This is a genomic window from Hamadaea tsunoensis DSM 44101, from assembly GCF_000428945.1.
GTDB lineage: Bacteria > Actinomycetota > Actinomycetes > Mycobacteriales > Micromonosporaceae > Hamadaea > Hamadaea tsunoensis.
In genome coordinates, this window is sequence record NZ_AUAX01000002.1 from 344,415 (window position 1) to 459,757 (window position 115,343).

At 70.9% G+C, this 115,343-nt stretch carries 81 protein-coding genes and 3 pseudogenes (1 of these 84 only partly in view); 38 read left to right on the forward strand and 46 right to left on the reverse strand.

Annotation, left to right across the window (positions count from 1 at the left end; genetic code table 11):
* Window positions 1-65 precede the first annotated feature (65 nt).
* Window positions 66-1,613, forward strand: coding sequence for a GH25 family lysozyme (locus G401_RS52330; protein ID WP_051366108.1), 1,548 nt, complete (start codon window positions 66-68; stop codon window positions 1,611-1,613).
* Window positions 1,614-1,655: 42 nt separating this feature from the next.
* On the opposite strand, the gene G401_RS0104160 is transcribed toward G401_RS52330, so the two are convergent.
* The gene (locus G401_RS0104160; protein WP_027341514.1) at window positions 1,656-1,925 is read right to left on the reverse strand and encodes a metal-sensitive transcriptional regulator; all 270 of its coding nucleotides are present in this window, start codon (window positions 1,923-1,925) and stop codon (window positions 1,656-1,658) included.
* A gap of 218 nt (window positions 1,926-2,143) precedes the next feature.
* Here G401_RS0104160 and G401_RS0104165 point away from each other — a divergent pair, with 218 nt between their 5' ends.
* From G401_RS0104165 to G401_RS43340, 6 genes are all read left to right on the forward strand, one after another.
* On the forward strand, window positions 2,144-3,505 hold the full coding sequence (locus G401_RS0104165) for an MBL fold metallo-hydrolase (protein WP_027341515.1): 1,362 nt from the start codon (window positions 2,144-2,146) through the stop codon (window positions 3,503-3,505).
* A 74-nt stretch (window positions 3,506-3,579) separates the two neighbouring features.
* A complete protein-coding gene (locus G401_RS0104170) occupies window positions 3,580-4,155 on the forward strand; it encodes a rhodanese-like domain-containing protein (RefSeq protein ID WP_027341516.1) in 576 nt (191 codons plus the stop codon).
* Window positions 4,152-5,021 carry a sulfite exporter TauE/SafE family protein gene (locus tag G401_RS43335; RefSeq protein WP_064741678.1) on the forward strand — a complete coding sequence of 290 codons (870 nt, stop codon included), beginning with the start codon at window positions 4,152-4,154 and terminating at the stop codon, window positions 5,019-5,021. The genes G401_RS0104170 and G401_RS43335 overlap by 4 nt, the downstream gene beginning before the upstream one ends.
* A gap of 78 nt (window positions 5,022-5,099) precedes the next feature.
* Window positions 5,100-5,453 carry a hypothetical protein gene (locus G401_RS0104180; protein ID WP_027341517.1) on the forward strand — a complete coding sequence of 118 codons (354 nt, stop codon included), beginning with the start codon at window positions 5,100-5,102 and terminating at the stop codon, window positions 5,451-5,453.
* Complete coding sequence (locus G401_RS0104185) at window positions 5,450-5,884, forward strand: MerR family transcriptional regulator (protein WP_027341518.1); 435 nt, start codon at window positions 5,450-5,452, stop codon at window positions 5,882-5,884. Before G401_RS0104180 ends, G401_RS0104185 begins: the two co-directional genes overlap by 4 nt.
* Window positions 5,881-6,150: a hypothetical protein gene (locus G401_RS43340; protein WP_034590660.1), complete on the forward strand. Its 270-nt coding sequence runs from the start codon at window positions 5,881-5,883 to the stop codon at window positions 6,148-6,150. The genes G401_RS0104185 and G401_RS43340 overlap by 4 nt, the downstream gene beginning before the upstream one ends.
* A gap of 24 nt (window positions 6,151-6,174) precedes the next feature.
* On the opposite strand, the gene G401_RS0104195 is transcribed toward G401_RS43340, so the two are convergent.
* From G401_RS0104195 to G401_RS0104240, 10 genes are all read right to left on the reverse strand, one after another.
* Window positions 6,175-9,399, reverse strand: coding sequence for a S41 family peptidase (locus tag G401_RS0104195; protein ID WP_027341519.1), 3,225 nt, complete (start codon window positions 9,397-9,399; stop codon window positions 6,175-6,177).
* Between the two features lie 85 nt (window positions 9,400-9,484).
* Window positions 9,485-10,261 (reverse strand): BPL-N domain-containing protein, encoded by a 777-nt coding sequence (locus G401_RS0104200; protein ID WP_027341520.1) that lies wholly within the window; start codon window positions 10,259-10,261, stop codon window positions 9,485-9,487.
* Entirely contained in the window at window positions 10,258-11,544 is a 1,287-nt protein-coding gene (locus G401_RS43345; protein ID WP_051366109.1) for a heparan-alpha-glucosaminide N-acetyltransferase domain-containing protein, read from the reverse strand. Before G401_RS43345 ends, G401_RS0104200 begins: the two co-directional genes overlap by 4 nt.
* A complete protein-coding gene (locus G401_RS0104210) occupies window positions 11,541-12,290 on the reverse strand; it encodes a BPL-N domain-containing protein (protein ID WP_084556801.1) in 750 nt (249 codons plus the stop codon). Before G401_RS0104210 ends, G401_RS43345 begins: the two co-directional genes overlap by 4 nt.
* On the reverse strand, window positions 12,287-13,096 hold the full coding sequence (locus tag G401_RS0104215) for a dimethylarginine dimethylaminohydrolase family protein (protein ID WP_027341522.1): 810 nt from the start codon (window positions 13,094-13,096) through the stop codon (window positions 12,287-12,289). Before G401_RS0104215 ends, G401_RS0104210 begins: the two co-directional genes overlap by 4 nt.
* 55 nt (window positions 13,097-13,151) lie before the next feature.
* The gene (locus G401_RS0104220) at window positions 13,152-17,285 is read right to left on the reverse strand and encodes a Pls/PosA family non-ribosomal peptide synthetase (protein WP_084556802.1); all 4,134 of its coding nucleotides are present in this window, start codon (window positions 17,283-17,285) and stop codon (window positions 13,152-13,154) included.
* A gap of 527 nt (window positions 17,286-17,812) precedes the next feature.
* Complete coding sequence (locus tag G401_RS0104225; protein ID WP_027341524.1) at window positions 17,813-19,486, reverse strand: hypothetical protein; 1,674 nt, start codon at window positions 19,484-19,486, stop codon at window positions 17,813-17,815.
* 746 nt (window positions 19,487-20,232) lie between these two features.
* Window positions 20,233-20,580, reverse strand: coding sequence for a hypothetical protein (locus G401_RS0104230; RefSeq protein WP_027341525.1), 348 nt, complete (start codon window positions 20,578-20,580; stop codon window positions 20,233-20,235).
* On the reverse strand, window positions 20,580-27,638 hold the full coding sequence (locus tag G401_RS43350; RefSeq protein ID WP_157545302.1) for a polymorphic toxin type 30 domain-containing protein: 7,059 nt from the start codon (window positions 27,636-27,638) through the stop codon (window positions 20,580-20,582). Before G401_RS43350 ends, G401_RS0104230 begins: the two co-directional genes overlap by 1 nt.
* Window positions 27,639-27,694: 56 nt before the next feature.
* Window positions 27,695-31,225 (reverse strand): LamG-like jellyroll fold domain-containing protein, encoded by a 3,531-nt coding sequence (locus tag G401_RS0104240; RefSeq protein ID WP_245601616.1) that lies wholly within the window; start codon window positions 31,223-31,225, stop codon window positions 27,695-27,697.
* Window positions 31,226-31,698: 473 nt separating this feature from the next.
* Between G401_RS0104240 and G401_RS0104245 the strand changes: the two genes are divergently transcribed.
* On the forward strand, window positions 31,699-32,247 hold the full coding sequence (locus G401_RS0104245; RefSeq protein WP_027341527.1) for an RICIN domain-containing protein: 549 nt from the start codon (window positions 31,699-31,701) through the stop codon (window positions 32,245-32,247).
* Between the two features lie 158 nt (window positions 32,248-32,405).
* On the opposite strand, the gene G401_RS0104250 is transcribed toward G401_RS0104245, so the two are convergent.
* Both G401_RS0104250 and G401_RS43355 read right to left on the reverse strand, forming a co-directional pair.
* Complete coding sequence (locus tag G401_RS0104250) at window positions 32,406-32,912, reverse strand: flavodoxin domain-containing protein (RefSeq protein WP_027341528.1); 507 nt, start codon at window positions 32,910-32,912, stop codon at window positions 32,406-32,408.
* Complete coding sequence (locus G401_RS43355; RefSeq protein ID WP_034590663.1) at window positions 32,909-33,394, reverse strand: cyclic nucleotide-binding domain-containing protein; 486 nt, start codon at window positions 33,392-33,394, stop codon at window positions 32,909-32,911. Before G401_RS43355 ends, G401_RS0104250 begins: the two co-directional genes overlap by 4 nt.
* Before the next feature lie 129 nt (window positions 33,395-33,523).
* Here G401_RS43355 and G401_RS0104260 point away from each other — a divergent pair, with 129 nt between their 5' ends.
* Window positions 33,524-34,501, forward strand: coding sequence for an Acg family FMN-binding oxidoreductase (locus G401_RS0104260; protein ID WP_027341529.1), 978 nt, complete (start codon window positions 33,524-33,526; stop codon window positions 34,499-34,501).
* Between the two features lie 28 nt (window positions 34,502-34,529).
* Here the strand turns inward: G401_RS0104260 and G401_RS0104265 are convergent, their stop codons facing one another.
* Together G401_RS0104265 and G401_RS0104270 are read right to left on the reverse strand one after the other, a co-directional pair.
* Window positions 34,530-35,273 (reverse strand): SDR family NAD(P)-dependent oxidoreductase, encoded by a 744-nt coding sequence (locus G401_RS0104265; protein ID WP_027341530.1) that lies wholly within the window; start codon window positions 35,271-35,273, stop codon window positions 34,530-34,532.
* A 74-nt stretch (window positions 35,274-35,347) separates the two neighbouring features.
* Window positions 35,348-35,824, reverse strand: coding sequence for an SRPBCC family protein (locus G401_RS0104270; protein ID WP_051366111.1), 477 nt, complete (start codon window positions 35,822-35,824; stop codon window positions 35,348-35,350).
* Window positions 35,825-35,950: 126 nt separating this feature from the next.
* Here G401_RS0104270 and G401_RS43360 point away from each other — a divergent pair, with 126 nt between their 5' ends.
* Together G401_RS43360 and G401_RS43365 are read left to right on the forward strand one after the other, a co-directional pair.
* Window positions 35,951-36,721 (forward strand): histidine kinase, encoded by a 771-nt coding sequence (locus tag G401_RS43360; RefSeq protein ID WP_051366112.1) that lies wholly within the window; start codon window positions 35,951-35,953, stop codon window positions 36,719-36,721.
* A complete protein-coding gene (locus G401_RS43365; protein ID WP_051366113.1) occupies window positions 36,718-37,845 on the forward strand; it encodes a sensor histidine kinase in 1,128 nt (375 codons plus the stop codon). Before G401_RS43360 ends, G401_RS43365 begins: the two co-directional genes overlap by 4 nt.
* Here G401_RS43365 and G401_RS0104285 read toward each other — a convergent pair.
* Entirely contained in the window at window positions 37,831-38,436 is a 606-nt protein-coding gene (locus G401_RS0104285) for a response regulator transcription factor (RefSeq protein WP_027341532.1), read from the reverse strand. The two genes, G401_RS43365 and G401_RS0104285, sit on opposite strands and share 15 nt — an antisense overlap.
* A 178-nt stretch (window positions 38,437-38,614) precedes the next feature.
* Here G401_RS0104285 and G401_RS55585 point away from each other — a divergent pair, with 178 nt between their 5' ends.
* Window positions 38,615-39,367, forward strand: a complete 753-nt coding sequence (locus G401_RS55585; RefSeq protein WP_157545304.1) for a hypothetical protein — start codon at window positions 38,615-38,617, stop codon at window positions 39,365-39,367.
* Window positions 39,368-39,371: 4 nt separating this feature from the next.
* Here G401_RS55585 and G401_RS43375 read toward each other — a convergent pair whose 3' ends face one another.
* Entirely contained in the window at window positions 39,372-41,897 is a 2,526-nt protein-coding gene (locus G401_RS43375; protein ID WP_051366114.1) for a cation-translocating P-type ATPase, read from the reverse strand.
* A gap of 152 nt (window positions 41,898-42,049) precedes the next feature.
* On the opposite strand from G401_RS43375, the gene G401_RS0104300 reads away from it, so the two are divergent.
* A complete protein-coding gene (locus G401_RS0104300; protein ID WP_027341534.1) occupies window positions 42,050-42,574 on the forward strand; it encodes a GNAT family N-acetyltransferase in 525 nt (174 codons plus the stop codon).
* A gap of 202 nt (window positions 42,575-42,776) precedes the next feature.
* Here G401_RS0104300 and G401_RS0104305 read toward each other — a convergent pair whose 3' ends face one another.
* Entirely contained in the window at window positions 42,777-43,682 is a 906-nt protein-coding gene (locus G401_RS0104305; protein WP_027341535.1) for a universal stress protein, read from the reverse strand.
* A 27-nt stretch (window positions 43,683-43,709) separates the two neighbouring features.
* On the reverse strand, window positions 43,710-44,702 hold the full coding sequence (locus tag G401_RS0104310) for an Acg family FMN-binding oxidoreductase (RefSeq protein ID WP_027341536.1): 993 nt from the start codon (window positions 44,700-44,702) through the stop codon (window positions 43,710-43,712).
* Window positions 44,703-44,833: 131 nt separating this feature from the next.
* On the opposite strand from G401_RS0104310, the gene G401_RS0104315 reads away from it, so the two are divergent.
* The 4 genes from G401_RS0104315 to G401_RS0104330 all read left to right on the forward strand — a co-directional run bounded on the left by G401_RS0104315 (window position 44,834) and on the right by G401_RS0104330 (window position 47,500).
* On the forward strand, window positions 44,834-45,469 hold the full coding sequence (locus tag G401_RS0104315) for a response regulator (RefSeq protein ID WP_027341537.1): 636 nt from the start codon (window positions 44,834-44,836) through the stop codon (window positions 45,467-45,469).
* 87 nt (window positions 45,470-45,556) lie between these two features.
* On the forward strand, window positions 45,557-46,096 hold the full coding sequence (locus G401_RS43380; protein WP_034590667.1) for a winged helix-turn-helix domain-containing protein: 540 nt from the start codon (window positions 45,557-45,559) through the stop codon (window positions 46,094-46,096).
* An 8-nt stretch (window positions 46,097-46,104) separates the two neighbouring features.
* Complete coding sequence (locus G401_RS43385; protein ID WP_064741679.1) at window positions 46,105-46,983, forward strand: MBL fold metallo-hydrolase; 879 nt, start codon at window positions 46,105-46,107, stop codon at window positions 46,981-46,983.
* A gap of 184 nt (window positions 46,984-47,167) precedes the next feature.
* Window positions 47,168-47,500: a hypothetical protein gene (locus G401_RS0104330; protein WP_027341538.1), complete on the forward strand. Its 333-nt coding sequence runs from the start codon at window positions 47,168-47,170 to the stop codon at window positions 47,498-47,500.
* A gap of 46 nt (window positions 47,501-47,546) precedes the next feature.
* On the opposite strand, the gene G401_RS0104335 is transcribed toward G401_RS0104330, so the two are convergent.
* A complete protein-coding gene (locus tag G401_RS0104335) occupies window positions 47,547-49,220 on the reverse strand; it encodes a GAF domain-containing sensor histidine kinase (RefSeq protein ID WP_051366163.1) in 1,674 nt (557 codons plus the stop codon).
* Between the two features lie 93 nt (window positions 49,221-49,313).
* Between G401_RS0104335 and G401_RS43390 the strand changes: the two genes are divergently transcribed.
* Window positions 49,314-50,723 (forward strand): MFS transporter, encoded by a 1,410-nt coding sequence (locus G401_RS43390; RefSeq protein ID WP_084556805.1) that lies wholly within the window; start codon window positions 49,314-49,316, stop codon window positions 50,721-50,723.
* Between the two features lie 149 nt (window positions 50,724-50,872).
* Here the strand turns inward: G401_RS43390 and G401_RS0104345 are convergent, their stop codons facing one another.
* The gene (locus G401_RS0104345) at window positions 50,873-51,634 is read right to left on the reverse strand and encodes an alpha/beta fold hydrolase (protein WP_027341539.1); all 762 of its coding nucleotides are present in this window, start codon (window positions 51,632-51,634) and stop codon (window positions 50,873-50,875) included.
* A gap of 188 nt (window positions 51,635-51,822) precedes the next feature.
* Window positions 51,823-52,083, reverse strand: a complete 261-nt coding sequence (locus tag G401_RS43395; protein WP_051366116.1) for a hypothetical protein — start codon at window positions 52,081-52,083, stop codon at window positions 51,823-51,825.
* A gap of 345 nt (window positions 52,084-52,428) precedes the next feature.
* Here G401_RS43395 and G401_RS0104355 point away from each other — a divergent pair, with 345 nt between their 5' ends.
* Window positions 52,429-52,977, forward strand: coding sequence for a DoxX family membrane protein (locus tag G401_RS0104355; RefSeq protein ID WP_084556829.1), 549 nt, complete (start codon window positions 52,429-52,431; stop codon window positions 52,975-52,977).
* A 621-nt stretch (window positions 52,978-53,598) separates the two neighbouring features.
* Window positions 53,599-55,104, forward strand: a complete 1,506-nt coding sequence (locus G401_RS52340) for a TIR-like protein FxsC (protein WP_051366117.1) — start codon at window positions 53,599-53,601, stop codon at window positions 55,102-55,104.
* A 45-nt stretch (window positions 55,105-55,149) separates the two neighbouring features.
* Here the strand turns inward: G401_RS52340 and G401_RS0104365 are convergent, their stop codons facing one another.
* From G401_RS0104365 to G401_RS0104380, 4 genes are read right to left on the reverse strand one after another with little or no spacing between them, the layout of a single operon-like run.
* Complete coding sequence (locus G401_RS0104365) at window positions 55,150-55,476, reverse strand: hypothetical protein (protein ID WP_157545308.1); 327 nt, start codon at window positions 55,474-55,476, stop codon at window positions 55,150-55,152.
* Window positions 55,469-55,786 (reverse strand): hypothetical protein, encoded by a 318-nt coding sequence (locus tag G401_RS0104370; protein WP_027341542.1) that lies wholly within the window; start codon window positions 55,784-55,786, stop codon window positions 55,469-55,471. The genes G401_RS0104365 and G401_RS0104370 overlap by 8 nt, the downstream gene beginning before the upstream one ends.
* A complete protein-coding gene (locus tag G401_RS0104375; RefSeq protein WP_027341543.1) occupies window positions 55,783-56,508 on the reverse strand; it encodes a hypothetical protein in 726 nt (241 codons plus the stop codon). Before G401_RS0104375 ends, G401_RS0104370 begins: the two co-directional genes overlap by 4 nt.
* The gene (locus G401_RS0104380; RefSeq protein WP_027341544.1) at window positions 56,508-56,846 is read right to left on the reverse strand and encodes a type VII secretion target; all 339 of its coding nucleotides are present in this window, start codon (window positions 56,844-56,846) and stop codon (window positions 56,508-56,510) included. Before G401_RS0104380 ends, G401_RS0104375 begins: the two co-directional genes overlap by 1 nt.
* Before the next feature lie 588 nt (window positions 56,847-57,434).
* Here G401_RS0104380 and G401_RS0104385 point away from each other — a divergent pair.
* The 5 genes from G401_RS0104385 to G401_RS43405 all read left to right on the forward strand — a co-directional run bounded on the left by G401_RS0104385 (window position 57,435) and on the right by G401_RS43405 (window position 63,643).
* Entirely contained in the window at window positions 57,435-57,935 is a 501-nt protein-coding gene (locus tag G401_RS0104385) for a DUF2231 domain-containing protein (RefSeq protein WP_027341545.1), read from the forward strand.
* A gap of 60 nt (window positions 57,936-57,995) precedes the next feature.
* On the forward strand, window positions 57,996-60,719 hold the full coding sequence (locus tag G401_RS0104390; protein ID WP_157545310.1) for an AfsR/SARP family transcriptional regulator: 2,724 nt from the start codon (window positions 57,996-57,998) through the stop codon (window positions 60,717-60,719).
* A 222-nt stretch (window positions 60,720-60,941) separates the two neighbouring features.
* Window positions 60,942-61,382 (forward strand): hypothetical protein, encoded by a 441-nt coding sequence (locus tag G401_RS0104395; protein ID WP_027341547.1) that lies wholly within the window; start codon window positions 60,942-60,944, stop codon window positions 61,380-61,382.
* Window positions 61,383-61,510: 128 nt separating this feature from the next.
* Window positions 61,511-61,999, forward strand: a complete 489-nt coding sequence (gene smpB / locus G401_RS0104400) for an SsrA-binding protein SmpB (protein ID WP_027341548.1) — start codon at window positions 61,511-61,513, stop codon at window positions 61,997-61,999.
* Between the two features lie 78 nt (window positions 62,000-62,077).
* Entirely contained in the window at window positions 62,078-63,643 is a 1,566-nt protein-coding gene (locus G401_RS43405; RefSeq protein WP_034590671.1) for a putative Ig domain-containing protein, read from the forward strand.
* 104 nt (window positions 63,644-63,747) lie between these two features.
* On the opposite strand, the gene G401_RS0104410 is transcribed toward G401_RS43405, so the two are convergent.
* A complete protein-coding gene (locus tag G401_RS0104410; protein WP_034590672.1) occupies window positions 63,748-64,167 on the reverse strand; it encodes a DUF1003 domain-containing protein in 420 nt (139 codons plus the stop codon).
* Window positions 64,168-64,323: 156 nt separating this feature from the next.
* Here G401_RS0104410 and G401_RS0104415 point away from each other — a divergent pair, with 156 nt between their 5' ends.
* Together G401_RS0104415 and G401_RS43410 are read left to right on the forward strand one after the other, a co-directional pair.
* On the forward strand, window positions 64,324-65,841 hold the full coding sequence (locus tag G401_RS0104415) for an FAD-binding oxidoreductase (RefSeq protein WP_027341550.1): 1,518 nt from the start codon (window positions 64,324-64,326) through the stop codon (window positions 65,839-65,841).
* 29 nt (window positions 65,842-65,870) lie between these two features.
* Window positions 65,871-67,469 (forward strand): FAD-dependent oxidoreductase, encoded by a 1,599-nt coding sequence (locus G401_RS43410; protein WP_064741680.1) that lies wholly within the window; start codon window positions 65,871-65,873, stop codon window positions 67,467-67,469.
* Window positions 67,470-67,540: 71 nt separating this feature from the next.
* Here G401_RS43410 and tsaA read toward each other — a convergent pair whose 3' ends face one another.
* The 7 genes from tsaA to G401_RS0104455 form a co-directional block, all read right to left on the reverse strand.
* Window positions 67,541-67,945: a tRNA (N6-threonylcarbamoyladenosine(37)-N6)-methyltransferase TrmO gene (gene tsaA / locus G401_RS0104425; RefSeq protein WP_027341551.1), complete on the reverse strand. Its 405-nt coding sequence runs from the start codon at window positions 67,943-67,945 to the stop codon at window positions 67,541-67,543.
* Window positions 67,946-68,019: 74 nt separating this feature from the next.
* Window positions 68,020-68,928, reverse strand: coding sequence for a hypothetical protein (locus G401_RS0104430; RefSeq protein WP_157545312.1), 909 nt, complete (start codon window positions 68,926-68,928; stop codon window positions 68,020-68,022).
* Between the two features lie 487 nt (window positions 68,929-69,415).
* Window positions 69,416-69,877, reverse strand: a complete 462-nt coding sequence (locus G401_RS52345; protein ID WP_027341553.1) for a hypothetical protein — start codon at window positions 69,875-69,877, stop codon at window positions 69,416-69,418.
* 74 nt (window positions 69,878-69,951) lie between these two features.
* Entirely contained in the window at window positions 69,952-76,221 is a 6,270-nt protein-coding gene (locus G401_RS43420) for an RHS repeat domain-containing protein (RefSeq protein WP_157545314.1), read from the reverse strand.
* A gap of 86 nt (window positions 76,222-76,307) precedes the next feature.
* Window positions 76,308-81,980 (reverse strand): LamG-like jellyroll fold domain-containing protein, encoded by a 5,673-nt coding sequence (locus tag G401_RS0104445; protein WP_157545316.1) that lies wholly within the window; start codon window positions 81,978-81,980, stop codon window positions 76,308-76,310.
* A gap of 876 nt (window positions 81,981-82,856) precedes the next feature.
* Window positions 82,857-83,408 (reverse strand): hypothetical protein, encoded by a 552-nt coding sequence (locus G401_RS0104450; protein ID WP_027341555.1) that lies wholly within the window; start codon window positions 83,406-83,408, stop codon window positions 82,857-82,859.
* Window positions 83,409-83,442: 34 nt separating this feature from the next.
* Window positions 83,443-83,994, reverse strand: coding sequence for a matrixin family metalloprotease (locus tag G401_RS0104455; RefSeq protein ID WP_027341556.1), 552 nt, complete (start codon window positions 83,992-83,994; stop codon window positions 83,443-83,445).
* Window positions 83,995-84,129: 135 nt separating this feature from the next.
* Here G401_RS0104455 and G401_RS0104460 point away from each other — a divergent pair, with 135 nt between their 5' ends.
* Window positions 84,130-84,831, forward strand: a complete 702-nt coding sequence (locus G401_RS0104460; protein WP_027341557.1) for a hypothetical protein — start codon at window positions 84,130-84,132, stop codon at window positions 84,829-84,831.
* A gap of 16 nt (window positions 84,832-84,847) precedes the next feature.
* On the opposite strand, the gene G401_RS0104465 is transcribed toward G401_RS0104460, so the two are convergent.
* Window positions 84,848-85,282 (reverse strand): winged helix-turn-helix transcriptional regulator, encoded by a 435-nt coding sequence (locus G401_RS0104465; RefSeq protein WP_027341558.1) that lies wholly within the window; start codon window positions 85,280-85,282, stop codon window positions 84,848-84,850.
* A 140-nt stretch (window positions 85,283-85,422) separates the two neighbouring features.
* Between G401_RS0104465 and G401_RS43425 the strand changes: the two genes are divergently transcribed.
* Complete coding sequence (locus G401_RS43425) at window positions 85,423-86,889, forward strand: MFS transporter (protein ID WP_211240664.1); 1,467 nt, start codon at window positions 85,423-85,425, stop codon at window positions 86,887-86,889.
* A 62-nt stretch (window positions 86,890-86,951) separates the two neighbouring features.
* On the opposite strand, the gene G401_RS0104475 is transcribed toward G401_RS43425, so the two are convergent.
* Entirely contained in the window at window positions 86,952-87,752 is an 801-nt protein-coding gene (locus G401_RS0104475; RefSeq protein ID WP_027341559.1) for an arylamine N-acetyltransferase family protein, read from the reverse strand.
* Window positions 87,753-87,944: 192 nt separating this feature from the next.
* Between G401_RS0104475 and G401_RS0104480 the strand changes: the two genes are divergently transcribed.
* Together G401_RS0104480 and G401_RS43430 are read left to right on the forward strand one after the other, a co-directional pair.
* Complete coding sequence (locus tag G401_RS0104480; RefSeq protein WP_027341560.1) at window positions 87,945-90,635, forward strand: AAA family ATPase; 2,691 nt, start codon at window positions 87,945-87,947, stop codon at window positions 90,633-90,635.
* Between the two features lie 184 nt (window positions 90,636-90,819).
* Entirely contained in the window at window positions 90,820-91,713 is an 894-nt protein-coding gene (locus tag G401_RS43430) for a hypothetical protein (RefSeq protein WP_211240665.1), read from the forward strand.
* Here G401_RS43430 and G401_RS0104490 read toward each other — a convergent pair.
* The gene (locus tag G401_RS0104490; RefSeq protein ID WP_407636821.1) at window positions 91,700-92,464 is read right to left on the reverse strand and encodes a thioesterase II family protein; all 765 of its coding nucleotides are present in this window, start codon (window positions 92,462-92,464) and stop codon (window positions 91,700-91,702) included. The two genes, G401_RS43430 and G401_RS0104490, sit on opposite strands and share 14 nt — an antisense overlap.
* A gap of 120 nt (window positions 92,465-92,584) precedes the next feature.
* Between G401_RS0104490 and G401_RS0104495 the strand changes: the two genes are divergently transcribed.
* Both G401_RS0104495 and G401_RS0104500 read left to right on the forward strand, forming a co-directional pair.
* Window positions 92,585-93,430 carry a metallophosphoesterase family protein gene (locus tag G401_RS0104495; protein WP_027341562.1) on the forward strand — a complete coding sequence of 282 codons (846 nt, stop codon included), beginning with the start codon at window positions 92,585-92,587 and terminating at the stop codon, window positions 93,428-93,430.
* Between the two features lie 10 nt (window positions 93,431-93,440).
* On the forward strand, window positions 93,441-94,283 hold the full coding sequence (locus tag G401_RS0104500) for a shikimate dehydrogenase (RefSeq protein ID WP_027341563.1): 843 nt from the start codon (window positions 93,441-93,443) through the stop codon (window positions 94,281-94,283).
* Here G401_RS0104500 and G401_RS0104505 read toward each other — a convergent pair.
* On the reverse strand, window positions 94,273-95,277 hold the full coding sequence (locus tag G401_RS0104505) for an NAD(P)-dependent oxidoreductase (RefSeq protein WP_084556809.1): 1,005 nt from the start codon (window positions 95,275-95,277) through the stop codon (window positions 94,273-94,275). The two genes, G401_RS0104500 and G401_RS0104505, sit on opposite strands and share 11 nt — an antisense overlap.
* On the opposite strand from G401_RS0104505, the gene G401_RS0104510 reads away from it, so the two are divergent.
* From G401_RS0104510 to G401_RS0104530, 5 genes are all read left to right on the forward strand, one after another.
* Window positions 95,182-95,814, forward strand: a complete 633-nt coding sequence (locus tag G401_RS0104510; RefSeq protein ID WP_211240666.1) for a CGNR zinc finger domain-containing protein — start codon at window positions 95,182-95,184, stop codon at window positions 95,812-95,814. The two genes, G401_RS0104505 and G401_RS0104510, sit on opposite strands and share 96 nt — an antisense overlap.
* A 181-nt stretch (window positions 95,815-95,995) precedes the next feature.
* Entirely contained in the window at window positions 95,996-96,397 is a 402-nt protein-coding gene (locus G401_RS0104515; RefSeq protein ID WP_027341566.1) for a hypothetical protein, read from the forward strand.
* Between the two features lie 40 nt (window positions 96,398-96,437).
* Window positions 96,438-97,373 (forward strand): hypothetical protein, encoded by a 936-nt coding sequence (locus G401_RS0104520; protein WP_027341567.1) that lies wholly within the window; start codon window positions 96,438-96,440, stop codon window positions 97,371-97,373.
* A gap of 10 nt (window positions 97,374-97,383) precedes the next feature.
* The gene (locus tag G401_RS0104525; protein ID WP_027341568.1) at window positions 97,384-97,899 is read left to right on the forward strand and encodes a hypothetical protein; all 516 of its coding nucleotides are present in this window, start codon (window positions 97,384-97,386) and stop codon (window positions 97,897-97,899) included.
* Window positions 97,900-98,133: 234 nt separating this feature from the next.
* Window positions 98,134-99,171 (forward strand): pectate lyase family protein, encoded by a 1,038-nt coding sequence (locus G401_RS0104530; protein ID WP_051366120.1) that lies wholly within the window; start codon window positions 98,134-98,136, stop codon window positions 99,169-99,171.
* A gap of 108 nt (window positions 99,172-99,279) precedes the next feature.
* Here G401_RS0104530 and G401_RS0104535 read toward each other — a convergent pair whose 3' ends face one another.
* The 8 genes and pseudogenes from G401_RS0104535 to G401_RS57030 form a co-directional block, all read right to left on the reverse strand.
* Window positions 99,280-100,134 carry a hypothetical protein gene (locus tag G401_RS0104535; protein WP_157545320.1) on the reverse strand — a complete coding sequence of 285 codons (855 nt, stop codon included), beginning with the start codon at window positions 100,132-100,134 and terminating at the stop codon, window positions 99,280-99,282.
* 287 nt (window positions 100,135-100,421) lie between these two features.
* Complete coding sequence (locus G401_RS0104540) at window positions 100,422-100,904, reverse strand: MarR family winged helix-turn-helix transcriptional regulator (RefSeq protein WP_027341571.1); 483 nt, start codon at window positions 100,902-100,904, stop codon at window positions 100,422-100,424.
* A 103-nt stretch (window positions 100,905-101,007) separates the two neighbouring features.
* Window positions 101,008-102,591: a bifunctional 3-(3-hydroxy-phenyl)propionate/3-hydroxycinnamic acid hydroxylase MhpA gene (mhpA, locus tag G401_RS43435; protein ID WP_034590676.1), complete on the reverse strand. Its 1,584-nt coding sequence runs from the start codon at window positions 102,589-102,591 to the stop codon at window positions 101,008-101,010.
* Window positions 102,592-102,593: 2 nt separating this feature from the next.
* Window positions 102,594-103,136 (reverse strand): acyl carrier protein, encoded by a 543-nt coding sequence (locus G401_RS58770; protein WP_456064517.1) that lies wholly within the window; start codon window positions 103,134-103,136, stop codon window positions 102,594-102,596.
* A gap of 3 nt (window positions 103,137-103,139) precedes the next feature.
* Window positions 103,140-106,057 (reverse strand): annotated as a pseudogene (locus G401_RS43440) (type I polyketide synthase); the annotation flags it as partial.
* A gap of 384 nt (window positions 106,058-106,441) precedes the next feature.
* Window positions 106,442-108,220: pseudogene (locus tag G401_RS58775) on the reverse strand (SDR family NAD(P)-dependent oxidoreductase); the annotation flags it as partial.
* Between the two features lie 48 nt (window positions 108,221-108,268).
* Window positions 108,269-110,869: pseudogene (locus tag G401_RS58780) on the reverse strand (type I polyketide synthase); the annotation flags it as partial.
* Window positions 110,866-115,343, reverse strand: the 3' end of a protein-coding gene (locus G401_RS57030) for a type I polyketide synthase (protein ID WP_211240667.1). It continues 9,580 nt past the right edge of the window; only the last 4,478 of its 14,058 coding nucleotides appear in the window; the start codon falls outside the window, past its right edge — the gene reads right to left on this strand; its stop codon occupies window positions 110,866-110,868. The pseudogene G401_RS58780 and the gene G401_RS57030, both read right to left, overlap by 4 nt.

Genomic DNA, 115,343 nt, shown 5'->3' on the forward strand with positions numbered 1-115,343 from the left:
ATGCTGATATCGGGAACTCCTTCGACCCCACGGACCGACCTCCACACCGCAGACAAGGGCGTCGCATGTCCACATCGATTCGACGGCTGACCGCTCTTGCCGCCGCCGGTCTCCTGGCCCTCGGCGGCGGAGCCGGCCTGACCGCCCCACCGGCGGCCGCCGCGCCGCCCGGATACTCCGTGACCGGCCTGGACGTCTCGGCGTTCCAGGGCACGATCGACTGGGCGGCCGTCGCCACCTCCGGGGCGCGCTTCGCCTACATCCGCGCCTCCGAGCAGGCCGGCACGCCGGATGCGACCTTCGCCGCCAACTACGCGGGCGCGAAGGCCAACGGGCTGTACGCGGGCGCCTACCACCGGGCCCGGCCGGATGTCAGCGGCGGCAAGGCGCAGGCCGACTTCTTCGCCGACAACGCGCAGTTCACCGCCGACGGGCGGACGCTGCCGCTGATGCTCGACATCGAATGGCCCAGAGCCAACTGGACCGGGCTGGACGCCTGCTACAACCTGACGCCCAGCCAGCTCGTGAGCTGGATCCGGGCGTTCGTCGACGAGATCGCACTGCGTACGGGGCGGCTCGCGCTCATCTACACCAACACCAACTGGTGGAACCCCTGCACCGCCAACGACACCAGTTTCTCGGCGAACCAGGTGTTCGTCGCCCGGTACCAGCCGTCTCCGTTGCCGTTGCCGGCCGGCTGGTCTACCTGGTCACTGTGGCAGTACACGTCGACGGGTCGCGTACCCGGTATCACCGGCGATGTCGACCTCGACGTGTTCAACGGAGATCTCGCCGCGCTGGCCCAACTGGCCGGCGGTACGCCGAATCCGCCCCTGGCGAGCCTGCTGGCGGAGGTGAACACCCGTTTCGTCAGCGCCGAGAGCGCCGGCACCCAGCCGCTCATCGCGAACCGCACGGCGGTCGGGCAGTGGGAGCAGTTCACCGTGGTCGACGCCGGCGGCGGTTTCGTCGCCCTGCTGGCCCGCGCGAACGGCAAGTACGTGACCGCCGAGAGCGCGGGGGCGAAACCGCTCATCGCCAACCGCGCCGCGATCGGGGCGTGGGAGAAGTTCCGCATCGTCGGCAACACCGACGGCTCGGTCAGCCTGCTCGCCAACGCCAACAACAAATACGTGACCGCCGAGAGCGCGGGGACGAAACCGCTCATCGCGAACCGTACGGCGATCGGCCTCTGGGAGCGGTTCTACCGGATCGCGCCGCCGGTGACGATGAGCCTGCGGGCGGCTGCCAATCAGCGCTACGTGACGACCCAGAGCGCGAACGGCCTGCCGCTGATCGCCAATCGCGCCAGCATCGGGCAGTGGGAGCAGTTCACCGTGATCGAGGCGGGCGGCGGCTTCGTCGCCCTGCTGGCCCGCGCGAACGGCAAGTACGTGACCGCCGAGAACGCCGGAGCGAGCGCCCTGGCCGCCAACCGCGCCGCGATCGGCCCCTGGGAGAAGTTCCGCATCGTCAGCAACACCGACGGCTCGATCAGCCTGCTCGCCAACGCCGACAACAAGTACGTGACGGCGGACGGCGGGACCCAGCCGCTGATCGCGAACCAGGCGGCGAACGGCACGGCCGAACGGTTCGCGATCGTCACGTACTGAGCCGGGTCTCGGCGGGTACGCCGTCGCCCGGCGGCCCGCCGGTCAGGCCAGCGAGAGGAAGAGCTTCTCCATCTGGGCCAGGTCGGCGGTCTGGTCCTTGCCCTCGTTGCGGGCGGCCATGCACTGCTGGAGGCCGCTCGCGACGATCTTGAATCCGGCCCGGTCGAGGGCCCGCGACACGGCGGCGAGCTGCGTCACGACGTCAGCGCAGTCCCGGCCGTCCTCCAGCATCGCGATGACCCCGCGGATCTGCCCCTCGGCCCGGCGCAGGCGGCGTACGACGTCTCCGACGGTGTCGGCTTCGATCTGCATGGCTTCCTCCGCTCGGTGGTGACGGCCGGTTCAACATACACCCGGGGGTATCGGTTCCCGAGACCTCGTGTGATCGATCCGACGCCCCCTGAGCTGGTACGCGGCCTTGACGGGCAACGCGACCGCCGCGTTATGGTGGGGGCGACCAATACCCCCCAGGGTATTCAGCAGTACCACCGGATACCCCTACGGGTACGGGTGTGAGGAGAGGAAGCACCGTGGTGCACATCGTCCCGATCGACACTCCGACGCTCGGTGACCGCAGCTACCTGGTCCACGACGGCCGGGTCGCCTTCGTCGTCGACCCGCAGCGCGACATCGACCGGGTCCTTCGCCTGGCCGAGGCGGCGGGCGTGCGGATCACCCACGTGTTCGAGACCCACGTCCACAACGACTACGTGACCGGCGGCGCCGCGCTCGCCCGGGCCGCCGGGGCCGCGTACCACGTCAACGCCGCCGACCCCGTCGGCTTCGAGCACGCCGCGGTGTCCCACGGCGACGTCATCTCCGTCGGCGACGAGCTGCGCGTGACCGCCGTGGCCACCCCCGGCCACACCTTCACCCACCTGTCCTACACGCTCGCCGTCGGCGCCGAGGTGGTCGCGGTCTTCACGGGCGGCTCGCTGCTCTACGGCTCCGTGGGCCGCCCCGACCTCCTCGGCGCCGAGCACACCCACGATCTCGTACGCCACCAGTACGCCTCCGCCCAGCGTCTGGCCGCCGAACTGCCGGAAACGACGGCGGTGTACCCCACACACGGATTCGGCAGCTTCTGCTCGGCCACGCAGTCGTCGGCCACGGCGTCGACCCTGGCGCAGGAGAAGGCGACCAACGCGGTGCTGACCCGCGGGGAGCAGGAGTTCGTCGACGACATCCTGGCCGGGCTCGACGCGTGGCCGGCGTACTACACCCACATGGCCTCGCTCAACCTCGCCGGCCCGGCCGCGCCCGACCTCTCCGCGCCCCAGCGGGCCGACGCCCGGCAGCTGCGGCAGCGTATCGCCGACGGCGAATGGGTGGTGGACCTGCGCCACCGGGTCGCGTTCGCCGCCGGGCACCTGGCCGGGACCCTGAACTTCGGCCTCGACGGCAGCTTCGCGACCTACCTCGGCTGGCTGATCCCCTGGGGTACGCCGCTGACCCTGCTCGGCGACTCCCCCGACCAGATCCGCCAGGCCCAGCGCGAACTGGTACGCATCGGCATCGACCGGCCGGCCGCGTACGCCACCGGGACGCCCGGGGACTGGGCCGGGACCGAGCCGCAGGGCAGCTACCCGCGCGCGACGTTCGCCGATCTCGCCCAGGTACGCCACCACCGCCCCGTCGTCGTCCTCGACGTACGCCGGGCGCTGGAGTGGCAGCGGTCGCATCTGCCCGGCGCCGTCCACGTCCCGCTGCAGGAGCTGCCGGAACGGGTGGCCGACCTGCCCGAAGGCGAGATCTGGGTGCACTGCGCCGGCGGCTACCGCGCCTCGATCGCCGCCTCGCTGCTGCGGGCCGCCGGCCGGCAGGTCGTGCACATCGACGACGACTACGCCCACGCCGCCGAGCACGGCCTGACCGGACCCGCGGCCGCGTGAGCACCGGCCGGACCCGCACAGCACCACGTACGGCAACACGCACTGGAACACGCACAGAAAGCAGTACCGCCTCCATGAGATCTCCCCGCCTCGACCCGACCGCCCTGCGCGACTGGCTGGCCGAGCCCCGGCCGCCGCGCGTCCTCGACGTGCGTACGCCCGCCGAATTCGAGACCGCCCACATCCCCGGCTCCTACAACGTGCCCCTGGACCTGCTGCGGGAGCACACCGCCGAGATCGCCGGGCACCTCGACCGGGGGATCGTGCTCGTGTGCCGGTCCGGCCAGCGGGCTGCCCAGGCCGAGCAGGCCCTCGCCGGCGCCGGCCTGCCCCGGGTGCACCTGCTCGACGGCGGCCTCGTCGCCTGGCAGCGGCAGGCCGCACCGGTCACCGCCGGCCGCGCCCGCTGGGCCGTCGAACGCCAGGTACGCCTGGTCGCGGGCGGCCTCGTCCTGCTGTTCGTCCTCGGCGGCCTCCTCGTCCCCGGCCTGCAGTACGCGGCCGCGGCGATCGGGGCCGGCCTGGCGGTCGCCGCGCTGACCGACACCTGCGCGATGGGCATGCTGCTGGGCCGGCTGCCCTACAACCGGGGCGCCTCCTGCGACCTGGACGGCGTGGTCGGGCGGCTGCGGTCCGGAGCAGCCGGATGACCCTCGCCGCCACCCTGGCCGCGGCCGTGGTCATCGGTCTGATGCTCGGCCTGCTCGGTGGCGGCGGCTCCATCCTCACGGTCCCGGTGCTGCTCTACATCGCCGGGCAGGAGCCGTCCGCCGCCATCGCCGGTTCGCTGTTCGTCGTGGCGGTCACGAGCGCCGTCGCGCTGCTGCCCCACGCCCGCGCCGGGCGTGTGCACTGGCGTACCGGGCTGGTGTTCGGGGCGGCCGGGCTGGCCGGTGCGTACGGGGGCGGGCGGCTTGCCGTCCACCTGCCCGCGACCCTGCTGCTCACCGGATTCGGACTGCTGATGACCGCGGCCGCGGCAGTCATGATCCGTTCGTGCCGGCGACCGCCCCGGCAGGCGTCCGGCGCCCGGCGTACGCCCGCACTGGCCGCCCTCGGCCTGGCGGTGGGGCTGATCACCGGCCTGGTCGGGGCCGGCGGCGGGTTCGTCATCGTCCCCGTCCTGGTGCTGCTGGCCGGGCTGCCGATGAGCGCGGCGGTGGGCACGTCGCTGCTGGCGATCACCCTGCAGGCGGCCGCCGGGCTGGCCGGGCACCTGCCCCACGCCGCGATCGACTGGCCGCTCACGCTCGGCGTCACGGCTCTGGCGGTCGCGGGCAGCCTGGCGGGTGCCCGGCTGGCCGGACGCGTACGCCCGCGGTTGCTGCGTACCGGATTCGGCTGGTTCCTCGTCGCGATGGCCGGCCTGGTCCTCGCCGAGCAGGCGCCCGCGGGTCTGCGGCACGTGCTGGGCGCCACGGCAGGCGGCCGCGTCGCGCTGGCCACCGCCTGCGCCGGACTGGCGATCGCCGCCGCCCGGCACGTCAACGCCTGCCGGACATGGAACGCCACGTAGCCGATGACCTGCGTGACCGACGACCTGTGCAGCCGATGACTTGCAACCTGTACCCAGGTACAGGCTTACCGTGAGGGCATGACCGAGAACAGCCCCGCCGGGCCGGATCAGGTGCCCGAGGCATGCACGCTGCCGACCGCCGAACAGCCGCTGCGCCTCGCCGAGTTCGACGCCCTCTTCTCCACCGCCGTACGCGCGGCCGACCGGCGTACGCCCCGGCACCTGGGTCTCACGCTCCCGGGCGGCGAGCAGCTGGCGTCCACCGTCCGCGACCTGGCCGAACGTGAGACGCAGTGCTGCTCGTTCTTCACCTTCACCGTCACCACCCCGGCCCCCGGCGTCGTACGCCTCGACATCGAGGTTCCCGCCGGGCACGTCGACGTCCTCGACACGCTGCAGGCCCGCGCAGCCCTCGTCCGGGACCGGCCATGACCACCGAACTGCGCAGCGGCGAACTCGCCGAAGCCGCCGGCGTCCACCAGCAGACGCTGCGCTACTACGAGCGGCGCGGGCTGCTTGCCGAGCCGCGCCGCAGCCCTGGCGGGCACCGGCTCTACCCCGCCGAGGCGGTGGTCACGCTGCGCGTCATCAAGACGGCGCAACGGCTGGGATTCACCCTCGACGAGGTGGCCGAACTCGTCGACCTCGGCACCCACCGGCACGGCCGGCGCCGCGACACCAGCCTGCAACGGCGGGCCGCGGCCAAGCTCACCGAGATCGAGGCCCGGATCGCCGACCTGCGCACGATCGCCACGAGCCTGCGGGCCGCGCTCGACGCGGGCTGCGACGACCTGGCCACGTGTGCCACCACCGACTGCTGCCCGCTGCCCTTCGCCGACCTCGACCGGGGAGACCGCCCATGAACACCCTGCGCCGCATGCTGCCCACGAGTCTCGGCGGGCTGGCCGGGCTGGCCTGCGTCCTCTGCTGCGCCGTGCCCCTGCTGCTGGGGGCGGGCATTCTCGGCGGGGCGGGGTGGGCGCTGGTCGGGCAGATCCTGCCGGGGATCGCCGTGATCCTGGCCGCGGCGGCCGCGCTCGCCTGGTGGTGGACCCGTCGCCGCCCCGCCCACCAGGCACGGTGCGCGGGCGGCGACTGCTCCTGCGACCAGGCCGCTCCGATCGGCTGAACCGGTCCGGCCGGGACGCTCCACTCAGGACACTCTTGGCGGGACCGCGGCGGGACGTTCCGCCAACAGGTCCAGTGCCAGCCGGATCGCGGCGTCGAGCTGGGGGTCGCGGCCGGCCGCCCAGTCGTGCGGTGCCATGGCCACCTCGACGTCCGGCTCCACGCCGCGGTTGTCGACGCCGAAGCCCGATCCCGGGAACCAGCCGGCGTACTTCGGTTGGGCGGCCATGGTTCCGTCGATCAGCTCGTACCGCATGTCGCAGCCGATCACGCCGCCCCAGGTACGCGTACCGACGATGGGGACGCCGTGGGACTTGAGCGCCTGCACGACGAAGTCGCCGCCGGAGGACGCGTACCCGTCGGTGAGCACGACGACCGGTCCGCGGGGGGACTCGGCCGGGTATCGACCGGGTTCGGCGTAGCGGGAGACCTCCCAGCCGACGACGCGCCGGATGAGCTTCTCCGCGACGAGGTCGGAGCCGCTGCCGCCCATCGCGTCCCGCAGGTCCACGAGCAGGCCCTCGCACTCGAACGCGGCGTACAGGTCGCGGTGCAGGTCCGCCCAGCCCTTGGCCATCACATTCGGGATGCGCAGGTAGCCGAGGCGGCCGGCGGACAGGTCGCGTACGGCGGTCCGCTGCCGGGCGACCTCGTCGTAGTACCGGACCGCGTGCTCGCTCGCCAGCGGCACCACGATCGTGCGGCGGTCCACGCCGTCGCGGCGCAGCGTGAGCTCGACCGGCCGGTCCGCCTTGCCGGTCAGCAGCGGGTTCGGGCCGCGCAGCGAGTCCACCGGCCGGCCGTCCACGGCGACGATGTGATCGCCGGGGGCCGCCGCGACGCTCGGGGCGGCGAGCGGGGAGCGCGCGCCGATCACGGAGGAGTCGCCCGGCACGATCCGCGCGATCCGCCAGGCGCCGTGGTCCGTCCGTTCGAGGTCCGCGCCCAGCAGGCCCTGCGCCAGCGCCGGGTCCGCGCCCACCGCCGGCGGCGGCAGCACCCCGGTGTGCGAGGTGCGCGTCTCGCCTTGCAGCTCCCGCAGCACATCGAGCAGGTCGTCCGCGCTCGCGACCCCGTCCAGCAGCGGCCGGTAGCGCGCACCCATCGCGTTCCAGTCCAGGCCGCCCAGGTCCGCGCGCCAGTAGTTGTCGCGCATCAGGAGCCACGCCTCGTGGTACATCTGCCGCCACTCGGCCGCGGGTTCGACCGTCACCCGGATCCGATCCAGATCAACGGCCGCACCTTCGCGTACGCCGACCGGCTTGATCTCCAAGGACTCCCCCGTCGTGTACGCGATCGCGGCCCCGTCGGCGCAGACCGCGTAGCCGGTGACGTTCTCGGCTTCGACGGTGTGCTCGCGGCGCGCCAGGTCGTAGCGGACGAGCCGGGTCGCGGGCCGGTCCGCCGCGCCGATCGAGGCTTCCCCGAGCGCCCCGGTACGCGGCACGTCCAGCCAGACCACGCCGTCGCGGACCGCTCGGAGCTGCGCGTACTGTCCGGCCGCCACGGCGAGGACCACGATCCGATCGGCCAGCCCGTCGACGTCGACGGCCGGCTCGTGCGCTCCGGCAGGCGTACTCCCGGGTGGGGAATCGCCGGTGAAGGGTGACGGGGTCGCGGCCTGGAGGGTGACGAGGTAGGGGCGCACGCCGGGCAGGAAGCCGAAGTCGTGGGTGTGCGCGTCGTAGATCGGGTCGAAGGTGCGGTTGGACAGGAACGCCAGGTAGCGGCCGTCGTGGGTGAAGGCCGGGGAGGTGTCGTCGAACCTGGGCGGGGTCACGTCGGTGACGGTGCCGTCGGCGAGCCGGGCCAGCCGGATCTGGGCGCCGCGGCGCTCGGGGCGCCAGGGTTGCGACCAGGCCAGCAGCGCGGAGTCGGGCGAGAACGCCAGGCCCGCGACCTCCTCGAAGGTGCTGCGCGCGATCTCGGTGACGGCCGGCTCGCCGGACAGCGCCACCGTCAGCAGGCGGCCGTCGGCGCAGGCCACCGCGGCCAGTGTCCCGTCGGGAGCGACCGCCAGTTCGAGGATCCGGCCGAACGCGCTGTGGCCGGTACGCGTCGGCGCCGAGCCGTCGGCGGGGAGCACGTCGAGGCCGTCCTCGCCACCGGAGTCCGAGGCGCAGACGACCGCGTCGCGGCCCGGGACGACCACCGGCAGCCGGCCGCGTACGCCGGGCGTGGCGAGCAGCGCGCGGGCCTCCCCTTCCCGCGCGGGCAGCCAGTGGACGGTCCCGCGTACCTCGGCGGCGACGATGTCACCGGCGGCGTCCAGCGCGAACGAGTTCAGGTGCGCCCTTGCCGGGACCACATAGGACATACGGCCGGAGCGGGTGCCGCCGAGCCGTACGTCCAGGCGTACCGTTGCGGCGTCGAGGGACGGGAGCAGCCAGAGCTCACCGGCGCGCTGGTAGACCACGCGCCGGCCGTCGGTCGTCGCGTGGCGCGCGTAGTACTCACCCGGATCAGTGTGGCGGCGCAGGTCCGAGCCGTCCGGGCGGGCCGAGTAGAGCGCGCCGGTGCCGTCGTGGTCGGACAGGAACACTACCCGGTCCGCTCGTTCGCCGGCTCCTTCGCCGCCTGGTTCCACGGCTTGCTCCCCGGCCTGTTCCGCGACGAACATGGGGTTGACCAGGTTGGCGCCGACGTCGGCGAGGATGCGCTCGAACCGCGTACCGTCCGGCGAATACCAGATCGCGCCGCCGGCTCCACCGCCGTAGCCCTTCCAGTCGGCCGGATCGAGGGGCTCGAAGTTCATCGCGCTGCCGATCAGGACGGCACCGTCGGCGCGTACCGAGACGTCGCCGGCCGGGCCGTAGGGCAGCTCGCGTACCGGTCCGGTGGGCGAGACGGCGAACGCCCACGTCTTCATGCTGTGCGGGCGGCCGGTCCGGCTGAGCACGAGCACCTCGTCGTCGCCGGTCCAGCCCCGGACGGTCGCGAACCGGTCGCCCCAGTGGGTCAGGCGCCGGGGCTCGCTCCCGTCGCGGACCGGCATCGCGTACGCCTCGCGGGGGCCGCCCCGGCCGAACGACCGGCTGCCGTCGCCGGTCGACGTCCAGGCGACCTGCGTACCGGCGGGGTTGAGCCGCGGATGCAGCACCGGTACGCCCTCGGCGGTCAACCGGCGGGCCTGAGCGCCCTGTCCCCCGGCCGCCTCGCTCAGGGAAGCGAGCCAGACGCCGTCCTCGGCCACGAAGGTAAGAAGATCGCGTGCGATGTGCGGATAACGCAGATAATGCGATTCGGCCACCCGCTGACACTAATCCACGCTGTCCTCAAATACCTGGATGCGTTGAAGTGCGCATTACCGGCGTACGGGAGCGCCGGGCCGGTCGTCAGGTGGGCCGCGGCCCGTGCACGGCGGTCTCGACGAAGTCGTAGCCGAGGTCGAAGCGGATGCCGTCGGGGTTGCTCAGGTGGGCGTCGCGGTACCACCCCTGGTCGGCTTCCGGGTGCGGGCCGACGACACCGACACGCCCCGAGCCGAAGGCGGCGACGACCGCGGCGGGCGCACCGGTGTTGTAGGTGGCGAGTACGGTCGCCGGCGCGCCGTCGTTGAGCCGGAACGACGGTCCGTCCTGGAAGTACATGTTGCGTTGCCGGCCGCGCCAGGTGATCGGGATGACCGTGTCGTCGTCGCTGTCGGTGCTGGCGCCGGGGCTGCTGATGTACTGGTCCACGCGCCCCGGCAGGACGCCGAATCCGGGTTCGCCGGCGGCGAGGTAGGCACCGAGGCAGAAGCCGAGATACGTGCCTCCCTTGTCGACGAAGTCGCGGACGTAGGCGCTGTCGTCGCGCAGTCGTCGCCAGGCGCGGCTGACCTCGCCACCGCCGGGCTGGACGTAGACGGTCGCGTCGGCCAGGTCGCCCGGCGAGATCTGGCGGCTCTCCCCCGGCCCGCAGTACTCGGTGTGGAACTTCGTGGGACTGGATCGCAGGAGCGCCGCGACGGACTCCGAGCAGCCGGAGCAGGACGCGGGGCCGCGATAGATCAGTGCCAGCGGCTGCGGCCCGGCGGGCGCAGGATCGGACCGGCTGAGCCACGTCACGCCGGAAACCGCGGCGACGACGCCGACGGCGGCAGTGCCCAGGAGCAGGTCTCGCCGATTCATCGTGATGCCTCCGACCTCGTAGTCGTGGTGGTCTGTAGCCGGCGGGCGGGCCTTGTCGCCCATCGCCGGGCCGCTGCGGTCAGCGCGGAGACGAGCGCTTCGAGCGGCCCCTTGCCGATCGTCGCGCGTACGCCGAGCCCGAGCAGCAGCGCTCCGCAGAGCTGCACGACGAACCCGGTGGTCGCCGTGTACTCGTCGAAGTCCGAGCTCATGAAGAGTGTGTGCAGGGTGTAGACGGTCAGCGCGATGCCGCCGGCCGCGCCGAGCGGCGTCAGCACGACGGCCACGAGCCGCCGCAGCCCGGCGGGACGGGCGATCCGGGCGGCGAGCAGCATGAGCCCGAGCAGGGCGACCGCCGTGCCAGTGGTGCCGAGCAGATCGAGCGGCGTGCCCGTGTGCGGTGTGGCGATGGCGAGCCACCACCAGGTGGACGTGGGCGCGGTGCCGTCGCCGCCGAGGGTGAGCACGTCGCGCGTCTCGTACTCGGTCAGCGCGCTGGCGAACTGGGCCGGCCAGATGTGTTCCAGCGCCCGCAGCGACAGGTGCGCCGCCGTCACCCCGGCCGCCACCGCGAACACCGTCCCCGTGGCCAGGAGCGCCACGGCGGTACGCAGCCGGGCCAGGTTCAGCCGGCCGATGACGATCCCCGCGCACACGTACGCCATCCACGTCAACGCCGGGTAGGCGCCGGTGATCGACAGTTCGCTCAGCGACGCGGCGGGATGCGCGAACAGCCAGCCGAACGTGAGGTTCGGATGCGTCGGCTGGGCCAGGCGGGCGAGCATCACGTGGGTGAGCACCGGCATCCCGCCGGCCGCCGCCAGCCCGGCGAACGCGACCAGCCAGGTCGGCAGGAAGACCAGCGGGATCGCGACCAGGAACATGACCGCGTAGTACGGCAGGATCACCGTGGCGGTGGCGGCGTCCGTGTAGCCCAGGGCGAGCCCGATCACGCCGATCACCAGCGCCCGCGTGAGAAGCGCGGCGGCCGCCGGCAGCGCGCCCGCGAAGCGTACGCGCCGGCGGCCGGTCAGGAACGCGATCGTGATCCCGGCGATCACCGCGAACGCCGCCGCGGCCCGGCCGGCGAAGACCGTCGTGGACCAGCTCGGCTGGCCGGCCGCGTCGACGTCGTTCAGCGAGTGCACGGCGATCATGCCGAGAAGGGCCACACCGCGGACGACGTCGACCGCGAGGATCCGCCGCCGATCGTCGGCCGGCGCGGGCACGGCCGACGGTGGCGCCGCCCGGTCCGTGACCGCTCTCGTGGCTACCTCGGTCATGGCGTCAGAACCTCGTCCACCAGGTCGAGCCCGAGGTCGGTGCCGAGGACGCCGCCGCGTTCCAGCCTCGCGTCGGCGTACCAGCCCTCGTCGGCTTCCGGATGCGGGCCGACGACGGCCACCCGGCCTGCGCCGAACCCGGCCACCAAGGCGGCGATCGTGCCGTTGGGATAGGTCGCGATGACGGTCGCCTTGGTGCCGGGGCGGAGCCAGAAGTACGGGCCGTCCTGGAAGAACAGCGTCCGCTCCCGGCCCCGCCACGAGACGCGTACGAGAGTGTCGTCCTCGGAGTCGACGGTGGCGCCGCCCGAGGCGATGTACTGGTCGGTGTCGCCGGGCAGCAGGGCGAATCCCGGTGTGGCACCGGCGAGGTAGCCGCCGAGGCAGATGCCCAGGTACCGGCCGCCACAGTGGACGAAGGTGCGGATGTCCTTGCGGTGGCGGCGCATGTGCCCGTACGCGTCCGCGAGCGTGTCGCCGCCGGGCTGGACGTAGAGCACCGCCCCGGCCAGTGCCCGCGCGGACAGCGGGACCTCCTCGCGCGGGCCGACGTAGCGGACGTCGAAGCCGTGCTGGCTGGTCCGCAGGAGCCGCGCCGCCGCCTCCGGGCAGCCGGGCAGGGACGCGGGCCCCCGGTAGACCAGGGCGATCGGCGCGCCCCGGCGCGGCACCCACCGGTGGGCCGGGCCGCCCGGCTGATCCGGGCCGCCCGGCTGTACCGGCGAGCTGGGTGTCGCCGGGGTCATGACGGTTCTCGCGGCGGCGGGTTGTCGAGCGTCAGCGCGGTGCAGCGCACGCCGCCGCCGCCCTTCGCGAGTTCGGTGGTGTCCAGCTCGACCACCCGCAGGCCACGTCCGCGCAGCACCGCGGCGAGCCGGGGCGCCTGGCGGGTCATCGTCACGGTGGTGCCGTCGCTGATCAGGTTGAGCGCGAACCGCGCGGCCTCGTCGAGACCGACCTCGATCAGGTCCAGCCCCAGCCGCTGCAGGCGCCGGCCGCTCTGCTCGTCGAGGGTCTGCGGGCAGTACGCGAGCGTCCGCGTGTCGATGACCGCGACGGCCAGGTCGAGGTCGTACCAGCGCGGGCTCACCGTCCGCAGTGGAATCACCTCGTAGCGCAGCGCCTTGGCGAGGATGCCGTGCATGCCGCGGTCGGTACGCTGCCCGTACCCCGCCAGCAGCAGGTCGCCGCAGGCCAACGCGTCGCCCTGCCCGCTGAACGGGTGCGGTGCCTCGATGACGTCGAACCCGTGGCGGGTCAGCCACTCGTGGAAGTAGGGGATCTCCGCCTTGCGTTCCGGCGGCGGATAGCCCAGCACCGCGCGGTCGCCGCGGACGACGGCGGCGTTGGCGGTGAAGACCATGTCCGGGCACTGGGGCGCCGACGGTACGCGCACGACGCGGCGACCCGCTTCGCGATGCGCGGCGACGATCGACGCGTGCTCGGCGGCGGCCGCGACCGGGTCGGGCTGCACCTCGGTGTGCATGTACGGATTGATCTCGTAGTCGACCCGGAAATGGGCGGCGTCGGATACCAGCAGCTCGGTGTTCATAGGCCTCTCCGTTGAGGTCGGTGTTGGTTGTCGTTTCCTGTGGCGGGGTGGAGATCTAGGGCGCTCCCTGGGCGGGGATGCCGCGCCATCGCGTACCGGGCGTGAGGTGTTCGCCCTTCATCAGCAGCGAGAGGGGGCCGAGGCCGACGTCGTCGCCGACGACGGTGTCGTAGAGCACGATCGACCGGGTGCCGATGCTCGCGCCGGGGCCGATCGTGACGAACGACATCTTCATCACCCGGTCCTCGAACAGGTGCGTCTGCAGCGACACCTCGGTGCCGACCGTCGCGTCGTCGCCGATCACGACCAGGTCGTACTCGGTCAGATACGTCGTGCCGATCCACGTACGCCGGCCGATGCTGGCCCCGAACCAGCGCAGCACCGGCGGCAGGAACGGCGTACCGACGAGCAGTCCGATCCCGGCGGGCACCGCGGCCGCCTCGTACAGCCCGGTGACGAACTCCGAGCGCCGCACGAACGGGCTCCACAGGGGTTCCACGCGCGGGCGGTAGGTGCCGATGATGTTGCGCTTCGTCGCGGCGCAGAAGCCGATCACCGCGACGCTGGCGGCGATCGCGGCCAGCGGCGACACCAGCGCGGGAACGAGCAGGTCCCGGCCGTTGGCCAGCCACGACAGCACGAACAGGTAGAGGTAGATGCCCGCCCCCAGCATCGACGCGGGCAGCGTCGCCCGGAAGAACTCGATCGCCAGCCGCTGCGCCAGCACCGCACGCGGCGGGCGGTAGGTCTGCGCCTCGGAGAAGGAGCCGCTGTCCTGGCGTACCGGCAGGTGCATCGCGGGCGAACCCAGCCACGACGTGCCCGCCGGAACCCCGTCCGGCGGCGGCAGCGTACCGACGCCGATCAGCGAGCCGTCGCCGAGCCTCGTGCCGGACGGTACGAACGCCGCGTTGCCGACGAACGCCCGGCTCCCCACGGCGGTGGGAAAGAACGCGATGCGGCCGTTGGCGAACGTGGCCGCCCCGACGCTCGCCATGTCGGCGACGAAGCTCTCCGCCCCCAGGGTGAGCAGGTCCGGGTCCAGGTGCGCGGCCGTGGAAACCTCGGACCACGCACCCACCCGGGCACCGAGCAGCCGCAGCCACGGCACGGTGTAGAGGGTCGCGTACAGGGAGTTGGTGAACGTGAGGCTGAACTCCAGCAGCTTGTCGGTGATCCACTTCCGGACGCCGAGCCACGACCGCGCCGGGTGTACGCCGAGCGGCACGCGCGGCAGCACCAGCCGCTTGCCGACGGCGACCACCGCGCACACGGTCAGGACGTACACCGGTCCGGCGGGCACGGTGGCCAGCAGCCCCGCGAGGGTGCCCCAGTTCAGCAGCGCCCACCACACGAGTGCCACGCTGGGAAAGATCATGACGATCGCACCGAGCTCCAGCCCGATCAGTCCGACCAAGGCGGCGAGGAGGTGGTCCAGCCGCCAGCCGCGGCGCGGGGCCTCGCGGTCGAGCATCATCTCCACGACCGGATTGATCTCCTCCGCCGGGGTCGCCGGGGACCCCGACCAGCGGGCTCCGTCGGCGACCGCCTCGCCGCGGCCGAGCACCGACTGCTCGCCGAGGCACGCGTTCACGCCGACGCGGGCGCCGGGCTCCAGGACGGCATTGGCCCCGACGAACGCCTGCCGGTCCACGGTGATCGGCTCGACGATCACCCAGCCGTCCTCCACATGCCACGGACGCAGGGCGACGCCGTAGCCGACCGACGCGTCGGCGCGTACCTCGACCAGGGTGGGCAGGCTGATCGCGCTGGTCGCGATGGTGGTCCGCGGGCCGATCCGCGCTCCGAGCAACCGCAGGTAGACACCCATCAGCGGGGAGCCGCTCAGCACCGGCAGCGGCCCGATCGCGAGCAGCATGTTCAGCGCCCAGAGCCGGACGTAGGTCGGCCCCCACAGGGGAAACCGGCCGGGCCGGATCCCCATCGCCAGCGGCCGGGCGAGCAGCGCCGGGACCAGCCAGCGTACGCCGAGGTAGCTCACGAGGGTCGCGAACATCAGCTGCGTGAGGACGCGTACCGACACCTCGCCGTTGTTGCGCGTATAGACGTAGGAGACAGGCAGCGTGATCAGCAGCATCAGCAGGTAGATCACTACGGCCTGGCCGGCGCCGGCGGCCGCGAGCCGCCGGGTGCGGTGACGCAGCGGTGTCAGGCGTGGCGGTGCGGTCGTCGCCGCGCTGGGCGGCGCGGCACCCAGATGCGCGGCCAGATCGCCGATCGTCGGATGGTCGTACAGGTCCCGCAACGCCGGGCTCGACCCGATCCCGCGGGTCCGCAGCAGCGACACCACCCGGGCCGCGAGCAGCGAATGCCCGCCGAGATCGGTGAAGAAGTCCGCGGTCACCGACAGCGCCCCCGGCTCGACGCCGAACGCCTCGGCCCACACCGCGCGTACGCGTACCTCGAAGTCGTTCTGGGCGGCCACGACCGGACCGCCGGTGCTCATGAGCCGGCGGCCGGCCGGGGCGGGCAGCTTCGAGCGGTCCACCTTGCCGCTCGGCATGGTCGGCAACGCGGCGGCGACGTCGATGAAGGAGGGCACCATGTAGGCGGGCAACCGTTCCTGCAGCGTGCGGTGCAACCGCTGGACCAGCGCCTCCCCGGTTTCATCGGGCGAGACGGGTGGGGTGAGGACGATGTAGCCGGCGAGTTCCTTGGGCGCGTCCGGATCGTCGCCGACCGCCATCAGCGCCACGACGGCCTCCGCGACGGCCTCGTCCTCCATCAGCACGCTTTCGATCTCGCCGAGGTCGACGCGGTGGCCACGGATCTTGACCTCGGCGTCGGCCCGCCCGAGGTACTCGATCTCGCCGTCGTCGGTCAGCCGGCCGAGATCCCCGGTCCGGTAGAGCCTGCTTCCCGGCGGCGCCGCGGGGTGATCGAGGAACCGGTCCGCGGTCAGGTCGGGCCGTCCGATGTAACCGCGGGCGACACCGGGCCCGCCGATGCAGATCTCCCCGACTTCGCCGTCGGCGACAGGCTGGCGCTGCTCGTCGAGCAGAACGGCCGAGTAGGTGGGCAGCGGCGTACCGATGGTCACCGGCCGGCCGGGGCGCAGCTCGCACCAGATGGCCGTCACCGTCGCTTCGGTCGGCCCGTACGTGTTGAGGATCCGCCGGTTCGGCCCGCCCCACCGCTCGACCAGCTGCCCGGGACACGCCTCCCCGCCGACCATCAGCCCGCGGATCAGCGGCAGGTCGCGCGGGAGGGTCGCCAGCAGCGTCGGTACACAGTAGAGAACGGTGACGGCGGCGTCTTCGAGGAAGTCCGCCAGCTCCGCACCCAGCCGCCGGGAGTCGGTCGGTCCCGCCACCAGAGTCGCCCCGACCGACCAGGTCGGCCAGATCTCCTCGATGGAAAAGTCGAAGGCGATCGTCATCCCCTGGTAGACCCGATCGGTGGGGCGCACGTCGTACACGCCGGGCACCACGTCGAGAAAATTGCAGATGCTCGACTGCGCCACCGCGACGCCCTTGGGCCGGCCGCTGGAACCCGAGGTGTAGATGATGTAGGCGAGTGGGTCGTCGTCCCCGCCGGGCTCCGGCCGTCCGGTCGGCGCCTCGCGCAACTCGGCTGCGCACCGGTCGAGCGCCAGCACCGGCCGGTCCAGCCCGGCGGCGCGGTCCAGCAGCGCCGAGGAGGTCAAGAGAAGATCCACATCAGAGTCTTCCGAGATGTACGCGACGCGGTCGGCCGGCGACTCCGGATCGATCGGCACGAACGCCGCACCGGCCTTGCCCACCGCGAGGAGTGCGACGTAGGTCGCGACCGAGCGCTGCAGCAGGATCGCTACCCGGGAGCCGTCGCCCGCTCCCAGGGCGCGCAGATGATGTGCCAAGCGGTTCGCACGCTCGTCCAGCTCCTGGTAGGTCAGCCGGTCGCCGTCGCACTCCAACGCGATCGCCGTCGGACAGGCGTCGCACGCCGCTTCGAACACGTGATGTAGGCGTCGCGTACCGGAGCCTGCCTTGCTGGGGCTTACGTCGCTGAGGCTTACGTCGCTGAGGCTTTCGTCGCTGAGGCGTGCGTTGCCCGGATCGCTGGACGCCGGGGCTGTGGGTACGGCCGGGCGCAGCACGATCGTGCGGCCGCGGACCTCGACTCTGTGCAGGCCACGCGCCGGCAGCTCCGCCACACCTGTGCGCGGCCGACCCACGGAGAGTGTCATCTGTTTCCCACCATGCGTTTCACGTGCGTTGCTCCCGGTGGGGCATGCCGCCCGGTGTCATCCGGCGGCGGGCCCGCGAGAGCGCGGTCAGCATTTCGCCTATGTGGACAGACAGCGGACAGTCCGGCGCGCCGGCCTTGACGGGCGGCGCGACCCAGGTTGTCACGCAGGCTTATTAACGGGCGATCATGCCTATTGCGGATCTGTCATCGCCAGCAAATCAGGCATCTAATGCATGATTTCCTAGATGTGTACGAAACCTATCAAAAGGGATTTCCACTCGGGAAGGTTAGCACAGCAGATCAGCCCTACCTGCAGCGTTGCAAAGTTCGCCATGAGGCCAAAAACAGACTCCCGCCGCGAATACCGGGAATGCCTGAGTCCAATGTCGACAGATGTACGGCAGGGCCCGCAAAGCTCGCAAGGTCGCTATTTCGCGCGACTCGCCATACTCTTCGAGCTACATATTCCTGCTCTATTCACACCGCCATTGACGCGATTGCGGCACGTGAGTCGGGCGCCCGGGATCAGCCTGGCAGGCGTGCGCCCGGAGGCAGCCACTCGGCGTCGAGTTCGAAGGCGATGTGGTAGCCATCTTCGCGGTCGGCGGGGCCGAGTGTTTCGCGCGGACTCATGGGCACCCCGTCCACGAACTGCTGCCGGTACGCGACCCCGTCGATCCACTGCCGCACACTGATCCACAGGCTGAACGCCGCTGCGACGCTCATCGCGTAGAGCTCGGGCGAACGAAGCAGGCTCAAGCCGATGAGATCCTCCGCGTCGGGCTGGGGACTGTCGACGCCCTTCGCGGTCACCGTGAAACACAGCGGTCCCTCGATCTCGACCGACGCATCGGTGGCGTGGCAGAGGTTCAGGAGCTTGCGGAGCAGATCGGGGTCTGTGCGGGCAGCACCGAGGAACATCTGTGGAAACTTGCGCATGGTCCGGACGGGCTCCACGCGCGGCACGTTCACTGATGCGTAGGTCGGCCGGCCTTCGTCATCGATTCCTTCGGGCGTGCGGACGTTGCGCCAACGTTCTCGATCGTGCGGCAGACCCGCCGCCGTGAGCATCTCGGCAACGCCGTGGAAGGTTCCGTCCCAAAGCTCGTCACGTTCGGCGACCGCTCTCGCGAAGCAGCTCTGCTCGGCGGATGCGGTGCCGTCTTCCACCAGCCCGGCGGGGAAGGCGAGGCGCAGATACGGCCCGAACTCCGGCACCGGCCGGTAGACACCGCGCAGGTCGATGGCCGCCAAGGCGGCGCTCAGCAGCCGCGGAAAGTCGCCCACCCGCTCGCACACCGTCCGGATCAGGACCCGATAAGGCCAGCCCTGGAACTGCGCCGGAACCATCATGCGATACGCCGGTGCCACGAACGGCTCCGCGAAGGAATGGTCGAACGCTCGTGGGTGTTCGGCCGCTCGCACCAGCAGATCAATGGCGGCGTCATCGGCGGCGAGGGCCGGCGCGAGCGCGGCGCAGGTGCGTACCGCCAGCCGGGGATCATCCAACCAGGCCCGCGGCGCCACGCCGAGCTCACCGAGTCCGATGAGGTAGCTCGCGCACTCACGCCTGTCCGCAGTGGACCGCGCGGCTTCCTCATGGAAGGCGATGACCTCGCCACGAAGATTCGCCAGCTGCGGGTGGCGGACGAGCATGCTTGCCGCACACGCAGCCATCACCCGGGTCCACCGGGGCCAGTCGATCGGAATGGGCCACACGGCGGCGACGGCCTCGGGAAGCAGGTCGAAGCAATCGATCAGAGCTTGGTCGAGCAGTACGCGTCCAGGGTCGTCGGTGTCGGACCAGCCATGTACTTCCGGCGGTTCCGGTTGGGCGAGGTAGTCGTCGAGCCATACCGCGACCGCGTCATTGATGTCGACGCGATCGCGGAGCTTCTCGATATCCGCGCCGGTCGTGACCCGTGCGATTTCGCGCAACAGGAACAGGACTCCGTCGAGGATGCCGTCGTCTCCGGCTCCGAACGTCGGATCGTCAAGGATCGCCACGAGGTACCGGACGGCCGGAGCGGTCGCGGGTGTGAGCCTTCCCCCGCCGAAGATGCGTGGCCACAGAAAGGTCAGGGCTTCGGAGGCGGCTTCCTGATCCGCTCCGCACAGCGCGGCGAGTTTCGCTGGGAGGTCCGTCGCCGGCCCACGCGCGTGAAACAGCCGCGCCCAGTCGGTCTCGTCCGCAGTCACCAGCGGAGGCTATCCGCAGACCCCCACCGCGTACAGCCAGCCCAAGATCGCCTTTGGTCTGCCGGCACTCGAACTCGACCGCCGCAGCCTCGCCGCAGATTGGGAAGTCACCAGCAACATCTCGCGCCCTGGCGTCGCCTTGACCAGTCTGCCGCACAGGCCGTCCGAGGTTGGCCGGGCCAACGACACCGCCGCCGTACGCCTCATAGGTGCAGGCAGCCTCTTCGGCGCCGCCGAGAAGGCGCCTGACAGATATCCGAGAAGCTCACGCGGGTCGGCTCCCCGGACACCCGTCTCAACGACAAAGCCGGGCGACGTTGGGTGAGCATCACTGCCGCGCACCCGGCTGGCAGGTGCGCGGCAGCGCCGAACAGACTCAGCACGAGTTCCAAGACCACACCGGCTCAGACTACTTCGATGTCAACGCCGTATAGCCCCTAATCAAGAGCGGCCCCGGCCGAAGCCGGGGCCGCGCGCACGCGCTCAAGGCCTACGGCCCCGCGCGCACGCCATGCTCAACCGATACCACCTCGCGCGATCCGTGGAATGCGATCCTCACGAGCCGATATCGACCTTTGTAAATATTCTTGATCACCTGACATCAACTGTGACAGCAACGGAGGCGCACGCGGGGTACCGTCGGCGCACGAAAATGCCAACGACGCCACATGCCGCCGAGGCTCTGCTTGCCACTCGGAGCCAGGTTTGAAGCGGCCGCCAAGAACGTCATTTCATTCACTCTACGCTCACGGATCGTCCCTCTTACGCAATCCGAGTTCAAGTTCATTCAGATAAGACAGCTGCTCTTCGTTTATATCTTCGCTAGTCAGTCGACCGAGCGAACTCACCAACCCCGCGCGCAATGGGTGAGTATCCGAGATCTCGAGAATCGCGTGCAGCTGCGCCTCCCGCACCCGAGAATTCCTCTCGACGGACGCCATATTGGCCAGCACGAGCACGACCGATTCAGCTTCCTCACGATCGAATACGGTCGCCCAGTCGCTCGCATTCTCCGCGCCAGCTTCCCGCCCCTCTACGTCAACTGCCATGATGCGCCTGAGCAGCTGGATCAGGTCCTCAGCACCGACAGCCATCACAACCCCGGGAACTGGCTGGGCCAAGGTATGTGCGTCGCATTGGCTGCGTCAGCATTGTAGTTAGGGCTATTTGGATTATGAGATTGATGGTGGAACAAATTCCCGGCTTCATCTTGATACTGACGACCAATCTGCACCCTGTATGTCTCGCCTGTCGCGGAGTTGGATCCGGCCGGCGCCGTACCGTCGGGACCATGAATCCGAAGACGCACGGTCTTGCCAGCATCATTGGTCCACTTGAACTCCAGCCCATACTGCGACCCGCCATTCGGGTGCGGCGTAAGTTCCCGCACGCTCGCGTTATCGGGAACGATACTCATCGGGTCCTTACCTCTGAGATCATATCCGCCGCAGTTGTGGACCAGGACTGGCGTGTTGCCGGCGATCACATAGTAGGTGTGAATGTCAGCGACCGTGAGGTCACGCATCCATTGCAGCCCAGTCCACGTCCGGACCGAGGTGACAATGTCCGCCGCGTTGCCATCGTCATCGCGCAGGTGGTCTCCGGGCTTCAGGTCGGCAGCCTGCGACCAAGTTCCGAGGTCTGCGTTCCAGAACGGATGATTCCACGTCGTGTGCAGGACCGTCGTCTGGCCGCTCTTCAGGTTCTTGACTGTGACGTCCGCAAGATCCCAGTCATGGTTGAGGTGGAGCTGGGTAACGCTCTTCGGAGCGTTCTCCCCCGTTCCGGGGTCGGTCGCCAGAACCTTGTCGCCGACCTTCACCTCACCGATCGGCTTGGTGCTTCCGTCCGCCATGAGAACCGGTGTCGACGCGGCGAAGCTATGGCAACCCGCGCCGGCAAGGCCTGAGCCGGCCGCCTTGCCCGTTAGCCCCTTGACGATGTTCGAGAATTCCCCGACGAAAGCGTCACCAAATGCCGCCATCGGTCTGGTAGCCGCACCGGCGGCAGCCCCAGCACCTGCGCCGAACATGGAGAACAGGCCGCCGGTGACGGCGCCGAAGGCCGCACCGATCACGGCATCCTTGAGCAGGTCCAGCCCGCCGTCGCCGTTCATGTAGCCGGTCACCGCAGAGGCGGCAGCCCCGGCGAAGGCGCCGCAGGCCACGGCACCCACGCCGGTCCAGCCGATGAGCGCACCACAGCCGAGCCCGACGACAGCACCTACGGCGAACCCCGCGATGTTGGCCTTGTTACGGCACCAGAAGCTCTTCTGGCACTCGTCCTGCTTCTTCTTGTTTTCGTTGTTCTTGCGGATCGTGTCGAGGACCGTGTTGACCTGCTTTTGCTCATCCGGGGTCAACTCCACATTGGAGCTGATGGTCCCGTTGGGGTTCTGGCAGGAGTAGGTCCCCGTACCGCCGCCGCACTCGTCGTGGAGACCCGTCGGGTCCATGCCGAGGATCGGCGAGTTGTCGGCGTACGAGTAGCCGTTGAAACTCTGTGGATTGGTCTTGTCGAATTCGGGGTCGAGGCTGACGAACCGGCCGATGGTCGGGTCGTATTCGCGCGCGCCTTCGTGGACGAGCCCGGTGTTGTCGTTGGTCCCGCCGACGAAGCCCTTGTCCAGCGCGGACGGCCAGGTTCCGGTGGCTGCGCTGAGCTGGTTTCCGAACGGATCCTGGTGGCGGACGGCGACTGCCTGCGTACCGGCGGCCGCGATCGTGATGTTGGTGGTGTTCTGCTGGTCGGCGGCCATCCAGTTCAGGCCGTTGGCGGTGCTGCGGACAGCGATGTTGCGTCCGGCCCAGCCGTAGTAGCGCGTGCAGCCGGTGACCGACCCGCCGAGGGTGTCCACCCGCAGTTCCTGTCCTGGCAGGTACAGGGTCTTGCCGAGCGGATCCTTGCGGACGAGCCGGTTGCCGTCCGCGTCGTACAGGTAGGTGGTGGTCCCGGTGGTGTCCTTCGTCTGCGCGAGGTGTCCTTCGACATCCCAGCTCAGATTCTGATCCTTCGCCGTCGGCGTGGCCGGACAGGTGTTGGCGTTGTCCTTGGCGTACGGGCGGCAGGTGGTGTTCCCGGCTGCGTCGTAGCTGTAGGTGCCGGTGACCGTTCCGCTCGCGTTGGTGGTCGAGGTGACCGCGTGCGGCTTCGAGGCCGTCGGCGCGGCGTACGCGTAGTTGGTGGTCTTGTTGTTCTTGTAGTCGATCTGCTTGCTGCGGTTGCCTGCGGCGTCGATGTCCCAGTGCATCCAGTAGGGCTGGACGCCGCCGAGGGTGCCGACCGATTTCGTGGCGGAGCAGTCGCCGTTGCTCGGAGTCCAGGCGTCCCGCAGGCGCATGAGGTAGTCGGTCGCGAAGCACTGGGTCTGGGCTCCGGCGACCGACGAAGTCTCGTCGATCTGCGTGATGCCGCCGTGGGCGTCGTACGTGTAATTGGTGTCTGCCACCGAGGCACCGGCGTTGTTGGTGACCCAGGTGCGCTGCAGGCGGCCGGTGGTGCTCTGGTAGTAGTTGCCGATCTGGACCTGGCCGTCCGCTGTCTGGTCGCGCAGGGTGATGACGCCGACCTGGCCCAGTGCGGTGTAGGTCGTGTTGGTGACCAGCCACGTCGTCGAGCTCGTGGTCAGCTTCTGCGGCTGGCCGAGGTCGGTGTACGCGGTCGTCTGCGTCTCATAACCGAGGTTGGTGGTGGTGTTGCCGATGGCGGGCATCCGGTACGTGGCCAGTGAGCCGTCGGCCTTGTAGGTCATGTCGTACTGGTAGGTGCCGGTCAGTCCGGTCTCGGTGGCGGGAATGGTGATCTTCTGCTGGGACGGCAGTCCGTTGGTCGCCAGACCGGTGATGGCAGTGGTGTACGCGCTGCCGCTCGAACCGCCGACGTAGCGGGTCGACGCCGTCTTCATGCCCCGGGCGTTCGCCAGGGTCGGGCTGGTCCCGTCGTAGTCCCACCGAGACAGCTGGGTGGCGGCGGTCTTCGAGCCGCTGTACAGGCCGATCTGCCGGCCGACGGAGTCGTAGTCGTAGACGAGCGTGCCGCTGGCGTCCTGCGTCGTCTTGACCCGGCCGTCGTCGTAGTAGTCCGTGGTACTCGTGCCGTGGTCCGGGTCGACCGACTGGTGGACTCGGCCGAGGATGTCGAACTGCCACGACCACTGCGTACCCGCGGCGTCGGTCAGCTTGTCCTGCTGTCCCTTGGCGTTGAAGTGGTAGGCGGTCCGGTCGAAGCCGGCCGGGTCGACGCTCACGTTGGCGCGATCGTGCTGCTGGCGCAGTTCGACGGTACGACCTGCCGCGTCGAGGACGGCCGTGGTGGCGGTGCCGCCGACGGGCGGGATGGTGTCGACGCGATCCGCCGACGGGTAGCGAATCGACGTCCGGTACTGCTCGGTCAGGCGCGAGTAGCGGACCTGGTCGGTGGCCCGGCCGGCCGAGTCGTACAGGGTCTTGGCCCATGCGTCGATCTGGTCGTAGTTGTCGACGGGCAGCGGCGACAGCGTCGCAGACGGCGCGGCGGTGTCGACCGGAACGTACGGTCCGTACGTGCGCCAGGCACGGCCGGCGCTGTCGTAGAACGTGTCGGTCACCACCCGCCCGGCTGAGCCGTCGGCCGGTAGCGTCTGCTGCTGGCGCGGGCGCATCAGGGCGTCGTAGAAGCTGTAGCTGGAGATCTGGTTGGCGTTCGGGCCCAGTGTCCTGGTCTCCACGACCGACGGCGCGGTGTCGGAAACGCTGTAGACGTACGCGATGTGCGGGCTGCTCGGGTACGTCGCCTTGGCGCGGCCCGGCTTCCAGACCGCCAGCAGGCGGCCCATCGCGTCATATGTCTCGTCGGTACGCCGGGAGTTGATGTCGACGCTCGCGGTCGTAAGCCCGTACGCCGGCTCGATCGTCGCGGTCGACTTCCACGCCGCCTGACCGGTCGGGGTCGGCGGGTAAGTGTCGACGGTCAGCACCGGTGCGCCGGACGCCGGGGTGTAGACCATCGAAGTGTGCAGGTTGTCGACGTCCCAGGTGTCGGTAGTGCGACCGTACGCGTCGTAGCTGACCTTCGAGGTGGTGATGCCGGAGAAGGCGTTGTTGACCCAGTCCAGCAGGGCGTCGGTCTGGGTCGCCTCACCGATGGTCGGCGGAGTGCCCCAGGCCTGATGGTCGTAGGCGATGTGCGTCTCGCTGACCACCTCGTCCGAGCTGAACACATGGCCGCTCTGCTGGGCGGTCGTGCAGGTGTCGGCGTACGTGCGGGTGTTGCTGATCGCGTTCATGATGTACGCGCTCGGGTTGCGGACGTAGTCGAACAGCGAGCAGCTTTCGTCGCCCGTCACCGCAAGATCCCCGTCATCGGCGACGGCGGTTTCCATGCCGTACGCGTTGTCGTAGTCCTTGTGGGTGTGCGTGACCCGATCGACCGGCGTCGGGTTGGCCGGGTTGGCCGTCTTGCCGTCCAGCTTGGACCACGCCCACGTGTCGGCGGTGTTGGTGAACTTCGCGGTGACGGTCTGGCCGCCGATGGTGCGGGTCGCGGTGGCCGTGGATGTCCAGGGCTTGGAGACGCTGCCGGACAAGGGGTTGCCGGTCGGCGAGTCGTAGGTGGCGTTCTCCAGCAGCATGCCGGCGTACTCGTCGCTGTCCGGCATACCGCCGGTGAGGTAGCCCTTCGAGTCGGCGAGTGTGACGGTCTTGGAGCCGCCGGCGGTGTTGAGCCGGTCGCCGTTCATGCCGCGGTAGTAGCGGGCGTCCGTCCGGGTCTGCTCGGTGCCGACGCCGACGTAGGTGCGGACGGTGTCGTAGCCGCGCCACTGGTTCCAGGTGCGGTACTTGTCCTTGGTGAGGCCGTCGTCGTCGGCGTATCGCCAGGCCGCACCACCGACGTACTCGTAGCTGGTCGTGACGTCGTGCGGGCTGTCGGACGACGGCGTGGTGGTGTCCGTCTGGATGACCTTGGCGACGACGTACTTGTGGAACCAGTCGATGATCTCCTGGCCGGGCGTGCCGCCGAGGTCCTCGGGCGCGGTACGCACCGGGTAGCAACGCTTGGTGTTGGTCTCCGGCGTGGGGGTCGCGCCGGCGACGCACTCGGTGGGCGCGTAGCTGACCGTGATGGTGCCGCCCGACTCGGTCTTGATCTGGTTCATCCGGGCCCACCGCATCGGCCGCAGACCGTTGATCAGCGCGGTGTCGACCCGGTTGTCCAGCATGATGGGAGTGAATGCGACGGTCGGCAGGGTGACCGTGCCGCCGGTGATGGCCGCGCCGGTGGCGACGCCCTGGTGCCCGATGTTGGCCAGCCACAGACCGGCCCGGGTGCCGTCGGTCGGGTCCGGGTACGAGTGGGTCAGGGTCCACTGCTCGACGTTCTTCGGGGCGTTCGGGGTGACGGTCGTGTCCCAGATCGTCGTGGTCACGGCCGACAGCCGATGCGAGGAGAAGAACGACGGCGAGTGCGCGTCGCAGGGGCTGGCCGTGCAGGACAGGTCCCAGGGGGTGTCCGACCAGGAGGCCTTGACCGGGGTTGCCGGCGATCCGGTCCAGCAGTTGGCCAGGCACCGGTCGGCGACGTCGAACTTGACCTGCATGGCCACCGGCGCGCCGGTGAACTCGGTGTCGGTCTTCACGCCCCCGACGAGCGTCCGCTGGTCGGTGCCGTAGTCGATCCGGTCCAGGTAGGCATCGCGGTCGTAGGAGACCAGGTCGGTCGTGGACATGTTGCGGCCGTACTTGTTGGTGTCCTTCTTCCACCACAGGCTCATGGTGTTGCCGTGCGTGTCGACGACGTAGTCGAGGTTCCAGCGGTAGGCTTCGACACACGACGATGCCGCGTACGAGGTGTTGTAGCAGGCGTCGGCCGGGTGGTTACCGTAGACGGGTTCGGTCTGGACCGAGTTCGTCTCGGGCTTGCCGGACGTCCAGCCCTGCAGCCGGTTGAGACCGAAGTAGTACTTGGTGCCGTCGGTCGTGGTGACGACCCAATACTCGCCGACGCCGTCGACGCTGTCGCCGGAGTCGCCGTTGACCGCGCCGGTCAGGTGCTCGATCTTCGAGCCGTCCTCGGACCGCAGGTGCCACTGGTGGTCGGAGGAGTTGTAGAGCAGCTCACCGCCGTGCCCGTTGAGCATCAGGGTGGCGTTGTTCGTTCCCCAGCACTCGTCGTAGGTGTCGGTGGTGTTGTTGTGCGTACCGCTCTTGTCGTCATTGCAGCTGACGTAGCGCCGCTCGATGTAGCCCGGCGTGTAGTCGAAGCCTTCGCCGACCCACGACGGCTGGTTGTTGGACGCTGAAGTCCGGCCGTCGACCCCCTGCGACGAGTAGTTGAGGCTGACGTTCGGCGTGGGGCCGCCGAGCGAAGGCGGGACCCGCATCTGGTAGTTCCACGAGAACCCGCCGGAGTTGCCGCCGGCGCTCCAGGTCGACGACGAGGAGAGCGATGTCGCCGCGAACGTTCCCGTTCCACCGGCCGAGCCGGTGTCGGACAGCAGCGTCATCATGGTGTCCGCCGAGGCGACGGTCGCGGTGAGGACCGCGCCGTCCGCGCTGCGCGTCGTCGGGACCGCCGTCGGTGCGCAGCCGGCCGCGCCCGGCGTGCTGAGCCCGCACGCGGGCAGGGTCGCCAGGCGTACGCGGTCGGACCAGTCCGCGCCGTAGGCGCCCGCGAACCCGGAGATGTCCAGCGACACCGCCACCGGCGCGGCGGACGCGTCGGCGGTCTTGATGTGGAAGAGGACGTCCCGTCCGGCGGCGGTCGCCGCGTCATGGCCGAGCATTTGCACATTGATCTTGCGCGCGCCCCGGGAGCCGATCGTCACCGGCAGCGACCCGGCGCGGGCCTTGCCCGTTGCGAGCGGAACGTCGTTGCCGAGCATCACCCCGCGTGGCATCTTCACGGCGGCCGTCGCCCGCAGGTCCGCGGTCGCGGAACCGGCGGCCGGCCACACCGGCGTCTTCGCCGCGAACGACGACACCGCCGTCGTGGCCGGGGCATGCGCCGGCTTGCTCGATCCCAGCGTCACCCGGCTGGTCGTCTGGGTCTGCTGGCTGGGCGTACGCGGGGCGGCGTGGGCCGGCTCCTGCCACAGTGGCAGAAGTCCCGCCGCCAGTACGCCGCTGATCGCCGCCGCCAGCCAGGCACGCCGGTTTCCGGGGGTACGACGAGTCACGATGGCCTCCCCTGCCATTGCGGTTGCCGAGGTCGTCCGGGATGGTTTCGAGGCACTCACAGTGCACCGTCCGATGTGGTGTAGAGCCGATTGACCATGTCCGGGCTCAGGACGCCCTGGAAGACGCGTACCTCGTCGGTACGCCCCACGGCGTAGTCGGTCGGGTAAGTGCCGCTGCTGCTGTCCGACCACAGGGCCCGGTTGATCGCGAAGGTGCCGGTGGCGTTCCACCGCGTCGTCCGCCCGGCCGACGCGGCCTGCGTACCGTTGACGTAGAGGGTGATCTTCTGTGCGCTGGCGTCGAACACCGCCACCAGGTGCACGAAGACTGCATCACCGTTGGCATCGGTGCCGACCTGGGCTGCGCTGATCGGCACGGACGCCGACTGCCCGGTGCAGTCCGTCACGGTCGTGTCACAGTCCTGGTCACGCATGCTGAACGCCCAGGACGACACCCCGCTCACGGCCCGGGAGCTCAGGTAGAACCCGGACCGGAACTGGCCGTCCTGCGACACGAACGTGTTGACCGGCGCAGTCGCCGCCGGGATCGCGTCCAAGTGGACCCAGGCGGAGACCGAGAACGACTGATCGGTAGGGATCACCGGCATGCCGGTCTCGAGGTCTCGGGTGCCGTCGCCGACAGCCGAGCCTCCGTCGGTGGCGCTGTGACCTTGTGTCGACCACCATGCGGGATTGCCGGGATCGCTGATGTCGTCACCGCCTCCGCCGACGAATCCGGTGAGTTCGAACGGTGCTGCTATGCCCTTACCCGGCGCGCTGTCGGTCCCGACGGTGTCCAGGTCCCAGTTCGCCCGCTCGGCCACCGCGAGCGCGCCCAGCTCGCGGGGGTCGGCGGCGCGCTGCCACACGGTCACATCGTCGATCAGTCCGTGCCAGTAGAAGTTGAGGTCACCGGTGCCGATGCGGAGTTTGTTGGCCGCATCGGGGTATATACGAGGGACGGCGAAGTCCGCCTTCTCCAGCACTCCGTTGACATAGAGCTTCATGCTGGTCGACGCCGGATCGAAGACCCCGGCGATGTGGGTCCATACGCCCGGCTGCGCGATGCTGGTACCCGTCACCTGGTACCAGCTCGACAGCGTCCCCGCCGCGTCGGTGACGGCGGCGTGGAACCCCCAGTGCTTGTCCCAGCCCCGGTACATCAGGTAGAAGTTGCCGGCCTGTGAGCCGCCGGTGTCGGAGAGGAAGATCTGGTCGGCGGTGGTCTGCGCGTCCAGCTTGACCCAGGCCGACATCGTGAAGGCCGCGGACACGTCGATCGGGCTGCCGACCTCGGAGTAGTCCTCGTCGGCAGTGCCGCCCGAAGTGTTGGTGCCGTCGAATCGCCAGCTGCTGCCGAAGTCTCCGCGTTCCTCGGTGGACTTGACCATCGAACCGTGTCGCGTCGCGTCGAAGGTTCCAGCGGTGTCGTCGAGGTAGGTCTGACCCGCGGGATCGTCCATCGCCCAGTGCGCGACCGCGGCGGTGGCCGACTTGACGTTCGACGTATACACGGCCTTGTTCTGCGACCACCGGTTGGTCGCGTAGTACAGCTCGGCTGTGACGGTCACCTGGCTGCCCTGGTTGATCTCGGCCAGGCTACCGGTGCCGCCGAAGGGCGGAGTCCAGGTGAACGACACCGAGCCGTTGTGCGCGGACGGCGTCAGCTCGGTCCACGCGGAAGTAGTGCCGCCGTACGACACTTTGTAGTGATACTTGACGATATCCGCCGCCCCGGGTACGCGTGACATCGGTGCGGCGAGTGTGAACACCGCCGACACGCCGACTCCGCCACCGGTGCCGTCCTTGGGATAAACGTTGCCCGCCACGCTGACGAGCGGAGACTCGTCGGTCGAGCCGTTGTCGATGTAGATCTGGCACTGGGCGCTGGTCGTTCCCGTGGTGACTCCGTCGGTGGCGTTCACCTGCATCACATAGGTGCTGCCGGGCGTGAGCGTGAACCCGGCGGGGACGGGGACCGTCGCCAGCGTGCCGCCGGTGGAGCCCGCGACCGCTTTGCTCACCGTCGGTGACGCCGGCAGCGCGTTTCCGGCCTCCGCCAGGTAGAACTGCGCGGTCACCTGCCGTTCGGATCCGTCGGGGTCGGAGACGCTCGCTTCGACGTTGGGCTGGCCGCCCGTCGTGGAGACGCTCACCGCCGACGAACCACAGGCCTTGCCGCCCACCTTCAGCGCCGTGGGCGTGTTCGGCGGCCGGTTGTAGGTCACCGAGATGTAGGGGTCGTTCGATCCCGCCTCGGCGGACTGGAACTTCTTCCAGCCGTTGTGGTTGGTTTCGCTGCTGGCCCGCAGGCCGATGTAGCAGCCGGTCCAGGCACTGTTGATCGACTTCTGGCAGGAGCCCTTGACGTCGACGGACACCCAGCCCGCGCCGCACGAGGAGCCGTATCCCTTGGTGGTGGTGGATTCGCCGACCTTCGAGAACCAGGAGGGCTGGCTCGACCATCGGTTGGTGGTGCCCGGATAGCCGATGCTCCATGCCTGCCAGCCGGCCGCGGTGCAGGACCACGACCACGTCTCGTACAGGTACAGGTTCGCCGTCAGCAGGGTCGAGCCGTAGAACTGCGCCGCGTTGTCGAACCGCAGCAAGGACCGAGCCGTGCAGCCCGATCCGCAGCCGCCGCTGGAGTCGTCCGAGTAGCCGAGCTTCAGCTCGCTGGCCCCCGACTGGTCGGACGAGTAGGTGTTCTCGATGAACGCGTCGTAGCCGCTCTTCCACGTCACGCCGGGGTCGATGGTCACCGGGTAGGTCGTCGCGGCCGACGCCATGAACTGCGCGTCCGGCGTCACCACGAGATCGGCCGTGGTCGACGCACCGCTGGTCCTGGCCTGCCTGGTGGCACCCGTGTCCACAGCCATGTCGACCGGCGCCTGGTGCGCCGGCTCACCGGACGTGGCCGATGTCTTCGCATCCCACATCCGCGCCGCCGGCATCGTCGCGACGACCTCCCCGGAGGTGTCGGCGAAGTCCACGCCGCCGCCCTCGGCGGGCGTGCTCGTGAGTCCGTGCGCGGACAACGACATCCGTAGCTGCGCCACAGATGCGGCCGCCGCCCGGTTCTTGACGACCAGGAACTGCTCGAAGCCGGTGCGCGTCACCTCGATCCGCAGGTCCACACCTGGCCGCACCTCGGGATATGTCGCCGTCGTCCCGTCCAGCACCGGTTGCGGCAGGGTGCCCGTCCAGCCGAGCTCTACAGATTCGTCGCCCGTTCCCAGGCTCGCGAGGGTGTGCGTACCGGCGTCGGCGGTCGCACCCGACAGGACCAGCCCACGCGGATGTGCCTTGGGCGCCACGGTTCCGTCCGTTCGCGCCGCCAGGTTCAGGTCGACCGACTGCCACGCACCGGCGTCATCCTTGAAGCGCACTGGACCGCCGTGTACTTCAGCCGTGAACGTCCCGTCCGGATTGGCGACCACCGACGTGGTCTCCGTCATCAGCGACGGCACATCGACGGACTTCCCGGCGACCCGAGCGGCCGCCAGCGCGGCATCCTCCGGTGACACCGTGGCGGCGTGCGCCACGGCCGGCACGAAGACGAGGCCGCACGCGGCCGCCACTGACATAGTCAACGAAACGATTCCAGTCCGCGACCGTGCCGACGCACGCCGAACCGGACCCAAAATTCGGGCCACTGCTTCCCCGCTCCCCGTTAGAACAAGATCGGCGCGGAGCATAGAAGGGTTCAGCGCGGGACGGAAGAGTCGATCATGGTCGCGTCCTGGGTGGATTCACCGACATAGATAGATGCCGCTCGCTGGCTGACAGAAGAAGCATGAGGGCGCGAGCAGGGTGCATAGACCAACCCTGTCGACGACCCATAGCCGTGCGACATGCATGCAGGTAAAAGGCCACCGTTACCAAATCGAGATCTTCGGCGTTTCATCGAACACGGCGGCGACATTCAGCCTACGACGCAGTGCTAGCGACTTTTGTCGCCCCTCTGGCACGACACATGGCGATGTATCTGGCCCTGGCGAGGCTCCCCTTCTGAGGCGCCCGGCTTCCGCCGGCCACCCACCCGACGAAGGGACCGCTCATGAAAATTCTCCGCCGTGCGTGTGCCGCGCTGGCGCTCTGCGCGAGCCTGGCCGCGGCGGGCCTCGTGAACGCCTCTCCTGCCCACGCCTCGTTGCCTCCGTACCTGATACACAGCATCGATTCCGGGGGCAGCCTCTGCATCGACGTGGCGTACGCGAGCACGGCCAACGGCACACGCATTCAGCAGTGGCCGTGCTATCACGGGGCCGCGCAGAGTTGGACGCTGGACGATCAGGGCGTCTACAACGGAGTGCGCTACTACCAGTTGGTCAGCGGCCTTTCGACGCCGTCCAGCCCCAAGTGCATCGAGGTTCCGTGGGGCAACCCGGCGGCGGGTCAGGCGCTGGAACTGTGGGACTGCCTGGGTGCCGCGCGGCAGCTGTGGTCCTACGGGCAGGTGCCCGGCACCACCTACTACGCGTTCACGAACATGCAGACAAAGCAGTGCATCGAGATCCCGTGGAACACCCCGTCCGCGGGTTCGCCGGTGCAGCAGTGGCCGTGCTACCCGGGCGAGGCTCAGGAGTGGTACTTCACGCTCTACTGACCGTGACAGAAGCGATTCCGGCGCCGGACGCGACACCATCAAGCGATGACCGCGAGCCGTGCGCCGGAAACGAACGTCCCGTCCCCATGCCGACCGGCGGCCGGGCACTCACCACGTGCCCGGCCGCTGTGTCCGCTCGCGTACGCCGGCTGGTCCTGTCAGGATTCCGCGCCCGCTCGCGACGGCCGGAGCACGTCGGCGACCTCGGTCGCGAATGCCTTGACCTGGGCCGGATCCCGCCAATCACCGGCCCGGGTCTTGGCCATCGAGTGGGCGACGAACCCTCGCGCGTCCGGGGTGAGCCGGCCGCCGAACGTGACGCAGCCGCGCGCCCCGACGTTCCGGCTGACCCGGGCCACCTGCGGCACCGGCGGGAGCACGGAGGTGGCCGCGGAGTCGTCGAGCGGGCCGCTGGACACCAGCCAGACCGGCCGGGTACGCAGGCCCTCGGACAGCCGGCGGGCGAACTTGCGCGCGTCGGGGTGCCAGCGGTTGATGTACAGCGAGCCGGCCAGGACGACGGCCTGGTAGTCGTCGACCGAGGTGACCGTGTCCGCGGGCAGGACGTCGGCGGGCAGGCCCTGCGCGACCAGCTCCGCACCGATCATCTCGGCCAGGCCGGCGGTGCCGCCGCGACGGGAACCGTACGCGATGAGGACGGTCATGGCGTACTCCTTTCGTTCGGCTCCGGTCGGCCCGTGGTGGCCAGTTGCAGCCGCGTACGCTGCAGCCGGTCGACGACGACGCCGAGGAACCGGTTCATCACGATGTATCCGAGCGAGCGGTCGTTCTCGCACAGCTCACGGACGCCCGGGCCGTCCAGGACGACGGCGTGCACGGCGCCGCGGGCGGTCGCCGAATACTGCCATTTGTACGGCGGGAACAGCCACGACCAGCCGAGCACGGCGCCGGGGCCGAGGATCTCCAGTTCGACCTCGCCGCGGCCGGGGATCGAGGCGGACAGGGTCACCTCGCCGTCGTCGATGAGCCAGAACCGGTCGGCCCGGCCGCCTTCGGCGAGGATGCGCGTACCGCTGTGGAAGTGGGTCGTGTGCCCCCAGATCGACAGCTTGTCGACCTGGTGCGGGCTGAGGCCGCGCAGGAACGGGTGCGCCGCCAGCAGGTCGTAGGTGGTCTCCGACAACATGGTCGCCCTCCTTGTCACGCTTCCCTTCCATCACAGCTCCGCCGCGGCGCCCGGGTCAGGGCCGAAAGTCCCGCGTCCGGGCGCCGCTGGACCCTGGCCCGGTGGCCGGGGCGGCGCGAATCTGGGGTCATGACCACCACGACCGCCGGCGATCCGGCCACGATCAGCCCCGAGCTGCTGCCCTGCCTGACCGCGGCGATCGCCGCGCCCTCGATCCACAACACGCAGCCCTGGCGGTTCCGGGTCCGGCACAACGTGGTCGACGTGTTCGCCGATCGCGGGCGGCAGCTGGCCGTGCTCGACCCGGACGGCCGCGCGCTGGCGGTCTCCGTGGGCGCGGCGGTCTTCAACCTCCGCGCGGCGCTGCTGGCCCACGGCCACCTGCCGGTCCTGACGCTGCTGCCCGACCGGGGCGAGCCCGACCTGCTGGCCCGCGTCGTCGCCGGGGCCGCCGTCGCCCCGCCCTACGCGGCCCGGCGCCTCGCCGGCGCCATCCCGCACCGGCATTCCAACCGGCGCCCGTTCGCGTCGTCCCGCGTGCCCGACTCCGTCGCCGACGACCTGCGCGCCGCCGCCGTCGCCGAGGGCACCCGCCTGCTGATCGCCGACGACCCGCTCGGCGAGGGCATCCTGAGCGTCGTACGCACGGCCGAGAACCGCCGCCGCGACGACCCGGACTACCTCGTCGAACTGGCCGCATGGACCGGCGCGGAGCGCGGCCGGCGCGACGGCGTACCGCCGGTGGCCTACGCTCCGCGCGATCCGGACGAGCGCCTGCCGCTGCGCGATTTCGGTCTGGCCCATCCGGTACGCCACGGCTGGCCGGCCGCCGGCATCGACCAGCCGACGGTCGCGGTGCTCTACACCGACGGCGACGACCTGCGGGCCTGGCTGCACGCCGGGCAGGCGCTGGAACGCGTACTGCTCACCGCGACGGCCGAGGGGCTTCAGTCGACGCTGATGACGCAGCCGCTGGAGTATCCGGAGCTGCGGGCGTTGTTCGAGGACAGCGCCACCAACCGCATCGCGCAGGCGATCATCCGCTTCGGGTACGGCCGGGAGGCGCCGGCATCGCCCCGCCGACCGCTCGCGGGCTTCCTCATCTGAGGGGACCTCTTGACCGCCGCGGCACGGGTCAGTTGCTGAATCCGCCGTCGACGTTGACGGTCGCGCCCGTGATGTAGCGGGCGTCCGGGCTCGCGAGGAACGCGACCACCGCCGCGATGTCGTCCGGTTGCGCGTAGTGCCCCAGCGCGGTGAACCCGTTGACCGTCTCGGCGAAGGAACTGTCGGCGGGGTTCGTGTCCGTGTCGGTCGGGCCGGGGTTCACCAGGTTGACCGTGATCGACCGCGGCCCGAGTTCCCGGCCGAGCGCCTTCGTCAGGCCGGTCAGCGCCGTCTTGCTCATCGCGTACAGGGAGAATCCGGGGAAGACGGCGCGCTCGGCCACGTTGCTGCCGATGTTGATGATCCGCCCGCCGGCCCGCATGTGGCGGACGGCCGCCTGTGACGCGACGAAGGGCGCGCGGATGTTCACCGCGACGGTCTGCTCGAAGTCGTCCAGGGTGAACTGCTCGACCGGGCCGACGGCGAACGCCCCGGCGTTGTTGACCAGGATGTCCAGCCGCCCCCACCGGGCGACCACCTCGGCGACCGCGTCCTGCATGGCGATCGGGTCGGCGCTGTCGGCGCGTACGGCCTCGGCGCGGCGGCCTTTGCTACGGACCTGGTCGGCGACCTCCTCGGCGCGTTCCTTGCCGTCCCGGTAGGTGAGCGTCACGTCCGCGCCGAGGTCCGCCAGCCGCAGCGCGATCGCCGACCCGATTCCCCGGCTGCCGCCCGTCACGAGGGCGACCTTGCCGTCCAGTGTGTTGTTCATGCGTTCGAGCCTGCCGCGCGGCGAGGTCGTCGTCTGGCGAAGATCGGACGTCGCGGCGTACGCGAAACGGCGGGCTACGAAGCGGGCGCGACCTCGGCGGCCGCGCGGACGAGGTGCTCCAGATCGGCCTGGATGCCGTTCCTGATGCCCTTGCCGAGGATCAGGTTCCACACGCGGGCGAGCGGTCCGGCGAGCGTCACCGTGACGTCGATTCGCGTGTGCCCGCCGGAAACGGTGTCGACGAGGTGCCGGAAGGTCAGCCGGGCGCCGAACAGCAGCGAGACGTCGGTGAACTCCGAGGGGGTGAGCACGGCGACGACGAACTTCGTCTTCGGGCCGCCCTTGGGCTTGAGCTCGCCGGTCGCCCCGGCGGCGAACGGCCCGTCGAGGCGTACCCATGCGGTGTCGGTGTTCCACTGCGGCCAGGTCGCCATGTCGGCCCACCGGGCGAAGAACGCCGACGCCGGGAGGTCCGCCGTGACATGGGCGCGCGCGACCGTGATTCCCGGCGTACGCGTGGTGCTGCTGTGACGTTCGGCAACCTGTGGCATGGCTGGAGCCTTTCCGGCGACGGAACACGCGACGGGAGCGCGTGAGGACGAGCGACTGCTCCGAGTCTTGTCGGCGGTGCCGCCGCGGCCCAGTGGACAGATTCACGAGCGAACCGTGAAGATCTCATGGGTCCGTACGGGGAGGGGGCGACCGCGGTGACGGCGAAACTCAGGCTGCGCGCGGAGGACCACCTCGCCGTGGGGGCGACGATGTGCTGGCTCCTGATCGGCATCCTCGGCCTCATCGGGCGCCACGCCGCCCACCGGGGCTGGGGGATCACGATTCTCTGCCTGATCACGGCGCTGCAGATCTGGCACTGCCGGCGCAGCCACGACCGGCGGCGCATGCGGTTCTGGACGGTCACGGTGCTGCTGCAGGCGGGGCTGACCTACGCGCCGGTGTTCTTCCTCAGCGCGGATTCCGTGGGCGGCGCCGGGCTGCTGGCCGCCTCGCTGCTGCTGTTCCTCGCGCCGCCGTGGCGCTGGGCCGGCTGGGCAGCGGTGATCGCCAGCCCGCTGCTCATCGTCGCGATCGGCCGCGAACCGCTGTCGCTCGGCGTCTACTTCCTGCTCGGTTCGGTGCTGTCCAGCCTCGGCATCTTCGGCCTGACCCGGCTGACCGACCTCGCCGGGCGGCTGCGGGCGGCGCGTACCGACCTGGTCGGGCTGGCGGTCGCCCGGGAGCGCGAACGCGTCACCGGCGACCTGCACCACCTGCTGGGTTACCGCCTGACGGCCATCGTGTCGCAGGGCGAACGCGCGCGGGTCGCGGCCGCGGGCGGCGACGCGCGACAGGTCCGCGCGGAACTGGCGCCCCTGCTGGTCTCCTCCCGTCAGGCCCTCGACGATGTACGCGCGACGGCCCAGCGCTACCGGGTCCGGCCCGGCCCGCGATGACGGCCACCGAACCCGGTCCCGACGAGGCGGCGATCCCCGCGGCGCGTACGGCGATCGCCGTCACGGTCGCGATGATCCTCTGCTTCGTGGCCGTCACGTTCGGCTCGATCCTGTCCACTCAGTCCGAACACCTCGGCTGGTACGCGGCGACGCTGGCCGCGCTGGCGGTGATCCAGATCAGGCATCTGCGCGGCGGGCTCGGCGGCCGCCGGCCGCGGTACTGGATCGCCACGACGGTCCTGCAGGTGGTGCTCATCTATCCGCCCTTCCTGGCGGCGGGGATCTCCTGGGTGGCGACGCCGGCGTTCCTCGGCGCGACGCTGCTGCTGTTCCTGCGCTCCCGGTGGCGCTGGGTGCTCTGGGGCGCGGTCGTCGCCGGCGAGGCCGCAATCGTCCGGGCGCTGGACCCGGACCTCGTGGACTGCGCGTACTACACGGCCGGGCTGGTCTTCGCGAGCATCTGCATCTACGGCCTGACCCGGCTGGCCGACCTGATCGTCGAGCTGCGCGCGGCCCGGGCCGAGCTCGTCCGGCTCGCGGCCGCCGGGGAACGCGACCGGGTGGGCCGCGACCTGCACGACCTGCTCGGCTACAGCCTCACCGCCGTCGTCCTCAAGGGCGAGCTGGCCGATCGGCTGGCCGGTGGCGACCTGCCGCGGGCGGCGGCGGAACTCGCCGGACTCGTGGACGTGGCCCGGCAGGCCCGTTCCGACGTACGCACGATCGCCACCACGCAGCGCCGCATGTCTCTCGACGACGAGCTGGCGGCGGCCCGGTCCGTTCTCGTCTCGGTCGGCGTCGCCACGGAGGTGTCCGGACCGGACGACGCGCTCGACGCCGGCACGCAGACCGTCCTGGCGACCGTTCTGCGGGAGGCGGTGGCCAACCTGCTGCGCCACAGCCAGGCCACCACGTGCACGATCCGGGTGCGGATCCGGCCGGACGGGGTCGCCCTGCGCGTACGCAACGACGGCGTCCCCGCGGTGCCGGCCGGCAGCCCCGGTACCGGTCTGGACAATCTCGCGCGGCGGCTCGGCGAGGCCGGCGGTCGCGTCGAGACGGACACGGCGACGGCGGGCTGGTTCGAACTCATCGCACGGCTGCCCGCCTCAGAGCCAGCCTGACTCCTGCGCGATGCGGACCGCGTCGACCTTGCCGCGGGCGTTGAGCTTGGTGATGACCGCCGTCAGGTAGTTGCGGACGGTGCCCACCGACAGGAACAGCCGCCCGGCGATCTCGACCGGCGGAGCCCCGGCCGCCGTCAGCCGCAGGACCTCGGTCTCCCGCGGCGTCAGCGGACTGTGCTGGGCGTCCCACAGCGCGGCCGCCAGTTTCGCGTCGATCACTCGCTCGCCGGCCGCGACGGACCGGATGGCCGCCGCCAGCTGTTGCGGCGGGGCGTCCTTGAGCATGAACCCCTCGACACCGGCCTCCCGGGCGCGCAGCAGGTTCGCCGGGTGCCCGAAGCTGGTCAGGATCAGCACCCGGCAGTCCGCCAGCCGCTCCCGCAGCCGCCCGGCCGCCGTCAGCCCGTCCATGCCGGGCAGGTCGATGTCCAGCACCGCCACGTCCGGCCGGACGGCCAGGGCCGCCGGCACGACGGCGTCACCTGAGTCCACTTCGGACACGACCTCGATGTCGGGCTCGAAGCCGAGCAGCGCCACCAGCGCGCCGCGTACCAGGCGGTGGTCTTCCGCGAGCAGTACGCGAATCATCGCGACGTCCCTGGCCGGACGGGTGAGCGTTGCGGACGGCGTGCGGTCATCAGACAACTGTAGGAGGTCGGCCGGTAGGCCGGATCCGGCGCTCCCGAGGCCGCTGATCTGCCAATAAGGTACCCACACTGCCGCTGCATCTTTCCTTCCCGTGCGCGGCGTGCATGTAATGGACGGCATGGCCCTCGTCTTCACGGTGGAGCGTGATTGGCAGGACGGGATCTGGACCATCACGCTCGCCGGCGACTATGCCCACGCCGACCACGTCGATCTGCGGCGGACGGTCGCGAGATGCCTGGCCGACCGGCCGGCGACCATCATCTTGAACCTGCAGGACGTCAGGTCCACCGACCCGCTGCTGCCCCACGCGCTGGCCACCGAGGAGCGCCGGGCGCAGCGCGAGGAGGTGTCCCTGGTGTGCGCGCTGAACGACGAACTCGCGACGACGGTCCGGGCGGCGAGGATCGCGAACTTCCTCACCGTCTATCCGAGCGTCGCCGTCGCCCACACGCTCGTGGCCGGTGCGGCCACCCACCGCTGGCTGCACGTGCTGGTCGAGGACATCCCCAGCACCGTGAGCCACTGCCGCAACCGGGTCACCGCGGCCTGCCTCGCCTGGGGCGTCTGGCCCGTCCAGGACGCCGTCCGCAGCGTCACCACCGAACTGGTCGGCAACGCGCTGCGGTACGCCGGCGGCCGGGCCGAGGTCACCTTCACGCTGCGCCGCGGCCTGGTACGGATCGGCGTACACGACTTCAACGCCACCTTGCCGGTCCTGCCGTCGCCGGTCGGCGTCCCCGCACTCGGCGCCGGCCGGATGCGGGGCCTCGACCGGGTCGCCGCGACCGCGACGACCTGGGGCGCGCGCAAGACGCCCCGCGGCAAGGTGGTCTGGGCGGCCATCCGCGTCGGCCCCTCGTCGAGCGCCTGATCCGTCAGCCGGTCTCCGCGGTCCGCTCCGCCGGCCGCTCCGGCCGCAGGCGGACGATCCCGAGGACCAGTCCGGGGATCACCGCGGCCGCCACGCAGATCCCCCACTCCGTGAGCGTCAGCGACTCCGTCCGCAACAGCAGCCGCAACGGTTCCAGTACCACCGCCGCCACCTGGGCCACCGCCGAGGACGCGATCGCCAGCAGCAGGCCGGGATTCGCCCAGCCCTGCCCGTGCGGGCGGCGTGCGCGTACCGCCAGGGCGACGCCCAGCTGGGCGAGGCCGAGGACCACGAACACCATCGTCTGCCAGGGCCGGCCGGCCGCCGACGCGTACACGCCGACGGCGAGGGTCACCGCCGCGACGAGGCTGCCGAGGGCCAGCACCGTCCACCCCAGACCGCCGCCGAGCACCTGCTCCTGCGGCGGCCTCGGCGGGCGTCGCAGCAGGCCGGGTTCGGCCGGCTCGGCGCCGAGGGCCACCCCCGGCAGGCCGTGCGTGAGCAGGTTGATCCACAGGATCTGGCCGGGCAGCACCGGCACCGGCAGCCCCAGGAACGGGCCGGCCAGCATGACGACGATCTCGGCGAACCCGCCGGCCAGGGCGTACCGCAGGAAGCGGCGGATGTTGTCGTAGACCCGGCGGCCCTCGGCGATCGCCACGGTCACCGTCGCCAGCTCGTCGTCGACCAGGATCAGGTCCGCGGCCTGCCGCGCCACCTCCGTGCCGCCGCCCATCGCCACCCCGATGTCCGCGCGGCGCAGCGCCGGCGCGTCGTTCACCCCGTCCCCGGTCATCGCCACGACCTGCCCGCCGTCCTGCAGCGCCGCGACGATGTCCAGCTTCTGCTCCGGACGCGTACGCGCGAACACGCCGGCCGATCCCGCCGCCTGCGGTGCCCCGCCGTGGCCGATCTCGTCGCCGGGCGCCCAGATGCCCAGCTGCCGCCCGATCGCCGCCGCCGTCTGCGGATGGTCCCCGGTGATCAGCATCAGCCGTACGCCGGCCGCCCGGATCCGCTCGGCGGTGTCGGCCGCGCCCGGCCGGAGCGGATCGCCGATCCCGACCACGCCGAGCACCTCCAGCCCGGCCGGCGTACGCGGATCGCCCGGCTCCCCCCTGCGCGCGGCGACGGCGAGCACCCGCAGCCCCTGTGCCGCGAGCTCCTCGGCGGCCGTCAGGGCCTGCGCGACGGCCGGATCCGCGGGGTCGGTGATCGGCGCGGCGAGCACGGTCTCCGGCGCCCCCTTGCAGACCGTCAGGTACGCGTCGCCGTCCTTGTGCACCGTCGTCATCCGCCTGGCCTCCTGGTCGAACGGCTGCTCGTCGACGCGCGGGGCGGCTGAGCGTACCCGCGCGGGGTCCAGACCGCAGCGGGCGGCGAACGTGACCAGCGCGCCTTCGACGGGGTCGCCCACCGCGTACCAGTGGGGGTGCTCGCCGTCCGGAGCGAGGACCGCGGCGTCGGAGCAGAGCACGGCGGCCCGGGCGAGGTCGAGCAGCGGCGCGCCCGGCGGCGGCTCGACCTGGCCGGCCGGATCGTAGCCGGTGCCGTGTGCACTGTGGACGATCCCGGCGGTGTACGCGCGCCGGACCGCCATCTTGCCCTCGGTGAGGGTGCCGGTCTTGTCGGAGGCGAGGACGGTGACCGAGCCGAGCGCCTCGACGGCGTGCAGGTTGCGCGGGATGGCGCGGTGGCGGGCCATCCGGCGGGCACCGAGGGCGAGCGCGAGGGTGACCACGGCGGGCAGCGACTCGGGCACGGCGGCGACCACGAGGCTGACGCCGACGAGGGCCATGGTCAGCAGGCTGCGGCCCTGCAGGAGGCCGATCGCGGCGACCAGGGCACTCAGCAGGACGATGAACACCCCGAGCGTACGCCCGAACGCGGCGAGCCGGCGTTGCAGCGGCGTCGCGGTCGGCGCCCCCGTACGCGTGAGCGCGGCGATCTGCCCCAGCGCGCTGCGCGGCCCGGTACGCGCGACCGTGCCCGTCGCCCGCCCGGTGACGACCACCGTCCCGGCGAGGAGTTCCTGCTCGGCCGCCCGGGCGACGGGCACGGACTCGCCGGTGAGGGCGGCCTCGTCGACCTGGCACCGGTACGCCTCGGCGATCACGATGTCGGCCGGCACGACGTCGCCGGCCTCGACCCGGACAAGGTCGCCGCGCACGAGCCCGGCCGCCGGGATCTGCCGGTCGGCACCGTCCCGCACGACCCTCGCGACCGGCGCCGCGAGCGCGTCGAGGGCCGCGATCGCACGGTCGGCCCGGACCTCCTGGGTGACGCCGATGGCGGTGTTCAGCGCGACGACCAGCACGATGATCGCGGTGTCCGGCCAGTCGCCGAGCAGCGCCGTGACGACCGCGGCACCCAGCAGGATCGCGACGAGCGGCTCGGCGAGCTGGGCCCCGACCCGGCGCGGCAGGCCGCGCGGCCGCGGCTTGGGCACCTCGTTCGGCCCGTCCGCGGCCAGGACCGCCGCCGCCTCGGCCTCGCTCAGCCCGCCCGGCAGACCGGTGGCGATCGTCATGACCCGAGCATGACGGCGCGAAGGGCTCCGCCAGTAGTGCGCCACGCCCCTGCCCGTCAGGACTTTCGTCCCGGCCTACCATGATGATCAAGAGCCTGGCCGCCGCTGGTCTTGATCTCTGCGAGTACCACCGCCACGTTGGGAGTCACGCCATGCCGGTCACCCGGGTCGCCACGCTCGACGACGCCCCCGCCGTCACCGAACTTCTGCGTACGCACCGGGACGCCCTCGCGCCCTGGGAGCCGCTGCGCGAGGACGCCTGGTTCACGCTCGACAGCCAGCGCGCGATCCTCGAAACGTCACTCCAGGCGTACGCGCAGGGCACCCTGGTCCCGCTGGTCATCGTCGACGGCGATCTCGACGGCGGCGAGGTCATAGGTCGACTGAACCTCAACGGTGTCACCCGGGGCGCACTGCAGTCCGCGGCCCTGGGCTACTGGGTCAGCCCGACGCACCACGGCCGGGGATTCGCCACCCGCGCGGTCGCCGACGCCGTCGCCCTGGCCTTCGGCGAACTCGGCCTGCACCGGCTGCAGGCCGAGACGCTGCTGCACAACACGGCATCGCAGCAGGTGCTGCTGCGCAACGGATTCCGGCCGTACGGGGTGGCGCCGTCCTACCTCAACATCGCCGGCCGCTGGCAGGACCACGTCCTCTTCCACCTCCTCAACGAGTGAATCTCACGCGCCATCGTCGTCGTTCTTCCATCCGGGAGTACGCGTAGCGGCGCCGACCAGTTCCGAGGACATCTCCGATCCCGGGCGGCCGCCGCGCGATCGCCCGGTGTCAGGGATGTCCTCGTGCTCAGTCGGCGCCGCAACGCGTATTCCCGGATGGAGGTAGGACCACCACGGCGCGTGAGAAGCCAGAAGTACAGGATTAGATTTGGTGGTCTGCGTGGATGACGGCGATCGGATGCACCGCGTGGTGGACGAGCGCCTGGCTGACCGAGCCGAGGAGCAGCCCCTTGAAGCCACCCCTCCCCCGGCTGCCGACGACGATCAGGCCGGCGGTCCGGGCCGCGTCGATCATCGCCTGCTGGATGTTGTGCGCGGCGAGCGTACGGGTCTGGATGCGGACGCCCGGCTCGTGCGCCCAGGGTGCGACCGCGTCGGCCAGGACCAGCCGCGCGCCGGCCTCGGCGCGGGCGACCTCGTCGCGGGTCTGTGTCGCGGTGATCGGGAAGACGTGCAGGGCGATGAGGTCGACGTCGCGACGGCGGGCCTGATCGACGGCGAACCGCAGGGCGGTCTGGCCGGCCGGTGAACCGTCGACGCCGACCAGGATCGGGCCGTCGGGGGCGGGTGGCGCGGGCGGCTGCTCGGGGCCGGGCGGCACCTCGGCGGCGGGCGGCCGCAGCACGATCACAGGGCTCTCCGCATGCGCGATCAGCTGCGACGACACCGAACCGAGCAGCAGTTCGGTGAAGCCGCCGATGCCCCGGCACCCGACGACGGTGAGCTGCGCCCGGCGGGACTCGTCGATCAGGATCCCGGCCGCGCCGCCGACCACCTGCCGGCCGGAGATCTCACGCACAGCCGGGTACTCCTCGCGCAGCTGCTTGCCCAGAGCGGCCAGCTGCTCGTCGATCTCCGGCCGGTCGTCGGGCAGGTAACCCATGCCGGTCGGGAAGTAGCCGTACATCGGAATCTCGTACGCGGCCAGCAGCACCAGCGGTGCGCCCCGCAACTCGGCCTCGTGGGCGGCGTACCGGGCGGCGGCGAGACCGCCCGCGGACCCGTCCACCCCGGCGACGACCGGCTTGATCGGGATGTCGGTGGGCATGGCTCCTCCTGAAGTCTGGGAGATCGATCAGTTCTCGGAAACGGTCACGATGTCGCCGAGGCTGCGGCGGGGACTGGCCGGCGGCGTGCCCTGCGGCGGGTGGCCGACCCGCAGGGCGAGCTGCGGCAGACCCACCCCGGCCAGCAGCCCCCGCAACCGCTCCCGCGTCAGCGCGGTCTCGGTGACGTCGCTGATCGGCGCGCCGGCCAGACCGTCCACCGTCGCGGTCAGCAGCATCGACGAGAGCGCCTGCCCCGTACGCAGCCAGGCCTCCGGCGTGTCCTCGTCGGTGAACAGGATCGCGTACAGGGCACCGGCGTCGGTGTGCTCGCCGGCGTCCAGGCCGGCCGCGCCGGGGACGGCGAAGTCGCGTACCGGGACCCGGCGGGCACCCGGGGCCACCGCCGTCGCCGCCGGTACGCCCTCCCCGTTGGCCGGACCGGGCACCGAGCCGACGGTCCACCGGGCCAGTTCCCGCCGGTACGCGGGATCGGCCAGTTCCAGCTCCCCGGCCTGGGCGGCGACCGCGGCGAGGGCGCCGACCTGGTGCTCGCGCAGGACCGCGAGGTGCGCGCCTTCGGCCTCGGCGGCGGCCGCCAACCGCTGGACGGCCGCGTCGGCGACCGGTTCGGCCGTGAACGCCCGCCGGTCCGTACGCCGCTGCGAGATCGCGTGGTACATCACGTACTCGTGGACGTCGGCGGTCCGGGCCTCGCCGGGTTCGATGACGGCCAGCAGATCCGGGTCGGCCGGGTCGGGCAGTACGCGTACCGTGCTCGACCGGCCGCCCGCCGTCACGGCAAGCCGCGCGTGGTGCAGCGCCGCCCCGCAGCTCACCGTCAGCAGCCGCCCTTCCGGGTCGGCGACGAGCAACTGGCGCGCGCGGTCGGCGTACAGGCTCAAGGTTCGTCCGGCAACGACCCACCGCCACGGCTGGGTGTTGAAGATGGAGGGCGCGTGCAGTGCGGCCTGCGCCGCGGCGCGCAGCTGCCGTTCCGTCACCGGTGTCGTCTCGGTCATGCCCCCACCCTGCGCCCGCCGCGGCGGTCTGCGCAGAGTCCGCCGCCCGCAACGCACGGGCCACAGGTCCCGGCGCGACGCGGGACCAAGGTCCCTATGCGCGCGGTTGCGGCTGCTGCGACACTGACGGGATGATCCGGGTGTTTCTCCTCGACGACCACGAGGTCGTCCGCCGTGGCCTGCGCGAGCTGCTGGAGGCTCAGGGCGACATCGAGGTCGTCGGCGAGTCCGGCCTGGCGGTCGAGGCCGCCCACCGCGCCCCGGCGCTGCGCCCGGACGTCGCGATCCTCGACGCCCGGCTGCCCGACGGCAGCGGCATCGACGCCGCCCGCGACATCCGCTCGGTCGACCCCTCGATCAAGGTCCTCATCCTCACGTCCTATGAGGACGACGAGGCGCTGTTCGCCGCCATCATGGCCGGCGCCGCCGGCTACCTGCTCAAGCAGATCAAGGGCACCGATCTCGTGGACGCCGTCCGCCGGGTCGCCGCCGGGCAGTCGCTGCTCGACCCCGCCGTGACGCTACGCGTGCTCGAACGCATCCGGCATCCGCAGCAGGAGCCGGCGCAGCTGCGCTCGCTCAGCGAGCAGGAACGCAAGATCCTGAACTACATCGCGGACGGGCTGACCAACCGCCAGATCGCCGAGAACATGTTCCTCGCCGAGAAGACGGTGAAGAACTACGTCTCCAGCCTGCTGGCGAAGCTCGGCCTGGAGCGGCGTACGCAGGCGGCCGTTCTCGCGACGCGGCTGCGCGACGGCCGCTGACCCGTCCCGTTCCACCCGGCGGCACCCGGGTCGTCAGATGTCAAAGACTCCCTTGACATCTCGCAATGCCAAAGTACTCTTTGGCTTATGCGCGTCACCGATCCGCAGGCGATCCGGGCATTGGCCCATCCCCTCCGCCTCGATCTCCTGGAACTGCTCGGCACGATCAGCCCGGCGACCGCCGCCCACTGCGGCCGGATCCTCGGCGTACCGCAGGCGAACTGCTCGTTTCATCTGCGGCAGCTCGCCAAGTACGGATTCGTCGAGGATGCCGGGCCGGGCGAGGACCGCCGCGAACGCCAGTGGCGCATCGCCGCGACGACGCCCCGGATCCGGATCGACTCCGGCGGCGACCACCTGCTCCGGCGGCAGATCGAGAACGTGGTGGTCGACCGCGAGATGGCGGCGATCCGGGCGTACGTCGACCGGGAGCAGGACGAGCGGCCCGAGTGGCGCGAAGGCCTGGGCCTGGCGACCGGGGTCGCGAAGCTCACCGCCGAGGAGGCCGCCGAGCTGGCCGTGAAGTGGCGCGCCCTGCTCGAGCCCTACCAGACCCGCGACGACCGGCCCGGCGCCCGGCACGTCCGCGTCTTCGTTTCCGTCACCCCCCTGGGAGAAGAGCAGTGAATCTCGATGTGAGTCTCGATGTCACGTGGATCCACGGCACCGCCGGCGAGCCCGACATCCAGCTCCACCGCGCCGGCGACGGCACGTTCATCCTGCGCCAGAACAAGGCGGTCACCTACGAGGCGCCCTTCCTCTTCCTCCTCGCGGGCGACGACCGCGCGCTGCTCCTGGACACCGGCGCGACCCCCGGGCCCGAGTCCTTCCCTCTGCGGGCCACGGTCGACGAGCTGATCGGCGACCTCCCGCTCGTGGTCGCGCACTCGCACGGGCACGGCGACCACGTCGCGGCGGACGGCCAGTTCGCCGACCGTCCACACACGACGATTGTCGACCGCGACCTGGAAGCCGTACGCGCCTTCTTCGGCTTCGGCCCGGCCGACGACCGGCTGCCCGGCGAGACCGTCACCTTCGAGCTCGGCGGCCGGACACTGTCGATCATCGGGTCGCCGGGCCACCACAAGGCCGCGATCACCGTCCACGACCCGCGTACCGGCTTCCTGCTCACCGGCGACACCGTGCTCCCCGGCCGGCTGTACGCCTTCGACTACCCCGAGTTCCTCGCCACGCTGGACCGCCTCGTGGCTTTCGCCGACGAGCACACCGTCTCCTACGTGCTCGGCTGCCACGTCGAGATGCGGCAGCAGCCCCGCCGCGACTTCCCGATCGGCGCGACCTACCACCCGGGCGAGCGCCGGCTGGAGATGACCGTCGAGCAGCTGCGCCAGGTCCGGAAAGCGGCCCACGACGTCGCCGGGCGCCGGGGCGTACACCGGTTCGACGACTTCGTCATCTACAACGACCCGAGACAAGGCGATCTGCTACGGCTGCTCGTCCGCGGCCGGCTGCACAAGCTCATCGGCCGCCGCCCGCCCCGCCGTACCCCCTGACCCCTGGCTCTCGTCGCCACCCCGTTCTCGACGATCTTGCGCGAGTGTCTCGAATTTCGCGGCGAACGCCCGAAAGGCCCGGACATTCGCGCAAGATCGCGGGAAGCGGGAGTGGCCGCGGGTGTATCCAGGCGACCGGGTGGGGCCCCTCATCTGCGTACGCACTCACGATGAGGAGAGTCCGATGGACGAGTCGAAGCCCACCCGCCACGAACTGAGCGGTGACGACCAAGCCCGCATGCTCCGGTTGACCGAGGAGATCCAGGGACGGCTGCAGGAGATCAGCCTCATCGCCGGGCGGGTGCTCGGCGTCAGCTATCCCCCGGACGTTGTCCGGCAGTTCAAGCCCGTCCCGGTACGCCGGGAGTCCGACGGTGTCCAGACCGGCATCTACATCGAGATCGTGGCCGGCGGCCCGGGTGTCTGGTACGACGACGTGTGCTTCGTCTACTGCGCGGGCGAAGGTACGCCGGTCACCTGGATCGAGTCGCCGTGCGGCGGCAGCATGTCCTGCTGATCCACGGTCTGCCGATTCACGGTCTGCTGATTGGTGGTCTGGTGAGTCACAGGGGGATGTCCCAGACGAGTGTGGTGCCCGCTCCGGCCGGTGAGTGCAGTTCGATGTCGCCACCGTGCCGGCGGGCCCGTTCCCGGGTGTTGGCCAGACCACTGGACTCCACCGCACCGCCACCACCGTCGTCGGCCACCGTGACCGTCAGGCGGCCCGCCCCGACCGCGACGGCCACCTCGACCTGCTCGGCGTGCGCATGGCGTACCACATTGGACAGTGCTTCGCGGACGACGGCCAGGACGTCGCCGTGCAGGACGGCCGGAACCGCCGAGTCGACCGGGCCGACGATCCGCAGCGCCGGCCGGAACCCGAGCGCCTCCGTCGACTCATCAGCCAACCGGCGTACCTCCACACGCAACGAACCCGCGATCGGCGTCCGCAACTCGAAGATCGCACCACGGATGTCACGGATCGTCGCGTCAAGATCGTCGATGGCCAGGTTGATCCGCTCCGCGACCTCCGGCTTCGGCGCCAGACTCGCCACCGTCTGCAACCGCAGTCCCGTCGCGAACAACCGCTGGATGACCACGTCGTGCAGGTCACGGGCGATCCGCTCCCGGTCGGCCAGCACCACCAGCTCCTCCCGGTCGGCGTGCGCCTGCTCCCGCTCCAGGGCCACCGCCGCCTGATCGGCGAACAAACCGATCAACAACAACTCCTCCCGATCACGAGGCTCACCCTCATACCCGACCAGCAACGCACCCCGACCCCGACCGAACGGCGTCACCGACCCCCGCAACAACGGCAACCCGACCGGCCAGTCCGCCAAGTCCGCGAGCCGCTCCACCTCCACCGGCTCACCACTGGCCACCGCCGCACCCACCACCGTCCCCACCACCGGAACACTCGCGGCGGCCAGGTCCGGCAACGGCTGCACCGCATCCAGCGCGGCCACCGTCAGCAGATCATCATCGTCACGCAGCAGCACCACCGCCAACGCGGCATCGGCCGCCGCCCGCGCCTTGCGTACCACGACCGACAACGAACTGTTCGGCCCCGCCGCGTCCGCGACCGCCGACGTCACCTCCGCCGTCGCCGTCAACCACCGCTGCCGCCGGCCCGCCAACGCATACAGCCGCGCGTTCTCGATCGCCGCACCCGCCGCCGACGCCAACGCGATCATGATCTCCTCATCATCGTCGGAGAACACCGCCGCGTCCCGCTTCTCCGCCAGATACAGATTCCCGAACACCTGATCACGGATACGCACAGGTACGCCGAGGAAGCTGTGCATCGGCGGATGATTCGGCGGGAAACCCGCCGACTGCGGATGCTCGGTAATGTCCGGCAGACGCACCGGATGCGGATCGGCGATCAACAGACCCAACACACCCCGACCCGTCGGCGGATTCCCGATCGCGGCATGCGTACGCGGATCCAACCCGTGCGTGATGAACTCCACCAACTTGCCCTCGGCCCCGATCACACCCAGCGCACCATAACGGGCATCGGTCAGCTGACACGCCGCCACCACGATCCGCTCCAACGTCGCCCGCAGATCCAGATCGGTACCGATGCCCACGACCGCATCCAGCAGACTACGCAACCGCTCCCGGCTGGCCAGCACATCACCGACCCGGTCAAGGAGCTCCTGAAGCAACTCGTCGAGGCGTACACGGGAAAGGGGCGTCAACCCCAGAGCGGACAATGGCTCCACGCCCCCGATTCTATCGGGGGCTTCCGGCGGCGATGGACGTGCGTAACGGCCAACAGCGGATATAGGCCGACGGTGGAGCGCCGGAACGCCCACAATGGAGGCGTGGACGACGACGCCCGACCCGCGGAGCCGCCTGGTGATCCAGGCGGGGCCGGATTCTGGGCCGCCGTCGGCATCCGTCCGTTCCGGCGGCTGTGGCTGGTGCTCGGCCTGTCCTCGCTCGGCGACTGGCTGGGCCTGCTGGCGGGGGCGGCGTTCGCCTCCGCCCAGGTGTCGGCGCCCGCGGCACAGGGCGCAGCGTTCGGCACGGTCATCGCCGTGCAGCTGCTGCCCGCGCTCATCCTGGGCCCGGTCGCGGGCGTGGCCGCGGACCGGCTGGACCGCCGGATGACCATGGCCGCCATGGACGCGGCCCGATTCCTGCTGTTCCTGTCGATCCCGGTCGGCGGGCTCGTCCTCGGCTCACCCGAAATGGTGGTGGCCTGGACCGCCGTCGCGCTCTTCCTGGCGCAGACCGCCGCCCTGGTCTGGACGCCCGCCAAGGAGGCCGCCGTGCCGAACCTCCTGCCGCACGGCCTGCTGGAGACGGCCAATCGCCTGACCCTCGTCACGACCTACGGTCTCACGCCGGTCGCGGCGGCGCTGGTGTTCGCGGCGATCTCGCGGCTGCCCCAGTGGGGCCGGGTCACCCCGGCCCACCTGGCGCTGGCCTTCGACGCGCTGACCTTCCTGGCCTCGGCCGCCGTCGTCTACCTCGGCATCCCCGAGATCTCCGGCCGCGTGGGCCGTCCCGACGGCGCGCCGACCGGCCTGGTACGCCAGCTCGCCGAAGGCGCACGTTTCATCACCGGTACGCCGCTCGCCCGTGGACTGGTGATCGGCGTCCTGGGGGCGTTCGCAGGGGCGGGCGTGGTGATCGGGACGGCCCGGTTCTACGCCGCGTCCCTCGGCGGCGGGGACGCCACCTTCGGAGTCCTGTTCGCCGCCCTGTTCGCCGGTTTCGGCGTCGGTACGCTGGCCGGCCCGGGCGTCGTCGGCCGGCTGTCGCGCCGCCGCTGGTTCGGGCTGTCGATCATCCTGGCCGGCGCGGCGGTGGCCGGCCTGGCGTTCGCGCCGCGGCTCGCTATCGCGGCGGGCTGCGCGGTCGTCGTGGGAGCCGGTGCGGGCATGGCGTTCCTGTCGGGGATCACCCTGCTCGGCGGCGAGGTCGACGACGCCGTCCGGGGCCGCGTGTTCGCCTTCCTGCAGACCGCCGTACGCGTCACCCTGCTGCTCACCGTCGCCGCGTGCGGCGTCATCGTCGGCGTCGGCGCGTCCCGGCGGCTGCACGTGGGCCCGATCGACCTGCATGTGTCCGCGTCACGGGTGATGCTGGCGATCGCCGGGGTCGCCGGAGTGGCCATCGGGGTGCTGGCTCTGCGGCAGATCGACGACCGGCCGGGCGTACCGGTGCTGGCCGACCTCGCCCGGTCGGTCCTGCGCCTGCCCGACCGTTCGGACCGCGATTCCTGAACCGTCCCCGGCCGGTGACGCCGCACGCAACGCAGGCAAGTCAGGCCCCGCAACGCAGGCAAGTCAGGCCCCGCAACGCAGGCACGTCAGGCTTCGCTCAGTGGACGGGCGGCAGGACTTCGCTCGATGACGGGCGAGCCGGACGTCGCTCAGTGGTCGGTGAGCCAGGCGACGACCGTGGACACCAGCCAAGCGCGCTGGGACAGGTGGACGTCGTGGCCGGCCCCCAGCGCCTCCCGGAACTTCCCGCGGGGGATCGCCGCGGCGAATTCGCGGACGAGGTCCGGCGGGCAGAACGGATCGTCGGTACCGGTGATCAGCAGGGCCGGGCAGCGGATGGCGGCTGCCTGCGACCGGCTGATGTCGCCGCCCGCGTCGATGATCGCACCCATCGCCTCAGCCCAGCTGCGGGCCATGATCCGGGCTTCCGCCACGCCGTACTTCTCGGCCAGGTAGGCCGCCAGGGTCTTGAGCTCGTCGATGGGGTCGTCCGGCAGCCGGGCCAGCCCTTGCAACAACCGGGGCGCCGCCACGACCTGGCCGGCCGCTCCCCAGGCGGCGACGGACAACGCCCCGGCCGGCCGCAGCGCCGCCATGAGAAGTGCCAGCTCGCCGCCGTCGCTGAAGCCGACGAGATGGGCCACGCCGAGTCCGAGTTCGTCGAGCAGACCGAGCAGGACGAGGGCGTCGTCGCGGTAGTAGGTCGAGGTGTACCGCCTCGGCTGAGGCTGCGACCGGCCCGACCCCGGTATGTCGACGGCGATGACGCGGAACCCGGACACGAGTTCGAGTCGCAGCCGATCGAGGTCGATGATGCTGCCACCCCAACCCGGCATGAGCACCACGGCGTCACCCCGGCCGTGGTCCTCGTAGTAGACCCGGTTTCCGTCCGATGGCTCGTACCAGGCCATGGAGCCCTCTCAGCGCCGGCGATGGGAGCGCCGACCGGCGGGCCGGGCCTCCGCCCCGTGAAGGTAGCAGGACCGCTCCGCACCGGCGATACGACCTCAGGCGGTACGAATTCCGATAATACGCCTCATAGCGGTACAGATCCGGGCGGTACAGATCCGGGGCGGTACAGATTCAGGGCGGGACGGACTCAGGCGAGGTCGGCCGGGCGACCGGAGCCGCCGGTGGTCCCGCCCCGCACAGCCTCGCGGATCCACCGCATGCGGGCGGCGGCGGTCTCCGGGTGGTCGCCGTACTCCTCGGCGACCCGCTCGGCGCAGTACTGCGGGCCGAACTGCCGGAGCACGGTCGCGATCACCGTGGAGATCTGCCGGGAGTCGGGCTGATCGGACGCCTGGACGTGGGACGCGAAGAGCGCCTCGCGCATCGTGTCGATGTTCGGCTGGAACATTGCATCCTCCAATGCACTTCGCTTGGATCCATCGTCGCGTCCGGTCACAGCCGCGAAACATCGTCTTTACGGCCTATTACACAAAAGGTATTTCGCGGAGGAACGGTGCTAAACAGGACCGCACCTCGCAGGTCTCCCTACGCTCGGTAATCAGGCATACACCGGCGAGTCACCTACCACGACCGGTTCACCGGATCGTCCGGACAGGACCAAGGGCCCGTACGCGAGGGTGCTGCGACTCTGCCGGCGAACCCGACACGGCGCGCATCGTGAACACGGAAGACAGGAAGGAAAAGGCAGGACCACCGAACGCAGACGCGGTCGATGACGGCGAAGGAGACAGCCATGACCACGACGACCCGCCGGACCGACGCTGGGCCGGCACCATCCACAGAGGAGACCTCGGCACAGAGGGCAGCCCGCTACGTCTTCGCCGGCGTACGCATCGCGATCGGCTGGACGTTCCTGTGGGCCTTCCTCGACAAGCTGTTCGGCCTCGGGATCGCCACACCCGACAGGGGTGCCTGGATCAACGGAGGCAGCCCGACGGCCGGCTTCCTCGGCCACTCGGCGACCGGCCCGTTCGCGTCGGTATGGCACGACGTCGCCGGCACGTGGTGGGCGGACTGGTCCTTCATGATCGGCCTGCTCGGCATCGGCCTGGCCCTCATGCTCGGCATCGGAATGCGCATCGCGGCCGTCGCGGCCACCGTCATGTACGTGCTGATGTGGAGCGTCGTACTGCACCCGGCGGCGAACCCGTTCCTCGACGACCACCTGATCCAGGCCGGTGTCGTCATCGGGCTCGCCCTCATCGGCGCGGGCGGCACGCTCGGACTCGGGCACTGGTGGACGCGTACGGGGCTGGTGCGGCGGTTGCCCTGGCTCACCTGAGCGCACCCCGCTTGGGCTGGTCGGCCGCCAATGCCGGCCAGCCCTGCGCGCGAACATATGCCGACCTTACTGACGGCGAGAGTATGCAATGAGCATTCCGTTAGCGGCTGCTCGGACCGCCCGCGGCCTGAGCCCCGGCACGGAGCCACCGATGACGGCCGTCATCGGTGGCGCTCCGCGGTGGATGTTACGAACGGTTCGGTGCCGGTCGTAGAGTCTCCACGCCCAGGTATACGACGGCCCACACACAGGGAGGGGCGCCTCGGCGCCGACACCGGCCATCATGGTGTGCGTGGCGATCAGCTGACCTGAGCTGCTGTGCCCGACGGCGGTTGATGGACGTCGTTCCGTCCCGATGGACGATCAGCGTCGTCCCCTTGGAGCCACCGCGACGCTCAGCGCGGCGGTAGCCCTGATCCATTGTGGACGCGTTATGATGATCAACCTCCATTTATGAGATCGACTGAACCGCTCGCCGGACGCTACCGATCAGGAGCATGCGATCGACTCGCCGACGACCCGGCGCACGCTCCTGTCCATCCGGCTGAACGCCCGAGATCACTTCGTGCTGGATATCCTGTGAACGACCCGGCGACGTCATCCGAAGGAGGCCCAGAACCTATGGCCGGTGACCAGCCGGTGCAGCGACGGGACTTCTTCATCAGCTACGCCAGGGTGGACGAGCCCTGGGCCCGCTGGATCGCCGTCACGCTGGAGCAGGCCGGCTACAAGACCTTGGTGCAGGCGTTCGACTTCCGCCCCGGCAACGATTTCGTGCATGCGATGCGGGTGGGAGCCGAGTTCACCGACCGGACCATCGCCGTCTTCTCCGAGTCCTACTTCACATCGGCGTACGGCGCGGCCGAGTGGCAGGCGGTCTTCGCCAAGGACCCGACCGGCGCGAAGGGACTCCTGATACCGGTCGTGGTGGACGAGGAATGTGAACCACCGGGCCTCCTCAAAGCCCGCATACGCGTGACCCTTGTCGGGCTCAGTGAGGAGGAGGCCAAGGTCGCACTGCTGGAGGCCGTCGACCGGAACCCGCTGCGGCCGACCAGCGCGCCCTTTCCCGGAGTTCCGGCCACCACGCCGCGCGTGGTCTTTCCCGGCGATCAGCCCGCAGTCTCCCCCAGCGATCAGCGTGTGGCCCCTTCCGGCGGTCGGCCCGTGGTCCTCTCCGGCAGGTCGGACACGAATGCCTCCGAGTTTCCGCCTCCACCGACAGCGCCCGTTCAGCTGCGAGTCCGAGGGCTGGTACTGGAGTCCGCCACGGGCGTACCGCTCGCGGGCGCGACGGTCGTCCTGCGCGACTCCGCGGGCAAGGCCTTTCAGCAGCTGACAGGCGATGACGGCGGCTTCTCCTTCCCGGAGGTCACCCCTGGGACGGCCCATCTCGGCGCGCAACTGAAAGGTTATCGGCAGCGGACCGGCCCGGTCGCCGTCGAGGCCGCGACCATGGCTCCCGACGTCGAACTCCGGATGAGCCGGGCGGTCCCGTCGCTCGGCGTTGCCCCTCGTCGCCCGGTGCCGGCCGATCGTCGCCCTGAGGGGCCGGTGTTCCATCTCAGCTACGCGCATACCGGCCAGGGCAACAAGGATGTCCTGAGATTCTTCGACCACGTGGTGGCGGACCTCGATCAGCTGATCACCGCCGTGCCCGGCCAGTCCCTCGGGTTCACCGACCGGATGCTGTCGCCGGGCCTGGACTGGCAGCGGGAGTTGCTGGAGGTGCTGAACACCTGCCAGGTCTTCGTCCCGCTGCTCTCGGAGCGGTATCTCCACCGCAGCCCGTGGTGCGTCAAGGAATGGGACGTGTTCAGCCGCCGCGCCGTGCGGAACGGGGACGGCTCGGCGACGGTGCGGTCCGGCATCCTGCCGGTCCTGTGGGCGCCGGTCGGCAGCGGGATTCCCCATCGCGTACAGGCGGTTCAGGGCTTTGCGCCCGAACGTGCCGCCCTGCGGAACCGGTACGCGGCGGAAGGCGTACTCGGGTTGGCGAGGATGAGCGAGAAGGACTACCGGGAGGTGGTCTGGTTGATCGCGTTGGAGATCAGCAGGATCGCCGCAGAGGTCGTGGTGGAACCAGGGACGACCTCGACCACCGACGGTCTGATGTCACAGTTCTGAACGGGAGTTCGCCCGCGAGGTGGAGCTGCCACAACCGGGGTTGTGTCAAGCGTGCAGTGCCGTCGCGACAAGGAACGTGGCGAGGCCGGCGCAGAGCAGCAGAAGCTGCCAGCGGGTGAAGCGCCGCGCTCGACGGGGGTCGCGGGTCTGCAGGACCCCGATCGCGTAGGCCGCGCTGGCGGTGTTGACGGCAGCGGGCACAAGCAGGACGAACAGCACGTGGGACGGCGTGGAGTGCGCGAGCTGCCCGCGACTCCACCAGATGATCAGTGCTGCCAGCGGTACGCCGGCGAGGAAGAACCACAGGGCGAGGCCGGCAAGGGCGATACTGCGGCGTACGTCGTACCAGGGTCCGGGCGTAGGTTCAGGCATCGCGGTCACCTGCGTCGGTCTCGGTGTCGCTCGGATCGAGGGGGATGCGTGACCGCTCGACCAGCTCGGCGTATTCACTGCTGCTCAGTTGCTTTCGCCACTGGCCATAGGACTCTATGGCCGCCCGCAGGGACGGCAATACCGCATTGCTGGTGGCCACATCGCGCAGATGTAGCCGCCCGGCGAGCAGGTCGTCCGCGAGATCGCGCAGAGCCGGATCGGATCCGGTACGCAGTGCGCGCAGCACAGCGCGTAGTGACGCACCGGAGTACGCGTTGTCGGGTTCGTCGCCGGTCTGGTCCATGGTCACCGAGCCGCCACGGGTCCGGTGTAGGCGTGGTCGGGCAGGCTGATCTGGCCCGGGTCGCCGAACTCCTTCAGGAGCGCGGCGAGGAACGCGAAGGCCATGGTGATCGCGGTGGCGGCGCTCTGGATGATGGTCGACGCCTTGGTGATGAGCTTCAGGATGTTGATGATCTGCACCGTGGCGAGCCCGTAGCCGACGACGGCCCCGATGCCGGTCTCGACCAGAGCGGTCCCGGCGGCCATCTCCAGCAGCGCGAGGACCGCCTGGTCGCAGATGCTCTGCAGGAGGTTCTGCAATTGGGTGGCGATCATCCACACGTCCAGCGCCAGTTCGCTGTACCGGTGGGCGGCTCTGCTCATGATGGCGGAGGTACGAGAGACGCCGGCGGCCACGTCCGAGAAGTAGGTGAAGGCTTGTTCGGCGGCGTTGCCGGTCCAGCGGGTCGTCAGCAGGGCGGCGTGTGCCTCGGTCTGTACGGCGACATCGCCGAGGCAGGCGGCGAGGTGCGTAAGCGCGTCGCCGTACTCCCCGATGCGGGCCCAGTCACCGGCGAAGGGCTGCACGACGGTCTGCAGGACGTCGCGTCCAGTCATGTCGGCGATCGCGGTGTTGAGCCACGCGGTGGGGCTCGCGTAGTCGAGCAGTTGAGTGAGGTTGATGTAGCCGGTCTCGGCGGTGGGCTGAGGTGCCGTGGGTGCGGTGAGGTGGCGCGTCGGGTCGTCCACTATGCCGCCCCCGGCTGCCGCTGTGCGGGCGGACCGGCTGCCGGCAGCGTCGCGTCGATGCGGGCTGCCGAGGCTTGGTCGGTGATGTCGTAGGCGTCGGCGGCGCGGCGCAGCCCGTCCGCGCTGTCGCGGAGGACATTCGCGGCTTGGCGCAGCTTCATCGCCAACTGCTCGACGAATTCGTCGTGCGCCGGGTTGAGCCGCACGATGAGGCCGGCCTTGGCCAGGTCGAACTGGCTGTTCTCATGGTGATACCGGTACGCGGCCGCGAGGTGGTCGGCGTGCTGGCCGTAGTCGGCGGCGGTCTGCCGTAGCGCGGCGGTGTCGACACAGAACAACGCATCTCCTCTGGGCAGGATGAGCGTGAACGAGGCCGGCCGATGCAGCCCCGGTTCGGCTTGTGGTGGTGCGGCCCGGTGGTCGCGCCGCGCCGGTCGCTATCGCGTCGACGCCCGGCGAGAATCGCCGCATACCGTATTCGTGATGGCGATATCACCGAATGTAACAGCCATTGCGGTCGATGATTCGCTGCTGTTCTACTCAAGCGCGTACGTATGTCGCTCAATTGACGGCCCGCCTACAGCGCTTCATCCTCCGGCCCAGTCCTGTGAGCTGCGGCGTCTCAGCCCAGGTCGAGGCCCGACGCTGAGCGGTGTACAGCTTGGACAGACGCATTCGGCGATGCAGCCCGCTACTCGGTAGAGCACTGGCGGTCGCTGGTGTCGGTCCGCGACGCCGCCGACATCCTGTAAGCGCCGGCGTCACCGCACACGCACCAGCTTCTGCGGCGGCGCTGCAGGGCCGGCCGGGCGCTACCGCGACTGGCTCGCCGAGGCCGTCACGCAGCGACTCCTGACCGTCTGATGGAGAGGCTGAGATGGCGGCGTCTCAGAGCCTTCTGAGAAGCGCCCGGGAGGCTGGCCCCCGTGACCACCATCAGCGGCCTGCCCGCCCACGTCCTGCTCGTGCACGCCGTCGTCGTGCTGCTGCCCCTGTCCGCGCTCCTGCTGCTGGTGACCGCCGCGTGGCCGGCCGCCCGCCGGCGTCTCGCCCTGGCGAACCTGATCCTGTCGGTGTTCGTGCTCGTCCTCGTTCCCCTCACGACCGACGCGGGCGAATGGCTTGAGCGGCGCGTACCCCGCAGCACGGCCGTCCGTGACCACGCCGAGCTCGGCGACACCGCCAAGATCGCCGCGTTCGCGGTCGCCGTCGTGGCCGCGGTCATCTGGTGGCGTACGCGTGGAAACGGCTGGAAGTTCCTGATGCCGGAGTCGACCGCGGCGACGGTGGCCGTCATCGTCCTGGCGACGGCGGTGGCCGGCGGGGCCTGCTACGACGTCTACCGCATCGGCGAGTCCGGCGCCCAGGCGTCCTGGGAGGGGAAGTTCTCGACCGCGCCGCAACCGGGCGGCTTCCGCGGCAACTGAGCGGTCATCCCTCGGGAACGAGCCGCTGCCCAGGTGTGCCCGGGTCGTACCGTTGCGCGGGTGGACTTTCGCCTTCTCGGCCCGATGGAGATCACCGTCTCCGGTGCCCGGATCCACATAGGCCGGCGTCAGGAGCGCGAGCTGCTGGCCCTGCTGCTGCTCGACGCCGGCCGATGGATCTCCGTGGACCGGATCGTCGGCGTGCTGTGGACGGACGAGCCACCGGCCGCCGCGCACCGGACGGTACTGACCTACGTGTCCCGGCTGCGGCGGGTGCTGCGGGCGGCCGGCGCGCCGGAACTGCTGGAGCGGCGCGGAGACGCATATCGGATGGCTGTCGATCCGCAGGCCGTCGACTGCCACCGGTTCGACGGGCAGACCCGGCGCGCGGCCGGGCTGGCCGATCCCGCCGAGCGGGCCGCTGCCTACGGCGACGCGCTGCGGCTGTGGTCCGGACCGGCACTCACCGACGCACCCGCCCTGAAGTCACTGGCGGCGGCCTGGGAGGGGCGCCGCCGGCAGGCCCAGCGCGGCCGGTACGCGGCCGACCTCGACGCCGGCCGGGCGAGCGAGCTCATCGGCGAGATCACCGCCCTGGCCGAGGCCGACCCGCTCGACGAGGACGCCACCGCGCTGCTCATGCGCGCATTGACCCAGGCCGGCCGCCGCAATGACGCGCTGGCGGCGTTCACGCGGCTGCGCGTACGCCTGAATGAAGAGCTCGGGTTGGATCCCGGGCCGGCGGTGACGGCGCTGCACGAGCAGGTCCTGCGCGGCGAGGTGACGGTACCGGTGGCGGCACGCGTGGTTCCCGCGCAACTGCCCGCCGAGCCGCGGCGGTTCGCCGCGCGCGGCGGTGACCTGGCGCGCCTCGCGGACCTGATGAAACGGCCGGGCGGGCCGGCGGTGCTCACGATCGCCGGGCTGGCCGGGGTCGGCAAGACGACGCTGGCGGTGAGCCTCGCCCACCGGCTGCGCGATACCTACCCCGACGGGCAGCTCTATCTTGATCTGCGCGGCTTCTCCCCCAGCGGGCTGCTGGACGCGGACGACGCGCTCTACGCCCTGCTCATCGGCCTCGGAGTCGCTCCGGCGGCGATGCCGCCGGGATTCGACGCCCGCGCCGGCCTGTACCGCAGCCTGCTCGCCGGCCGCCGGATCCTCGTGGTCCTCGACAACGCGCGCAGCGCCGACCAGATACGCCCGCTCCTACCGCCCGGCGGGACCTCCGCCGCGCTCGTCACCAGCCGGAACCGGCTCACCGGATTGGCGGTCACGCACGACGCGCAGCCGTTCGAGCTCCCGCTGCTGGACGAAGCCAGCGCGCGGCTGGTCCTCGCGGCGCACGTCGGCCGGCACCGCATGGACCGCGAACCCGCCGCCGTCGCCTCGATCCTCGCCCACTGCGCCGGCCTGCCGCTGGCCCTGGCCGTCCTCGGGGCGCACGCCGTCGCGCGGCCCCGGCACCGGCTCGCCGACATCGTCCGCCAGCTCGACGAGACTCCGCCGGGCGCCGACGCCGCGACCGACGTGAACAGCGTCTTCTCCTGGTCGTACCGCCGGCTGTCCGGCCCGGCCGCGCGGATCTTCCGCCGGATGAGCGTGATCCACAACGGCGAGCTGACCTTGCCCGCCGCGCGGAGCCTGGTCGGCGGTGCCGGCTCGCGCGACCTGCGCCAGGCTCTGGACGAACTGGCCGACGCGGGCCTGCTCACCGAGCTCGGCCCGGACCGCTTCGGCTCGCACGACCTGCTGACGGCGTACGCGACGGAACTCGCCGCGGCCCACGAGGACCCCGCCGAACTGGACGCCGCCCGGCTGCGCCTGTACCGGCATTATCACGACACGGCCTGGCAGGCCAGGATGCTCGTGTACCCGTCGGAGCCCTCGCAGTGGATACCCGGCGACGGCGGCGTATCCGGTCATCTCCGGGACGCCGAGGACGCGCGGCACTGGTACGTCACCGAGCGCGTGAACCTGGTCCACGCCGTGGCCGACGCCGCCGGACGCGGCTGGGACGCCCTCGCCGTCGGCCTCGGCCTCGCCATCACCTTCTTCCTCGACCGGGCCGGTCACTGGCAGGACTGGGTCCGCATGAACGAGCGGCTGCTGCCGATCGCCGAGAAGCTCGGCGATCCGTCGCGGCTCGGGTTCCTGCAGCGGTCGCTGGGCTACGGGTACATCCGGTTCGGGCGCGAGGACGAGGCCGAGACACGACTGCGCGACAGCATCGAGACGCTGCGGCGCAGCGACGACCGACGCGGCCTCGGCAACGCGCTGAACGGGCTCGCCCACCTCTACGACCTGCGCGGCGACCACGAGGGCGTACGCGCGGCCGCGCAGGCTTCCTACCAGGTCTACACCGAGGCCGGAGCGGTCAACTGGGCGGCGGGATCCATCAACGCGATCGCGTGGGCCGAGGTGAACCTCGGCGAGCTCGATGCGGCCATCGGGCACTGCCGGCAGGCACTCGACATGCTGGAACAGGGCGGATTCGCCGAGACCACGCACGCCGCCGCCACCTGGGACACCTACGGAGTCGCCCTGCACCGCCTCGGCCGGTACGCCGAAGCCCGCGACGCGTACGGCCGGGCGGCCGACCTGTGCCAGCGGAGCCTGCACATGACGCGGCTGCTCACGGTGCGCACACACCTCGGCGACTGCGCATCGGACGCCGGCGACCGGGCGGGGGCCGCGGTGGCGTACCGGCAGGCGCTGGAGCTCGCCGAGACGATCGACGCGACCCAGGCCGAACGGCTGCGGGCCAAGTTGCGCGGTCGATGAACGCCGACGATGTTGAACGTGCAAATGCCTTGCGGCGCTTGCGAAAGTTCCTCCGCTGACCAGCCGACCGCCACCGGCCGATGGGTCCGTATCCGGTCGCCGCCCGGCTGCCGACGCCGCCCGCCGAGCCCTCACCGGCCACCTCGGAACCAGGTTAGAGTCAGCCGTGTCCACTTCTGACGAAGATCCCTCAGACGTTGCGGACACGGGGGAACCACAAGCATGATCGGCATTTCACGACGACCTCGACCGCTGGTCCTGGCCGGGCTGGTCGCCGGGGTCGAGTTGGCGAACTGGGTCATCCTGTTCGTCTTCCTCGCGGCCACCGTCTCGCTGCCCGCACCCGCGCCCGACTTCGACTGGGGCGACGCGGCGTGCTGGACGACCCTGATCGTCCTGGTACGCGTACCGCTGTCGCTGCTGCGGGTCTTCCTCCAGTACGCGCGGGGCGACGCGCGGGTGCACCTGCTCGACGGCCGCTGGGGGTGCTGGTGGGCGCGCGCGGTCGACGCGCTGGAGACCGCGGCCGCGGCGGCGGTGGTGCTGTGGCTGGCCGCGGTGCCGCTCGGCAACCTGCTGGTCCTGGCGACGGTGGCGACGGTGGCGGTGGCGCTCACCTGGATGATGGTCACCGGCCCGGCGCCCGGCGCGGCCGCCCGCTGACCCCGACGGGCCACCCGGCCGGACCACGCGACCGGGCCCTGCCGACCGGACCGCCCGGACCAGACCGCCCGGACTCGGCCGGCCCAACCCTGCCGACCGGACCGCGCGGCAGGCCGTAAGCTGGCCGGATGCCCGACAAGCAGACCGAGCGGAAGGTCATCTCCGTCAACCGGAAGGCCCGCCACGACTACGCGATCCTCAAGACCTACGAGGCCGGGCTGGTCCTGCAGGGCACCGAGGTCAAGTCGCTGCGGGCGGGCCGGGTCTCGCTGGTGGACGCGTTCGCCCAGGAGCGCGACGGCGAGCTCTACCTGCACGGCCTGCACATCCCCGAGTACGCGCACGGCACCTGGACCAATCACACCCCGCGCCGGGTCCGCAAGCTGCTGCTGCACCGGGCCGAGATCGTCAAGATCCTGCTGAAGCTGCGCGACGTGGGCATCACCCTCGTGCCGCTGTCGATGTTCTTCGAGAACGGCTGGGCCAAGGTCGAACTCGGCCTGGCGAAGGGCAAGAGCACCTACGACAAGCGCCAGACGCTGGCCGAACGCGACGCGAACAAGGAGATCACGCGCGAGTTGGGCCGCCGCCTGAAAGGTCGCTCGGAACGAGCTTGATTCACGGTCTTCACTACGGCGGGCCGAGTCCATAGACTCTCGGCGATACACCCCCGTCACCCTCCGGATGGAGACCCGATGCTACTGAGACGATTCGCCATCACCCTTGGCGCTACCGTCCTCGGCGCCGCCCTGCTCGGCGCCCCGGCCCCCGCCCACGCGGACACCCTGCAGGCGGCCAGCCTGAACGCGACCATCGCGCTGAGCAACTGCTCCGCGTCGCTCGTACGCTTCCCCACCTCGGTCGACACCGACCGGGCCATGATGCTCACCAACGGCCACTGCTACGAGGGCGGCATGCCCGGCGCCGGCGTGGTCCTGACCAACAAGAGCAGTACCCGCTCGGGCACACTGCTCAACTCGACCGGCGGCAGCCTCGGCACGGTCAAGGCCGACCTCGTCCTGTACGCGACGATGACCAACACCGACGTCACCCTGTACCGGCTGAACACGACGTTCGCGTCGATCAAGTCGAGCTACGGCGTGACCGCGCTGACGGTCTCGTCGAGCCACCCGGTCGACGGCAGCAGCATGTACATCCCGTCGAGCTACTGGAAGCAGATCTGGAACTGCTCGGTCAACGGCTTCGTGAGCACGCTGCGCGAGGACGCCTGGACCTGGCACGACTCGATCCGCTACAGCTCCGGCTGCAACACGACGCACGGCACCTCCGGTTCGCCGATCATCGACCTGGGCAGCAACCAGATCGTCGGCATCAACAACACCGGCAACGACGACGGTCAGATGTGCACTTTGAACAACCCGTGTGAGGTCGACGCGGACGGCACGACGCACGCGTACCAGGGGCAGAGCTACGGGCAGGAGACCTACTGGTTCACCACCTGCCTCACCTCCGCCAACGCGATCGACCTCAACAAGGCCGGCTGCCTGCTGCCCGGTGGCACGCCCACCGGCAACACCGTCACGGTCACCAACCCGGGCGCGCAGAGCGCCGTGGTCGGCACCGCGTACAGCAAGCAGATCGTGGCCACCGACTCGGCCTCCGGCCAGACCCTCACCTACAGCGCGACCGGCCTGCCGGCGGGTCTGACCATCAACAGCGCCACGGGCCTGATCTCGGGTACGCCGACCGCGGCCGCCTCGACGTCGGTCACCGTGACCGCCAAGGACACCACCAACGCCAGCGGCTCGGCGACCTTCTCGTTCACCGTCACCTCCTCCGGCGGCGGCTGCTCCGGCCAGCTTCTCGGCAACGGCGGCTTCGAGACCGGCACCGCCTCGCCGTGGACGACGTCCTCCGGCGTGCTCGACAACAGCGCCAGTGAGGCGGCGCACGCCGGCTCGTGGAAGGCGTGGCTGAACGGCTACGGCAGCACGCACACCGACACCCTCGCGCAGTCGGTGACGATCCCGGCCGGCTGCCACGCGACGCTGACCTACTGGCTGCACATCGACACCGCGGAGACCACCACGACGACGCAGTACGACAAGCTGACCCTCACGGCCGGCTCGACGACGCTCGCCACGTTCTCCAACCTGAACAAGGGCACCGGTTACACCCAGCGCACCACCGACCTGTCGGCGTACGCCGGCCAGACGGTGGCGCTCAAGTTCACCGGTGTCGAGGACTCGTCCCTGCAGACGTCGTTCGTCATCGACGACGCCGCCGTAACGCTCTCCTAGTCCTCGCGCCTGACAGTTCCAAGATCTGGTTTGGATCAGGTTTTCGCACGTAATCATGGGCCATGATTCGGGTGATTTCCCTGATCCAAACCAGATCTTGGGCTTTAGGCGCCCGCGGGGATCTCGGCGGCGGGCTGCTCTCCCAGCAGCCGCCGGTGGAGCTCGGTCGTCAGCACGTGGATCTCCCGCGTCAGCTGGGTGTTCGTCTTGAGCTCCAGCTCCTGCTGGTTGAAGTCGTGGTCGGCCTTCGCCTGCTGGTACGCGGCCTGCCGGTTCTGCCCGATCATCACGAACGTGGACAGGAAGATCGCCTCCAGCGACACGACGAGGGTCAGCGTCGGCCACGGATTGCCCTCCGCGAAGATCATCCACAGCGCGAAGCCGATGGCGTGCAGGTAGACGAACATCATCGAACCGGCGAACCGGGTGATGGCGTCGGCCAGCCGCAACTGGAAGTCCTCGGCCCGCTTCGCCTCGACGGCGACGTTCACGGGGTGGCGGTTGTCGCCGGTGACGATGTCCACAGTGGTCTCCTTGACGTGAGGGCGTGCCCGCCCATCATCCCGCCGGAACGGGTTTCTGGGGTCACTTAGGGGGATCGTCTGGGGTGCCCCCGCCGTCACGCCCCGACCTACGGTCGGACTGATCACCCTTCGACCACATTCATTGGGGGACCCCTCGTGCTGTCCAGACGAACTCTTCTCAAGGCCGGCGGCGGTGCCGCGGTCGCGACCGCCGTCGGCGTGCCCGCGCTGGCCGGCTCGGCCTCCGCCGGCGGCGGCTGGGACTATCTTCGTACGCGGCTGACGGGCGATCTCGTGCTGCCCGCCGACACCGGTTACGAGCTGGCCAAGCAGAACCAGTTCGGCGAGTTCGACGCGATCACACCCCGGGGCCTCGTGTACGCCGAGACGACCGCCGACGTGTCGCTGGCCGTCCGCTTCGCCCGCGACCACGGCCTGCCCCTGCGTACGCGCAGCGGCGGCCACAACTACCGCGGCTGGTCGACCGGCGAGGGGCTGGTGATCGACCTGTCCCGCATCCACCACACGACGGTCACCGGCGAGACCGTCCACTTGGGACCCGGCGCGCAGTCGATCGACGCCCTGTACGCGCTCGGCCCGCTGGGCAAGCAGGTCATCGCGGGCACCTGCCCGACCGTGTGCCCGGGCGGATTCCTGTCCGGCGGCGGTATCGGCTACCAGACCAAGAAGTTCGGCGTCGGCTGCGACCACATCGTGTCCGCCCAGATCGTGCTGGCCGACGGCAGCGTACGCCGGGTGTCGGCGGGCAGCTCGCCGGACCTGTTCTGGGCGCTGCGCGGCGGTGGCGGCGGCAACTTCGGCATCGTGACCGACTTCGAGGTGACCCCCATCGACGCGCCGCGGATGGTCGCCTTCACCGCGGTCTTCACCTGGGACCGGGCCGCCGAGATCCTCGCCGCCTGGCAGCAGTGGCACCTCGGTACGCCTGACGAACTCGGTTCGGCACTGGTGTTCATGCTCGACGACGCGGCGCCCGGCAACATGCCGACACCGCTGATCACCGGCGGCTACCACGGCTCGGAGGCCGACCTGAGGGTCGCGCTCGCCCAGTTGACCACGCTCGTCGGAGCCGCACCGGTGAACCTGGACGTACGCGACCTCGCGTACCACGAGGGGATGGCGCTGTCCTACGGGTGCGGCGAGCTCACCCAGGACGAATGCCACCGCGTCGGCACCAACCCGGCCGCCCAGCTGCACCGCACCGCGCTGCTGCGCGAGGGCTACCGGTTCCTCGACCGCGCCCTGACCACCACCGAGATCGGCAACCTCCTCGCCGCCTGGGACGGCCAGCGGGTCGCCGGCCAGCGCCGGTTCCTGCACGGCATGACCCTGGGCGGCGCGAACACGCGTACCGGCCGGCAGGCCAACGCCTTCGTCCACCGCGACGCCCAGTTCATCCTCGGCTTCGACGCCCAGCTCGACAGCCCGACCCCGGACCTCGTCGCCGCCTCCGAGGCGTTCGTCGACCGCGGCACCGCCGTCCTCGACCAGGTTGCGCGCGGCGCGTACGTCAACTTCCCCGGTTACAAGCTCCCCGACTGGGCGGGCCGGTACTACGCGGAGAACTACCCGCGCCTGCTCGCCGCCAAGCGCCGCTACGACCCCGACAACGTCTTCCGCCACCCGCGCAGCATCGGCAGCCCGTCGGCGTGACCGCCGGCCCGTTCAGGAAGGACACTGGAATGGACAGTGGACAGTCACCCGGGCGGCGGGCCGCCGTCGTCATCGGAGCCGGCATCGCCGGCCTGTGCGCGGCCCGCGTTCTCGCCGACCGCTACACCGAGGTCACCATCCTCGACCGCGACGCCCTGCCCGCCGACGGTTCGCCCCGGCGCGGCGTACCGCAGGGGCGGCACTCGCACGTGCTGCTGGTCGCCGGGCAGAAGGCGCTCGGCGAGATCTTCCCCGGCCTGCACGACGAACTCGTCGCGGCCGGCGCCGTCGTCTTCGACTCCGGCAACGACCTGCACCTCTACCGGCTCGGCGCGTCCTGGAACCCGGTCGAGACCGGCCTGCCGTTCGTCTCGCTGAGCCGCCCCCTGCTGGAGTTCACCCTCCGCCGCCTGGTCACCGCCCTGCCCAACGTCACGGTGCTGCCCGCCACCGCCGTCTCCGGCCTCACCGCGCAGGACGGCAGCGTCACAGGGGTCGTCCTCGACGACGCGCGTACGCTGACCGCCGACCTCGTCGTCGACGCGACCGGCCGCGGCAGCCGCTCCGACCGCTGGCTGGAAGGACTCGGCTTCCCCGTGCCGGACACCGAGGAGGTCAAGGTCACTGTCGGGTACGTCAGCCGGCTGTACCGGCGTACGCCCGGCGACCTGCCGGTCCAGGCGGCGTTCGTGCAGCCCACCCCGCCCGTCGAGAAGCGGATCGGGGCGGCCCTGCTCGTCGAGGACGACCAGTGGCTGGTCTCCGTCGGCGGCTGGCACGGCGACTACCCGCCGGCCGACGAGGAGAGCTTCCGCAAGCACGCCGAGAGCCTGCCCGACCCGATCATCGCCGACCTGATCGCCACCGCCCAGCCGCTCACCGAACCGGTCGCCTTCCAGTTCCCCAGCAACCGCCGCCGCCTCTTCGAGCAACTCCCCACCGTCCCCGGCGGCTTCGTCAGCCTCGGCGACGCGGTGTGCAGCTTCAACCCGCTCTACGGCCAGGGCATGACCGTCGCCGCCCAGGAGGCGCTCGCCCTCGGCTCCATCGTCGACGAGTACGCGACGCTCACCCCGGCCGCCGCCCTGTCCTTCTACGGCAAGCTGGCCGGCATCACGTTCATCCCGTGGCAGGCCGCCGTCGGCGGCGACTTCGACTACCCCGAGACCGGGGGTACGCGTCCCGCCGCCGCCGAGCTGTTCGGCCGCTACTCGACCCTCGTCCAGCTGGCGGCACAGGTGTCCGGGGCTGTGCGTACCGTCGTCCTGCAGGTGCAACACCTGCTGGTGGCGCCGACGGCGCTCTGGCGCCCGGAGTTCGTCGCGGAGGTGGCGCGGGCCGCGCGGCACGCCGAGGAGGGTGAGGAGCCACTGGGCGTGGGCGCCCACAACCGTCCCCTCTGGACGGACGAGGACGTCCACGCGGAAAGCGTGCGCGCGGCGCTCCGCGCGGCCGGGTTCCCCGAGTTCACCGACGAGCAGGCGGGATTCGCGGTCGAAGGCGGCGCGCGCATCGTCATCGCCGGTCTCGACGGCCGCTCGGCGGAGTACGCGCCGGCCCTGGCCGCGGCGGGCTTCCGGACCACGGAGTCCACCGACCCCCTCGTCCTGTACGCCGAACCAGCCTGAGCCGTCTTCCTTGATCGCGGGGCGGTGCGCTGTGCGCCGCCCCGCGCCGTGTGTCCAAGGAATCGCCGTGCTCAGCGGTCCGGGGTGAGGACCGGTTTCAGGTCGAGGATCGGCGTACCGTCGAGCGCCTCCAGGTTGCGCACGTGTACGCGCGTCCCCTCGATCGCGAGGATGTGCACCTCGTGCAGGCCGACGGGATTGGGCCGGTCCGGCGACCGCGTCGCGAAGACGCCGGTCAGCGGCCGGGACTCGTCGCCCCGCGGGTGCACCGCCATCGTCGCCCGGTCGGCCCGGTCCAGCCAGGTCAGCAGAATGACATCGGTCCCCGCCGCCAGACCGGCCAGGGCCGGCGCGTACTCATCGTCGAAGAGCAGCCAGGCGTCCGGAGCGCCCTCGTCGGCCTGCCGGGGAGCGTCGGCGAGATCGGTCAACGGGGAGAGGACGCGCCCGATCCGGCGTACCGAGAACTCCATCATTCCTCCTGCGTATCTCAGGTGATCAGCTCGCCTTGATCAAGTACCTCTGCTGTGGCAAAAGAGCGCTTTCTTGTTTAGACGTCCGCGTGGTAGAAGACCGTGAAGTAGCCGGTATTGGCGGCCGAGTTGGAGGCCTCGACGCCGACCCAGCCGTGGAACGTACCGGAGTCGCCGAGGATCTCCAGCATCGGTTTGCGGTGCGAGCCGCCGGTGTAGCAGGTCGCGCTGGTGAGGCATTGACACCAGTGCTCGTAGTAGGTCTTGCGGCCACCGCCCGCGAGATAGTAGCGGATCGGCGAGGAGTTGCCGCTGGAGCAGGCGCTGCACGCCGTCGATGGAGCGCTCAGGACGCTCAGGCAGTTGGTGCTGCACTGCTGGAAGTCCTGGAGGTTCATGACGCTTGGTCCGGCGCCCCCGGCGGTGTTGAAGCCCGCGTACCGGCCGCTGTAGCTCTTGCGCGGAACGTCGGCCATCGTGGTGAAGGCGTTGTTGGAGGCGCTGGAGCCGAACCCCCAGCCGACGTTGGCGTCGTAGTTGGAACTCGCGAGATCCAGGCGCGCCAGGTCGGTGCTCGGGTGGCTGATGTTCCAAGTCTCGGCGGACCCGTTCGACCAGGTGATGACGGTCTGCGTGGCGGTGGTGGTGTAGGTGCCGTAGTAGGTCGAACCGGCTCCCTCGAAACCGGCTGCCGTCCTGACCGGACAGTTGTCGCAGCCCGTCGAGGTGACGCCGGTGTTGGCCGCGCCGACCGCCTGAGTGCGGTTCCAGTACCAGAACCCTTCCCGGACCGTGCCGTCGCCGAAGAAGTAGTACATCGCGATCCGTACCCAGACCGGGCCGGAGGTCACGCCGGGCGCGGGGATCGCACCCAAGGCGACGGTGTAGATGTGCCTGCCGCCCGGATAGTCGACGGCCACAGCAGGCGTGGGCGTGAGAACGATTGCCAGGAACGCGACCACGGACAAGGAGAAGAGTCGGCGCATTCTGGCGATTATGCCCGATCTGCCGCCCCCGCGACGGCCCTCTCAATCCGCGGGTTCGGGGTTCAATTCCCTGGCGGCGCACCATATCTGAGCTGCCCATTCGCCGAGAAGGCGGGTGGGCAGCTTCGATGTGTTGTGGTCGGTGAGTCACTGGTGAGTCACACCAGCAGGCTCACCGAGATCAGCTGTTTCGGCTGGTCTCGAGCGCGGTTCGCGCTCAACGCAACCCATCCAGGTGCGGTGCGTTGCCAGGGGTCTTGAACCCCGAATCCACGGTTCGAGAGTTCGCTCCTCTTCCGATTGCGCTACTGCGCAGGATTGGGACAACGTGAAACTCTTGACCCGAGAGTGGTTCATCAGGGTGTCCACGATCAAGGGCAAACTCCCTGCTACACGTCGCAGCTGTCGACTGGAGTGATCCAGACCCTTGTCGGGCGTCCGATCGCCGAGACCGCGGGTACGCGACCACGCGTACCCGCGGATGCGATCAACCGGCCACGATGCCCAGCGCGGCGAGCAGTTCGTCGAAGGTCTCCTCGGCGAGGGTGTGGTGCGCGTCCAGCGCCGCCCGCAGCGCGGTTTCCGACGCCGTCAGCCCCGCTTCGGCCGACCATGCCAGCGCCTGGCCGACGACCTCGTCCCGCGACGTGCCCAGCGGCGGAGCGCCCATCTCCTCGGCCGCCTCCTCGTGCAGATAGGCGCGCCAGCGTACGCCGCCGGGCGTCAGCGCCGAGACGTCGGCGAGGTCGCTGTCGAGGATGAACGCCGACAGCGCGGGCGAGCCGGTCTGCGTGACCAGCGTCTGCGTGGCCGAACGAAGGTCGCCGTCGAGGTGCAGCGACTGCCAGCCGCCGCCGAGGTCCTGCTGGTCGAGGATCCCGATGCCGGGCAGCGCCTCGGCCAGCCGGTGGTCGGAGCGGGCGACCACGATCCGTCCGGTGTATCCCATGCGATGTTCCCTTCTGTCACAGCGAGCGGCGGGCGGTCTTCTCGGCAGTACGGTACCGAGAAGACCCGCCGGCATCAGGCGAAGATGACGATGCCGATGATGATGATGGCTGCCAAGGCGGCCGCGAGGAGGATGAGGAGCAGCGCGAGGAGCGCGAGCTCGGCCATCTGCTTCACGGGCGCCGGGACTTCGATCGGCGGCTTGTCCTCGTTTTCGCCGTCCGTGGCCCGGTTGTTCGGTGTCGGCGTCGGTTTGACCCCGGGTGTGTTCTGCGAGTTGGGCACCGGCAACGACGTGGTCTCCGGTTGGGCGGTGTTGGTCGCCGTCGGGGCCGGCGACGGCGAGGCCGAGGACTTCTTGTCGTCGTCGGTGGTGTACACCTCGACGCCGGTGAAATCCAGGGCGTTACCGTCCGCGCCCTTCTTTTTCGTGCTGTCGTGGGTCGTGACGGTTTTCTTCGGGTTGCTGGGTAACGGCCCTTGCTGCTCGGGGTCCAGCGCCGGCCCCTTGCCCACGGTGCGGCCCTTGTACTGCGAGTAGTTGGGATCGCTATCGATCATGGGTTGGAGCTTCTTGACGTAGTTGTCCAGCTGCGCGGGCCCTTCCAGCTCCACGCCGTTGCCCTCATGCTTCATCTCCCAGATGTAGACCTTCCCGGGATCGCAGTCCCAGCAGATGATGTCGGCGTAACCGGGCTTCTCGGTCTTATTCGACGAGCCTTTACGGATGAAGTTGTCGACCCGGGTCGTGGTGACCCGCGCTTCGGGCCAGCGCTCGTGGATCCGCTTCACCCGCAGCGCGATCGCCTCCTCATGAGCCTCGTTGAACTTGTCCCACCAGTTCGCGTCGTCGTTGGTGCCGCCGCCCTCGATGTTGGCGTTGCCCGAACCCTCGCCGCCGGGATCGTGATACTGACCGGTCGGGTCGCTGAACGTGACCGGGTTGTTGCCTGAGTAGGCGTACCCGTGCATCTGCTGCGGATCGCCGATCTTCAGCAGCGGGTCGAGCGACACGAACCGGCCGATCGCCGGGTCGTAGTCGCGGGCGCCCAGGTGGACCAGGCCCGACGGATCGAGCTGGCCGCCCAGGAAGCCCCGTTCGTTCACCCACGTCCCGCCCGGCCCCCGGGCCTGGGCGAACGGCGTCTGGTACCGCACGACCTCCTGCTGCGTGCTGGCCTTGACGGCCGTCAACGCGGTGCCCTGATGGTCGGAGACCAGCCAGATGACGCCGTCGATCGTCCGCTGAGCGACGATCTGCCCGGCCCACTTGTAGGTGCGCGTCTCCGCGACCGCCCCGGTCGACTTCGTCAGCTTGAACTCGGTGTCGCCGAGGTACAGCGTCACCGTCGTGGCGTCCTTGCGGAGCAGGCGATTGCCGCCCGCGTCGTAGATGTAGGACGTCGTCGCGCCGGACTCGGTGACCGAGGTCAGCTTCGATTCGCTGTCCCACTGCAGATCCTGGCTCGCCGTGCCGTGCGGACGCGTGCGCAGATCACCGATCGGGTCGTACGTGTACGACCCGGCCATCGCCCCGGTGGTGCTGTTGAGCAGGTGCTTGCCGTCGGCCACGTGGTAATCGGTGCGACTGTCCCCTGTGGACGTGTGATCGACCTGGCTCAGCCGCGTACCGAGGTCGTCGTAGGTCCACGACTGCCAGTAGGGTGCCGGGCCGCCGAGTCTGTCCGTCGTCCGCCGGGCCGGGTCGCAGTTGCCGTCCTGCGGCGTCCACGCCTCGGTCAGCCGCTTCAGATAGTCCTGCTGGAAGCACTGGTTGTCGCCGGTGACCGGATCGGACATCGCGACGATGTCGCCGTCGGCGTCGTACGCGTAGTGCGCGTCGGCGATCACCCCGCCCGACGTCGTGCTCGTCGTCGCGTGGTCGAGGCGATGCGTCGGCAGGTCGTAGGCGAAGTCCCGGTAGACCTCGTCCGTGCCGTGCTTGTCGGTGGTCAGCACGAAGCCGCCCAGCGACGCGTCGCCGTTGTACGCCGTCGACTTCACGTACGCGTTCGCGCCCGGATAGTCGGTGTCCTGATGGGACGCCAGTCCGGTGACCGGATCGTAGGCGTAGAAAACCGTCTCCGCGGCCAGATCGCCGCGGGCGCCGAAGGTGTAGCCCGACACGCTCCCGTCGGTCGCGTCGTTGTAGCCGATGACGAAGGTGTAGGCGCCGGCGAGCGCGCCCTCACCTGCCGGCAGGGTCGTCGTAGTGCCGGTGCTCTGGTTGCGGGCGTTGTAGCCGCGGATCGCCGTCTGATATTCGGCCGTGCCGACCCAACGGCTGGCGGTGGCCGGCTGGCCCTTGCCACCCGGTGCGGTGTCGTACGTCCACGTGATCCTCTTGGCGTTGGTGGCCTTGTCGTACAGGCCCGTCTTGCGGCTGAGCGTGTCGTAGGTGTACTTCAGCGCCGAGGCGGCGCCGCGGGCGTCGGTGACCGTCGAGAGCCGGTCGGCGGCGTCGAAGGTGTAGGTCGTCTCGCCCCGATCGGGGTCCGACGACCAGATCTGCTGGCCACGCAGGTTGTTCTTGTACTTCCAGACGTTGCCCGCGTCGTCGGTGACCGACGCCAGCTCGCCCTTGCCGTTGTACGCGTACGTGGTCGTCGTGCCGCTGCCCGCACCCGCGCCCGGGGTGTACTGCTGCAACTTGACCGTGTGACCCCGCGCGTCGGTGTAGACCGTCGTGGCGATGCCCCCGGCCGGCGGCCCGGTGTCGATATGGTCGCCGCCGTAGTGCGTCGAAGTGCGCCACTGCTCGACACCCCGCGGCTGTGACACGGTGGCGACCGTCCGCCCGGCCTGGTCGTAGATCGTGCGCGACTGGACGTAGATCTGCGTCGCGTCGCCGCTGACGAGGTCGCCGGACGGCGGCGCGTTGTTGGCGTACGGGCCGAGCTGCAGGTAGCCGCGGCCGGCGCTGTCGAACCGCGTCTCGGTGATGATCCGCGCGCCGGGCGTCGCCGAGGGCAGCTGGACTTCACGTTTGCGCAGCAGCGAGTCCAGGATGGTGTACGAGTCGACGTAGTTGCCCGCCGCGTTCAGCGAGCGGGTGTGCGTCCACACTGGACCATCGGTGCGCATCGCGTAGTCGTAGAGAGTGTTGGCGCCCGACGCCCGGTCGCGGCCTGGCTGCCACACCGCCGAGGTACGTCCGAGCGCGTCGAATGTGACGTCGGTGCGGTTGCCGTTCATGTCGGTCGAGGCCGTCGTCGCACCCCACGCCGGGTCCATCTCGACGGTCGTCGTGTAGGTCCGGGAGTCGGCCAGGACGCTGGTGGTGACCTTGTTGACGCCGCCGCCGGACACCGTGTCGTACACGGTCGTGCGCTTGGCTCCGGCGATGTCGTACGCCACGTCGGCACGCCCGTAGTCGTCGTAATGGGCGCGCAACTGGGCGGCGAACGTCATCGTCGTCGCGTTGGTCCACGTCGACAACGTCTCGGTCTTCGTGATGTGGCCGTAGGTCGGCGCCGTCGTGTACGCCGTCGCGTTGTCGTAGTAGTTGCGCGTGATGCCGATGACGTCGTCCGAACTCACCGGCGCGGTGGCGCACGGGCGGGCGTAGGACTCCACCTTCACGGCCTTGTCGAGAATCCACGCCCCGGTGTTGCGCGCGTACGTGGTCTTGACGCACGTCTCGTCGCCGACCACCGTGGCGCTGCCGACGACCGCCTCGTCGCCGGAGTCGTCGACCTGGACCGGCATGCCCATGTCGTCGTAGGTCGTCGCCTTGGTGGTGTACCGCCAGCCGCTGCCGTGGTCGATCTTCGTACGGCTGCGGATCGTTGCGGTGTCGATGAACCGGGCACTCGTCGTGACGTTGTTGACCGTCTTGGACGCGGTCGCGGCCGACTGCCACGGCGTCGACACGGTGGCGCCGATGATCGCGTCGCCGTCGTAGGCGCGTTCCTCCCGGACCAGGCCGGCCAGCGCGTCGGAGTCGGCGACGGGCGGATCGTTGTCGCTGCTGCCGACGGTGACGCTGCGGGTCGTGCCGTCGGCCTTCGTGTCGCCGTCCATGCCGCGGAAGTAGGTCGTCTCCGTCCGCGTCTGCTCGGCGCCCGTACCGCGCAGGATGCGCAGGCCGTCGTAGCCGCGCCACTGGCCCCAGCTCAGGTTCTCCTTCTTGACCAGGCCGTCGTCGTAGTCGCGGTGCCAGGCGGGCGATCCCAGGTACTCGTACTTGCTCACCACCGGCGGCGATCCGCCGGTCAGGTCGGTCTCGGTGACACCGACGACCACGTACTTGTGGAAGTAGTCGGTCACCGGGTTGGCGAACCCGTCGGGCTGCCACTTCACCGGATAACACCGCAGCGAGTTGTTGTCCTCGGCGGCCGGCATCCGGCTGCTCTTAACGCAGTCGGGGTCGCTGTAGAACACCGAGATCTGCCCGCCGGTCTCGGTGCGGATGGACGTCAGCCGCGGCCACGCGTACGCGTAGATGTTGTCGGTCGGGGTGTCGACCCGGTTGTTCATCATGGTGCCGGTGAGGACCGTCTCGGGCAGTGAGGTCTCGGTGCCCACGAGGCCGGTGTGGGTGATGCCGGCCAGCCACAGCCCGGCGTGGCTGCCGTCCATCGGCGCGGTCCAGCTCGACCGCAGCGTCCACCGGTCGACCGGCCGGTACGCCGTTCCGCCCCACACCTGCGTCGTGACGCTGGCGAGCCGGCGCGCCGACCAGAACGTGGGCGAGTGGTTGTCGCACGCCTTGTCGGCCGTGCAGCCCTGGTCCAGCGGGGTGTCGAGCCAGTTCTTCCAGTTCGCCTGGACCGTCTGGTCGCAGCCGGTCGCGGTGGAGCACCGGTCGCCCGGCGTGAAAATCACCTGGGCGGGCGCGGTCCCGTACGCCGTCGTGCTGCGCGTGCCGTAGTCGATCCGGGCGAGCATCCCGCCGCGGATGTAACGGTTGCGCTTGGCCGGGTCGTTGTTGCGGCCGTAGTAGTTCTCCTCCTGGCTGTACCAGTAGGCGGTGGTGTTCTGGTTCGGGTCGATGACGTAGTCGAGGTTCCAGCGCCACGCCTGGTCGCAGAACGAGTCCACGAACGCCGCCTGATGGCAGGTCTCCCCCGGGTTGTTGCCGGCGACCGGCTCCGTCCACGTGGACTTCGTCTCGGTGGCGCCCGCCGTCCAGCCCGGCAGCCGGTTGCGGCCGAAGAAGTACTGGATGCCGTTGGTGGTCGTGGCCCGCCAGTATTCGCCGTTGTCGTCGCCGTTGCCCAGCGACGCGTCGACGAGCTTCTCGACCTTGGTGCCGTCGTCCTTCTTCAGATGCCAGCGGTTCTCGGCCGCGTTGAAGATGAGTTCGTTGGTCGCGCCGCCGAGGCTCAGCACGACGTTCTCCGGGCCCCAGCACTGGTCGCCGGTCTTGGTGGTGTTGTTCGCCGTGCCGCCCATGTCCTCGGCGCACGCCTTGAACCGCCGCTCGACGTAGCCGGGCGAGTAGTCGAAGCCCTCGCCGAGCATCGACGGCTGGTTGTTGGTCGCCGCCGTCCGCCCGTCGACGGCCTGCGACGAGTAGGTGAACGTCACGTCGGGGGCGGCGCCGCCCAGGGCGGGCGGCATCCGCAGCGGGTACTTCCAGCCGAAGTCGCCGGTGCTGCCGCCGGCCTGCCACGACGACGACGGTGCGATCGGCGAGGCGTCGAAGGCCCCGGCCGCGCCGGACGCGCCGGCCTCCAGGGCCATCAGGGTGCTCGCGCTGCCCGCGAGCGGCGCGCTGATCGTGACGGTGCCGGCCTTCTGGTCGTTCTTCGATGCCACGGGTACGCCCCGGCAGGCGGGCGCGTCCGGAGTGGACAGTGCGCATTCGGGCAGCGCCACGACACGCAGACGCGACGCCCAGTCCGCCCCGTACGCGTTGCGGAAACCGCGGTAGTCGACGGTCACCGGCGCCCGCGTCGGCTTCGCCGCAGCCGTCGTGGCCGACAGTCCCGACGTGGTGGCCGGTGTCGCCCGGGCGAGGCGGATCAGCACACCGGCGACGCGGGCGCGCTCGGATGCCGTGCGGTCCAGGAACTCCACGCGCAGCCGGGCGGCGCCCGACGCCGGTGCCCCGAGCCGGGCCGGCAGGGTGCCCGCCGTCGCCGCCGCCGCGCCAGTGTCCACTTCAGACACGCCGACCGGCCAGGCGGCGTCGGGTACGGCGCCGTTCAGGAGCTTGGCCGGTGACTGGAGGCGGGCGGGTTGAGTGCGGACGGCGGTGACGGCGACCGCCGGGATCTTCTGCCCGTCGGGATGGTGGAACTTCCCGGCGGCCAGAGCCTGTGCGTGGATACCGGTGTTGATGGCGACGGTGATCGGCAGGATGAAGGCGAATGCCCGGAAGACGCGCGGCAACCTCACTGAAGCTCTCCCCAGTGGCTCAAGCGGATGTCGGAGTGAAGGAGCCGCACCCGCCCGTGTCGGCGGACGGGTGCGGCGAGAATCGATCAGTGGCGGATGATCAGCGCCTCGTTGTCCTTGAGCGTCCACTCGTGGTCGGCCATCAGCAGACCGCCGTCGCCCGCCGGATTCACCAGCGAGGCGATGCCCTCACCCCAGTCGTTGCCCTGCAGCGCCGCGGTGATCCCGTTGTAGTTGAAGGTCATCGTTCCGTCTTCGCCGAAGACGACCTCGAACCCGAACAGCGGGGTGGAGTCCCAGATCCTGACGTTGCGCCACTCGACGACGAACTGCCGGTTCGGCGCTGTGCCGATGACCTTCGTGTAGACCCCGGTCGACGGGTCGTCGAAGGACGATTCGCCGAACGGCGCCACGATGTTGGGCGCCGACCACGGGATCGTCTCGCAGTAGTTGAACTGGCCGTCGGCGGGCTGGGTGAAGTAGACCGTGCCGTACTTGTCGACCCAGCCGGAGGTGTAGGAGACGCCGTAGAACTTGAACGCGAACGGCAGGGTCAGCGCCGACGCGGCGGTCGTGTTCACCGGCACCTGCGTGGTCCCGGCCACGAACGCGGTGTTCGGCGCGACCGTGCAGTAGTAGCCGTACGCGTCCTGCTTGTGGGCGGTCACGAAGTCCTTGACCCCGTTGGCCTCCAGGTGCAGGTTCGTCGTCGCGACATCGCCGCAGCGCCGCTCGGCGGAGACGAAGATGTCATGCTCACCGGTCGCGAACCCGCCGAGGGAGTAATGCCCCGCCGCGTCGGTGTACACGGCGTTGTCGGCCCACCGGTTGTCGGTCACCTGGTAGCCCACGGCGGGGCTGCCGTCCGGCTTGCGTACGGTGCCCGACAGCGTCCAGTTCTCCACACCCGGCGGGTGGAAGGTGATCAGGCCGCCGTTGAACACGGCGTACTTCATGTACGTGTATTGGAATCCGGCCGTACCGGTGGAGTTCTCGATGCCGATGGTCCCGGCCCCGCCGCCCTGGTCGGCCATGTAGATGTCGGCGTAGTTGAACTGGATGCTGCCGTGCTCGCCCAGCAGCGCCTCGAACGACCACCGGTGGTCGTCGCCGAGAAGGGTGACGTTGCGCCACTCGACGACGAACTGCCGGTTCGGTGCCGTGCCGATGATGCTCGTACGCACACTCGCCGACGCGTCGACCACGATGTCCGACCACATCGGAGCGATGAAGTTGTTGGGCCCCGCTTCGCTGGGCACGACCGTGTTCTGGTGGCTGGACTGGCCGGGGTTGGTGAAGTAAAGCACGCCGTTGGTGTCCACCCAGGCCGTGGAGTAGTTGGTGCCGTAGAACGGGAACGCGAACGGCAACGCCGTACTGGTCAACGCGTTGTCGCCGGTCAGCGGCAGCACCGTCGTGTCGGCGTGGACGAACGGATGGTCCCAGCCGTCGTAGACGCACCGGTAGCCGGCGGCGTCGATCTGCGGGTGCAGTTGCAGGTTCATCGCCACATCGTCATCCACATAGGAGTCAGAGACGACGATCTCGCCGCAGTGCTCGTCGGTGTACGCGATCACCTCATAGGAGCCGTTTTCCAGGCCGGTGAACTGGTAGTGACCGTTCTCGTCGGCCTGGATCCAGGTTCCGGTCGTCGCCAGCTCCATGGACAGGTACGCCGCGGGCGTGCCGTCGGCGTAGGTCACGTCGCCCGACAGGGTCCACGCTCCGATCGGCTGGGCGAACATCGGCGGCTGGATGGTGATCTGCTGGCCGTTGGCGGCGATCGGCTGGAACGCCTGGTATTGCAGGCCCACCATGCCGCCCGGGCTTTCGATGCCGACGACGGCCTCGGACTGCACGGAGCCGTCCGCGGGCAGATTCTGGTAGTTGAACGCGATGCTCTGGTCCTCGCCGAGGATCAGCTCGAAGGAGAACCGGGTCATGGCCGCGTCCCAGTACCGGTAGACGTTGTGCCACTCGACCACGAACCGCCGGTTCGGAGCCGTGCCGACCACCGCCGTGCGTACGCTCGACGACGCGTCGCGGACGAGGTTCGCCCACAGCGGTGCGATGACGCCGTTGGGCCGGGTGCCGGACGGGATGCTGGTCGGATCGCCCTGCATGCAGCAGTCCATCTCGTGGAACGTGACGTCGCCCTGGTCGCCGACCCACAGCGTGCTCACGTCGGCGCCGTAGTAGGTGAACGCGAACGGCAGTGCCACCGGCACCACGCCGTAGTCGTTGTCGTTGTAGGTCAGCGCCGCCGAACCGGCGACGAACGGCGCCGCCGCCACGGAGCAGGAGTAGCCGTAGGCGTCGCCCTGCGGCGAGACCGCCATGTCCATGCTGGTCTGCCCCTCGCCCAGCACCAGTTCGGTACTGGCGAACTTCCCGCACCGGTTCGCACCGGCGAGGACGGCCAGCTTGAACGAGCCCGGCGCCAGCCCGCCGATCGAGTAGTAGCCGGTGGCGTCGGTGGTGGTGGTCTGCCCGCCGGGCTGCAACGTCACCGTCGCCCCGGCGACCGCCGCCGACGTGTCGGCGTCGGTGACCTTGCCCACGATGCTCGTCGGGCGGTGCACCCGCAGATCGAAGCGGCCCGCGTCGCTCTGCGCACCGGCCGAGGTGCCGTCGTCGTAGTACGCGAACGCGCCGACGTAGAGGACATCCGCGGCGGTCAAGGTCACGCTCACCGTCACCGGGCTGCCGTCGGCGTTGGCGTTGACCGTCTGCACGTTGGCGATGCTGGTGTAGTACTTGAACTTCTTGACGTTCGTGTCGCCGCCGGAGCTGAGCGTCACGGTGAACGGCGTACCGACGGTCACGTCCACGCTCGCCGACGACACGACCGGCGCCGCCGGGTAGTACAGGGCCTTGACCTCACCGGCCGACAACGAGCGGTTCCAGACGCGTACGTCGTCGAGCACACCGGCCCAGAAGCCGGCGTTGACGTCCGCGGCCCTCGTGCGGCCGATCGACGCCGCGCCCGTCGCGTTCCACAACGCCACCGGTACGCTGCCCGAACCGGCCGCCGTCCCGTTGACGTAGAGCTTCACGGTGTTGGCCGTCGCGTCGTAGACACCGAGCAGATGCGTCCAGGAGTTCAGCGCCGCGCTGCCCGTCGCGCTGGCCGTGGACGTCGCCGGGGCGGTCGTGTCGGTCTGGTTGACCGTGAAACGCCAGCAGTCGCAGGCGGTCGCGTAACCCAGCCAGTACGCGCCGGTGTGCGTACCATCCTGGGAGATCGCGGCACGGTCGGCGCCCTTCGTGGTCAGCTTGACCCACGCGGACACCGTGTAGTTCTGGTCGGTACGCACCGGCGTGTTGGCGGTGTCGGCGGCGTTGCGGCCGTTGATCGGACCGGCGGTGGTCGCGAAGGCCGTGCTGCCGTTGAGGTTCAGCGCGAAGCCGCGCCCGCCGCGGCCGGTCGTCCAGGCCGCCGACCCGGCGAGGGTGGCCGTATCGGGATGCTGGGCCGAGGCGTCGGCGGCGGTCGTGCCGGTGCCCTCGTTGAGCGCGAAGTACGCTGCCGGCGGCGCGCCCGGCCCCACTCCGAACTCGTAGAGCAGGAAGTCGGGATCGGAACCGCCGCTGCCCCGGCTGAGGTTGCCGGCCTTGTCCATGCTCCACACTCGCAGGCTGTTGATCCCGGCCTTCACCGGATACACCAGCGCCTTGCCGACGCCGTTGACGTCGGCCGCCACTGGCGTGCACGAGGTGGGATCGAGGACGTCGCTGACCGTGTAGCAGAAGTGGTCGAAGTCCGTACGCACAGCCGGCGGCTGGAACGTGAAGATGTCAGGCTGCCCCGGGCTGCCGTGCGGATTGCGGTCGGGGTACAGCGTCGATGACACACCCGTCGGTTTGGGCGGCGGCGTCGCGTCGACGGAGAAGGAGCACACCGGCGACCATTGCGAATTGTCGATCTGGTCGTTGGCGTACGCCTGGAACGTGTAGTCGCCGTCGGCCAGCGATTGCGTGGTGACGCCCTGGGCGTAGCCGGGGTTGCCGAGGTTTCCCAGGTCCAGCTTCTGGCTGTCGGACATCGCGGCGCCCGGCGTCGCCCAGTAGAGCCGGCCGGTCAGCGGCTGCCCGGTGTCGGGGTCGGTCACCCGCGCGCGCAGCTGCGGCGTACGCGAGTGGACCCACAACTGGGCGCCGGAGTTGCACGCCTGCCCGTCGACCGACATCTGATCGGGCGCGTTCGGATATGAGTTGTAGGTGATCGACAGCTGCGCCGTGTTCTTCTCGAACCGCTTCCACGACGAGGAGTCGTTCTCGTTCACCGCTCGCAGGCCCAGCGTCGTGGACGGCCAGCCCTCCCGCTCGGACCGTTGCACGAAACTCGTCGCGTCGAAGTCGACCGGCCCGGCCGGGCACGAGCTGCTGTTATAGAACTTCAGTGAGTTGTTGACGCCGAGGCCGGTCAGCCAGCCGGTGCTGTTCTTGTTCCAGGCCGTGTTCCACGTCGTCGATGTGTCGGTGCCGTTGGTGCCCCACAATTGCGTCGAGCGTGTCGTCTTGTCGCCGCACCACGACGACGACCACAGCTGCTTGATGGAGAACGTGGCGCTGCTGATGTTCTTGTACTTCAGGGCGGAGGTGTTGAACTCGAAGAATTCCCGGGCGACGAAGCCGCCGTCCTCGGGCGACTTGCCGACCTTCACCTCGCCGGCGTAGGAGTTGGAGCTGGACGCCAGGCCGATGTTGTACATCGGGTTCGCCGCGTTGGTGGACACGGTGGACCAATGATTCAACCCGACCGGCGTGATCTGCCACACCGGGTCGACCATCACCGGGAAGTCAGTGTCGTTGCCCCGCAACAGCTTCAGGTCGGGCTTGACGGTCAGCGCCCCGCCGGACATCTCCACATCGACCGGCGCCTGCCGCGGCTCGACCTCCTCCAGCTCGGCCGGCGTGGACGCACCCGCCGACACCGCCGACGGCGACCGCGGCTGCGGCTTCGACCGCGCCGCCGGGCGTACCGCCTTGGCCCGCGAGTCCCACATCATCGCCGCACCGCGCAGGAACACCGCCCCGGACGCATCGGTCACGGTCGCGATCCCGGACCGGTCCGTCGTCGACCGCAGACCCGGCGCACTGACCGTGAACGCGACCCGCTCCAGAGCCGGGTTCTGCGCCGCCGCCCGGGTCTTGACGACCAGGACATGGGTGAACCCGTCGACATCCGCCTGAATCTGCAGATCCACACCGGGCAGGACCTCGGCGTACGTGGCCGTCGACCCTTGCAGCACCGGCTCGGGCAGCCTTCCCTTCCAGCCCAGCGCCATCCGGCGCCCCGCCGACCCGATCGACGCCAGCGTCCTCACAGCACCGCCGGCGAACGTCATCGGCACCAGGGCCGCCCGCGGCGACACCGACCCGTCCGCGTTGCGTACCAGCGTGGCGTCGGCCTTCACCCAGACACCGTTCTTATGCGTACGCACCGGCCGCAGGCTCGACTCCACGGTGAACGAGCCGTTGGGATTGGCGTACACCGTCGCCGTCTCCGTCCGCTCCCCGGTCACCTCGACACGGGTCTTCCACCGCCGCGCGGCCGCCGAGGCACTACGCGCGTCAGGCGCCTCATGTGCCGGCTGAGCCTCCTCGTGAGCCTTCTCATGCGCCGGATTCCGGGTGCTGCCCGCGGGCGAAGGATGGGAGCCCGGCGCGCCCTGCGCGTTCACCGGCCCCCACAACACGGTCGTGACCGCGACGGCGGCGGCCACAGCCAGACGAATGGACACAATGGAGCGCACGCGGACCCCCTGTAGGTCAACCAGGTCGTGGCTGTCGCGACCTTGCGCAGCCATCGCCTGACAAGCAAGCGCCCACCCGGAGACCAGGTTCGGCGTGCCGCACGCTACCGATCACCGCTCAGCGAACCGCTCAGCACGGCACACGCCGTCTATCAGCGAAAACGCCGTAGACCGGCAATCGAACCGGCAGTTTCCGCGCTGCCTGAGGCCGCGTCTCAGTTGGCTTCGTAGCGACGGTGGCCTATGAGTTGGCATGCGAGCGTTGCGAACGCCTGGAAGGTGGGGAGCCGAAGAAGGCTACAAGATCAAATTTGAGGCCCGCACGTCATGGCACGCACAGACACGAAACGACATCGAGTGGGTACGAACAGGAAATATAGACACCGGACTCTTCGCCCGCGTGCGGGCGCGACGCCTGAGGCCGCCGTCCGGTTCGGGGTGCGACGGGTAGCGGCGGCTTTGTCGTTGACCGGTTCCCGACGTGACCCGGCGATGCGAGTAGGTCAGGGCTGCGACGGGGACTGCCGTGACAGCGGTAAACGATCACCGGCCGCGGGGCGTTCGGCTTGATCGTGGTCCGAAAGCTTGATCAAGAGCCCGGATTCTGTCAAAAGCGGCTCGATTTTGCAGATCCCCGGCTCTTGATCAAGCAATAGAGCTCCACATCTGCAGATTCCGGGCACTTGATCACCGCCAGCCATCCCGCAGCCGAACCGGTTCCCTGCCGAACGACGCGACGCGTGCGAGCGGCAGGCCACCCACGCCACAGGCTTGGGACCCCTTTTGGACTCTCGGTCGCGGGTGGAGATCGTGGTGGCGCCGCCGGAAGATCTCCCGGCGGCGCCGTTTCACTGGAGGGGACAGAGGTCCCGATCCTCAGTGCGGACCCTCGTTGAGGATCTGCGTCTCCGACTTGCTGATCGCCGGGATCGCCGTGGCACCGAGCTTGATCGACGCCGGCAGCGCCGGGCTCTCCGTGTCCACCTTCACGTACTGGTCGGCCGTGCCCTGCTGGGCGTACGTGCCGGCCGGGCCGCCGACGACCGCGTACCCGCCGGCGGGGTCGTTGGCCGCGTACATCGCCGGGGTGAGGAAGAGCAGGTACGACTTGGACGTCAGCAGCGCCGACTTGCCGGTGGAGATGTCGTCGCCGGGGGTCACGACGTCGATCTCCTTGGCCGTGAGGACGCCGGCGACGACCTTGACGATGCGCATCTGCGTGTACGGGGTCGGGGCCGACTTCGCGTCGCCGTAGGGGAACGGCTTCGTCGAGGTCTTGCCGGTCGGCTCGGCGACGACGACCGCGCTGGCGTGCGTCGTGAGGTCGCTGAGGGTGTTGTATTCGAAGGCGCGCGTGCCCACGTCGGCGATGCGGGGTACCGCGCCGGCCGTGCCCTGGCTCGTGGATCCACAGGCTGTCAACGTCATGGCCGCCGCCAATGCGAATACGGCCACTCGAACCTTAGTAGAGCCCATTGACGCCCGCCTTGTCGTCGCTCTGCGGAGTATTGACCGTACGCGAGTCACTGTAATACATGAGGTACGCGGTGGAACCATTGTTGTGCGCCAGTCCGAACGAGTGTCCGAGTTCGTGGGCCGCGACACCGTAGCGCTTCGCGGTGCTGTATCCCGACACGATCGGCCAGTTCAGGACGACCTCCATGCCGCCGGAGACCCAGAATCCGCCGCTGCACGTCGGGAAGTCCTGGACCGTTCCCGGCTTACGGGTGACGCCGCTCCAGGATACGGTGTTGCCGCGATTCTCATTCGTCCCCGTGAAGAGCGCCGGAGTCGTGTTCCAGTTGAAGTGGGCGTCCAGTCCGTTCCACAAGGGAACGGCGTTGCCCCAGGCCGGATACGAGATCAACGGCGAGGGGACGTAGAAGTTGATGGACGATGTGGACCACTTGCAGCCCAGCGAGTTCCACGCCGACGCGCTGGGCGCGTTCACGACCGCGGCGAGGGGCAGGGCGATGAGGAGGGATGTTACGACAGTCAGTAGGCGTCGTCTCATCGTTCGAACATAGATATCAGTCAGTATTTATCTGCATCGATTGTCCAAGATTTGCCAGTTCCCCCTTGCCTGGTCAGCCAGGTCGCCCAGCCTGTGCTAACGTGCGCCTCCCACATGATCACGCCGGGAGAACCGATGAAGCGCTGGCCGCTGTTGCTGGGCACCGTCCTGCTCGCGGGGTGCGGATCTCCGACGGCGACGCCGCAGGCCGCGGCCCCCAGCGCCGCGACCTCCGCCACCGCCGGCTCGCCTTCCGTCGCGCCGAAGCCTTCGCCGTCGCGGAAGATCGACTGGTCGCAGGTCGCCCAGGGCGCCGCGGCCGATCCCTCCTCCGTCGATGCGAGCTGGGGCGCCCCCATCGGTGACTTCCAGGTGGAGCGGCCTTTACTCCCGGTCTGCGGCAAGGAGGTCCTGAAGCCCGCGGACAAGGCGGTCGCCTGGGAGCGCACCTGGGGTCTCCGGGCGGCCCTCGTGCGCCAGACCGTGTACGCCTTCCCCGACCCCGCCTCGGCGCGACGCATCCTCGGGGCGGCCGGGCCGGCGGACGCCCGGTGCCCCTCGTACAAGATGCAGTACCTCCCCGAACGTCACACGGCGGTGGTGCCGACGGGCGTCCAGCTCAACTCCGACGTCCCGTCGGGGCATCTGCGGTGCGACAAGGTGGCCTGGACAGGTCAGCCGCTGAGGTACGAATGCACGGCCGTGTTCGGCTACGGCCACCTCGTCAGCGTGGTGAGCAGCACGGCGGACAACCAGCATGACGCCGAACGCGATCTGCACGACCTGCTCTACGCGTCGCTCAACCGGTTCGACCTGATCGCGCGCGCCGCGTCCTGACCGTCGGGACGCGGGCTCAGAGGTCGAACGCGTCCTCGCGGGCCGCCCGGTCGTACGCCTGCCGGGAGGCGGAGATCGCGGGCCGGTTGCGCTGCGCCCAGTCCATGAGCGTCAGGAACGACTCGTACAGCTCCCGGGCCATCGGCGTGACCGTGTAGTCGACCTTCGGCGGGACCGTCGGGTAGACCGTGCGGATCAGCAGGCCGTCCCGTTCGAGGCTGCGCAGCGTCAGCGTGAGCATGCGGCGGCTGATGCCCTCGATCCGGCGTTCGAGCTCGGTGAAGCGGACCGGGCCGTTGGCCGCGGCGATGAGGATCTGAATGCTCCATTTGCCGCTGATGCGTTCGAGCACCTCGCGGACGGGGCAGTTCTCGGCGACCGGCTCGATGAAGTCGCGCTCGTCCGGCAGGCGCTCCTCCAGGACGGTCACACCCATGTTCCTCTGGGACATGAAAGTGCCTCCTTCCGCACTACGTCCATCGTTACAGATGATGGACTCTGTTACAACCCGTTCCCTATGGGTGAACGGTCTTGAAGACGGCACTTGTCAGAGATCAACACATTTTTGTCGGACCGGAAGGGACAGGGACCGTGACCGAGTCCAGGAGCCCGGGTACGCACGCGGGCTCGAAGATGGCACTGCTCGCGTTCTGCATGCTCATCTTCTCCATCGACTACAACATCGTCTACGTGGCGCTGCCGCAGATCGGAGCCGACGTCGGCTTCTCGCCGCAGTCGCTGCAGTGGGTCGTCAGCGCGTACGCGGTGGGTCTGGGCGGCTTCCTGCTGCTGGGCGGGCGGGCCGTCGACAAGCTCGGCGCTCGCAACATGCTCGTGGTGGCGCTGCTGCTCTACGCGCTGGCGTCACTCGCCGGCGCGCTGGCCCCCAACCCGGGCGTGCTCATCGGCGCGCGCGTCGTCCAGGGTATCGGCGGTGCGCTGCTGTTCCCGGCAACGCTGTCGCTCATCTCCACGAGTTTCGCCGAAGGCCCCGAGCGCAACAAGGCGTTCGCCTGGTGGGGTACCGCCGGTGCCTCCGGCGCCATCGTCGGCGCGATGGTCGGCGGCCTGTTGACCAGTGCCTTCGGGTGGCAGTCGGTGTTCTACGCGAACATCCCGCTCTGCGTACTGGCCATCTTCGGGGCGTACAAGCTGCTGGCGAAGGACAACGTCACGGCGGGTGCGGGCGGCTTCGACGTGCTGGGCGCGCTCGTCGCCACCGGCGCGTCCACGCTGCTCGTGTTCGGCCTGATCAGTGGGCCGGAGGCCGGCTGGCAGTCGGCCCGGGTCGTCGGCAGCCTGGTCGGCGGCGTCGTGCTGCTGATCCTGTTCTTCGTCATCGAGCGGTTCAGCCGTGATCCGCTGGCTCCGACGCGGATGTTCAGCGTACGCAGCCTGGTCGTGGCGATGGCGATCATCTTCGTGTTCCAGGGCGCCATCAACACGCTGCACTACCTGTTCTTCATCGACGTCCAGGACGTCCTGAAGTACTCGGCGCTGCAGGCCGGCCTCGCCTTCCTGCCGATGAGCGCGTTCGCCATGCTCGGCTCGAACAAGCTGCTGCCGTTCCTGCTGAAGCGCTCCGGCGTACGCGTCGTGCTGTTCGTCGGCATGCTCGGCGTCGGGGCGGCGATGATCATCCTCGCGGTCACCATGACCGTCAGCGGGTCCTACTGGACGCTGCTGCCCGGCCTCCTGCTCTGGGGTCTGTTCGCCGGCACGTTGTACCCCGCGATGTTCCTCGCGGCGGGCTCCGGCATCCCCGGTAACGAGCAGGGCGTCGCGTCCGGCCTCGCCCAGACGTCGGCCCAGCTGGGCGGCGCTCTGGGGTTGGCCGCCCTCATCGCGGTGGCCAACGCCGGGCTCGACCTGTCGGCGGGCGCGACCAACTCCGCCGACGTCGTGCTCCATGGGCTGAAGGCGGCCTCGCTGGTCGGCGGCATCGCCGCCGCGGCCGGGTCGCTGCTGGCCTTCCTCATCCCTCGGCCCGCCGCACAACCGGCCCCTGAGCCGGTCGCCGCCAATGCCTCCGACGGTGAACCGGCCGCGGCGAGCTGAGTCCGACGGGCGGGACGGTCTCCTGGTGGGGGATCGGCCGTCCCGCCCGTCCGGGTTGGGCATCAGATGCCCGGGGTGAGGATCTGGTCCACGGCCGCCGCGTACTCGGTGGCGTCGACGATCACCTTGACGGTGTCGGCGCCGTCCACGACCCGGGTGAACCGCCGGCCGATCAGGGTCAGCTGACCGTCCTCGGTGGCCCGGCCGCGGATGAGGGTCTCGGCACGGGTCAGCTCGGCGGCGTACGCGCGCAGGTTCGGTTCGCCTTTCCACTCCGGCAGCTCGCGGACGCGCTCCGGGAACCGGTAGATGGGCTGCCACTGACCGCCGGCCGGCCGCCGGTGCAGGATCCACGCGGTGCCGCCGGCGCCGGGGCCGTCAGGGGAAGGGCCGTCGGGGACCAGCTCGTACGACGCCCCGCCGATCTCCTGGACGCCCGGCGCGAAGCGGAGCGGCTCGGTGAAGGAGGGTCCGGCGAACCCGACGTCGGCGATCCACCGCTGACCGTCCAATGTCACGACCGTGAACATGTGCTCCAGCTCGGGCCCGTAGAACCCGTTCGCCATGCGTACGCCGGCCGCCATGATCTGCACGTCGAAGCCGAGGCGGACCAGCAGGTTGCGGAACAGGCCGCCGATCTCGTGGCAGACGCCGCCGCGACGGCCGGTCACCACCGCGTCGAAGATCGCGTCGACGTCGATGTCGACCTGTTCCCAGATGTCGAGGCCTCGCGCGGAGTTGAGCGCGTTGTCGAAGGGTATGGCCATGAGGTGGCGCTTGTGCAGCTCGCGCAGGAGCTCCACCGTCGGGGCGGTCGGGCCGGTGTAGCCCAGCCGCTTGAGGTACGCGTCGGTGTCGAACATGGCCCGATTGTCGCCCCGGCGAGCTGCCCTTTGCTCCCCTACCGACCCCCTTATCGGGAAATCGTACATATCACTGTACTTTGCCGGGATGGGCGGCCGATTGCCGAGGGATGGGCGCCCGCAGACCGCGATTTCCCATCCGCTTGTTAGCGTCGATTTGATCGAAAAAACCGCTCGTCAGGGGAGGTTTACGTGGATCTCGTCGAACGCTCGGAACCGCTCGCGGTCCTGGAATCGGCCGCGCGGCGTACCCTCGGCGGCCGTGGTCAGATCAATGTGGTCGGTGGACCGCCGGGCGTCGGCAAGACCGCCATGCTGCAGGCCCTCACCGAGGCGATGGAGGTCCGCGACGCCGCCGTCGCGCACGCCGCCTGCGCCCCGGCCGAGCGCCACCTCGCCTGGGGCGTCGTGCACCAGCTGGTCGCCGCGCCCGCCTTCCCCGTCGACCTCGCCGACCGCGCCGAGAAGCTGCTCGGCGACGGGGACGGCACCGACGCCCTCCCCCGGCTCTGCGCCGACGTGCTGCGCGTCAGCCGCCAGCGGCCGCTGCTGCTCACCGTCGACGACATCCAGTACGCCGACACCGCCTCCCTGCGCTTCCTGCTGCACCTGGCCCGGCGTACGCGCAACCTGCGGGTGCAGCTGGCGCTGACGACGAGCGTCGAGCCCACCGCCGACACCGAGCCGTTCCTGGCCGAACTGCGCCGGCAGCCGCACTTCCGCTGCCTGGGCCTGTCGCCGCTGTCGGACCGGGGGGCGGCCGAACTCGTCTCCCGCCGCCTGGACCGGGCGGAGGCGCTCGGCGCGGAGGAGATCCTGCGCGCCGGCGGCGGCAACCCCCGCCTGCTCGAAGCGCTCCTCGACGACTACGCGCAGACCGGTCTGCCCGGACTCGCGTACAGGCAGGCTCTGATCGGATGCGTGCTGCGCGCGGAGGACGACGCCGCCCGCGTGGCCCGGGCCCTCGCGGTGCTCGGCGAGGACGCGCGGGCCGCGGACGTGGCGGCGGTGCTGGACCACGAGCCGGCGGCGGTACGCGCGGCGCTGGAGACGCTCGCGGCGGCGCGGATCTTCGAGCATCCCGCGGCGCGGGCGGCGATCCTGGAGGACCTGGGCGAGCAGCGTGCGCAGCTGCACGCCCGAGCAGCCGAAGTGTTGTACGCCAACGGTTCCCCGGCATCCACGGTGGCCGGGCATCTGCTCGCGACCGGTCCCCTGCCGGTACGCTGGGCGGCCGGCGTGCTCGGCGAGGCGGCCGAGCAGGCGCTGGCCGAGGACCGCACGGCCGTCGCGGCACGGATGCTGAGCCTGGCGATCCAGTGCCCGGCTGAGCCCGCCGAGCTGGCGCGGGCCCGGGCTGCCCTCACCGACCTGCTGTGGCAGGAGAATCCGGCGAGCACCGGCGAGCACCTGACCGAGCTGATCTCGGCCGCCCGCGCCGGGCACCTGCCGCGCCCCGAGGAGATCCAGCTCGTCCGCCGCCTGCTGTGGCTCGGCCGCGCCGCGGAGGCGGCCACCGTCCTGCAACGGCTCCGCTCGGCCGCGGCCGGGTCGGGCGACCCGGAGGCGGAGGTGCACGACCTGGAGCAGTGGCTCACGCTGAGCCACCCGCCGCTGGCCCGGCCGGCGGGCCTGCGCGGCCCCGACGACGCCGACGCGCGGCTGGTCGCCCCGCGGGTGGACCCGTGGCTGCGGGCGTGCGCGTCGATCGCCGCCTCGCTCGTGCGGGGCCGGTTGACCGAGGCCGCCGCCACCGCCGAGCGGACGCTGCACGACCTGCTGCTCGGCCGGCACACGGGCTGGGCCGAGGAGTCCGTCCTCACCGCGATGCTGGCCCTGACCCGGGCCGACCGGGTCGAGGCGGCCGCGAGCTGGCACGCCCGGCTCAGCGCCACCACCGACCGGGGGCCGACCTGGCAAGCGGTCCTGGCCGCCGCCCGCTCCGAGATCGCGCTCGCCCGCGGTGACCTGGCCGGCGTCGTCCAGGCCGCCGAGGAGGCGCTCACCCTGCCGGTCAAGGGCTGGGGCATCGCGGCCGGCCTGCCGCTCGGCGACCTCGTCGTGGCCACCTCCCGGCTCGGCCGCTGGGAACAGGCCGCCACCCATCTCGCCGTCGCCGTGCCCGACGCCCTGCACGACAGCCGCTACGCCCTGCACTACCTGTACGCGCGCGGCCACCACCAGCTCGCCACCCGCCACCATCACGCGGCCCTGTCCGACTTCCTCGCCTGCGGTGAGCTGAGCCGCCGGTGGGGGCTGGAACCGGCCGCGCTCGTCGCCTGGCGGGCCGGTGCCGCCGAAGCCTGGCTGCGCCTGGGCAACCGGGATCAGGCCCGCCTGCTGCTGCGCGACCAGCTCGCCCGGCCCGGTGCCGCCGGCGGGCGTACGCGGGCCGTCTCGCTGCGCCTGCTGGCCGCCTGCGACACCGGGGTACGCCGTCCGCAGCTGCTGGCCGAGGCGCTCGAACTGCTCGAATCCTGCGGCGACCGGTTCGAGCAGGCGCGTACGCTCACCGACCTGGCCAAGGCCCATCACGGGCTCGGGGACAACCGGCGGGCGCGTACCGTGTTCCGGCGGGCGCTGCACATGGCCCAGCTGTGCGAGGCGGAACCGCTGCGCCGCGAACTGCTCGCGATCACGAGCGAGCTGGGCGAGCTCGCGCAGCCCGACGCGGACACCGGGCTGCTGGCGACGCTGACGGGTTCGGAGCAGCGGGTGGCCGCCCTGGCCGCCATGGGCTACACCAACCGGGAGATCGCCGCCCGGCTCTACGTCACCGCCAGCACGGTCGAACAGCACCTGACCAGGGTGTACCGCAAACTCAACGTCAAGCACCGCCGCGAGCTCCCGGTCGACCTCAGCCGCCTGGTCTCCTCCGCCTGAGCGCTTACCCCCGGCCGCTTACCCCGGCCCATGATCCCGCTTGGATCACGGTTGTCACCCGAATCTTGGCCCATGATTCGGGTGATTTCCCTGATCCAAACCGGATCATGGGAGCGGGGCGGGGTGCGGCGACCGGATCATGGGAGGCGGCGGGGTGTCCGGGGGCGGGGCCTGGGCGGCTGGCATGATCCACACAGTGATGGGTGCCGCGCTCCTGCTGAAGCTGTTCCTCGCTCCCGCTCTCGTCGTCGGTTCCACGCTCGCCGGGCGCCGCTGGGGACCGGCCCTGACCGGCACCCTGGTCGCCCTGCCGATCGTCGCCGGTCCGATCCTGCTGATCAGCTACCTCGATCACGGCCCGGGCTTCGCCGCCGACGCCGCCTCGGCCTCGCTGCGGGGCATCGCCGTCCTCGGCGGCTTCGCCCTGCTGTACGCGGTGGTCTGCGTACGCCTGCCCTGGCCGCTGACGCTCGCGGTGACCTGGACCGCCTGCCTCGCCGCCGGTTACCTGTCCGCGCTCGTCCACGTCGGACCGGTCGTCGGCCTGGTCCTCGCCCTGGCCACCAACACCGCCTGCTGGTACGCCCTCGGCCGGCTGCGCACCGGTCACCCGCCCAAGGTACGCCCGGCGTGGTGGGACCTGCCGAGCCGGGCGCTGGCGACCGGCGTACTCGTGGTGGCCCTGACGACGGCCGCGGCGGCTCTGGGACCGGAGCTGACCGGCGTGCTGGCGCCGTTCCCGATCGCGACGAGCGTCGTGGCGACGTTCGCGCTCGTCCAGGCCGGACCGGCGGCGGCGATCACCACCCTGCACGGGGTGCTGCGCGGGCTGCCGGGATTCGCGGTCTTCTGCTTCGTGGTCGCGCTGACCGCCGGGCACGTCGGCGTGTGGGCCTACGCGCTCGCGTCGACGGCGGCGCTCGTGACCGCCTACGCGCTGCGGCCCGCCCTCCCCCAGCCCGCTGCCTTCCCCAAGCCCACTGCCCTCCCCAAGCCCACTGCCCTCCCCGAGCCGGACCTCGCCCCCGAGCCGGGCACCGCACCGGCACACCCGGCATCGGAGCTCATCGGGAAGTAGCGGTCTCCACGAGGGTTTCGGCGATGCCCACCGCGTGGTCGACCAGGAAGAAGTGGCCGCCAGGGTAGACCCGCAGGTCGACGGGGTGCCGGGCGTGCCGCTGCCAGTCGGCCGCCTCGTCCGCGCTCACCATCGGGTCCGTGTCGCCGGTCAGCACCGTCACCGGGCACTCCAGCGGCGGCGTCGCGTCCGCGTGCCGGTAGGTCTCGATCGCCTGGTAGTCGCCGCGTACCGCGGGCAGGATCAGCTCCAGCACCTCCGGGTCCGCGAGCAGCGCGCTGTGCGTACCGCTCAGGCGGCGCAGCTCCGCGACCACTCCGGCGTCGTCCCGCCGGTGCACCGTCTCGTCCCGGTACCGCGACGGCGCGCGCCGCCCCGACACCACCAGCGCCGCGGGACTCTTCACCACTGCCATCTCGTACGCGACCACGGCGCCCATGCTGTGTCCGAAGTAGACGACGGGCCGGTCGCCGAACCCGGCCAGCGCGTCGAGCACCCCGGCCGCGATCTCGCGTACGTCGGTGACGACCGGTTCGCGCCGGCGCTCCTGGCGGCCCGGGTACTGCACGCCCAGCACGCGTACGCGCGGCGCGACGAGCCGGGCCAGCGGATGGAAGAAGCTCGCCGAACCGCCCGCGTGCGGCAGGCAGACGAGGTCGGCGACGGCGTCGGGCGCGCCCGGGAACACGTGCATCCACGGTGAATTCGGCTGCGGTGAATTCGGCTGCGGCGAGGTCGGCTGAGATGTCATCGACACCAGTATGTTCTCTCCAGCGGCGGTTCCCCACCCGGATAGGGGTCGGTCTGGGGTGCCGCTGGGGTGTCGGCAAGGGCCCTTCCCTTGTCACCATGGTCTTCGAGAAGGAATCGGGTGGTCGGCTTGGCTCCGGGAACTGTCTGGGCGGTCAGCGATCTGCATGTCGCGTACGACGCCAACAAGGCGATCGTCGAGGCGATGCGGCCGGCGGCCGACGACGACTGGCTCCTCGTCGCCGGGGACGTCGGGGAGAACTTCGCCGACATCGAGTGGACCCTGAAGACCCTCGCCGAGCGGTACGCGACGGTCGTCTGGTCGCCGGGCAACCACGAACTCTGGACGCCCAAGGACGATCCGGTGCAGTCCCGCGGGGTCGCACGGTACGAGGCGCTGGTCGAGATGTGCCGGGGGTACGGCGTGCACACGCCCGAGGATCCGTTCCCGGTCTGGAACGGCGACGGCGGTCCGATCACGGTCGCCCCGCTGTTCCTGCTCTACGACTACTCGTTCCGACCCGAGGGGGCCACGACGACCGAGGAGGGCCTCGCGCTCGCGTACGCCGCCGGGATCGTCTGCACCGACGAGTTCTTCCTGCACCCCGACCCGTACGCCACCAGAGCCGAATGGTGCGCGGCGCGCGTCGCGTACTCGGAGAAGAGGTTGTCGGCGGTGACCACGCCGACGATCTTGATGAACCACTGGCCGCTGGTACGCGAACCCACCAGGATCCTGCGCCACCAGGTGTTCGCGCAGTGGTGCGGCACGGAGCTGACGGCGGACTGGCACACGCGGTTCGGCGCGCACACCGTGGTCTACGGCCACCTGCACATCCCCCGGACGACCGCCTACGACGGCGTCCCCTTCGAAGAGGTCTCGCTCGGCTACCCCCGGGAATGGACGGCGCACGGCGGTTTCCGCGGGCCGCGCCGCATCCTGCCCCGCGCCGGCGGCCGTCCCTAGAGGAGGCAAGATGTCCACGCGGTTCCTGCTCGGCCTCGTCGGCGCCGACGTCGGCGGCTCCCACAGCCCCGCCCTGTACGAGCGAGAGGCCCAGGAGCTGGGAATACGCGTGTACTACACGACCGTCGAAGCCGGTGACGCCGCTCCGTGGCCCGGTGACTTCGGGCGGCTGCTGCGTACGGCGCGGTCGCTCGGGTTCACCGGCCTCAACGTGACCCACCCGTGCAAGCAGGCGTTCCTCGACCACCTCGACGACCTCTCCCCCGACGCGGCGGCCCTCGGCGCGGTCAACACGGTGGTCCTCACGGGCGGCCGGGCCGTCGGCCACAACACCGACCTGCACGGCTTCGCGACCAGCTTCCGGGCCGGCCTGGCCGGCGTACCGCTGTCCCGGGTCCTGCTCGTCGGCGCGGGCGGGGCCGGCGCCGCGGCCGCGTACGCGCTCCAGTCGCTGGGCGCGTCCGAGATCCTCCTGCACGACACCGACGAGGTACGCGCGAAGGAACTCGCCGACCGCCTCCCGAGCGTCCAGCTCGTCCACGACGTCGAGGCCGCCCTGTCCACAGCGGACGGCCTGGTCAACGCCACGCCTGTCGGCATGGGGATCCACCCCGGCGTACCGGTGCCGGTGTCCGCCCTGCGCGCGCCGACATGGGTGGTGGACGTGATCTACCGGCCCGCGGAGACGGCGCTGCTGCGCGCGGCCCGGGAACTCGGCTGCCGGACCCTGAACGGCGGCGGCATGCTGGTGCACCAGGCGGCGAAGGGGTTCGAGCTGTTCACGGGGCGGGCGCCGGACGTGGGCCGCATGCTCGCACACTTCGCCGTCCTGAACGGTCACCTCACCCGGTAGACCGCGGCTGCCGCTCGGTGATGGCCGCCCAGTCGTCGGTCGCGTGCCCGTCGGCGATCGACTGGTCGAACACCTCCCGAAGCAGTCGGCCGATCGGCAGCGGAACCTGGTGGTCGGCCGCGACGTCGAGCGCGAGGTGCAGGTCCTTGCGGCCGAGGACGGTCGTGAATCCGGCCGGCTGGTAGCGGCGGCGGGCGATCGCCGATCCGTAGCCGGTGTAGACCGGACCCGGGAACAAGGTCGAACAGAGCAGTTCGATCAGAGCTCCGGTGTCGATCGCGCAGGCTTCCGCGAGGCTGACGGCTTCGCCGAGTGACTGGATCGCGCATGCGATCAGGTAGTTGCCGAGAATCTTCACGACGTTCGCCTGTTCGGGACGCTCCCCCATCCGCCACGTACGCGCGCCGATCACGTCGAGGTACGGCTGGACCCGGTCGATCAATGTCGGCTCACCCGCCGCGAGGATGTTGAGCGCCCCCGCCTCGGCGACCGGGACGCGGCCGAAGACCGGCGCCGCAAGGTACCCGATGCCGTGCTCCGCGTGCGCCGCGGCGGCCCGGACCGCCAGGTCCGCGCTCACCGTGGCGAGGTTGACATGCACGCTCGCGCGCGGGATGCGAGCCAAGACGCCGGAGTCGAGAAACGTCTCGGCCACGGCCCGGTCGTCGCTGAGCATGGAGAAGACCACCGGCGTGCTCATCGCCTCGGCCACCGACGACGCGCGGCGCGCTCCCGCCGCCACGAGCTCGTCGCCCGCCGCGCTGGTGCGGTTCCAGACGACGACCTTGTGACCTGCCGCGAGGAGGTTGCCGGCGATGGGGCGACCCATCGCTCCCAGGCCGATGACCGCGATCTCACTCATGGGGAGCCCTCTCGAAAGAACCGTCTCAGACGGTTCATGATCGCACGGGCCGCCGCGATTTGCGAACCGGCTAAGATGGTTCGCGAGGAGGTGTCCCCTGTCGTGGAGGTTCCCGCCGACGAAGCGGCTCATCGTGCATTCCGCCTGGACAACGAGGTGTTGGCGTTCCGGTTCACCGCCACCGTCAGCGACCGGTCCGGCGGTACGCCCCGCGAACGGCTCACCGACCCCGCACGCCTGTCGCTCTGGCTGCGCAGCGCGGGACTCGACGTCCCCGGCTCTTCCCGGCAGGACCTGAACGACGCCGTCGAGTTACGCGAGGCGATCTACCGCGCCGGAAGGGCGATCGCCACAGCACGAGATCCCGACCTGCAGGATGTGCGGGTCCTCAACGCGGCCGCGACCGCCGGACAGGCGAAAGCAGTACTCGAAGGCGACAGCCTGCACTGGATGCTGAGCCGGACGGCAGCGGTCCGCGACGCGCTCGGCGTCCTTGCCACCGATGCCGTTCGCGTCTACGGAACCTCCGATCGCAGCCGGGTCAAGTGCTGCGAAGGCAAGGACTGCATGGGGCTCTTCCTGGACACCAGCCGCGGAACCAACCGCCGCTGGTGCTCGATGAACACGTGCGGAAACAGGGCCAAGAAGTCACGGCTCACCGTGCGTTGACCACCCGCGGGTCATCCACTGATTCGTAGGTTGTACGGCCCCGTAACGCCCTGGTTGTAGGCGTATTTGCGCTGCTGGTTCGACGTCTTCCAGCGACCGTCCTCATAGCATGGACAGCGCGGCAGGCTGCTGCGCCCGCGTGGGGAGGGGCGCGCGCCTCCGCTCTTCTGGGGGAGGTGTCATGGGCGGCTGGGTGACCGGCGATCCACTGGGTGCCCGACTGGAGCTTCTGGTCCGGGCGGCGAATCATGACCTGCCGATCGTGTCCGCGGCGTTCGCCCGCGTCGCGGGCAAGCTGCAGACCACGGAGTCCGACGTCAGCGGCGCGTTCTGGCGGCCGGCCGAGTTCGAGGGCGGCGGCGCCGACAAGCATGTGGCGGCGGTGGCCAAGTTCGCCGGCATCGTCATCGACTGCGTGAAGAGCGCCGAGCACAGCATCGAACTGACGGCCGACGCCCTGCGTATCGCGGCGCAGGAGTATTCGCGTACCGATCAGCAGGCGGGCCGGGCGCTCACCGACCTGATGAAGGGCGACCGGGCCGAGGACGGCAGCGAGATCCCCGACCTCAAGCTGCCGCTGTGACCAGCCAACCCTCCGCGATTTAGATCATGAGGTCAGCATCATGAGCTACGACAGCGATCTGCGTGCCAAGGCCGTCCGGATCTGGCAGAAGTGCCAGCAGTACCAGCAGGTCCTGGAGAAGGGCGGCAACCAGATCACGCCCGAGCAGCATCAGGAGATGGCCAACTGGGCGCAGATCCCGTACCTGTTCGAGCCGTTCGCGCAGCTGCCCGATCCGGACGCGGGCGTGCTCGTGAACATGCTGAACGACCTGCACTCGGCGCTGGCGGAACTCTCCGACGGGCAGATCCTGCCGTCGTCGTCCGGCAAGCCGGACGCGCACGGCGAGAGCATCTCGCCGGTCGGCGACATGAGCCACATGAACATCAGCACCGACCTCGTCGGCTGGACGGGCAACGCCGCCCGCAACTTCGAGTCGGGCTTCATCCAGCCGTTCCCGTACAAGGTGCAGAGCCAGTTCGTCGCGGTCTACGTCCTCGTCAGCGCGGTCAAGGGGTATCAGGCGGTCTGGCGGGCCGCCCGCGCGGACACGATGAAGATCGCCGACAAGACACTTGAGGCGCTCGAGCACCACTGCCACTTCGGCGGTGGGGGCGCGGCCATGGCGCTGACCGTGATCGGCGCGGTGGCCGCCGTCGGTACCGCTCTCGTCGAGGGGCCCGTCGCCCCGGCGGTCCTGCTGCTGGAGGTGGTCTCGGCCGGGGCGGGCGTCGGCGCGGCCGGCGCGGGTGGCGGGGGCGACAGCCAGAAGCTCGACGTGTCCGGCGCGGACGCGTTCACCGTCGTGCCGAAGCTGCGGGCCGCCCTGGAGACGCTCAAGAAGGCCATCGTGCAGAAGCAGGACGACGTCTACAAGGTGCTCTCCGGCGACCTGTCCCAGCTGGAGGCCGGCACCGACAAGCTGATCCCGAACAAGCCGGAGCTGGCCACCGGTACGCGGGGCAACATCAAGGACCTGATGGGCCATGCTTCATGAGGGGGAGCACATGGAAGCGACGCTGAGCGACCGGCTCGACCGGATGGTCGTCACGGCGTCCACCTCGGACGGCGCGCTGTCGGCCGAGCTGTACGACCGCGACCAGGTACGCATCACCTTCGAGCAGGGCAGCTACCGCTGGCTGGACGAGCGGACCCTGGAACGACACCTGGTCTCGCTGGCCCGGGTGCTGTGGTCGCGCCGGATGCGCGAGTTCTGGATGATCATGGGCGAGGTCAGCGACTACGCCTATACGGCCGAGCCCCTTCCGGTGACGCCGGCGCAGCAGGAGTTCGTGGAGCGGCGCGAGAACATCGTCGCGCGCGGCGCGTCCGCCGACGGCCGCGTCCAGCTGTCCGTCCGGGGCATGCACGAATGGAAGGCCGTCGTCCGGGACGGCACGCTGACCGAGATCGGCCCGGACGACTTCGTGGCGGGCGTGCGTACGGCGGCCGAGCAGCTGATCGCCGACCAGCTCGCGCAGATCACCGCCGTCAAGAACGACCTGGCCGACCGGCTGGACTGAGTCGTACAGGTCTTCGAGCAGGCCGCCGCCGCCCGCGTCCTCCGTGCGGGTGACGGCGGCCCGAGAACGGGCCGGACCGGTTGTCGAAATCGAATTCGATAAATACTATCCCGAGATTGGAAAGCGCTTTCCGCTTTCCGGAACCGTGCAAGGCCCCGACCGCCTGCGCCCGGTAACGGCCGCCGCCCGGCGGTCCCGGCGGTGGGGTCTCGTCCCAACGGGAGGTATCCGTCCATGTCCACTCTCACTCCACGGGCACATCGTCAGGGGGGCCGCCTGCGGGCGGCCGGCTGGCGCGTACCGCTGGCCCTCGCGGCCGTCGCGGCACTGACCACCATCGGCGCGTCGACCTTCGCCCCGGCCGCGTACGCCTCGACCTGGAACCAGGAAGGCTGGTCGACTATGGCCGGCGGCACCAACGGCGGGGGCACCGGCCCGGTCGTCACGGTGACCTCGCTGTCCGCCCTGACCAGCGCGGCGGCGTCGAGCACGCAGCAGACGATCAACGTCAACGGCCGGTTCACCTGCTCGGCCGAGATCAAGGTCGCCTCGAACAAGACGATCTACGGCGTCGGCGCGAGCTCCGGGCTGACCGGCTGCGGGCTGGGCCTCAAGGGCGTCAACAACGTGATCATCCGCAACATGAACATCGCCAAGGTCCCGGCCAGCGTGGGCAACGGCGACGCGATCCACATCGAGAAGTCGACCCACCTGTGGATCGACCACAACGACCTGTCGAGCGACACGAGCCACGGCACGGACTACTACGACGGGCTCATCGACATCACGCACGCCGGCGACTACATCACGGTGTCGTGGAACAAGGAGCACGACCACATCAAGTGCGACCTGCTCGGGCACAGCGACGACAACGCGTCCGAGGACACCGGGCACCTGCGCGTGACCTACCACGACAACTGGTTCGCCAACTGCGACCAGCGCGGGCCGCGCGTACGCTTCGGCAACCCGGTGCACGTCTACAACAACTACTACTCGAACAGCGGCACCTACGGCGTCGCGTCGACCTGCAACGCGGGCGTGTTCGTGCAGAACAACTACTTCGAGAACACGCCGAACTCGGTGGTGACCGCGACCGGCAGTTCGCCCTCGGGCAACGTGAAGGCGTCGGGCAACTACCTCGTGAACTCGGGTACGCCCGCGACCCGGAACTCGGGCAGCGTGGCGGCGATCCCCTACTCGTACACGCTGGACTCGGGCAGCGCCGTCAAGTCGATCGTGACGAGCCAGGCCGGCACCGGCAAGGTCGTCTGAGCCGCGTTCCGATTCGCACTCTGATCCAGGTTCCGATCCATCAGGCACGGGCGTCCGTCCACACCGGACGGGCGCCCGTGCGCCACCGGGGGCCCGGTCGGGCGGACGTCAGATGCCGGGCTCTTCGTAGGTCGGGAGCCCGTATGCCAGGGCGACGGGGTTCCACGCGTTGACGAACCGCTGCTTCGTCCTCGTGGCCGTCTTCGACGCGGCCATTCCCTGCTGGTAGTTGGAGTCGTGGCCGCAGCCCGACGCCTGGACGTGCTCGCCCCAGCGGACGAAGGCCAGGTCCGCCTCCCGGGACGAGTTCAGTGCGCTGATCAGGGTGCCGCGCAGCGAAGGGCCGCTGGGAAGGGCCGACACGTCGAGTCCGTTCAGCGCCGCGACCTGACCCGCCCGGCCGCTCGCGACCGTCCGCAGGGACTGGGTCGCCCCGTACGCGTCGTGGCACGCGCCCAGGTCGTCCAGCGCGGCGAACAGCGCCTGGCGGCTGCGCCCGGACCAGCGGATGATGCCGTCGACCGTGGCCGCCTGATCGCGCGCGCCGGTGGCGACCGGGGCCGTGCGGGCGCTGCCCGTGGTGTGCAGTTCGATGGTCGCGGTGCTGCCCGGGGCGACCGTGATGGCCAGCCCGTTGCCGTCGCTGACGATGTACACGGTGCCTTCGACGTGCTCGATGCCGATCCCGGAGGACCCGCTGACGGCGAAGTTCGTGCCGACGCCGTACCCGGCGGCGTTGGTGTTGCTCACGATGATCGTGGGCTGGCCGGCCGCCTCGTCCGGCGAGAGGATCTTCTTGAGGTAGTCCGCCCCGAGGGACACGATGACCTCCTCGCCGATCTTCAGCAGTATGGTGCCCGCCTCCCGCGCGGCGGCCGCACAGCCCGATGCGAGGAGCGCCACGGACATCAGCGTGGCGAGCAGAGCGGTCAGGGAATTCTGCGAAAGGAGCCGGGGTGTCATGGTCACCGCACCGTTCACGCCGCGATCGGCAGCGACTCGGGGAATGCTGTCCGGCCGAGCGTAGGAACGCCCTCGCACCCCGACAAGCAGCGCCGGCGCGGTTCAGACCGATGTCCGCGGCTCTCACCGGACCGTCGGATCGCGGCCGGGTTCATCCGAAACGCGGCCCGCGGCGCGCCTGACCGCGCGCTCCGCCCGGCGTCCCGGCGGACCTGCCGGCCATGACGGCCGACTTCCGGACACCCTCTTGCCTCAGGCGGCCCGCCCGGTCGGGCGAGACCTCTCGCCTACTTGGCGCGCCGCCGGGGCGGCTGATCGCACGAGACGAACGTCTTCAGCCGCCCGTGCACGAGCTGGCTCAGGCCGCCGACCAACCCGTCGCGTACCGCGGGGTCGATCGTCGAGAGGATCTCGGCCTGCGTACGCTCGATGACGACGTCGGCCTTCCCGAGCACCTTCCGGCCCTTCGGCGTGACGTTGATGATCCAGGCCCGGCGATCCACACTGGACGGGCGGCGCTCGACCAGGCCCTCCTTCTCCAGCTTGTCGATGACGACGACCATGGTCGTCTTGTCCAGGCCGCACAGGTCGGCCAGCTCGCGCTGGGTCAGGTCGCTGTCCTTGGCCCGCTCCAGCAGCCAGCGGTCACGCGGCGTGATGCCGAGATCGGCGAGACCGGCCGTCTCCTCCGTCAGCAGCGCATGATGCGCCCAGGACAGCAGGAACATGAGGTCGACCGGCCGGACCGACGCGTCGGGGCCTGCGTTCATGAACGTATCGTAAATGGCTTAGGTGTTTTCAAGATAGTTTCGTGTTAAACCAAGTCCTCCATCGAAAGGAAAACAGCCGAGTACACCAGTGCTGACCGGCCGATCAGCCGGTCGCGACGGGCAGTTCGGCCAGCACGCCGGACAGCAGTTCGGCCACCAGCGCCCGCACGGCCGCGGGGTCGGCCGCGCCGCCGTAGACGTAGAAGTCCGGCCGCACGAGCACCGCGCGTACGCCATGTTCGGCGAAGAACGCGGTGTAGACCCCGTCGGTGTCCGCGACCTCGCCGTCGCCGGCCGGGCTGTCGGCGGGCAGGACGGTGACGACCTGGCCGCCGACCGGATCGAGGGCCGACCGGTCCACCGGCGCGTCCGGCGTCGTCAGCAGCACGAATCCCCGCCCCGCGATCTCGTCGAACGTCCCCGTACGCGAGCCCCGGCCGACGTTGCCCTGCGGCATGAGCAGTCCCGCCGGTGCGATCGGCGTACCGGCGGGGGCATGCAGCAGGCCGGTCTGCAGCGGATGCACGGGCGAACGCTGCTGGGCGGCCGCCGCCACCGGACGCTGCCGCGCCGCGATCATCACCGTGTCCCGGTCGGCCGCCGCCCGCGGGTCGGTCTGGCAGATCACCTTGCCGAGGTTGACCGACATGCTCAGCGCGTGGCGTACGTGCTGGCGGCGCTCGGTCACGTAGCCGTCCAGCAGCGCCTCCCCGGCGACGCCCCGCAGCAGGAGGTCGAGCCGCCAGGCCAGGCTCGCCGCGTCCCGCAGCCCCGAACACATGCCCTGACCGGCGAAGGGCGGCATCACGTGCGCCGCGTCCCCGGCCAGCAGCAGGCGGCCGGAACGCCACTCGTTCGCGTACCGGGCGGTGAAGCTGTAGACGTGGAAGCGTTCCAGCGTCGCGTGGTCCGGGTCCACATCGAACAGTGCGAGCAGCTGCCACGCCGCCTCGGCGCTGTAGAGGTCCTCGACGCTCTCCCCGTCGACGCGCATGAACTCCCACCGGCGGTGGCCGGGGCCGGCGGACACGGCGGTGCGCGGCCGGGCCGGGTCGCAGACCTGGAGGTTGTTGGGGCGGAACGGCACCGGCTCGGCCAGGGCGACGTCGCAGATCAACCAGTCGTGCGAGAAGCCCAGGTCCGTGAGGGACGTGCCGATCCGCTCACGCACGAAGCTGTTCGCGCCGTCGCACCCGACCACCCAGCGCGCCGTCCAGGTGCGACGCTCGCCGTCGACCGCCGCCGCGACGACTGTGACGCCGTCCACCCGCCCGGCCAGGTCGGAGTGGTCGGTCAGCTCCACCACCTCGAAGCCGCGCATCACCTCCACCGTCGGCAGCGCGGCGCCGCGCTCGATGAGCGCCGCCTCCAGCGCGGGCTGATACATCGACGTCGAGTCCGGCCACAGGCACCGGCCGACCTCGTTCACGTCGATCTCCAGCAGCTTGTCCCCCGCCGCGTTCACGAAGGTGTAGTCGTGCGACGGCTCACCGATCTCACCGATGATGCCCGCGACGCCCGCCGACGCGAGGATCCGCGCGCCCTCCGTGTCGAACGCCACCGCGCGCGGCATCGGGTAGGGCCGGGGCCAGCGCTCGACGACGCGTACCCGCCAGCCCTGCTGGCCCAGCAGGACGGCCAGCGTCTGCCCCACCGGCCCGTAGCCCACGATCAGCACGTCGTCCATGGTCAGGCCCCTTCCGGCGTACGCAGCTGGCCGTCGAGGTAGTCCGCGACGAGCCCGGGCGTCGGGTGGTCGAACAGCAGCATCGGCGTCAGCACGAGACCGGTCGCGGCCATCAGCCGGTTACGCAGCTCGACGGCGGTCAGCGAGTTGAAGCCGACCTCGAAGAACGGGCTGTCCGCCGCCAGCGGCGCGACGATCGGCACCTCCAGCGGGGTCTTGCCCGCCTCGGCGACCACGAGGTCCACCAGGTACGCCCGCCGCTCCGGTCCGGCCAGCGCGGACAGCTCGGCGACGAGGGCGAGCCGGACGGCGTCGTTGCCCTGCGGCGGTTCCGGTACGCCGTCCGGCGCCGCGGCCGGGGACGGGATCTCCGGCGGGGTCTGCTCGGTCACGGTGGCCTCCCTGCTGAGCCAGTAGCGCTGGCGTTGGAACGGATAGGTGGGCAGGTCGATGGTGTCGCCGCGGGGCACGGTGAGGGCCGGCCCGATGACGGCCAGCCGGGCGATCGCGGTCAGGGCGTCGGGCAGCAGCGGGATCGCGGTCACGCCTTCGGCGACGGTCTGCTGCGCCAGCGCGGTCAGTACGCCGCCCGGACCGGCCTCGACGAACGTGGTGACGCCGTCGGCGTACATGCGCTGGACGGCGGCCGCGAAGCGGACCGGTTCGCGTACCTGGCGGATCCAGTAGCGCGGATCGGTCACCGGGCCGGCCGCGTCGTCCTGACCGGTGGTCGCGATCGGGATCCGCGGCGGGTGGAACGCGGCGGCCTCGACGACGGCGGCGTACTCGGCGAGCATCGGTTCCATCAGCGGGGAGTGGAACGCGTGGCTCACGGTGAGGGCCTTGGTCTTCCAGCCCCGCTCCTCGGCCGCCCGCGCGATGCCGGCCAGGGCCGTGCTGTCCCCGGACACGACCACCGAACTCGGGGCGTTGACGGCCGCCAGGCTCACCCGGTCCTCGTGGCCGGCGAGCAGCGGCGCGATGTCCACTTCGGACGCGCGTACCGCCAGCATGCCGCCGCCCTCGGGCAACGCCTGCATGAGGCGGCCGCGGGCGGCGACGACGCGTACGGCGTCGTCGAGCGACCAGACTCCGGCCACGTACGCGGCGGTCAGCTCGCCGATCGAGTGGCCGGCCAGGACGTCGGGTTCGATCCCCCAGCTCGCCAGGAACCGGAAGGCCGCCGCCTCGACGGCGAACAGCGCGGCCTGTGTGTAGACGGTCCGGTCCAGCCAGCCGGCCGCGTCCGACCCGGGCTCGGCGAAGACCACGTCGGCCACCCGGTGGGGGACGTGCCCGGCCTCCACGAGGTGCTCGTCCAGCCCCCGCGTGACCTCGTCGAACGCCTCCCGGTACGCGGAGAACGCCGCGTACAGGTCGCGGCCCATTCCGATCCGCTGGGCGCCCTGCCCCGTGAACAGGACGCCGAGCCGCCCGGCGGACACCCGGCCGGAGATCGCCGGGCCGTCGGTGTTCTCCAGTGCCGCAACGGGTTCGTCGACGGAGGCACCGCCGACCGGCACCGCGACCCGGTGTTCCAGCAGCGCGCGGGAGGTCGCCAGCGACCAGCCGACGTCCACCGGACGCGCCGCGCCCGACCGCAGCCGCGCGGCGAGCCCGGCGGCCTGTTCCCGCACCGCCGCCGCGGACCGCCCGGACAGCACCCACACCGTCGGACCCTCGCCGTCGGGCGCGGCCGGGGTCTCTTGAGTGGGCGCCTCCTCGACGATGACGTGGGCGTTCGTGCCGCTCACCCCGAACGCCGACACCGCTCCCCGGCGCGGCCGGCCCTCGACGGCCGGCCAGTTCCGGGCGGAGCGCAGCAGCGCCACCGAGCCCGCTTCCCAGTCCACCTTGGACGACGGCTCGTCGATGTGCAGCGTCCGCGGCATGACCTCGTTGCGCAGCGCCAGGACCACCTTCATGACACCCGCGACGCCCGCGGCCGCCTGCGCGTGGCCGATGTTCGACTTCAGCGTCCCCAGCCAGAGCGGATCGTCCGGCGACCGGTCGCGGCCGTAGGTCGCCAGCAGCGCCTGGGCCTCGATCGGGTCGCCGAGCGTCGTGCCGGTGCCGTGCCCCTCGACGAGGTCCACGTCGGCCGGGGCCAGCCCGGCCGAGGCGAGCGCCCGGCGGATGACCCGCTGCTGGGCCGGGCCGTTCGGCGCGGTGAGCCCGTTCGAGGCGCCGTCGGAGTTCACCGCGGAACCGCGGAGCACGGCCAGCACCGGATGCCCGTTGCGCCGCGCGTCGGAGAGCCGTTCCAGCAGCAGGACACCCGCTCCCTCGGACCAGATGGTCCCGTCGGCGCCGTCCGCGTACGCCTTGATGCGGCCGTCCCGGGCCAGGGCCCGCTGCCGCGAGAAGTCGATGAACGAGTTCGGGGTCGCCATGACGGTCACCCCGCCCGCCAGGGCCAGGGCGCACTCCCCCTGCCGCAGCGCCTGCATGGCGAGGTGGATGGTGACCAGCGACGACGAGCACGCGGTGTCGACGGTCAGCACCGGACCGGTGAGCCCGAGCGCGTACGCGACCCGGCCGGACAGGACCGCCCCGGAGTTGCCCATGCTCAGGTACGCGTCCACGCCGTCCGGCAGCCGCGTGACGCCGGTCGCGTAGTCGTGGTACATCTGCCCGGCGAACACGCCGACTTCCTTGCCCCGCAGAGAAACGGGGTCGATCCGGGCCCGTTCGGCCGCCTCCCAGCAGATCTCCAGCAGCAGCCGCTGCTGCGGATCCATCGCCAGCGCCTCGCGGTCGGAGATGGCGAAGAAGCCGGCGTCGAACAGGGCCGCGTCGTGCAGGAAGCCGCCGTGGCGTACGTAGGTCTTGTTGAGCGCGTCGGGTTCGGTGGAGTGGATGGCGTCGACGTCCCAGCCCCGGTCGGCCGGGAACTCGCTGATGCCGTCGACCCCGTCGGCGACGAGCCGCCACAGGTCGTCCGGCGTCCGCACCCCGCCGGGCAGCCGGCAGGCCATCGAGACGATCGCGATCGGCTCGGCGGCACTCGGCTCAGCCGCACCGGGCTCAGCGGCACCGGTTTCGGCGGCACCGGTTTCGGCGGCATCGGATCGGGCCCGGCGCAGCTGCTCGTTCTCCAGGAGCGCCGCGCGCAGCGCCTCCACCAGCCGCTCATCGGTGGCGGTCATGCGTCTTCTCCTTCCGGGGTGCCGGCGCCCAGCGCCAGGGCGATCAGGTCGTCCGCGGACATCCCCGCGATCGCGGACCGGGGTTGCTCTCCGGCCCGCCCGGCCGCCGAAGGCGACGGCCCCGAACCGGTCGGCCCCGAGGCCGGAGACGGCTCCGGCAGCTCCAGAGTGGACAGCAGGTGGTCGGCGAGCTCCCCCGGCGTCGGATGGTCGAAGACCAGGGTGGCCGGCAGGCGTACGCCGGTCTGGGTGGAGAGCCGGTTGCGCAGCTCGACCGCGGACAGCGAGTCGAACCCGGCGTCCTTGAACGCCTGGTCCGGCTCGACCCGGCGGCCGCCCGCGTGGCCGAGGACCGCGGCGGCGAGGGCGCCCACCAGGTCCACGACGTGGCGGCGGCGTTGCCGGGGCGGCAGCGGGCCGAGGGTCTGCGCGAGCGAAGCCGGCGTCGCGGCGGCATTCGCGGCCGGTGCGCGCCGAGCCCCGCGGGCGAGGGTACGCAGCAGCGGCGGCACACCCTCGCCGGCCAGGGCCGACAGCTCGAACTTGGCCGGCACCAGCACCGCCGCGTCCGTACGCACGGCCGCGTCGAACAGCGCCAGCCCCTCGTCCGGCGTCAGCGGCAGCAGCCCCGACCGGGCCATCCGTTTGCGGTCCACATCGGACAGCGCGTCGGTCAGCGTACTGTCGGCGGCCCAGACGCCCCACGCCAGCGAGACGGCCGGCAGCCCGGCGGCCCGGCGGCGTACGGCGGTCGCGTCGAGCTCCGCGTTGGCGCTCGCGTACGCGGCCTGACCGGCGCTGCCCACGATCCCGGCCAGCGAGGAGTAGAGGACGAACAGGTCGAGTTCCCGGTCGCGGGTCAGCTCGTCCAGGTGGCGGGCGGCGTCGGACTTCGGCCGGGCGACCGCCGCGAGCCGCTGCGCGGTCAGCGCGTCGAACACCCCGTCGTCGGTCACGCCCGCCGTGTGGATCACCGCCCGCAGCGGCCGGTCGAGCCCGTCGAGGAGGCGGACCACGGCGTCGCGGTCGCCCACGTCGCAGGCCGCGTAGCTCGTCTGCGCCAGCCCCTCCAGCTCAGGATCGGGCTTCGGGTTGCGGCTGACCAGGGTCAGGTGCCGGACGCCGTACTTCTCGACCAGGTGTCGCGCCACGAGACGGCCGAGGCTGCCGCTGCCGCCGGTGATCAGGACCGTGCCGTCCGGGTCGATCTTCACGTCGCCGGTCGGGGTGGCGCGGACCAGGCGGGGGGTCAGCAGCGTGTGGTCGCGGATGCGTACCTCGGGCTCGCCGGTGGCCAGGGCGCGATCCACGAGGGGGTCGCCCGCCGCCGCGTCCACCAGCGTGATGCGCCCCGGATTCTCCGTCTGCGCCGACCGCGCCAACCCCAGCACTGCGGCGTCCGTGCTGATCACTGCTACTGGTTCGCCGCCGGCCAGCGCCTTTTTCAGTCCGCTCAAGGCCTTCGCCGGGTCGCTCTCCACGATCTTCGTGTACGCGGAGTCAGCCGCTCCGATCTCACCGGTGAGTGGCACCCATTCGATCGCGTACAGCGATTCGGTTCCGAGGTCGCCGAGGGGTCGGACGGTGAGGTCGGCGAGACTGGCGACGGGTGCGCCGAAGGTGTCCGACACGGCGATGCTGGTACCGGTCCCGTGGACGTGCACCCGGGCCTCGGTGACGCCGCGCTGGTGGACCTCCAGCCCGCTCCAGGCGAACGGGATCTGGACGCTGTTGCTCTGCCCGGCGGGTGTGCGCAGGCTGGCTGCCTGAAGCACGGCGTCGAGCAGGGTCGGGTGGATGACCGATCGCTGGGCGTCGTCCGGGGGTTCCGAGGCGAGGGCCACTTCGGCGTACAGGTCGTCGGCGAGGCGCCACGCTCGGCGTAGTCCTTGGAAGGTCGGGCCGTAGGCGACCCCGCCGCGGTCGTAGAAGCCGTCGAGGTCGACCGGTTGCGCCCCGGCGGGCGGCCACTGCGCCGGACCGGCCGACGGCGTGGCGTCGCCCTGTACCAGCCGGCCGATCGCGTGGACGTTCCACCCTGCCTCGGTTCGCGCGTGGATCGTGACGCTGCGACGCCCCTCCTCCTCGGCGCCGACCGCCACCTGTACGCGTACGCCGGCCGGGGGCAGGACCAGCGGCCGTTCGACGACGAGTTCCTCGACGGCGGGGGTGCCCGCCTGGGCTCCGGTCCACAGGGCCAGTTCGGCCAGCGCGGCACCCGGCACGACGACCGTACCGGCGATCGTGTGGTCCGCCAGCCACGGCCGCGTACGCGTGTCCCAGTGCACGGTCGCGACCAGCCCGCCGTCGGCCAGTTCGACCACGTCGGGATCGTCCTCGGCGGCGTCGTCGGCGCGCAGCCAGAACCGTTCGCGCTGGAACGCGTACACGGGCAGGTCGACGAGGTCGCCCCGGGGTACGCGTACGTCCACACCGGACACGGCCAGCCGGGCGATCGCGGCCAGCGCGCCGGGCAGCATCGGGACCGCGTACACCGGGGTCGTGTCGGCCTCGGCGATCTGCTGGACGAGCGCGCTCAGCACGCCGCCCGGACCGGCCTCCAGGAACGTCCGAATGCCTTTGAATCGCATCTGCCGGACGGCGTCCGCGAAACGGACCGGCTGCCGGACGTGCTGAACCCAGTACCCGGGATCCCGCACATCCCCGCCGGCGGCAGGTCCGCTGGCGACGATCGGGATCCGGGGCTCCGAGAAGGCCGCCGAGCGGACGATCCGCTCGAACTCGGCCAGCATCGGCTCCATCAGCGGCGAGTGGAACGCGTGGCTCACGGTGAGCGGCCGCGTCCGCCAGCCCTGTTCCCCGGCCCGCTTCCCGATCTCCGCCAGCGCGCCCAGGTCACCCGAGACGACCACGGAGTCCGGCGCGTTGACCGCCGCCAGCCCGGCGACGTCCTCGTACCCGGCGAGGAGGGGCAGGACGTCGCTTTCGGCGGCGCGTACGGCGAGCATGCCGCCGCCTTCCGGCAACGCCTGCATGAGCCGCCCGCGGGCCGCCACGATCCGGGCGGCGTCGTCCAGCGACCAGACCCCGGCGGCGTACGCGGCGGTCAGCTCGCCGATGGAGTGCCCGGCCAGCAGGTCCGGCTTCACCCCGAACGACTCGACGAGCCGGAACAGGGCCGCCTCGACCGCGAACAGCGCCGCCTGCGTGTAGACCGTGCGGTCCAGCCACGCGGCCGCCTCGGTGCCCGGCTCGGCGAAGACGACGTCGGCCACCCGGTACGGCACGTGTCCCGCCTCGACGAGGTGCTCGTCCAGCGCCCGCGTGAGCGTGTCGAACGCCTCCCGGTACACGGGGAAGTCGTCGTACAGGTCCCGGCCCATGCCGACGCGCTGCGAACCCTGGCCGGTGAACACCACACCCAGCCGCCCGCCGACGACTCTTCCGGCGACGGCCTGCGCGTGTTCCCGCCCGGCGGCGAGCGCGTCCAGCGCCTCGACCGCCCCGGTGGGCGTACCCGCGAGGACGGCGGCGCGATGATCGAAGCGCGCGCGGGACGCGGACAGCGACCACCCGAGGTCGACGGGGTCGAGGGGGGTCGTGCGGAGGTGGCGTGCGAGGGCCGCGGCCTGACCGCGGACGGCGGCCGGCGACTTCCCGCCGAGCAGCCACAGCGTGGGGCCCGCCCCGACCTCGGCCGGCTGCTCTTCGACGGGCACCGTCTCGAAGACGGGCGCTTCCTCGACGATGACGTGGGCGTTCGTGCCGCTGACGCCGAACGACGAGACCCCCGCGCGGCGCGGCCGGCCCTCGGCCCGCGGCCAGGGGCGCGGCGCCGTCAGCAGTGAGACCGCGCCCGACTCCCACTCCACTTTGGAGGACGGGGTCTCGGCGTGCAGCGTCCGTGGCATGGTCTCGTGGCGCAGCGACAGGACCAGCTTGATGATCCCGGCCACGCCCGCCGCCGCCTGGGCGTGGCCGATGTTCGACTTGAGCGAGCCGAGCCACACCGGTTCGCTGTCGGAACGGTCGCGGCCGTAGGTGGCCAGCAGCGCCTGGGCCTCGATCGGGTCGCCGAGCGTCGTACCGGTCCCGTGCCCCTCCACAAGGTCCACATCGGACACCGACAGCCCCGCGGACTTCAACGCGCTCAGGATGACGCGCTGCTGCGCCGGCCCGTTCGGCGCGGTGAGGCCGTTCGACGCGCCGTCCTGGTTGACCGCCGACCCGCGCAGCACCGCCAGCACCGGATGCCCCAGCCGTCGCGCGTCCGAGAGCTTCTCCAGCAGCACCAGGCCCGCCCCTTCGGACCAGCCCGTGCCGTCGGCCCCGTCGGCGTACGCCTTGCAGCGGCCGTCCGGCGCCAGTCCCCGCTGCCGGGAGAACTCGACGAAGATCGAGGGCAGGGCCATCACCGTCACGCCACCGGCAAGAGCTAGGGAGCACTCCCCCGCCCGCAGCGAGCGCATCGCGAGGTGGACCGCCACGAGCGACGACGAGCACGCCGTCTCGACGGTGACGGCCGGCCCCTCCAACCCCAGCGCGTACGCGACGCGGCCGGTGGTGGCACTGCCGGAATCGCCGATGCCCAGATTCCCTTCGACCTCCCGCGGTACGCGTCCCCGCGGCGCGTAGTCGTGGTACATGACGCCGGCGAACACCCCGGTGTCGGAGCCGCGCAGCGAGGCCGGGTCGAGGCGGGCGCGTTCGGCCGTCTCCCAGGCCAGTTCGAGCAGCAGCCGCTGCTGGGGATTCATCGCGAGGGCCTCGCGCGGCGCGATGCCGAACAGGTCGGCGTCGAACTGGGCCGCGTCGTGCAGGAATCCGCCGTGGCGTACGTAGGTCTTGCCGGCGGCGTCCGGATCGGGATCGTAGAGGCCCTCGGTGTCCCAGCCCCGGTCCGACGGGAACTCCGTGATCGCGTCGCGGCCCTCGTCGAGCAGCCGCCACAGGTCGTCCGGCGTACTCACCCCGCCCGGCAGCCGGCAGGCCATCGAGACGATCGCGATCGGCTCGGCCGCCGCCGCCTCCAGCTGCTCCAGCCGGTCGTTGGCCTGGCGCAGTTCGACGAGTACGCGCTTGAGATAGTCGCGCATCCGGTCGTCGTCGGCCATGCTCTCCTCCTGGGTCTTGGCTGCTTCGCTCTGGGATCCGGACTGCGTGCTCAGGCGCGGCCGAGTTCGCTCTCGACGAGGGCGAAGAGGTCGTCGTCCGTCGCGTCGGTGATGTCGCTGAGGTCGTCGGCGGCGTCCTTCTCCGCCGCCCGGCCGGACAGCGTCTTGAGCAGGGCCGCGGCTCGCGTACGCACGGCCTCGTCGGCGATCGGGCCGCCCGCCGGGTCGGCCAGCAGGCGTTCGAGGCGGTCCAGGTCGGCGAGGACCCCCGTGGCCGGGCGGGCGGCCGGCGCGCCGATCTGGCCGTCGAGCAGCCGGGCGATCGCCGCCGGGGTCGGGTGGTCGAACACGAGCGTGGCGGGCAGGCGTACGCCGGTCGCGGCGGTCAGCCGGTTGCGCAGCTCGACGGCGGCCAGCGAGTCGAACCCGGCGTCCTTGAACGCCTGCGCCGGTCCCATCCGGGTGCCGTCGTCGTGGCCGAGCACCGCCGCCACCTCGCCGGTCACCAGCTCCAGCAGGTACGCCGTGCGCTCCGGCGCCGCCAGCGCGGCCAGTCGCCCGGCGAGCCCGTCCGGCGCGGCGGCCGCCGACGCGACCGAGCGGCGGGTGCGGCGTACACCCAGCAGGGGGTGCTCCGCGCGGAGGTCGAGGCGCGCCGCGACGAACCGGGCGTCGGGCAGCGCGAGCGCGGTGTCCAGGGCAGTGAGTGCGGCCTCGACCGGCAGCGCGCCGACGGGAGTGCGGCCGCCGCGGACCCGGCGGGTCATGGCACTGTCCACATCCCACACTCCCCACGCGACGGAGGTGGCCGGCAGCCCCTGGGCCCGGCGGTGCTCCGCGAGCCCGTCCAGGTACGCGTTCGCCGCCGAGTAGTTCGCCTGCCCGGGATTGCCGAGGACACCGGCGATCGACGAGAACAGGACGAACGCGCCGACCTCGCCGGCGAGTTCGTGCAGATGCCACGCGGCGTCCGCCTTGGGCCGCAGTACGGTGTCGAGCCGGTCGGCGTCCTGGGCGGCGAGGACGCCGTCGTCCAGCGTCCCGGCGATGTGGAAGACGGCGGCCAGATGCTCGGACCGCAGGACATCGGCGAGCGCCTCGCGGTCGGCGCAGTCGGCGGCGGCCGCTCGGACCTCGGCACCCGCGGCGGTCAGGTCGGCGATCAGCTCGGCACTCGGCGCGCCCCGGCTGACGAGCAGCAGCTTCCGTACGCCGCGCGCCGCGACCAGATGCCGGGCGACGAGGCCGCCCAGCGTGCCGGAGGCGCCGGTGACGAGAACCGTCCCCGCGGGATCGAACGAGATCCCCGCGTCGTCGGTGCCATCGGTTTCTCCGGTGCCATCGGTCGCGCCGGTGCCGCCGGTCCAGCGGCCGAGGCGCGGGACGAATGCCGAACCGTTGCGCAGCGCCAGTTGCGGCTCCCCGGTGGCGACCGCCCGGCCCGCTGTGCCGGACTCGACACCGTCCTGACTATCCGTGTCGATGAGCAGGATGCGGCCCGGGTTCTCCGCCTGGGCGGTGCGTACGAGGCCCCAGACCGCCGCGCCCGCCGGGTCGACGTCCTCGCCGGGCACGACCGCCACCGCCTGCCGCGTGACGATCGCGATCTTCCTGTCGTGGTCTCCCGCGAGGAACTCCTGCAGCGCCGCGAGGACACCGCCGGTCAGCTCGCGTACCCGCTGCGGCGTTCCCGCTCCGGGGGCACCGGTCGCGTGGACGACGATGTCGTCGGCGGCGTCGATAGCGGCGTCGGCCGGCAGCGGTACCGCCGTCCAGCCCACCTGGAAGAGGGCGTCGGTCGCGGTCACCCGGCCCACCGGACGGAACGACAACTCCGCCACCGTGGCGACCACCGCTCCGGCCTGGTCGAACAGGTCGAGCCGGACCGCCCGCTCGCCCACCGGCCGGACGCGTACGCGTACCTCGGTCGCGCCGGTCGCGTGGATCGTGACGCCGCTCCAGCCGAACGGGACCAGCGGGCCTTCGGCGGACGACGACGCAGCCGGCGGCACCGCGCCGAAGCTGGTCGCGTGCAGGGCCGCGTCCAGGAGCGCCGGGTGCAGGAGATACTCGGGGCCCGAACCCGTCACGGGCAGCCGGACGTCGGCGTACGTGTCGCCGTCGAGACGCCAGACGGCGCGCAGCCCCTGGAACGCCGGACCGTAGCCGTATCCGTTCGAGCGGTGGTTCTCGTAGAAGCCGGTCAGATCGACCGCCTCGGCTCCGGCCGGCGGCCACGCGCCCGACAGCTCAGCCGGCAGGTCAGCCGAGTCCGAGCCGGACAGGGTGCCGGCGGCGTGCCGGGTCCACGTGTCGGCGCCGGTCGGCCGGGCGTACACGGCGACCTCGGTGCCGGTCACGGTGACCTGGAGCTGGACCGGCTCCCACGGACCCGATCCGGCCGGCAGCGCCAGCGGCGCCTCGACCACCAGATCGTCCACTCCCGACAGTCCGGCCTCGTCGGCGGCGCGGGCCGCCAGTTCGAGGAAGGCCGTGCCCGGCAGCAGGACCGTGCCGTTGATGACGTGGTCGGCGAGCCAGGGCTGGCCGTTCGGCGACAGCCGGCCGCTGAGGACCAGGCCCTCGCCGTTCGCGCCGTCGAGCGCCGCGCCGAGGATCGGGTGGGCCATCGGCCGCAGGCCCAGCCACGCGGCGTCGGCCGTCGGCCGCTCGGGCTCCGGCCAGTAGCGGGCGTGCTGGAACGCGTACGGGGGCAGGTGGGTCAGACGGCCGCCGGGCATCGGGCCCGTCCAGTCCACGGCGACGCCGCGTACGTGCAGGCGGGCCAGGGCGGTCAGCAGGGTCACCGGCTCCGGCTGCCCGCGCCGCAGCAGGGCCACCGCCGCCGGGGCGTCATCCGCGAACGCCTCCTGCGCCAGGGCGGTCAGGACGGCGTCCGGCCCGATCTCCACCATCGTCGTGACACCCCGGTCGAGCAGTACGCGTACGCCGTCGTGGAACCGGACCGCACCGCGGACGTGCCGCACCCAGTACGCCGGATCGGTGAGCTCGCCCTCGGCGGCGAGGCGGCCGGTGACGTTGGAGACGACGGGGATGCTCGGTTCCGCATAGGACAGTCGCGAGGCGACGGCCGCGAACTCGTCGAGCATCGGTTCCATCAGCGGCGAGTGGAAGGCGTGGCTGACCGACAGGCGGCGGGTCTTCCAGCCGCGCTCCTCGGCGGCCGCGGCGATCCGGTCGAGGGCGTCGACCGCGCCGGAGACGACCACGGCCGAGGGGCCGTTGACCGCGGCGATGTCCACGGCTTCGCTGCCCACCACTGCCGCGCTGTCGGCGGGAAGGAGTTGCTGGACGTCCGCTTCGGTCGCGCGTACGGCGAGCATGCCGCCGCCGTCGGGAAGCGCCTGCATCAGCCGGCCCCGGGCGGCGACGATCCGGGCCGCGTCGGCGAGATTCCAGACCCCCGCCACGTACGCGGCCGTCAGCTCGCCGATCGAGTGCCCGGCCAGCACGTCGGGCCGCACGCCCCAGGAGGCGGCGAGCCGGAACAGGGCCGCCTCGACGGCGAACAGCGCGGCCTGGGTGTAGACCGTCCGGTCGAGCCAGGACGCCGGTTCCGAGCCCGGCTCGGCGAAGATCACGTCGGCCAGCCGGTGCGGGACGTGGCCCGCCGCGACCAGGTGCTCGTCCAGCGCGGCCGTCACCTCGTCGAACGCCGCCGCGAACACCGGGTACGCCTCGTACAGCCCGGCTCCCATCCCGACGCGTTGCGCCCCTTGCCCGGTGAAGAGCACGGCGACCTGTCCGTCCACAGGGGACCCCGTGACGACCGCACCGCCGGCGGCACTGCCGGCCGCGAACCCCCGCAGAGTGTCGGCGAGGGTCTCGGGCGTGCCCACGACGACCAGCCGCTCGTCCAGCCGGGCCCGCCGCTCCGCCAGCGTGTACGCGACGTCGACCGGTTCCGGCCGCGCCGCCGCGACATGGTCGGCCAGCCGCGCGGCCTGGACCTGAAGCGCGGCGGCCGACCGCGCGGACACCGGCCACGCGACAACGGGAACGGCACCGGCGGGAGGGGCACTCACGGGAAGCGCTTCCGCGGGCTGCGTACCGGGCGCCTCCTCGATGATGATGTGGGCGTTCGTCCCGCTCACCCCGAACGACGACACTCCCGCCCGGCGCGGCCGGTCCGACGCCGGCCACGGCTGCGCCTCCTGGAGCAGCGACACCGCCCCGGACGACCAGTCCACGTGCGGCGTGGGCTCGCCGGCGTACAGGGTGGCGGGCAGGACGCCGTGGCGCAGCGCCAGGATCATCTTGATCATTCCGGCGACGCCGGCCGCGCCCTGCGTGTGGCCGATGTTCGACTTGACCGAGCCGAGCCACAGCGGCGACTGCTCCGGCCGGTCCTGGCCGTAGGTGGCCAGCAGCGCCTGCGCCTCGATCGGGTCGCCGAGCGCCGTGCCGGTGCCGTGCGCCTCGACGGCGTCGACCTCGGCCGGGTGGAGACCCGCCGCAGCCAGCGCCTGGCGGATGACACGCTGCTGCGACGGGCCGTTCGGGGCGG

What these genes read in the sequence shown, in the direction of transcription:
- G401_RS0104220 (WP_084556802.1), bottom strand. Translation starts at nt 17,285, where the DNA reads ATGACACTCTCCGTGGGTCGGCCGCGCACAGGTGTGGCGGAGCTGCCG.
- G401_RS0104230 (WP_027341525.1), bottom strand. Translation starts at nt 20,580, where the DNA reads ATGGCTGTCGGTGCTGAGGACCTGATCCAGCTGCTCAGGCGCATCATG.
- G401_RS0104505 (WP_084556809.1), bottom strand. Translation starts at nt 95,277, where the DNA reads ATGAGCCGCTTCGTCGGCGGGAACCTCCACGACAGGGGACACCTCCTC.
- G401_RS0104510 (WP_211240666.1), top strand. Translation starts at nt 95,182, where the DNA reads ATGATCGCACGGGCCGCCGCGATTTGCGAACCGGCTAAGATGGTTCGC.
- G401_RS52330 (WP_051366108.1), top strand. Translation starts at nt 66, where the DNA reads ATGTCCACATCGATTCGACGGCTGACCGCTCTTGCCGCCGCCGGTCTC.
- mhpA (WP_034590676.1), bottom strand. Translation starts at nt 102,591, where the DNA reads ATGGACGACGTGCTGATCGTGGGCTACGGGCCGGTGGGGCAGACGCTG.
- G401_RS0104530 (WP_051366120.1), top strand. Translation starts at nt 98,134, where the DNA reads ATGTCCACTCTCACTCCACGGGCACATCGTCAGGGGGGCCGCCTGCGG.
- G401_RS0104310 (WP_027341536.1), bottom strand. Translation starts at nt 44,702, where the DNA reads ATGACCGAGACGACACCGGTGACGGAACGGCAGCTGCGCGCCGCGGCG.
- G401_RS43355 (WP_034590663.1), bottom strand. Translation starts at nt 33,394, where the DNA reads ATGTTGTCGGAGACCACCTACGACCTGCTGGCGGCGCACCCGTTCCTG.
- G401_RS0104300 (WP_027341534.1), top strand. Translation starts at nt 42,050, where the DNA reads ATGCCGGTCACCCGGGTCGCCACGCTCGACGACGCCCCCGCCGTCACC.
- G401_RS0104240 (WP_245601616.1), bottom strand. Translation starts at nt 31,225, where the DNA reads ATGTCAGTGGCGGCCGCGTGCGGCCTCGTCTTCGTGCCGGCCGTGGCG.
- G401_RS0104345 (WP_027341539.1), bottom strand. Translation starts at nt 51,634, where the DNA reads ATGGCCTGGTACGAGCCATCGGACGGAAACCGGGTCTACTACGAGGAC.
- G401_RS0104200 (WP_027341520.1), bottom strand. Translation starts at nt 10,261, where the DNA reads ATGAATCGGCGAGACCTGCTCCTGGGCACTGCCGCCGTCGGCGTCGTC.
- G401_RS43405 (WP_034590671.1), top strand. Translation starts at nt 62,078, where the DNA reads ATGCTACTGAGACGATTCGCCATCACCCTTGGCGCTACCGTCCTCGGC.
- G401_RS0104515 (WP_027341566.1), top strand. Translation starts at nt 95,996, where the DNA reads ATGGGCGGCTGGGTGACCGGCGATCCACTGGGTGCCCGACTGGAGCTT.
- G401_RS43410 (WP_064741680.1), top strand. Translation starts at nt 65,871, where the DNA reads ATGGACAGTGGACAGTCACCCGGGCGGCGGGCCGCCGTCGTCATCGGA.
- G401_RS0104260 (WP_027341529.1), top strand. Translation starts at nt 33,524, where the DNA reads ATGACCACCACGACCGCCGGCGATCCGGCCACGATCAGCCCCGAGCTG.
- G401_RS43430 (WP_211240665.1), top strand. Translation starts at nt 90,820, where the DNA reads ATGATCCACACAGTGATGGGTGCCGCGCTCCTGCTGAAGCTGTTCCTC.
- G401_RS0104450 (WP_027341555.1), bottom strand. Translation starts at nt 83,408, where the DNA reads ATGACGTTGACAGCCTGTGGATCCACGAGCCAGGGCACGGCCGGCGCG.
- G401_RS0104455 (WP_027341556.1), bottom strand. Translation starts at nt 83,994, where the DNA reads ATGAGACGACGCCTACTGACTGTCGTAACATCCCTCCTCATCGCCCTG.
- G401_RS0104265 (WP_027341530.1), bottom strand. Translation starts at nt 35,273, where the DNA reads ATGAACAACACACTGGACGGCAAGGTCGCCCTCGTGACGGGCGGCAGC.
- G401_RS0104540 (WP_027341571.1), bottom strand. Translation starts at nt 100,904, where the DNA reads ATGAACGCAGGCCCCGACGCGTCGGTCCGGCCGGTCGACCTCATGTTC.
- G401_RS43340 (WP_034590660.1), top strand. Translation starts at nt 5,881, where the DNA reads ATGAACACCCTGCGCCGCATGCTGCCCACGAGTCTCGGCGGGCTGGCC.
- G401_RS0104250 (WP_027341528.1), bottom strand. Translation starts at nt 32,912, where the DNA reads ATGACCGTCCTCATCGCGTACGGTTCCCGTCGCGGCGGCACCGCCGGC.
- G401_RS0104270 (WP_051366111.1), bottom strand. Translation starts at nt 35,824, where the DNA reads ATGCCACAGGTTGCCGAACGTCACAGCAGCACCACGCGTACGCCGGGA.
- G401_RS43375 (WP_051366114.1), bottom strand. Translation starts at nt 41,897, where the DNA reads ATGACGATCGCCACCGGTCTGCCGGGCGGGCTGAGCGAGGCCGAGGCG.
- G401_RS43365 (WP_051366113.1), top strand. Translation starts at nt 36,718, where the DNA reads ATGACGGCCACCGAACCCGGTCCCGACGAGGCGGCGATCCCCGCGGCG.
- G401_RS0104285 (WP_027341532.1), bottom strand. Translation starts at nt 38,436, where the DNA reads ATGATTCGCGTACTGCTCGCGGAAGACCACCGCCTGGTACGCGGCGCG.
- G401_RS52345 (WP_027341553.1), bottom strand. Translation starts at nt 69,877, where the DNA reads ATGGGATACACCGGACGGATCGTGGTCGCCCGCTCCGACCACCGGCTG.
- G401_RS0104245 (WP_027341527.1), top strand. Translation starts at nt 31,699, where the DNA reads ATGAAAATTCTCCGCCGTGCGTGTGCCGCGCTGGCGCTCTGCGCGAGC.
- G401_RS0104185 (WP_027341518.1), top strand. Translation starts at nt 5,450, where the DNA reads ATGACCACCGAACTGCGCAGCGGCGAACTCGCCGAAGCCGCCGGCGTC.
- G401_RS0104330 (WP_027341538.1), top strand. Translation starts at nt 47,168, where the DNA reads ATGGACGAGTCGAAGCCCACCCGCCACGAACTGAGCGGTGACGACCAA.
- G401_RS43345 (WP_051366109.1), bottom strand. Translation starts at nt 11,544, where the DNA reads ATGACCGAGGTAGCCACGAGAGCGGTCACGGACCGGGCGGCGCCACCG.
- G401_RS0104465 (WP_027341558.1), bottom strand. Translation starts at nt 85,282, where the DNA reads ATGTCCCAGAGGAACATGGGTGTGACCGTCCTGGAGGAGCGCCTGCCG.
- G401_RS43380 (WP_034590667.1), top strand. Translation starts at nt 45,557, where the DNA reads ATGCGCGTCACCGATCCGCAGGCGATCCGGGCATTGGCCCATCCCCTC.
- G401_RS0104215 (WP_027341522.1), bottom strand. Translation starts at nt 13,096, where the DNA reads ATGAACACCGAGCTGCTGGTATCCGACGCCGCCCATTTCCGGGTCGAC.
- G401_RS0104525 (WP_027341568.1), top strand. Translation starts at nt 97,384, where the DNA reads ATGGAAGCGACGCTGAGCGACCGGCTCGACCGGATGGTCGTCACGGCG.
- G401_RS0104490 (WP_407636821.1), bottom strand. Translation starts at nt 92,464, where the DNA reads ATGACATCTCAGCCGACCTCGCCGCAGCCGAATTCACCGCAGCCGAAT.
- G401_RS0104365 (WP_157545308.1), bottom strand. Translation starts at nt 55,476, where the DNA reads ATGCCTGAACCTACGCCCGGACCCTGGTACGACGTACGCCGCAGTATC.
- G401_RS0104170 (WP_027341516.1), top strand. Translation starts at nt 3,580, where the DNA reads ATGAGATCTCCCCGCCTCGACCCGACCGCCCTGCGCGACTGGCTGGCC.
- G401_RS0104160 (WP_027341514.1), bottom strand. Translation starts at nt 1,925, where the DNA reads ATGCAGATCGAAGCCGACACCGTCGGAGACGTCGTACGCCGCCTGCGC.
- G401_RS0104355 (WP_084556829.1), top strand. Translation starts at nt 52,429, where the DNA reads ATGACCACGACGACCCGCCGGACCGACGCTGGGCCGGCACCATCCACA.
- G401_RS0104180 (WP_027341517.1), top strand. Translation starts at nt 5,100, where the DNA reads ATGACCGAGAACAGCCCCGCCGGGCCGGATCAGGTGCCCGAGGCATGC.
- G401_RS0104305 (WP_027341535.1), bottom strand. Translation starts at nt 43,682, where the DNA reads ATGCCCACCGACATCCCGATCAAGCCGGTCGTCGCCGGGGTGGACGGG.
- smpB (WP_027341548.1), top strand. Translation starts at nt 61,511, where the DNA reads ATGCCCGACAAGCAGACCGAGCGGAAGGTCATCTCCGTCAACCGGAAG.
- G401_RS43395 (WP_051366116.1), bottom strand. Translation starts at nt 52,083, where the DNA reads ATGTTCCAGCCGAACATCGACACGATGCGCGAGGCGCTCTTCGCGTCC.
- G401_RS0104210 (WP_084556801.1), bottom strand. Translation starts at nt 12,290, where the DNA reads ATGACCCCGGCGACACCCAGCTCGCCGGTACAGCCGGGCGGCCCGGAT.
- G401_RS0104500 (WP_027341563.1), top strand. Translation starts at nt 93,441, where the DNA reads ATGTCCACGCGGTTCCTGCTCGGCCTCGTCGGCGCCGACGTCGGCGGC.
- G401_RS43335 (WP_064741678.1), top strand. Translation starts at nt 4,152, where the DNA reads ATGACCCTCGCCGCCACCCTGGCCGCGGCCGTGGTCATCGGTCTGATG.
- G401_RS0104315 (WP_027341537.1), top strand. Translation starts at nt 44,834, where the DNA reads ATGATCCGGGTGTTTCTCCTCGACGACCACGAGGTCGTCCGCCGTGGC.
- tsaA (WP_027341551.1), bottom strand. Translation starts at nt 67,945, where the DNA reads ATGATGGAGTTCTCGGTACGCCGGATCGGGCGCGTCCTCTCCCCGTTG.
- G401_RS52340 (WP_051366117.1), top strand. Translation starts at nt 53,599, where the DNA reads ATGGCCGGTGACCAGCCGGTGCAGCGACGGGACTTCTTCATCAGCTAC.
- G401_RS55585 (WP_157545304.1), top strand. Translation starts at nt 38,615, where the DNA reads ATGGCCCTCGTCTTCACGGTGGAGCGTGATTGGCAGGACGGGATCTGG.
- G401_RS0104535 (WP_157545320.1), bottom strand. Translation starts at nt 100,134, where the DNA reads ATGACACCCCGGCTCCTTTCGCAGAATTCCCTGACCGCTCTGCTCGCC.
- G401_RS0104395 (WP_027341547.1), top strand. Translation starts at nt 60,942, where the DNA reads ATGATCGGCATTTCACGACGACCTCGACCGCTGGTCCTGGCCGGGCTG.
- G401_RS43360 (WP_051366112.1), top strand. Translation starts at nt 35,951, where the DNA reads ATGGGTCCGTACGGGGAGGGGGCGACCGCGGTGACGGCGAAACTCAGG.
- G401_RS0104460 (WP_027341557.1), top strand. Translation starts at nt 84,130, where the DNA reads ATGAAGCGCTGGCCGCTGTTGCTGGGCACCGTCCTGCTCGCGGGGTGC.
- G401_RS0104475 (WP_027341559.1), bottom strand. Translation starts at nt 87,752, where the DNA reads ATGTTCGACACCGACGCGTACCTCAAGCGGCTGGGCTACACCGGCCCG.
- G401_RS0104520 (WP_027341567.1), top strand. Translation starts at nt 96,438, where the DNA reads ATGAGCTACGACAGCGATCTGCGTGCCAAGGCCGTCCGGATCTGGCAG.
- G401_RS0104430 (WP_157545312.1), bottom strand. Translation starts at nt 68,928, where the DNA reads ATGCGCCGACTCTTCTCCTTGTCCGTGGTCGCGTTCCTGGCAATCGTT.